The sequence below is a fragment of the Neorhizobium huautlense genome (assembly GCF_002968575.1).
Lineage (GTDB): Bacteria > Pseudomonadota > Alphaproteobacteria > Rhizobiales > Rhizobiaceae > Neorhizobium > Neorhizobium huautlense.
Genome location: NZ_PVBM01000001.1, coordinates 114,864 through 230,206, shown reverse-complemented (window position 1 = coordinate 230,206; position 115,343 = coordinate 114,864). Strand labels below are relative to the sequence as shown.

Sequence of the window (115,343 nt, the reverse complement as noted above, 5' to 3'; positions counted from 1 at the left end):
ACCACCGGATCGACGATCCGTCGCTGGAGATCGACGAGCATACCGTCCTCTTCATGCGCGGCGCCGGCCCGATCGGTTATCCTGGAGCGGCGGAAGTCGTGAACATGCGCGCGCCCGATTACCTCCTGAAGAAGGGTATTTCGTCGCTCGCCTGCATCGGCGACGGACGTCAGTCCGGCACGTCGGGCAGCCCGTCCATCCTTAATGCTTCGCCGGAAGCGGCGGCGGGTGGCGGTCTTGCGCTGCTGCGGACCGGTGACCGCGTGCGCATCGATCTCGGACGGGGCACGGCCAACATCCTGATCTCTGACGAAGAATTAACCGAACGCCGTAAGGCTTTGGAAGCAAACGGTGGTTACCACTATCCGAAGCATCAGACCCCCTGGCAGGAAATCCAGCGAGGCATCGTAGGTCAGATGGAAACCGGCGCGGTTCTTGAACCGGCCGTCAAATACCAGCGGATCGCCCAGACAGCCGGGCTGCCGCGCGATAACCACTGATCGGTAACGATCCCCAGGGGCGGCGGGGGGCCGCCCTAACCTTAGCTACGGCGGCTCAAGGGGAGCCGACCTCAAGGAGGAGTACTACATGAGCATCTTGAAATATATGACCACGGCCGCCATGCTGGCGGGCCTGGCCTTTGCTGCGCCTGCCGCAGCCCAGGAAAAGGGTCTCGTCGGCGTCGCCATGCCGACCAAGTCTTCGGCGCGCTGGATCGCCGACGGCGACAACATGGTGAAGGTTCTCAAGGAGCGCGGCTATCAGGTCGATCTGCAGTATGCGGAAGACGACGTTCCGAACCAGCTTTCACAGATCGAGAACATGATCACCAAAGGTGCCAAGGTTCTCGTCGTTGCGTCGATCGACGGCACGACGCTTTCTGACGTTCTGCAGCAGGCTGCTGACCAGAAGATCAAGGTCATCGCTTATGACCGCCTGATCCGTGACACGCCGAACGTCGACTACTACGCCACCTTCGACAACTTCCAGGTCGGCGTGCAGCAGGCGACGTCGCTCGTGAAGGGCCTGAAGGCCGACACCGAAAAGGGTCCGTTCAACATCGAACTCTTCGGCGGTTCTCCGGACGACAACAACGCCTACTTCTTCTACAACGGCGCGATGAGCGTGCTTCAGCCGCTGATCGACAAGGGTACGCTGGTCGTCGGCAGCGGCCAGACCGGCATGGACCAGGTTGCGACCCTTCGTTGGGACGGCGCGACGGCACAGGCCCGCATGGACGCAATTCTGTCGTCTACCTATTCCGACAAGAAGCTGAACGGCGTTCTGTCTCCCTATGACGGCATCTCCATCGGCATCCTGTCTTCTCTGAAGGGTGTCGGTTACGGCAGCGGCGACATGCCGATGCCGATCGTAACCGGCCAGGACGCGGAAGTTCCGTCGGTCAAGTCGATCCTTGCTGGCGAACAGTATTCCACCATCTTCAAGGATACCCGCGAACTTGCTAAAGTGACTGTCGACATGGTGGATGCGGTCATGAGCGGCAAGGAGCCCCAGGTGAACGACACGAAGACCTACGACAACGGCAAGAAGGTCGTTCCGTCCTACCTGCTGAAGCCGGTTATCGTCGACAAGACCAACTGGAAAGAAATCCTGATCGGCAGCGGTTACTACACCGAAGCTCAGGTCAAGTAATCTCATCGACCCGCGCAGCGGAGCCATCCGCTGCGCGGGCTTTCTTATTGCGGAGTGATCATGCTCGATCCCGTCTCTCTTCCCGAAAAGCCGCCGATCCTCGAGATGCGGGGCATTTCGAAGAGCTTTGGCGCCGTCAAGGCGCTTTCCGATGTCAGTTTCACCGTCAAGGAAGGCGAGATACATGCGCTCGTCGGCGAAAACGGAGCCGGTAAATCAACGTTGATGAAGGTGCTTTCGGGAGTCTATCCGCATGGCTCCTACGAAGGTTCGATCCTCTTCGATGGGGAGGAGCGGCACTTCCGCGACATCAACGATTCCGAAAAGCTCGGCATCATCATCATTCACCAGGAGCTTGCCCTCATTCCGCTGATGTCGATTGCCGAGAATATCTTTCTCGCCAAGGCGCCATCCAAATACGGCGTGATCGACCGCGACGAGCGCTACAGGCTCACCAAGCAGCTCCTGGCCAAGGTCGGGCTCACCGAAGCGCCGGAAACACTCATCACCAATCTTGGCGTCGGCAAGCAGCAGCTGGTAGAAATTGCCAAGGCGCTGTCGAAGGAAGTGCGCCTGCTGATCCTGGACGAGCCGACTGCGTCGCTCAACGAAACCGACAGCGCAGCACTTCTCGAACTGCTCAAGGAATTCCGCCGCAACGGCATCACCTCGATCATGATCAGCCACAAGCTGAACGAGATCACAGAGGTCGCTGACCGCATCACCGTTCTGCGCGACGGCCGGACCGTCGGCACGCTCGACTGCCACGAAGGCACCGTCGACGAGGATGAGATCGTCCGCCGAATGGTCGACCGCGACCTCGAAAGCCGTTATCCGGCCCGCACCCCCAAGATCGGCGAGGTCATCTTCGAAGTCGAAAACTGGTCCGTCTATCATCCGCTGCACGCAAGCCGGCAGGTTGTCAAGAATGTATCCATGAAGGTCCGCGCCGGCGAGGTCGTCGGTATTTCGGGCCTCATGGGCGCCGGCCGCACCGAATTCGCCATGAGCGTCTTCGGCCGCACTTACGGCCGCGACATCACGGGCACGGTGAAGATCCACGGCAAGGAAGTCGATACGTCGGACGTGCATCGCGCCATCAAGGCGGGTCTCGCCTATGTGACCGAAGACCGCAAGCACCTGGGGCTCATTCTGGCGGAAGACATCCGCAAGAACATCTCGCTTGCGCATCTCGGCGGCGTCTCGAACCGCGGGGTCATCGACGACATCCAGGAAATGAAGGTGGCCCAGGAGTTCCGCACCCGGATGCGGATCCGCAGCCATACCGTTTACCAGGAAACCGGCAAGCTCTCCGGCGGCAACCAGCAGAAGGTGGTGCTGTCGAAATGGCTGTTCACCGGGCCCGACATCCTGATCCTGGATGAGCCAACGCGTGGCATCGATGTCGGCGCAAAGTACGAAATCTATTCCATCATCAACGAACTTGCGGATGCCGGAAAAGCCGTCATCGTGATCTCGTCCGAAATGCCAGAACTGATCGGCACCTGTGATAGAATCATGGTGATGCATGAGGGTGAGTTCGTCGGCGAAGTGGCCGGCGAGCAGGCAACGCAGGAAAATATCATGCGCGCCATCATGCGTCGCAAAGGGAGATAATCATGACCACCCCGCAGGAAGCAATCACCGCTCCCAAGCTGGCAACGAGTTTCTGGAAAGATAACCTGCGCGACTATGGGATGCTGATCTCGCTGGTCGTGATCGTCATCTTCTTCCAGTTCGCGACCGGTGGCATTCTCCTCAAGCCGCTCAACGTAACCAATATCGTCCTGCAAAACAGCTATATCGTCATCATGGCGCTTGGTATGCTGATGGTGATCGTGACGGGCCATATCGACCTCTCGGTCGGCTCGGTTGCCGGCTTCATCGGCGGCCTGGCCGGGCTTCTGATGGTCCGGTGGGGCTTTGATTTCGCGAGCTCGATCGTGATCTGCCTCGTGGTCGGCGGGCTCATCGGCGCCATTCAAGGCTACTTTGTCGCCTATTTCAAGATACCGTCCTTCATCGTGACGCTGGCGGGCATGCTTGTCTTCCGCGGCTTCATGATCGCCATTCTCGGCAGCCAGGCTATCGGTCCGTTCCCGCCGATCTTTCAGAAGCTGTCGTCCGGCTATGTCGTCGAGCTCATCTCCTCCGATGGCGGCGTCTACCTGACCTCGTTCATTCTCGGCCTGCTGCTTGCCGCAGCGCTCGTCTGGCAGAACTTCCGCAGCCGCGCCCGCCGCATCTCGCACGGCGTGGAGAGCGAACCGATGGGCTTCTTCATCGGCAAGAACATCGTGGTTCTGGCCGCGATCGGCTATGTCGCTTATCTGATCTCGTCGCACCGCGGCATGCCGAACGTGCTGATCATCATGGCGGTGCTGGTCGCGGCCTACGGCTTCTTCACCAACCGCACCATCATCGGGCGGCAGATCTACGCGGTCGGCGGCAACGCCCGCGCTGCCGAACTCTCCGGCATCAAGACCACGCGCCTCGTCTTCTGGACATTCGTCAACATGGGCGTTCTGGCAGCGCTCGGCGGCCTCGTCGTCGCGGCCCGCCTCAACAGTGCAACCCCGAAGGCCGGCTCCGGCTTCGAGCTTGACGTCATCGCTGCCTGCTTCATCGGCGGTGCCTCGGCCTATGGCGGCGTCGGCAAGGTGACGGGTGCCGTCATCGGCGCATTCCTGATGGGCGTGATGAACAACGGCATGTCGATCCTCGGCATCGGCATCGACTACCAGCAGGTCATCAAGGGGCTGGTGCTTCTCGGTGCCGTCTGCGTGGACGTCTATAACCAGCGCCGTTGAGAGCCTGACACAGGCATCGGCAATCAAAAAAACGCCCGGAAGCGGCTGCCGCTTCCGGGCGTTTTTGCATTGATCTGCGCCGAAGAGGGCGGCGTGACCGGGCGGATCAGTGTCCCGCGATAACAAGTTTCAAATGACGGAAGATGAGATTCAGCGGCATAGCGAGGTATCGCCTACGCACTCCCTGGCCAGGGCAACGCCATCGCAGCCCGTGTCGGGGGCGCTGACGCCAGCGCCCCCAAACCGTTTCGTGGCATCTAGCGGCTATCCAACGAGCGCATTGTCGTCGCGCTTGATTGCGACCACGGTCGAGCGTGGCAGTTTGCCTTCGCCATCCGGGAAGGGAGCATCGGGATGCTGAATGCCGACGAAGTGGGTGCGCTTGTCGGCCGACCAGGTCTGGCCGGTGACTTCCGCGCCCTTGGGCGCGGTCAGGAAACGCTCGATGCGGCCGGTGACCGGATCGCCGGCGAGCATCTGGTTGTTGCCCTGACCGAGGAATTCGCCCTCATTGGTGTCCTCGCCGTCGGTCTGGATCCACAAGAGACCGGTCGAGTCGAACATCATGCCATCAGGCGAGTTGAACATGTTGCCGGAGTTGATGTTGGACGAACCGGCATAAGGGCCTTCCTTGTGCACGTCCGGATTGCCGGCCATGACGAACAGGTCCCACTTGAACTTGCCGTCGGCATGGTCGTCGTTTTCCGGATACCAGCGCACGATCTGGCCGTACTCGTTCTTCTCGCGCGGATTGGCCGCGTTGAGCGCCATGACGTCGCCGCCGGCGTTCGACTTCATCTTGCCGTCCTTGCTCACGGCGCGGTTCGAATTGTTGGTCAGCGCGCAATAGGCTTCGATGGCGACCGGGTTGATCGCTACCCATTCCGGACGGTCCATGGTGGTGGCGCCGACCTTGGAGGCGGCCTGGCGGGTGAAGACGCAGATCTCGTCCATCTTCATGCCGGTCGATTCCGGCGTCAGCGCGACCCATTCGCCCGTGCCGTCGTCGGAGAACTTGGCGACGAAAAGCGTGCCTTCGTCGAGCAGCTTCGAGGTGTCGCCGCCCGGCACATAGATGCCGTTGGAGACGAACTTGTAGAGGAATTCGCCACGCTCGTCGTCGCCCATGTAGACGACCACGCGACCGTCGCGCGCGACCACGGCGGCGGCGTTCTCATGCTTGATGCGTCCAAGCGCCGTGCGCTTGACCGGGGTCGAGGAGGCGTCCGACGGATCGATCTCGACGATATAGCCGGCGCGGCGGGGTTCGTTCGGGTTCTTGGCGACGTCGAAGCGTTCGTCGAACTTCTCGTAGGCATAACGCGTCTCGGCGACGATGCCGTAGCGCTTGTAGTCATCGGGCAGCTTGAAGGCGGCGTCGGTCGTGCCGAAATAGCCGTTGAAGTTCTCTTCGCAGGTGAGGTAGGTGCCCCACGGCGTGCGGCCGGCGCCGCAATTGTTGAAGGTCCCAAGACAGTCGGTGCCGTTCGGGTCGGCTGCGGTCTTGATGAGATCCGAGCCGGCGGCCGGGCCGGAGAGCTTCATCGGCGTGTTGTGATGGATGCGACGGTTGAACGGGCTGTCGAGCACGATCTCCCAGCCATTTTCCCCTTCGGCCACTTCCATGACGGTGACGCCCTGCATGTTCTGCAGGATGCGCACTTCATCGAGATTGGCCGGAGTGCCCTTTTCGCGATGCGGCAGGTTGATTTCGGGGTTCACATATTCGTGGTTGACGGCGATCAGCTGGTGGTCGCCGACAACGAAGAGTTCCATGCCGTCGGTGTTTTCACCAAACACCTTATCGGAGTTTTTGAGGCTCACACCCTTCACGGGGTCAACGTCCGGCACGCCCTTAAACAGCGGCTGCCCCCACTTGGCGAGCGGCTTCCAGCTGTAACCTTCGGGTACATGGATCGTATTGTCGGTGAAGACCGGTATCGGCTTGAACGCGAAGCGGCCGGCCGAGGCTGCCTGCTGTGCCTGGGCAGAGGTGGACGACATCAGGTTGCCGAGCGTGCCCATCGCAGCCGCGGCGGAGCCGATGGCAAGGACACCGCCGAGGAAGCCGCGCCGCGAAAGGGCACTTTCCACCACGCGGTCGAATTCGGTCTCGGCCGGCGGCGGATTGTGCAGTTCGTCCCACTCGTCCCAAGACAGTTTGCTGGTGTCGACGTCAGTCATGGTGGTTCTCCATCGTTGCTTTCGGAACAATCGCAACAAGCGGCGTACTTCCGGAATAATACATCTGGATGACGAGCGGCCGTTATTCATGTTCAGGTCGAAATCTGTCCCATGGAAAGCCATTGCATGCCTTTTGAAGCAGGAGGGCCGGGCGCCGGTCCCTGGCGTCGTGCACAGAACCCGGCGCCGGCTGCGCCCATTGGTTCGACGCCGCCGAACATGGCCGATCACGGCTCTGTTCTTGAAGGGATCCGCCATTTCGAATGGTTGCGTCCGGGGCCGTGCGAACTCTTGTCCGGCGGGCTCCGGCATTGTTGACCTGAATCAAGGAATGCGCGGTCGGAAGGGTCCAAAGTAGTCGGGTCGTGATGGCTGCGCGAGCAGCCCCATCGGAGGATCTACAATGGTGAACACGATCCTGCACCCTGGTTCCGAGGCGTCTCCGGCAGTGTCCGCGCATGTCTCCGTTCCAGTCCTTGCCGCCACACTTGCCTCCTTCGCTACCATCTCGTTTCTGCTGTGCATGCTGCTCGGCTTCGTCGCTCCGGAATGGGGTCTGCACCGGACTTGGCTGCAGTTCTATCTGGGACTGACCGGCTTCGATCTGCAGAGCCTGGCGCTGGGCGTTGTTCAGAGTATCGTCTTCGGGGGCTATGCGGGAGCGTTGATCGGCACTATCTTCAACGCCATCAGCCGTCGCTTCGGCTGATCAGGGGAACGGAGCCGCACGCATGGCAACCGATCGCCGCAGGTTCGCATGGATGAACGCAGTGCTGACCGTTCTGGTCGGGCTTGCGCTTCTCTTCGCGCCGACGGCAGGCGTGCAGGCGATGCAGTGCCATGAACATTCCGTTCACGAGCACTCCGGCTTCGAACGCTCCTCGATCCAGGAGGCCGTCCACGCCTCGGTCAAGGGCGGCCCTCACATTCCCGACCACAAGAGCTGCTGCGCTGTTCCATGCAGCTTCTGTGTCGTCCTGACGAATATGGACAGGCCGGAGGCGCCGGCAGCCTTTGGCTCCTTCCTCCGTTTTGCATGGCGCGACCAGACCGGCCACGGTCTGGCGCTTCCGCCGACGCTTGGTCCCCCCCGTTTTCCGGTCTGAGGATTCCGGAAGCCGCTCCGTTGCGGCATCCGGCCAATTCCACGGGCTTCCTCACGGGTGCCCAAGACCAATGATCGGCGCAGCCGATCCGGAAACAGGACCAATTGCAATGAACCGCCGTGATTTTCTTAACGGCCTGATGGTCGGCGCAGCAGCGCTTGGCACATCGGCCGCCCTCCGTCCCGTCCGCGCCTTTTCGCAGGACGCAAGATCCACATCTGCACAGGGAGCGCCTCGCAGCCTCTCCGTCGGATACAGGACCATAGACGTCAGGGGCAAGTCTGCCCGCGTCTTCGGCCTCGTCCAGCCAGACGGCAGTTCGGGGCTGACGCTGGATGCCGGAACGGAATTCGATGTCGCGCTGTCGAGCGCTGTCGACCAGCCCACCCTGATCCACTGGCACGGTCTGACGCCGCCCTGGGCGGCCGACGGCGTGCCCGACAACCCGGCCGCACTCCTGAAGCCGTCCGAGACCCGCCGCTACACCTTCCCGGTCGGCGCGGGTGGCACGCATTGGATGCATGCCCATACGCTGCAGGAGCAGAACCTCCTCGCTGCACCGCTGATCGTGCGGACTGCCGAAGATCGCGCCCGCGACGAGCAGGAGGTCGTGATCCTGCTCCATGACTTCTCGTTCAAATCCCCGGAGGAACTGCTTGAAGGGCTGAAGGGTGTGAGCGCCGGGCATGGCATGCGGTCTGGCCATCAGGGCATGATGCAGACAATGAAGACTATGCAGGGGCATCAGATGCCGATGACGGGCATGTCGACGATGGGCATGCCGATGGCGGCCACGTCGGCGATGGACCTCAACGACATCGAATATGACGCCTATCTCGCCAACGACCGGACGCTCGACGGTCCCGATGTCGTAAGGGTCGAGAAAGGCGGCCAGGTTCGTTTGCGCATCATCAACGGCGCCACGGCGACTGCCTTCACCATCGACACGGGCAGCCTTTCCGCGGAATTGGTCGCCGTCGACGGGCAGGGCGTGCAGCCGGTCACGGGGACGTCTTTCCCTGTCTCCATGGGTCAGCGTCTCGATATCCGCATCAGCATTCCGAAGAACGGCGGTGCGTTTCCCGTCCTCGCGTTGCGCGAGGGAGCCGTGGAACGGACGGGCATCATCCTTGCCACCGCGGGTGCGGATATTCGCAGGATCGCCGTTGATGGCGAGGCGAGGGGGCCGGTCCTCGGGCTCGATCTCGAACAGCGGCTGCATCCCGTCATCCCGCTGGCAGCCCGCGCGGCGGACCGCCGCTTCGAACTTTCGTTGACGGGCGACATGGCAGCCTACACCTGGGGAATCGATGGCGCGGACGGTCTTGTCGTGAAGCGCGGCGAGCGGATCGAAGTGGTGATCAGCAATACCTCGATGATGGCGCATCCGATGCACCTGCACGGCCACCATTTCCAGGTACGCGCCGTCAATGGAGCGCCGGTCGCAGGAGCCGTCAGGGATACCGTGCTGCTGCCGCCGATGGCGAGCGTCGTCCTGGCATTCGACGCCGACAATCCCGGCCGCTGGCCGCTTCATTGCCATCACCTCTACCACATGGCGACGGGAATGATGGCTTACGTGACCTATGACGGCATCGGTTGACGCGGTTGATGACTGCGAAGCCCTTCCCGAAACAAATCGACGAGACATTCTCATGAAGCAATCCATGACTGATCATCACACGCATGCAGGCCATTCCCATTCCCGAAGCGGCCACCTCCACGAAGAGAAGAAGCCCGCCTCGAAGACGAGCGTCAAACCAGAGCCTGAGGCGGACGTGATCTACACCTGCCCGATGCATCCGCAGATCAGGCAGCTTGGCCCCGGCAACTGCCCGATTTGCGGGATGACGCTGGAACCGGAAGTCGCGACCGAAGCGGCGGGAGCAAGTCCTGAACTCTTGGACATGACCCGCAGGTTCTGGATCGGGCTTGTGCTGACGTTGCCGGTCCTCGCTCTGGAGATGGGGAGCCATCTCACCAACCTTCACATGCTGCTCGGGGCGCAGCTTTCGAACTGGATCCAGCTCGCGCTTGCGACGCCAGTCGTCCTCTGGGCGGGATGGCCGTTCTTCGAGCGAGCCTGGGCTTCGCTCGTCAATCGCAGCCTCAACATGTTCACACTGATCGCGATGGGAACGGGTGTCGCCTGGGTCTACAGCGTCGTCGCCACGGTCGTGCCCGGCATCTTTCCGGACACCTTCCGCGCCGCTGACGGTTCCGTTGCGATCTACTTCGAGGCGGCGTCTGTCATCACAGTCCTCGTGCTCTTGGGGCAGGTTCTGGAACTCAGGGCGCGGGAGCAGACCGGCGGCGCCATCCGGGCGCTGCTGGACCTCGCGCCGAAGACGGCCCGCCGTGTCGGAAATGACGGCTCGGACGAGGACGTCAGCCTCGACGTCGTGGTGGTCGGCGACCGCCTGCGGGTCCGGCCGGGCGAAAAGGTGCCGGTTGACGGGGAACTGGTCGAGGGGCGCAGCTCCGTCGACGAATCCATGATCACCGGGGAATCCATGCCGGTGACGAAGGAGGTCGGCGCAAAGCTGATCGGCGGCACGCTCAACCAGAGCGGCGGTTTCGTTATGCGGGCGGGCAAGGTCGGACGCGATACCATGCTTGCGCAGATCGTGCACATGGTCGCGGATGCCCAGCGCTCCCGCGCACCGATACAACGTCTGGCCGACCAGGTGTCGGGCTGGTTCGTTCCCGTGGTGATCCTTATCGCGATGGCGGCCTTCGTCGCCTGGGGCATCTGGGGACCGGAACCTCGCTTCGCCCACGGCCTCGTCGCTGCCGTCGCCGTGCTGATCATCGCCTGCCCCTGCGCTCTCGGACTGGCAACCCCGATGTCGATCATGGTCGGTGTCGGGCGCGGCGCGGGGATGGGTGTCCTCATCAAGAACGCCGAGGCGCTGGAGCGTTTCGAGAAGATCGACACGCTGGTGGTCGACAAAACCGGCACCCTGACGGAAGGCAGGCCAAAGGTCACGGCGCTGAAGGCGATAGACGGCTTTATAGAGACGGAGCTTCTGAGACTGGCCGCCACCCTCGAACGTGCCAGCGAGCATCCGCTTGCCGCGGCCATCGTCGCTGCAGCCAAGGAGAGAGAGATCGCTTTGGGCGAGGCGCGCGACTTCGACAGCCCGGTCGGTAAAGGCGTCACCGGGACCGTCGACGGCAAAAAGCTCGTCATCGGCAGCCATCGGATCATGGCGGAAATGGGGATCGACCTGTCGGCTCTCATGGGCGAGGCCGAGATCTTGCGAGGAGAGGGGGCAACGGTGATCTACGTCGCCGTCGACGGCAAAGTCGGCGGCCTTATTGCCATTGCCGATCCCGTCAAGGCGACGACGCCCGCCGCCCTGCGCTCGCTGAAGGAGGAGAATATCCGGGTCGTCATGCTGACTGGCGATAACAGAACGACGGCACAGGCGGTGGCGAGAAGACTCGGCATCGACGAGGTGGAGGCCGAGATCCTGCCGGAAGACAAAGGAAGGGTGGTCGCGCGGCTTCGAAGCGAAGGGCGCGTCGTGGCCATGGCTGGAGACGGGGTCAATGATGCGCCGGCGCTTGCCGCGGCCGATGTCGGCATCGCCATGGGCACGGGAACGGACGTTGCGATCGAGAGCGCTGGGGTGACGCTGCTGAAAGGCGACCTGCAAGGGATCGCAAGGGCGCGCAAGCTCAGTCACGCGACCATGAGCAACATCCGCCAGAACCTGTTCTTCGCCTTCGTCTACAACGCCGCGGGCGTGCCCGTCGCGGCGGGCGTGCTCTACCCGGCCTTCGGGCTGCTGTTGTCGCCGATCATTGCGGCCGCCGCCATGGCGCTCTCTTCGGTAAGCGTCATCGCCAACTCGCTCAGGCTGCGTCGCTCATCGATCGACTAGGTGGCCCGGCGGCGCGTTCGCCGGACACGACATTCGAATTCATCCTGTCCCACTTCAGGGGGCAGGCGGATACAGACCAATCCAAAGGAGAAACGACATGAGAACCACAACAATTCCAACCGCTGTCCTGCTGGCCGCGGCGATCGCCTTCGGGAGTGCAGGTTTTGCCCTCGCGCAGACGAGCGGAGCGGATCCGCATCATCCGGCGGACTCGTCGCAGGCCGCCCCGCCTTCGGGGACGGACGGCATGGCCGGACAAAGCCAGGGGACCATGCCCGGCTCCGACATGATGCCGGGCGGAATGATGGGGCGAGGCATGATGATGCAGCCCGGCATGATGGGAGGAATGCGGCAGATGGGCATGCGCGGACAGATGATGAAGATCATGTTCGCGATCGCCGACACCGACGGGGACGGCGCGCTGTCCTTCGAGGAGGTGGCGGCAGTCCACAAGCGGATCTTCGACAGCGTGGATGCGAACAAGGACAGCAAGGTAACGCCCGAAGAGATGCAGGCGTTCTGGCAGCAATAAGCATCGGACCGGCGACGACGGGATCGGCGGCAATGTCCACCGATCCCGCACGGCCGCGACGACAAAGCATCAGGAAGGGCGCACCGCCAGATAGACGACGGGCTTCGATCCGTCGCGTGGTACGGCCATCACGTCATAAGAGGCGTTGGGATCTGTTCCCATTCCCAGCGACCCCTTGGGCATGCCCGCGACCGCCAGCCCAGCGATCGGCGGTCGCTCCTTCAGGAGCCTTTCCGCCGCCTCAAGGGGCACGTGGCCTTCCAGGTAATAGCCGTCGACGATGGCAGTGTGGCAGCCATGAACCTCGTTCGGCACCTTCAGTTGTGCCTTGACCATATCCATGTCGTCTTCGTTGCGGATAGTCACCACGAAGCCTGCTGCCTCGTAGGCCGATGCCCAAGCACCGCAGCAGCCGCAGTACGGGTCCTTGTGCACAACCAGCGCCGTGCCTTCAGCTGCTGCTGCGCGTGGCAGGAATGCCGCGGACGCTGCCATGCAGATGAATTGCCTACGTCTCATTTCTTTCTCCATCTCAACTCGGCCGCATCGGGAGAGCGCTCGCGTTGACGTTTCACATCTGCCGGGAGGCCGGAGCTTCACGTTCTGATCTGACTCATAATATCATAAGTCGGAAGGAGCAGAACGGCACGGCGAAAATGTCGCGTTTCGTCTCGCAACTCGGACTGAACGTCCCGGCGCATCAGGTCGCCGATTCCGTCACCGCGTCTTCTATTATCTCCTCGGGGATATCATCGAAGGACGCGTAGTTGAGATTGTAGAGCTTGGCATAGAGCTTGCGGTTGCGCATCAGATCCGCGTGGTTGCCGCTTTCGATCAGCTCGCCGTTCTGCAGCACGATGATGCGATCTGCCTCGCGGATGGTGGCGAGACGGTGGGCAATGACCAGGCCGGTGCGGCCTTCGAGCAGTTTCACCAGCGCCTTCTGGATCAGCATTTCCGTATAGCTGTCGATGTTGGCGGTCGCCTCGTCGAGCACCAGGATCTTGGCATCGGCCACAAGCGCGCGGGCAAAACTGATCAATTGCCGCTGGCCGAGCGAAAGGTTGCCGCCGCGCTGGCCGAGTTCGGCATCGTAGCCGCCCGGCATGCGCATGATGAAGTCATGGGCGCCCACGGCCTTGGCCGCCTCGATCACCTGTTCCCGGGTCGCGTCGGTCTTGTGGTAGCGGATGTTGTCGAAGACGGTTCCGGTGAACAGGAAGGGTTCCTGCAGCACCATGGCGATCTGCCGACCGAGCGAATCCTGGGTCAGCTGCCGGACGTCGTGGCCGCCGACCAGGACCTGGCCCTGCTGGACATCGTAGAAACGATGAATGAGCGACATGCAGCTCGATTTGCCTGAGCCTGTCGGCCCAACAAGAGCCACCGTTTCTCCCGGGTTGACCTTGAAACTCACATGTTTCAGCACCGGATGTTTCGGATTGTAGCCGAAGACAACGTCACGGAATTCGACCGAACCATCCATATCCGGCGAGAGGACTTTGGCATTTGGCGCGTCCTTGATGTCGACCGGCACGTCCAGCACTTCGGTCAGCCTCTGGCCCGAGGCCATGGCGCGCTGCATCACGGAATATTGCAGCGTCAGTGAACGGATCGGGTCGAAGAAGCGCTGGATGTAGAACAGGAAGGCGATCATCACACCGACATCCAGCGCCTGGTTGAGGACGCGGGCGCCTCCCACGACGATGACCAGCGCCATGGCGAGGCCGGTGAGCGTATCGACGATCGGCACCATGACCTGGGCGTATTTGGCGGCCGTCAGATGGGTCCTGAGGTTCGCCCGCGCCTTTTCGTCGTAGAGCATGAAGTTGACCCGTTCGCGGTCCATGCTCTGGATGGCGCGAACGCCATGGATTGCTTCGGCAAGGGCGCCATTCGCGATGGAATTGGTCTCGTGCGCGGCCATGAAGGACTTGCGTGCCCTCGGCAGCCAGAAGATGCGGACGACAAAAAGGACGGGCAAAGCGGAAAGCGTCAGCAGGCCCAGTTTGAAATCAAGGTAGAGCATCACGAAAACGATGCCAAAGAGCAGGGCGATATCGCCCACCGACAGCACCGAGGTTTCCAGAAATTCCTGCATGGAATTGACGTCGCCCTGCAGCCGCGACATCAGCCGGCCGACTTCGGTCTTGTCCATCCACGAAAGAGAAACGCGTTGGAGATGGCTGAACATCGCCTTGCGGATGTCGAAGAGAACGTCCTCTGCGGCATTTCCGACCAGCATTTCCTGTGCATAGCTCGCGCCGAAATTGATGACGATCGCCACGAGAAAGGCACCGATGGCCCCGATGAGCACGCGGTGATCGGCGCTGCCGGACTGCATGCCGTTGTCGATCGCGTAACGGATGATCAGCGGGATCACCAACTGCATGGCGGTGAAGATCAGGACGGCGACAACCGCCCAGTAGATTTTCACCCGATAGGGGCGCACGAAGGCCCATATCCGCTTGACGATATCGCCGTCGAAGACCTTGCCGAAGATTTCCTCTTCGATCCGGTGTGAGCCGACGACCGCCCGGGGTGGGCGCCTGCCGTCGTCGCGCACGTCGGCGCGTTCGGTTTCCAGTTCATCGGCCATTACAGGCTCCTCTTCAGGCCGTCATCAAGCGGTCAGCACGTCGTCGTCGGGGCGAATCTGCAGATCGTAAAGCGCCTTGTAGCGGCCGCCCAATGCGAGAAGTTCCTCGTGCGTGCCGCTTTCGACGATCCGGCCTTCCTCCATGAAGAGGATCCGGTCGGCATGCATCAGCGAACTCAGACGATGCGCGACGATGATCGTCACGCGATCGGCGGCGTATCTGCGCATGGCGCTGCGGATGCGCTGTTCGGTGCCGGCATCGATCGCCGCGGTCGAATCGTCCAGGACCATCACGGCGGGACGCAGCATCAGGGTGCGGGCGATCGACAGGCGCTGGCGCTGGCCGCCGGAAAGAGAGACGCCGCGTTCACCGACGACGGTGTCATATCCGCTGGGAAGGCCGAGCACATAATTATGGAGCTGGGCACTTTCGCTGGCACGCTCGATGCGGCCTTCCTTTGCCCACGGATCGCCATAGGCGATGTTGTTTTCGATGGTGGTGGTAAACAGGAAGGAGTCCTGCTGGACCACAACAGCCTTGCGGCGCAGGGACTGCAACGTCACGCTGCGGATATCCTGCCCATCGATGGTGATGCGTCCGGCTGTCACGTCATAGAAGCGCGGGATCAGATGGGCCAGGGTGGACTTGCCGCTGCCGGGAGGTCCGACGATGCCGATCGTTTCTCCACGTTTTGCTTCGAAGGAGATGTCCGTCAGCACTTTATGCTCTTCTGCGCCGGGATAAGCGAAATCGACGTGTTCGAAGCGCAGCGTGCCTTGAGAAACGGCAAGGTCCTTGGCGTCCTTTTCGTCCTTGATCGCAATATCGAGATCGAGCAGCTCGAAGAGCCGCGCCCCGCAGGTAGAAGCACGGGCAAAGGCATTGACCATCAGGCCGAGCTGGCGCACCGGCATCTGCATGATCGTCATGAAGGTCAGGAACGAGGTGAGCGTGCCGACCGTCATCTCGCCGGCCATCACCTTGGCTCCGCCGAGCCAGAGAACGAGCACCATGGCGAGGAAGAACGAGAAGGTCATGGCGCTGGTGTTTGCGACCCGAATGCCGACGCGTTGATGCGCCAGCGTCACGGCGCTCTGCGAGGCTGTCTCGAACTTGTCGAGTTCATGTTTCTGCGCGGCGAATGCCCGGACGACGCGAATGCCGCCGAGGTTTTCCTCCATGACGCGCGTCAGCACCGACAGCCGCTCCTGTAGTTCCAGCCAGGTGGCGCGCAGCCTGAGCTGGGTCACGGACGACCGCCAGCCGACGAAGGGAACGAAGCTCAAGGCGAGCAGACCGAGGACGACATCGGTGGAGAGCAACAGGTAGGCACCGATGCCGATCAGCATGGTGAGAAGCACCATGCGCACCAGTGCCGTCGAGAAATACATGCGGACGCCTTCGAGGTCGAGAAGCCCGACGGTGATCAGGTCTCCGGAATGCATGCTGTCGTGGAAGCTGAAGGACAGGCGCTGGATCTTTTCGTAGCACGCGAGCCTCAGTCGGTAGCCCATGTGGTGGCCGACGGATTCGCTGTAGTAGTTCTGGACGAGCGTGAAGATGCCGCGCAGCACGCTCGCGCCGAGCAGAAGCAGTGCCGTGGTCAGGAGTGCATCCTGAGCCGCGCGGCCGGCATCACCGCCGGTGAGCACGACCTGCGTGTGATCCACCGCCTGGCCAAGCAACTGCGGGATCATCAGCTGAAACGTCGAGGCGATCAGGGTCGCGCCGATCGCGAGACTTGATTGCCAGGGATGGCGGAAGGCCATGACGGTGATGCGGGTGAGGATCGAGAGGCCCTTGCCCCAGCCTGTCGCATTCACGAACGCCAACGAAGCCGACGGCTTCGCGACGCGAAGGTTTGCTTCGCTGCTCACGGTTTTATTCCAAAATGAATCACTGGGCCGGTTAAAATATCCGGAAAGACCACTATGAGATGAGACTCGCTAGATGACCTAGCGTGCACAACCGTAATTGCCAGTCAACATAATTGACAAAATGCAGGTACCTCGATGGGACGATCCGGCATTTTCCGAGTGAATGGTTGGAAAGGTGCTCATCTGAGAACTTGAAGAAACGGATATCATGGGTGAAAAGGTCGGGTCGGCTGAGCCAAGCAATTCAATCCGCCGGTGCCGTCGTTTTTAAACCCGAGGATCCGGATATGAACAAATTGGACCGCCGCCGCTTTCTGAAGACTTCGGTTGCCACCGGGTTGGCGCTCGCCGCTCCGGCCTATGTCCGCACCGCCAACGCTCGCGCGACTGCAATCACGGTCGCCTCGCTTCTGGGCGACGACAAGCCCGAGACCAAGATCTGGGTGAAGATCGGCGAACTGGTGGAGGCAAGGCTTCCCGGCCAGTTCAGGTTCAATGTGGTCAAGAACGGCGCACTTGGAGGCGAGAAGGAAGTTGCCGAGGGCGCCCGACTGGGTTCGGTGCAGGCAAGCCTCTCGACAGTTTCCTCGCTCTCCGGATGGGTGCCGGAATTGCAGATCCTCGATCTTCCCTTCCTCTACCGTGATCGCGACCATGTGCGCCGGACCGTGGATGGAGAGATCGGCGGCAACCTGAAAGAGAAGCTTGCTGCGCAGGGTTTCTTCGTCGGAGATTTCATAAATTACGGTGCCAGGCACCTGCTGACCAAGGAGCCTGTAACGCGCCCCGATCAGCTCAAGAGCAAGAAGATCCGGGTCATCCAAAGCCCGCTGCACACCAAGCTCTGGAGCGCCTTCGGCACCACGCCCGTGGGCATCCCGATCACCGAAACTTACAATGCCCTGTCGACCGGCGTGGCGGATGCCATGGATCTCACCAAGTCCGCCTATGCCGGATTCAAGCTCTACGAGGTCGTGCCCTATATGACCGAGACGGGCCATATCTGGGCCTCGGGGGTGGTTTTCTACGCAGCGAACTTCTGGAACCGGCTGACGGACGAGCAGAAGACGGTTTTTCGCGATGCTTCGCAGGAGGCGGCGGGTTATTTCGACCGCCTTATCGTCGAAGACGAAGCCAGGTCGGTGCAGCAGGCGTTGGGGAACGGCGGCAAGGTCTTAAAGCCGGAGGCGCTCGACGAATGGCAAAAGGGAGCGCAAGGGGTTTGGCAGGAGTTTGCGGCCACTGTCGGCGGGATCGACCGTATCAAGACCATCCAGGCGGCCTGAGGGCGGGAGAATACGCATGACCAGCGGCCTTCATCACGTCACGGCGATAACCCGGAAGATCCAGGCCAATGTCGATTTCTACGTGGGTTTCCTCGGTCTGAGGCTCGTAAAGCGGACGGCGGGTTTCGAGGATGCGCGTCAGCTTCACCTCTTCTACGGTGACAGCGGCGCATCTCCCGGCTCATTGGTGACGTTTCTTGCCTGGGAGGACGGATCGCTCGGTCGAGTGGGCCATGGCGCGCCGAGCGAAATCAGCTTTTCGATCGCGCCGGACGCGATTGGTTTCTGGCTGACGCGGGCACTGCAGTACAATGTCAAGCTCAGCGGCCCCACACAGGAGTTTGGCGAACCGGTTCTGCGGCTGACGGATCCTGACGGCATTATCGTGAAACTGGTTGGGGTCGAGGAAGCCGCGCCCTGGATCTGGTGGGCCGGCGGCGGAATTGCCGAGGCTGACGCGATCCGCAGACTGCGCGGCGTGACAATCCTATCGGAAAAGCGGGCGGCGACGGCGGATTTCCTGGCGCGTCACATGGGACTTACGCCTGGACCGAAGGAGGGCACTATCCAGCGGCTCACCTCGGAGGCGCAGGACATCGTCGATGTCCGCGATGCGGGCGGCTTCTGGACCGCGGCTCCGGGCACAGGAACGATCGATCATATCGCCTTCCGGGCGCCTGACCGGGCACGGGTGGAGGCGGTGTATTCGGCGCTGGAAGCGGAAAGCAGCGGCGAGATGAACATGCACGACCGCCATTATTTCTATTCGCTCTATGTGCGTGAGCCTGCCGGAACGCTGATCGAACTGGCGACGGACGGCCCGGGATTTACGGCCGACGAGCCGCTGGAAACGCTCGGTAGCCGCCTTTTCATTCCGGCGCATTTCAAGGAGGACCATGAGGTGCTGCGGGTCATGCTGCCGCAATTCGGCCTGCCGGGAGAGGAGCGCATCATCTATCGCGACCTGCCTTTCGTGCATCGTATCCACATGCCCGAAACGTGGGACGGTTCCACACTGGTCGTGATGCATGGAACGGGCGGCAACGAGACGACAATGCTTCCCTTTGGTCGCAGCGCTGCGCCGAATGCGATGCTGATCGGGATCCGGGGACGGTCGACCGACGAGGGACATCCCCGTTACTTCCGCCGCTTTAGCCAAACGACGTTCGACCAGAGGGAGATCGTATCCGAGGCGGAAGCTTTCGCGGCCTTCGTGCAGGAACTGGGGCCGGCCTATGGCGTTGATCCCGACCGTACGGCTTTTGCGGGCTGGTCGAACGGCGGCAACATGATCGGCGCGGTCATGCAGCTTCATCCGAAACTGATCCGCAAGGCGGTGCTGCTGCGTTCGATGAACTGCCTCGAAGAGAAACCGTCCGTTGTTCTTTCCGGCAGCAAGGTTCTTTCATTGAGCGCCACGGACGATTTCTACGGATCTCTCGCGGAGGAACTGGAGGAGCGGCTGCGGACTGCCGGTGCGGAGGTCACCGCGATGAAACTCGATGCCAACCACGGGATCGGGCGGGAGGACGAGACGATCGCTCGCAACTGGCTGAGCTACGCCGGGATGTAAATTTTCGTCCGGCCGCGTGCCTTACGAGATGTCGGCCCGGTCAGTCGCCGTAGTGGAGGGAGACCGCGTCGACGGCTGCGGCGATATCCGCCTTGAAGCCGAGGCGCCTCAGGCCCATGCCGAAGGCCGTGACATTGCCGAGCACGCTGTCGAAGCGGGCGCGGCGGCCGGTATGGTTCAGCCGGATGAGCCGTTCGGCGCCAGGGCCGACTCCGGCAGAGAGCTCCATGACGCGGGGCGCGACAGCCAGCAAGGCTGAGGTATCGGCACCGGCAGGCAGCCTGGCCGTGGTGACCAGATTGGAACGTCCGGCGGGAGGGACCCACAGCTCGGCCCCCATGGCGGCCAGTGCTGCTCGAGTTGCCCGGGCAGCCCGGACATGCCGGGCGATCATCTGCTCCAGGCCCTCTGCCTCTACCCGATCCAGCGCCGCCTCGAGCGCGAAGAATTCCAGCGGCGCGGCCGTGCCGGGCAGCTGGCCTCGGCCGGTTTCGAGCCAGACCCTCTGGTCAAGAAGCGAAAGAATAGAATCCCTTGGCCCGTCTTCTTGAGAAATCAGTTTCCAGGCGGCGGGGCTGACCGACAGGGCGGAAATGCCGGCCGGGCCAGCCAGCGATTTCTGAGCGCCGATCACGGCGACGTCGATGCCGAGCTCATCGACGTTCAAGGCATGGCCGCCGACGGAAGCGACCGCATCGATGATCGTCACTATACCGCGGGCACGCGCAAGCAGCATGATCTCCTCGAGCGGATTGCGGATGCCGCTCGCCGATTCCGCATGGACGAGTGACAGGATCGCAATGTCCGGATGAACCTTGAGGTTCGCTTCGACGGCCGCCGCATCGATGGGGCGCGCCGGTTCGGCCCTGAGTTCGATCACCTCGGCACCGGCACGTCTCAGCCAGTTGCCGATCCAGGCGCCGTAAAGGCTCGTAACGATGTTGAGGACCTTCATGCCGGGCCGCGCGACGCTGGCAGCCGCCGCCTCCAGCGCCACGACGGCTTCCCCCTGGATGAGCAGCACATCCATCCGTGTCTTCAGGATGTTCTTCAATCGATCGGCGACGGCGCCATAGCGCGCCGCGGGAAATGCGGGCGGATCGTTGAGCGGATTCCACGATTCAAACGTCATGATGGGGTCTCTCTGGCATTCCGGTGACGAGACGCGGCACGGCGGCGATCAGCGCCCGCGCGGCGGACGATTGCGGATTTTCGATCACCTGGCGAGCGGAGGCGATTTCCACCAGTCGGCCGGCTTCCATGACTGCGATGCGGTGGGAGACGGCCCTCAGCACCGCCAGGTCGTGCGAGACGAAGAGGCAGGCGATGCCGCGCTCCTGCTGCAGTTCGACCAGGAGTTCGAGGATCTTTCCGCGGATGGAGACATCGAGCGCCGAGACGGCCTCGTCAAGCACGATCAGGGATGGCCGCGTGGCAATCGCTCTGGCTATCGCGATCCGCTGCCGCTGACCGCCTGAAACCTCACGGATCGAGCGGCTAGCGTAACTTGCCGGCAGTCCGACCCGTTCGAGCAGGGTCGCTATCTCCCTCGGCCTCTCCACCTTCGGGACGATATCGTGGATCCGCAGCGGGTCGCCCAGGACCGAGGCGACGGTGGCGCGGGGATTGAAGGCGCCGAGCACGTCCTGAAACACCATCTGCATTTTTGCGCGACGGCGGCGCAGTTCAGCGCCCGAAAGCGCCAGCCAGTCCTTCCCTTCAAACCGGATACTGCCTGCATCGGCGGACGTCAGCCGCAGGAGAATGCGGGCGAGCGTCGATTTTCCGCTTCCCGACGCACCGACGAGACCAAGCGTCTCTCCGGGGGGGAGCGTCAGCGAAACATCGTTCAGCGCCGCCACGTCGCGGCCGCCGGAGGAGAAGCGTTTCGAGAGGTTTGCGATATCGAGCAACATCAGGACGCCGCCTCACTGATGAGAGGGGGTGTGGAGAGATCCCGATGGCTGGCAAGCAGCGCCCTGGTATAGACATCCTTCGGCGAGGTGAGGATGGCCCCGGTTGGTCCGGCCTCGACCAATCCGCCGTCCCTAAAGATTGCCACCCGGTCTGCAAAGCCAGACGCAAGCGCGATGTCGTGGGTGATGAAGATCAGCGTCATCCCGGCTTCGCGAACCAATTCGTCGAGGAGCGAGACGATTTCGGCCTGGACGATCATGTCGAGCGCGCTGGTTGCTTCGTCCGCGATCAGAATGCCGGGCCCGGCCGCGAGAGCGGCCGCGATCGCCACCCGCTGCCTTTGTCCACCGGAAAGCTGATGCGGGAAAGCCTTCAACACTTTTGCCGGATCGGGAATCCGGACCCGTTCCAGCATGTCGAGGGCCCGCTCATAGGCGGTCCTCCGTGTCAGCCCGAGATGAAGGCGAGCGCCTTCGGCTACCTGTTCGCCGACTGTCAGCACCGGATTGAGGCTCGCGGCAGGGTCCTGGAACACGAATCCCATATCGCGGCCGGGAAGAGGCGCTTGGCCGAGCGACCAGCGCATCTCTCCGCGCACCCTCGCGCCAGCCGGCAGAAGCCTTGCAATTGTTCGCGCAAGCGTACTCTTGCCGGACCCGCTTTCGCCGATGATTGCCAGCCGCTCGCCGGCGTGGATATCGAGATCGATATTCGTCAGCGCGGGCACGGAATTGCCTCGATAGGCGACCTCGAGCTCTCTGATTTCGCAAAGCGCACTCATGCTTCGCTCCCGGCGAGCGTTTTCCCGAAGCCCTCACTGAGCAGATAGACGCCGATAACCGTCACCACCAGAGCGATGCCCGGAAAGATCGACAGCGACGGCGAGGAGCGCAGGACATTGCGGCCTTCGGCAATCATCGAACCCCAGGTGACGATATTGGGGTCACCCAAGCCCAGAAAGGAGAGTGCGGCCTCCGTGAGAATGGCGGCAGCGACGATAATCGCCGACAGCGCCAGTACCGGCGGTAGCGCATTCGGCAGGATTTCCTTCCAGGCGATCTCAACCGGATGCATGCCGATCACCCTGGCGGCGGCGACGTAGTCTCTTTCCCGGATCGAAAGCACCTGCGCCCTGGTCAGCCGGGCCGGGTCGGCCCATGCGCCCAAAGCGATTGCCAGCACCACGACTGGAACGGAGGCGCCGATGACGCTGACGAAGGCAAGCGCCAGGAGGAAGCTCGGCACGATCTGGAAGGCGTCGATGACCCGCATCAGCGCCTCTTCGACGAGCCCGCCGGCAAAGCCGGCCGCCAGCCCGACACAGAGGCCGATGGCAATGGCAGCAATGGCCGCCGCAATGCCGACCGCAAGCGAGGTGCGGGTTCCATGTATGATGCCGGCGAGTACATCCCGGCCGAGTCGATCCGTGCCGAGCGGGAAGGCGGGATCGACGAAGGGCGCCAGCAACGGGTCGCCTGCAATGCGCAGAGGATCACCGGGCGACAGCACCGGTGCGAACAGCGCGACGAGTATCAGCGTGGCCAAAATGCCAAACCCGGCCATACCTTCCGGCGTTTTCATGAGATTTCGAATCCGCCTCATGCTGCCGGCTCCGAGGCGCCGACGCGTGGATCGAGTGCGGCGTAAAGGAGGTCGATCACGAGGTTGATGCAGATGACCAGCACTGCGCTGACAAGGATGATACCCATCAGAAGCGGCGCATCGCGACCGCTCACCGCTTCCTGAGCCAGCCTGCCGAAGCCGGGTACCGCAAAAATGCTCTCGATGACGACGCTGCCGCCGAGCATGGCTGCCGACTGAAGGCCGAGCATGGTGACGAGCGGCAGGAGCGCGTTGCGGGCAACGTGGCGCAGCACGATGCGGCTGCGGGACAGACCCTTGGAGCGGGCGAAGAGCACGAAATCCAGCGCCCAGACATCGGCCATCCCGGCACGCATCACCCGCAGGAAAAGCGCCGTATAGATTAGCGCCAATGCCCCGACCGGCAGCACGAGATGGGACGCGATATCGGCGGCGCGGGTGAGGCCGGTCTTGCCGGAGGCGATCGTTTCGATCCCGGAAGTCGGCAGCCAGCGAAGCTGAACGGCAAAGACGATGCTGAGCACCAGGCCGAGCCAGAAGCTCGGGATCGCGTAGAGAATCAGGGAAACGGTGGAAAGCACTCTGTCGCCGGCACTTTCCGGCCTCGCGCCGGCGACGATGCCGAGGGCCGAGCCGAGCCCGAAGGAAAGCGCGGTGGCGCTTCCCATCAGGAGCAGCGTGTTCGGCAGGCGTTCAAAGATGAGGTCGAGGACCGGCCGATCGAAGGCCACCGACCAGCCGAGATCAAACCGCGCCAGCGAGGAGACGTAAAGCCAGAGGCGCGCGAACACGGACTGGTCGAGGCCATAGGCCTGGCGCAGCGATTGCGCCACTGTCGCATCCCCGCCGCCGATAGACAGCAGATAGGCGTCCACGGCGTCGCCGGAGGCGGATTCGAGCAGTAGGAAAGTCAAAAGGATGACGATCAGCAGCACCGGAATGCTGCTGATCGCGCGACGCCTGATCAATCGAAGGGCACGGTTCACGCTGCGGAAGGCCTTTGGACTCGTTTTTTGAAATCCGAACCTATCACGATTGCAGCGCCGTATCCGCCCAGCTGGAGACTGCCCAGCGCGGATTGTTGGAGACGTTGAGCACGCTGTCACGAGCGACTGTGATGAAACCCCATTCTGCGACATTGATCAGCGGTAGGTCGGCGGCGACCAGTTTTTGAAACTGCTTGTAAAGGTCCGTGCGGGCCTTGGTGTCGACCGTCTCCGCTGCCTTGGCGATGATATCGTCCAGCTCCTTGTTCTCGTAGCCACCCTGATTTGAGAAGGGGACGCCGGCCGGGGTACCCGACTTCACGAGGATCGTCGTGGAAATCGCCGGATCGCCGCGGAAAACCGGCGGAGCGACTGCGAGATCGAAATCGTGGTCCGTGTAGACCGCTTTCTGGTGAGCAGCGGAATCCGCATTGACGAGTTGCGCATCGATGCCGATTGCGGCAAGCGCCTGGCGAAGATAGGCGCCGAACTGTTTGGTCTCGTTGAAATAGGGAGCCGGGCGCAGCTTGAGCGAGAAGCGGTTGCCGTCGGCGCCTTTCGGATAACCGGCTTCGTCAAGCAGGGCATTGGCCTTGGCGACGTCGAAATCATAGGCCGGCACGCTGGCGTCGTAGAATTCCGGGGCGTTCTTCGGCACTGGCCCGGTCGAGGCAGCCGCATAGCCGAGGAAGATGGTGTCGACGACAAACTTTTTGTCGATGGCATGCGCGATTGCCTGGCGCACCTTGAGATCGGCGAGTTCCTTGCGGCGGTGATTGATCTCCAGCACAAGCTGGTAAGTCAGTGCTTCGTAGCCCTTGGAGATGACCTTGATGTCCGGCACCTTGGAAATGCGGGCGAGATCGGTGAGCGGTATGGCCGAGAAGGCGGCGAGCTGGATCTCTTCCGCTTCCAGCGCCGCGCCTGCGCCGGCGCGATCCGGCAGAACGCGGAAGATCACCTCGTCCAGCTTCGGTTCGCCTTTGTTCCAGTAGTCGGCATTCCTCGTCAGGCGATAATATTCCCCCGGCTTGTATTCCGTGAACTTGAACGGGCCGGTGCCGACGAGCTTTACATTGGCAGGATTAGTGGCGATGTCGGTGCCTTCGTAGAGGTGCTTCGGTACGACGCTGCTGACCACCGGCAGGGCATTGCGGATCAACTGGAAGGGCGTCGGCTTGGAGAAGCGGAAGACGGCGGTCGCCGCATCCGGCGTGTCGACCGCTTCGAGATTGGCGAAGACGAGGCGGCCGAGATTTTGCAGCGGCTTCCAGATGTTGAGCGCCGAATAGGCGACATCGGCGGAGGTGAACGGCTTGCCGTCGTGCCATTTTACGCCTTCGCGCAGCCTGAACGTCACCGATTTCCCGTCCGCCGATCCTTCCCATGAGGTCGCAAGGCGCGGCGAAAGCCCGTCCTTGCCCTCGAAAGAGGCCTCCGCCAGCGGCTCGATCACCTTGCTCGCGATGAAGAAGACGCCGTTCGAGGCGACGATCGCGGGATTGAGGTTCTTCGGTTCCGAATCCGCCGCGACGATCAGCCGGCCGCCCGAGGGTGCATCTTGAGCGCGCGCCAGCGTCGGCAAGGCGGTCGAGGCGAGCAAGCCAGCGCCTGCCTGCAAAAAAGTGCGTCGGGATAGGTTGGCGATCGTCATGCTTGTCTCCTCGGTGCGGTCTTTCGGCAGCATATTGGCAGCGAATTTTCTTCCCGCACAGACAGGAATTTCTTCCCCCGCGCATTCGGGAACAAATTCTCGCCGGATGTTGAGGCGAACGCAAAAAGGCCCCGGCAGCCGGAGCCGCCGGGGCAGGTGCCCTGGGAGGAGGGTCAGGGATAGATCTTCTTCGCCAGCTCCATCAGCGGACCGTATTCGTTCATCTCACGGGTGCCGAGCAGCTTGGCGCTCGCGAAGCGTTTCGATTCCGGATCGAGTTGATCCTCGACGCCCTTGGCGACTGGCAGCATCCAGGCCTTGGCGTAGGTAACCTGCTGCTCCATGTCGAGGAAGTGGTTGATGAAGAGTTTGGCGGCATTCGGATGCGGTGCGTTCTTCATGATCGCGAAGTGGATCGAGACATAGGGTACGCCTTCCTCCGGCACGATCACCTTGATCGGCAGGCCCTTGAGATCATTGGCGAAGGCGAACATCTGCGGGATATAGACCGGATATTCGCCGCGGGCGACGCGCCGCGCGTCATTGCGCAGATCGCGGCTGAAGACCGGCTTGTTCTCGGCGAGCTTCTCGTTAAAGGCCTGTCCGTAAGTCTTGTTGAAGACCACGAACATGGTGCCGCCGGACCCCAGCGGGCGCATGTCGTCGGACAGGATCTTGCCCTTCCATCTGGGGTCGGCGAGGTCCTTCCAGCTCTTCGGCTCGTCCTCGGGTTTCACAAGTCCGGTATTCACCAGGATGCCGTAGGCCTGCAGGAAACCCGGCACATGGTCGGCGGTGACTTCCTTCTTCATGTCGTCGCGGATATTGGCGACGTTCGGTATCTTGCCCAGAGGCTCGACCAGGATGCCTTGGGTCTTGCCCGTTTCGATCGAATTGGCGGAGTGCATCTGGATGTCGGCCAGATAGCGTCCGGCGGCCTGCTCGGAGCGCAGGCGCTCGGTGAGTTCGCTGGCGCGGACATCGAGGGATCCGACCTTGATACCGTATTTCTTCTCGAAGGACTCGGTCACCGCCACGAAGTTCGGGGCGCCGAGCTGCGAATTGTAGACGGTGACGGTGCCTTCCTTCTTGGCGGCCTCCACCACCTTGTCCCATTCGGCATCTTGCGCGAAGGCCGGATTTGCGACCAGCGCGGCAACCGCAAGGGCTGCCAATTGACGGATAAGCGACATTTTCTCCTCCCTAGAATCTTCGCTATCTTGCTGTCTGTGTTCATATTTCCACGACGACGTAGTCCTCATCGATGGAGACCGGAAAGACCTCGGCCTGATAAGGACCCTCCGCGAGCGCTCCGCCTTTTGCGACGGAGACGTCGAAGCTCTTGACACGGGTGCGGGCCGGGTCGCACCAGGACTTTCCCGTGCGGATGTCGAATTCCCAACCGTGCCAGGGGCAGCGCACCAGTTCGCCGTGCCGCGTCATGCGGTAGTGGCCTGGTTCGTCGGATTCGGCGAGGCCCACGACCTGGCCGCGGCAGAGATCGGCGCCCTCGTGCGGGCAGCGATTGGCGATGGCGAAGAATTCGCCCTTGACGTTGAAGAGGGCGATGTCGCGGCCGGCGACCTTCACCAGCTTGGACTTGCCGATATCGAGTTCATCGACCTTGGCGACGACGTGACGAGCCATTCTCAGTTCAATCCATAGAAGTTGACAGCATTTCCGGCGAAGATCGCCGCCTTTTCAGTCGCCGTGAGCGGCACCTTGAAGGCAAAGCGGGGATCGTCGAAATCCCAGTGGGGATAGTCGGTCGAGAACATCAGCCGGTCGGTTCCGATCCACCTCAGTGTATCGGCCAGGTTCTTCGCCGGGTTCGGCTCCTCCATCGGCTGGGTGGTGAACCAGACGTTCTGCCGCAGATATTCGGACGGCGGACGCTTCACATGCGGGACCTCGTCGCGCATCGTTTGCCAGGCCTTGTCCATCCGCCACCCGAATGACGGCACCCAGGAGAAGCCACCTTCGACGAAGGAGATTTTCAGTTCCGGGAAATGTTCGAAGACGCCTTCGAAGATGAGGCTTGCGATCACCGCCTGCATGGTCTGCACCTGGCTGTGATGTTCTTCGAGATAATAGGAAGGCCAGCCGGCGCCGGTCGCCTGGTGTCCGCCGACGCCGCCGACATGCAGCGATAACGGCAGGCTATGACTGACGGCGGCCTCGAAGATCGGCCAGTGGCGGCGTTTCCCCAGGGGCTCGATGGAGCGCGGCGGCAGCAGGACCTGCACGAAGCGCTTGTCCGAAACGCGCCGATTGATCTCCGCGACGGCATTGGCCGGATCTTCCTGCGTGGCGATGATCGATCCGCGCAGACGGGGTTCCGGCTCCAAAAACTTGCCGACCTGCCAATCATTGATGGCTGTGGCGATCGCGCCGGCAAAATCGGGATGGCGCTGGCCGCTGGCATTAAAGCGCAGCGGCACGAGGACGCCGATATCGATGCCGAGGTTGTCGAGATGCTGTTCGCGCAGGAAGGGCAGGTCGGAGCCCGGCGGGCCTCCCGACGGAGGCCAGCTATCGACGCGCGAGACTTCCGGCACCATGCGCGGATGGGAGAGCGTTTCCGACAATCCCTGGCGCGTATGGCCGCCATAGGTCGCGAGATGATCCCGCCAACGCTGCGACAGATAGGGCTGTATTTCCGCCGGCGTCTTCATCGACGGATGGATGTCGCAGTCGATCAGATTGTATTTGGCCTTCGTCTCGACCGGGCGTTCCAATGTGTCGGTTTCCGTCATTTCGCGACCTCCTCGTTAAAAATCCGCGGCGATCCGCGGATAGGTGGCAAGCGGATTGTCGATCAGGATCTTCTTGGCAAGCGTCTCGCCAAAGGCGACCGGCAGGGCGTTCAGGCCCTCGAACTGCGCATGCGGATAATCTGTCGAGAAGAGCAGGATGTCGTCGCAGTCGATGTGTTCGAGTGTGCGGGCGAGCGCGTCCTGGTCCGACGGAGCTTCGATGGGTTGCAGCGTGAAGCGGACATGCCGCTTGACGATATCGCTCGGCTGTTCCGTCAGCCACGGCGTTTCGGCACGCACGCCGCGCCAGGTCTTGTCGGCCCGCCAGAAGAAGGACGGCAGCCATGTGAAACCGCTTTCGGCGAAGACCACCTTGAGGTCCGGCACCTTTTGAAAAACGCCTTCGGCGACGAGGCTCAACAACTGGCTTTCGAAAATCGATGCCTGCGCCACATAGGATTCGACGAAATAGCTCGGCCAGCCGGTGGCGGTGGGCGCATGGCGGTTGCTGCCTCCTGCATGGATGCAGAGGGGCAGATGGTTGCGGGCGGCCGCCTCGTAGATCGGCCAGTAACGGCGGCGACCGAGCGGCTCGTCGTTCTGGGCGAGGATCAGGACCTGCACGAAACGGTGGTCCGCAGCCCGTCTCTCGATCTCGGCGACGGCAAGCTCGGCATTCTGGGCGGAGACGATGATCGAGCCTCGCAGCCGCGGTTCCCTGTCGAGCCATTCCCGTGCCAGCCATTCGTTGGCGGCGCCGCAGAGTGCAGCGGCCATGTCGTCCGAATGCATGATCATCGCGCCATGCAGGACATTGCAGATCGCCAGTCGCGTCCCGAACGGGTCGAGCGCCTGGGCGCGGACAGTTTCGAGCGTATCGCCGGCAAAGCCGCTCTCGGCCTTCCAGTCGGAGCGGACGTTGATTGGCGCCCGTGGCGGCGAGGACGTCATGGCAAGGCTTAAACGATCGACGCCGCGCATGACGAAGGTTTCGCGCCAGTACTCATGAAGGTAGGGAAGCAGCGTCTTCGTTGCTGGCGATGCCGGGTGGAGGTCGCAGTCTATGCCGCCGACGGTCGAAAGCCCCGGCTTGCTTTCCAATGATCGGATCATCTCGTTCATGCGGGCACTCCCAGGATCAAGGCAGGCGGTAAACCTGTTTTGCGTTTTCGCGAAAGATCTTCTCGCGCTCGGGCGGCGACAGCGGCACCTTGAAGGCGTAGCGCGGGTCGTCGAAATCCCAGTGCGGATAGTCGGTCGAAAACATCAGCCGGTCGGTCCCGACCCAGCGCAGTGTATCGAGCAGGTGACGGTTGTTTTCGGGCTCCTCGATCGGCTGGGTGGTGAACCAGACATTTTCGCGGATATATTCGGATGGCGGCCGCGTCACATGCGGAACTTCTGCACGCATTCGCTCCCATTGTCTGTCGAGCCGCCACATCAAGGGTGCCGCCCAGGCAAAACCACCCTCGACGACAATGAGTTTCAGCTTGGGAAAACGCTCGAAGACACCTTCGAAAACCATGCTGGCGACGACACTCTGCAGGCTGTGCGAGAAGGCGTAGTGTTCTTCGATATAGAAATTCAGCCAGCCGGCGCCGCTATTGGTGTGCCAGCCGAAAGCGGCGGAATGCATGCCGATCGGCATGTCGTAGTGTTCGGCGACTTCGTAGATCGGCCAGTAGCGGCGCCGACCTGCCGGCTCGATCGTGCGGGGCGGGATGGCGATCTGGACGAAGCTTCTGTTGCCGATGCGTGCCTCGATCTCGGCGATCGCTGCGGTTGCATCTTCCTGGGCAACGGAAATGGAGGCCTTGAGACGTGGTTCCGGACCGGTCCATTTGTCGAGCTGCCAGTCGTTGACCGCAGTGCACATGGCCGCACCCAGATCCTGGTTGAGCGTTGAGGATCCGGCGGCGAGCGGCTGAAGGATCCCGTATTCGATGCCGAGCGGATCGAGGAGCTGTTCGCGCAGGAAGGAAAGGTCCGAGGCCGGCGGCCCGCCATTCGGCGGCCAGGCGTCGCGGCGCATGCCGTTGCCGGGCGTCATGCGCGGATAGGGCAGGGTGCCCACCAGCGGATTGGCGCTTCGCTGGCCGTAATCCGCCAGGTGGTTGCGCCAGCGTTGGGGCAGGAATTTCGCAAGCTCGTCAGGTGTGCTGAACGCCGGATGGATGTCGCAGTCGACGATTCCGAGTTTGGCTTCTGTACCGGTTTCCTTTTCGAGAACAGCTTGGTTCATGGCCGCTCCTCCAGTCGTGGATAGGTGGCAAGCGCGTTCTCCCGCGCCAGCCGATCGATCAGCCGCTCAGGGAAGCCGTCCGGGATGGCAGCGTCGCCTTCAAACTGCGCATGCGGATAGTCGGTGGAAAACAGCAGCATGTCGTCGGCGTCGAGATGTTCGATGATGCGCTCGAGTTCCGCGGGGTCGGAAGGCGCGTCGAAGGGCTGTGTCGTCATGCGGATCTGACGCCGGACCAGCGCCGACGGCGGCTCCTTGACCCATGGCACCTCGATGCGTGCGCCGCGCCAGTCCTTGCTCATCCGCCACATCTGGCCGGGCAGCCAGGAGACGCCGGATTCGATCAGCACGATCTTCATGTCGGGGAATTTGCCGAGCACGCCTTCGGCGACGAAGCTGCCGACCTGGGCCGCAAAACCCTGAACCTGGTGCACGTAATCTTCGGCGAGATACGAGAGGAAGCCGCTTTGACTTGGCGCATGGCGATAGGCGCTGCCGGCATGGATGCCGAGAGAAAAACCGTGGCGTTGGGCGGCCTCGTAGATCGGCCAGTAATAGCGGCGACCAAGGGGCATTTCGCCCATGCAGAGCGCAAGGACCTGGACAAAGCGCCGGTCATTCGCGAAACGCTCGATCTCTTCGACGGCGGCTTCCGGATTTTGCATCGGGAGGACCAGAGAGGCGCGCAACCGCGGATCCCGGTCCAGCCATTCCGCCTTCAGCCAATCGTTGGTAGCGCGGCAGACCGCGGCCGCCAGATACGGATCGTAGATCGCATGCACGCCGGTGACGCAGTTCAGGATCGCGTATTTGAGGCCGAACGGATCGAGCAGATTGCGACGCAGCTTTTCGACGCCTCTGCCTTCGGCTGCCTTCCAGTCTTCCCGGAAGAACGGCTTTGTCCGGGTCGGGAAATTGGTGAGCTCCAGCCGATCCACGTCTCGGGTGGTGACGATCTCTTTCCAATAATCGTCGAAATAGGGCAGCAGATCGGAACGCTGCGGCGCATCGGGATGGACATCACAGTCGATTGCGCCCAGTTGCGAGAGCACGGGGCGCTGCCGGGCGACAGCGGTATCCACCACACAAGACCTCCCTCTTTTCGCCGGTCGACACGTCCTCTTCCCGGACGTTGCCGACTTCACTCCCATGCGATGCGCTGAACGGCGCAAGGCAAGCACGCGTTGGCGATGCGTATCCTCGATGTGGAAGGGTAAGGGGCAGGGGCGCCGGAGAGAATACGCTTTTTCGTCCTAGCGGTTTTCTCGAATCGAGAAAGCTGGAAGGGGTTGGTCTTTTCCCTGGAGGCAAAGGTCAGTGTTTCTCATGCGGGTTTCTCGCCGAGAACGAGCGCCGTGTGCATATGAACCCGAAGCCATTCCATGACTGCTCTCACAGTCGGCTTACGGGCCTGGGTTTGCGGGATCAGCGCCTTCAGCCAGAGTTCGGCGACAGGATATTCCGGCAGCAGTTCGATCAGTTTGCCGGTTCTGATCGAGTCTTCCGCGACATAGGTCGCAACCATGGCTACGCCTCGACCGCGCAAGGCCAAGTCGTGCAGGACCTGGGTGTCGTTGGCGCTGAAGGCGGAGCGGACCTCCACATCGACCGGGCCTCCGGGACTCACGAACGACCAGGTGGATCCGGTGGCATGAAAGGTCAGGCAGATGTGATCGACAAGATCGCGCGGATGTTTCGGGATGCCGCGGCTCTCCAGATAGGATGGAGCAGCGCAGAGTTTGCGGGGGTAGGGACAGAGCGGTTCGTCGACCACGTTGGAGTAGGAAGCCGGAAGTGCGCCAAGCGCGATGTCATATCCCTCTTCGCAGGATTGACCGAACGGTCGACCAGGGCAACATCCATCGTCACATTGGGGTTCTCTTGCTGAAAGTCGCTCAAGATCCGCGCCAGAAAGGCAATCGTCACCGTCGTCGGGGCTTTGATGCGCAGATGTCCTTCGATCCGCTGCGCGACCGCTGCGGCGCCGCCGATCGCGTCGTCGATGTCCTTTACCAGCGACTGATAGCGCGGCAGGTAGCGTTCTCCCACCTCCGTCAAAATGAGTTGGCGCGTCGAACGAACAAACAGTTTTACCCGCATCTGGTCCTCGAGCCGGCTGATCCGCTTTGTGACCACCGAGGGCGCGACGCCCAGATGACGGCCGGCTGCGGAGAAGCTTCCGGAGCGGGCCACTGCCAGAAAGGTGCGGATATTGATGAGCGTGTCCAATGCCTTAGGCCTCCCAACCCAGCGCTATGGTCAAATTGCGAGCCAAGCCTAGCACAGGTCAGCTTTCTGCTTTCGAGAAAAGTGAATGTAAAAAAATGATGCTTTTCGACTGCAAGGGAAAAGGTCAATCTAACAACGGTGGAGGCTTAGCTTGCGGAAGCGCTGTTCGTTATTCGAGCCGCGGGGTTTGCTGGCGGAGTTCGAAGGCAGGAGTTTGTTAAGCGGAAGCTTGTTCTTATGCCTAAATCTTATCGGCAGCGGGTAGAGTCCATCCAGCAGGACAAGCGATGTCGGAAGAATGAGGCGGTACCGTTCGGGAAAACGGCGCCACCGAAGCGGAGAAGGAGAGGGCGGCGATCGTGCCGCGGATAGTTCGGTGTCGAGAGCAGGGCACGGCCCTGCGATTGCGCTCAGTCGTCAGTTCCAGGGAGGAGAGACACGTGACGAGCAACAGATCGATGACGGCGGCGGCCATTCGGCAATGGTCGAGGCGATGTTTTCTGACGGCCGCAGGCGGAATCGCGGTCGCAGCGGCGGCATGGCAGCCGGTGCAGGCGCAGGATGCCGAGTGGGACAAGGTGATCGGGGCGGCCAAAAAAGAAGGCACGGTCGTCCTTTACACCGCGCTTGTCGGGCAGCCGAGCACCAAGAAGATCGCCGAAGCCTTCACCGAGGAATATGGAATTGCCGTCGAGGTTCTGGAAGCTCGCGCCAGCGAAATCCGTGAGCGCGTGCGCGTCGAGCAGGCTGCGGGTCGCTTTGCCGCGGACGTGATGTTCACCAGCGAAGGGCAGACGCGGCTCTACGATGCGGAGGACAAGTCCATCGATCCGCTCCCCGTGACGCCGAATTCCCGGAAGATCAAACCGCAGTTCAAGCTACAGGTGCCGATGGCTTCGGTCATGACCATCCCCTACGGCATCATGGTCAATACGGGGCTCGTCAAGCCGGCCGATGAACCGAAGAGCTGGAAGGATCTCGTCGATCCGAAATGGCAAGGAAAGATTCTCGCCGACGATCCCCGCGCAATCGGAGCCGGTTACCTGTGGTTCTTTTCAACCTATGACCGGATCGGCGAGGATTACCTCAAGAAGGTCGCCGGACAGAAGCTCGTCTTTACCCGCGACCAGCGGGAATCCCAGCGCCGTACGGCGCGTGGCGAATATTCGATCTATATGCCCGTCATCCTGACGGACATGTCCGACTTGAAGGGGCTGCCGGTCAAGTTCATCATACCGGAAGAGGGCGTCGGTTATGTCCTTTACGGCAACGTCCTTTTGAAGAAGGCGCCCCATCCGAACGCGGCCAAGCTTTACCTTGATTTCCTTCAGGGGCCGACTGCGCAGAAGATCTATGCCAGCCTCGGTTACGGTCCGGTGATCGACGGAGTGACCGAGGGATTGCCTGCAGACATCAAGGCGATCTCGGAGGCCAAGCTCTACGGCACGAGCGACTCGCGCCGGCAGAACGAGATGCTCGCCAAGGCAAAAGAAATCTTCAAGTGACGGTGTCGCGCCGTTGCCGCGATATGAGCGGCAAGGGCGCGATATCCAATGCCGTGGAGCCACGAGGACCGCATGACCATAATTCATAATCGCTCGCTCGATGATATTGCCGAGACCGGCCCCACGCTTGGCGGCAACGCCGTTACCCGCGCTTTTTCCGGCGGCTCGATCGGACGATTGATCGGCATGCTGGCGCTGATCGCCATACTGGGCTTCCTGACGATCTATCCCTTGGCCATGCTGCTTTACGGCAGCCTCCATTCGACTCCGCCGGGCCTTGCGGGTGAGTTCAACCTCAACGGCTATCGCGCCATCATGACGACCCAGAATTTTCTGGTCCTGATCAACACGGTCGGCATCTCGCTGGCCAAGACCGTTCCCTCGCTTACGATCGCGGTGTTTCTGGCCTGGATCATCGCTCGCACCGACACGCCCTTCCGCGGCACCCTGGAAGTGCTGATCACGCTGCCCTTCTTCATCCCGCCGATCCTGACGGCGATGGCCTGGGGCATGCTTGGCAATCCGCAGGTTGGCGTCATCAACCTCGTCTGGCGTTCGATCAGCGGCTCGCCGGATCCGCTCGTCAACGTCTATTCCTATGGCGGCGTTGTCTGGCACATGTGCCAGTATTCGATCCCGTTCCTGTTCCTCTTCACCGTCGACGCCTTCCGGGCCATGGATCCTTCGCTGGAGGAATCGAGCCGGATGTGCGGCGCCTCGCGGTGGACGACATTCCGCAAGATCACGCTGCTGCTGATGCTGCCGGTGCTGACGAGCTCTTTCATGCTGAGCTTCATTCGCGGCATCGAATCCTTCGAATCGCCGCTGTTTTTCGGACTTCCCGCCGGCATCAAGGTGATCACCACCGACATCTACGAGTCGATCAACCACCGCGCCACGCCTGACTATCAATATGCCACGTCGCTGTCCTTCGCGATCATGGGGCTGATGTTCCTGCTGGTCATCTGGCAATGGGCGCTGCTGCGCGGCAAGAGTTTCCAGACCGTCACCGGAAAGGGGTTTCGGCCGAACGTGATGGAGCTCGGCCCCTGGCGCTGGGTGACCTTCGGCTTCTGCGTGCTGTTCTTCATCATCACCGTGGTCCTGCCGGTCGGCCAGCTTCTGCTCGGCTCGTTCTTCCGGTTCTTCGGTTTCTACACTTACGAGATGCTGACGCTCGAGCATTACAGAGCGGTCTTTTCCAATTCCGAATTCTGGCGGGCGGTGCGCAATACAATGATGCTGGGGCTGCTTGGCGCCACCGCCACCATGGCGCTCGGCGCGGTGGTCGCCTATGTCTCGGTCCGCACCCGCTGGCGCGGCCGCAGCCTGATCGACGGCATGGCCTGGCTGCCGTGGATGATGCCCGGCATGGTGCTCGGCGTGGGGTTCCTGTGGGCCTTCGCCATGCTGCCGGGGCCGATCCCGATCTATGGGACGGTGTGGGCGCTCCTGCTCGCCTATCTGGCGCTCGGCACGCCGGTCGCCGTGCGCGTGATGACCGGGGCCTACCACCAGCTTTCCTACGACCTCGAGGAATGTTCCCGTGTCCATGGCGCGAGCTGGTTCCAGACCATGTGGCGCATCATGGTGGCGCTGGCATGGCCGGCGTTTGCGGTCGGCTGGGTGCTGACCTTTTTCGGCATCATGAGGGAGCTGTCGGCGTCGATCCTGCTCTATTCGGTCGGTTCCGAAACGCTTGCCGTCGTGCTCCTCAAGCTCTGGGCGAACGGCAACGCCGAGCAGGTGAGCGTCATCGGCCTGATGATGATGCTGCTCGTCATTCTGTTCCGCTGGGTGCAGCTCCGATTCATCAAGGCGCGCATCAGCAAGCTTTAGGGCCAGGGATTTTGAACCCCCTTGGCAGGCCGGTTTTCAGTTGGCGGACAGAGCTGTCCGCACCGAAAGGAAGAAAAAGTATGGCTTCGGTAACCCTTGAGAATGTGACCCGCATGTACGGCGCAGTCACGGCCGTGGATCAGGTGAACCTGAGGGTCAAAAGCGGCGAATTCGTTACGCTGCTCGGCCCATCCGGCTGCGGCAAGACGACGACGCTGCGCATGGTGGCGGGACTGGAGAAGAACACCGGCGGGCGCATCAGCATCGGTGACAATGTGGTGTCGGATGCGGACAAGGGCTATTTCGTTCCCTCCGAACGGCGCAGGCTCGGCATGGTTTTCCAGTCATATGCGATCTGGCCGCATATGACGGTGTTCGACAACGTCGCCTACCCGTTGCGCATCCGCCGCCGGACCGACAAGGAGATCCAGGACCGGGTGATGAATGCGTTGCGCCTCGTCGAGATGGAGCAATATGCCGAACGCCCGTCGCCGGCACTGTCGGGCGGTCAGCAACAGCGCGTGGCGATCGCGCGTGCGCTGGTGTTCGAGCCTGAGGTGCTGCTGCTCGACGAGCCGCTGTCGAACCTCGATGCGCGGCTGCGCACGCAGATGGGCGACGAGTTCCGCCAGCTCCAGCAGCGCCTCAAGATCACGACCCTTTACGTCACGCATGACCAGTCGGAGGCCATGGCGCTTTCCGATCGGGTCGTCGTGATGCATGGCGGCAAGATCCTGCAGGTCGGCGCACCGGAGGACATTTACCGGCGGCCGGAAAGCCGGCAGGTTGCGGCATTCTTCGGTACGCCGAACCTCCTGCAGGCGAAGGTCAGGAATTGCCGCCCGAACGGCGGCCAGTATTACAAGCTGGACGTCGAAGGGAGGGGATGGTCGGGCGAATGTCACGCGGCCATCGAGATACCGGCGGGAGCGGACGTTACCGTCATGGTGAGGCCGGAAAACCTGCAAATCGGCGAGGCGGGAGCGGCTAATGGCGGTCTTTCCTGGGCGGGCGAGATCAGCCAGGCCATATTCCGTGGGCCGCATCGTTCCGTCATGGTCAAGACCGCCGACCAGACGCTGCATATCGAAACGCCGTCGCTGGCCGATGTCGGCATCGGCCGTGCAGTGACGGTAGCCGCGCCCTCGGACGCCGCCTGGGCTGTCCGAAGCTAAGTAGGCTCCTCTATCCATGGATACGAGGACAGCGGTCCTCCAACCGTGACCCTGCGTCTTTGGCACGCCCGGCAATTTCGTCTGCCGTGAACGGTGACCGGTTGCATCAGGACGAACACTCGCTCGTCGCAACCCCACTTTGTATACATATCCTGCTTGATCTAATCGTTATCCGAAAAAACGGTCCGAAAAATCAGCTTTCCGATCAATTCGTGTATGCATTGTCGTCTGTTTATTGTTGTGTCTGCCGAACCCTTGTTCTATGAATCCTTGGCACCGGGAGGTCGGACGAAGCTTTCGCCGTTGGCGACAGTCGCGGAGCGAGACCGGCCGGCGAGAGGAGAATGGCGGGAGGAGAACCGCGGCCCCTCACATGCATTGGCAATCTTGACCGGTGCGGTCGCTCCCTCCTTCGGTGCGGACGGCCTAATCGGGGAGCAACAGAGGGAAAGGTTTATGACAAAGAATCTGACGCAGGTCCTGAAGGAAAAGGGAAATCCGGTCGAGATGCTGCGCAATTCGCGCATCGGCATGTATATCTATCCGGTCGTTGCGCCCGAGTTTTCCAACTGGCGGACGGAACAGGTCGCGTGGCGCGAGTCGGCCGTTCTCTTTGATCAGTCGCACCACATGGACGAATTGATCGTCGAGGGCCCGGACGCGGCAAAATTCCTCGAAAGTCTGGCGATCAACAGCTTTGCGAATTTCGATACCAATCGCGCCAAGCACTACGTGCCGGTGACGCCGGCGGGGTATGTCATCGGCGACATGATCATCTTTCGGGAACGGGAGGACAAGTTCGTGCTCGTCGGCCGGGCGCCGACCGCCAACTGGCTGCGCTACAACGCCTCGCTCGGCAAGCACAATGTGAAGCTTACCCATGACCCGCGCTCGCCTTCGCGTCCTGATGGCAAGGAGGTCAACCGGGTTCACTACCGTTTCCAGATCCAGGGACCGGATGCGCCGAAGATCTTCGAGAAAATGAACGGAGGTCCGATTCCCGACATCAAGTTCTTTCATGTCGACTGGATCAATGTCGGCAACCGGAAGGTTCAGGCGCTGCGCCACGGCATGGCCGGTGCCCCGGGTCTCGAAATATGGGGGCCCTACGCGGAAAAGGACGAGGTACGCGAGATCGTGGTTCAGGCCGCGAAAGATGCAGGCGTCGACCTTTATCTTGTAGGCGCGCGAGCCTATTCCACCAATACGCTGGAATCCGGCTGGATCCCGTCGCCTCTTCCGGCAATCTATACCGGGCCTGAACTGCAGGGATACCGCGACTGGCTGACGGAGGACAGCTACGAAGCCATGGGTTCGATCGGCGGCAGCCTCGTTTCCGATAACATCGAGGACTATTACGTCACCCCTTACGAACTCGGCTACGGCATCTATATCAAGTTCGACCACGACTTTGTCGGGCGCGAGGCGCTGGAAAAGATGAAGGGCAAGCCGCATCGCAAGAAGGTGACCTTCGAATGGAACGCGGAAGATGTCATGAAAGTCATCGCATCGAGCTTCGTTCCGGGCGAGCAGGCCTACAAGTGGATCGACCTGCCGCAGCCGAACTACGCATCCTCCAGCGCCGACAGGATCATGCATGGCGACAAAGTTGTCGGCATGTCGATGTTCAACGGCTACAGCTACAACGAACGCTGCATGCTCTCGCTCGGTGTCGTCGATGCGGACATCCAGGAAGGCGACGTGCTGACACTCATCTGGGGTGAGCCGAACGGGGGGACGGGCAAGACCTCGATCGAGAAGGGGCACAAGCAGGCCGAAATCCGCGTGCGTGTCTCCCCGACGCCTTATGCGCGGGAAGCCCGCGAGAACTACGCCGAAAGCTGGCGCACGAAGAGAAGCTGATTTCTAGTAACAAAATGTGAAGCGGCGACCTCCGGTCGCCGCTTTTCGTATTCCGGCCCGACGGACCGTCACCTAACGCTGTTTGGCGCCGGCGCTCTTGCCGTCGGAACTCTTCGAACGTTCCTCGAAACGATCCTTGCCCTTTGGGAGATCGGAGCCTTTTTGGGCTTCGACCTTCTTTTCTTCCTTCCGAGTGCTCTGCTTCAGCCCACGGGCCGATTCACGACCCTTTTCGGTCGGTGCCTGTTCGATACCCATCCTGTTTCCTCCTGCATCCTCATGGGATCCAGTGAAACACGCGGGAGCGGCCTCTTGTTCCTGACCCCGGCGTCAGCCAGCTTTGCCGGCAAGCACCTTTGGCCGCGCGGATAAAAATCCGGCGCGGTTCGGTTTTTGTGGGAATGGGGCAGGCGGGGTATTCGGGTATTGGGTATTCAGGTTTCCACCTGCCCCGACCGTCTCAGTGGTTTCCGGGGATTTCCCAGCCCCCTTCGACCACTTCATCGACCATCATCGGGAACCGGACTTTGCAAGACCGTGGATGCGACCGGTTCGCGAACCCGGTTTCCCATCCGATGACGGGAAGGATTATGCGGGTGGTGCGGGATGCGGGGACAAGATGGGGAAAAGAAAGTTGCTAAGCCGCTGAGGTGAAATGTGAAAACTTTCCGGCGGGACGGGAATTTTCCCTACCCGCCGCCCCGTCCTCGGGAGGCAATCGCGCCGCTGGAGCGGCGCTGGATTTGTGAAGTCGGCTCACCGTCCCGCCGAGCGCGCCGACAAAAACACCTGCGGCTCGTAGGCGAAATCCCTGTCGAAGGGATAGGTCGGGCGCTGCTTGCGGTGGCGCTCCAGCCGTTCGACGAACTGGTCGACAACGCCCGGCGAGAGTGCCATCAGGTTAGGATTGGCGATCGGCGCCAATTCCGGCGAGAGATAACCGGATTTTACGACGATGATCTTGGCCTTCTTCGGATCCAGGCCGAGACGGGTGAAGTCGGCAATGTTGTGATAGGGCCGGCGCTTCGCTGACAGCACCAGATCGATGCCGCCGATTGCAACCACCGCCTGGCGATCGGCAAGGTCGGTCGTTTCGTGCAGGAATTTCACCTTGACCCTGGCCTGTACCGGTTTGCTGCCGATCGTATCGAGCGAGGCGCCGACGGAAAGATCGAGTTCCGCGCCGACGCCGGCGGCGTAGCAGGCCTCGGCCGCGGCCTTGTCGGCAATGCCGGCGAACACAACGCCGGTGGCGCTCCTGGTGATCAGTTCGGCGAGCACCTCGGCCCGGTCGCCGACGCCACCGCCGGTCGGGTTGTCGCCGGATTCTGCAAGCACCACCGGAGCGGTCTTGCTGGCCACGGCCCTTGCGACGCATTCCTGAATCGAGCCGGTTTCGCAGCCGAAGACGAATTTTCCTCGCGCATTCCAGTAGGCCGCTGCGACGCGCCTGGCCTCGCGTTCCAGAACGGCGCGGTCCGTGCCGGTCAGGATCGCGGCCGCTGTGGCACGCGGTTCGTCGGCCCAGACGTAGCCGACCATCAGCGAGGCGTCCCACACGCCGTCGATCGCATCGATTTCAGGCATCATCGCGTAAAGGCTCTTTGCCGGCTCGTCGACCGTGCTGGTGCGCTCGCCTGGCAGCAGAACCGGTATCGGTGCCCAGAGCAGTAGCGGCTTTACGCCGGTCTTCAGGCTTTCGACCAGCATCTTCACCGACCGGCGCATAGTCTCCTCGACATCGATATGGGGCGCGGTGCGATAGGTGGAATACATGTCGAGCGCGTCGATGATGCGCTGGCTGACATTGCCGTGCAGGTCGTAGCTTGCAGAAACCGTGCAGTCGGGGCCGACGAGATCGCGTGCAGCGGTAATCCAGTCGCCTTCGGCGTCCTCCATGCCCTGGACATACATGGCGCCATGCATTGCCAGATAGAGGCCGTCCAAAGGCAGCAGCGGCTTCAGGCGCTCCAGGAATTCGGCCTTGAAACGCTCATATGTGGAGCGGGCAACCGAACCGCCCGCGATGGCCCGGCAATGGATAGTCGGCAGGAATTCGGCTTCATAGTCCTTGAGAAAGGCAAAATAGGGCGATGCCGTCAGTTCCTCGCCGCGCACGACGCGAAAGTCCTTCTCCTCGTTCAGGACGGGGTTGTAGGTGCTGCATTCGATATGGATGCCACCGACAGCAATACGCATGGAAAAACCTCAACTCGTATGGGAACCGATCAGGAAATTATGGGCGGCAATGCTTGCCGCCCCGCGTGCCCAGACATCGCCGTCGACGCGCTTGATGCGGATGGGCGTCTGGCCGGCGTAACGCGGCAGAACGTTGGTCTCGATCGCCTGGTTGACCACGGTACCGAAAAGACCCTCGAACGAACCTTCCACATGCGTGATCAGGATGAGGCCGGGGTCGTTCATCTGGATGAGGTTGGCTATCGCAAGCCCGAGAGCCGAGCCGGCGCGGTGCAGAATGCGGATCGCTGCGGCATTGCCGGTCGAAGCTTCGTCTTCGATGTCCGACAGCGAGGTACATTTGAGCCCCTCGGCGCGCGACATTTCCTTGATCGCTTTCATCGAGGCGACAGTATCGAGGCAGCCGCGTTTGCCGCATCGGCAGGGGGCGCCGCCGGGCTCGATGGTGCAATGGGCAATTTCGCCTGCGCCGCCGTGATTGCCGCGATAGAGCCTGCCGTCGATGAAATGGGCGCAGCCGATGCCGTCGCCGAGCGAAACCACGCTGAAATTCTGGATTTCGCGGGCGCTGCCGAACAGTTTCTCGCTGACCGCGACTGCCTTCGCGTCGTTCTCGATAAAGGTTTCGATGCCGGAGCGTTCGCGGATGATTTTCGCGAGTGGCACATCCTGCCAGTTCAGAAGCGTCGACTGGACGCAATGGGCCTGGGTCTCATCGACGAAGCCCGAAAGTGCGACGCCGATGCCGGAGAGTTTTTCCTTCGCGTCCGGATGGGTTTCGAGAAGGCTCGGCAGCCCTTCCGAAATCGCCTCGGCAATGACCTTCGGGTCGCGCGACAGCGGCATTGCTTGACGGGCGATGATCTTGCCGTTGAGGTCGCTGAGGATCATCGGCGCCGGGTCTTCCAGCAGCGAAATGCCGACGAAGAAGGCGCATTCGGGATGCAGGTCGAGCAGTACCGAAGGCCGGCCCTGGCCGTAGATGATTTCTGTCTCGTGCAGCACGCCGAGATCGATCAGGTCGCGCGCAATGCCGCTCATCGCCGCTTTGCTCAATCCCAGCATCTGAGCCATCTCTGTCCGGGTGAGGGGGCCGGACTCGCTGATGGCGCGCAGCAGTTGGCGTTGCGAGGAAGTGAGCATGGCGGTCAAGCGGCTTCGGCCCCTATGGATTGTGCCTTGACACTAAGTTCAGAAAATGAACAAATCAACGGTAATAAATTATAAAAATGATCTAAGGGGCACGGCATGCCCTAACGTCAACAAAAAATAAGGGTGAACAATCATGGCCATGTTTCTGAAAAATCGTCGTTTTGTGCTCGCCTCGGCGGTTGCGGGCAGTCTTTTGTCTCCAATGGCCGCGGGCGCAGCGACGTTGAACGTGATGCAAACGGAAGCGCCACGTTCCATGGATCCGGGTGACCAGACTGCCACCTACACAGCCGCTTTGCTCGATCCGATGTACGAGGGCCTGACCAAGCGCGATCCCGATCTTTCGCTCAAACCGGCGCTTGCCACCGAATGGTCCTCGGATGCTGCAGGTCTGGTGTGGACTTTCAAGCTGCGCCCGGGCGTCAAGTTCCATGATGGCACCCCCTTTGACGCCGATGCCGTGGTCAAGAACTTCGCCCGCCACCTCGACACCAAACGCGGGCTTGCCGCGAGCGGCCGTCTGCGCACCTTTCTCGAAGGCGTGACTGCCGTCGATCCGATGACTGTGCAATTCAAGCTGAAGACCCAGTATCCGGCCTTCCTGGCACTGCTTGCCACCGGTCCCTGCCTGATGGTGAGCCCTGCCGCGGAGACCGCGGGAACGATCGGCAGCAAAGCGGTGGGAACCGGTCCCTATAAACTCGCCGAATATAAATCCGGCGAATACGTGCTGCAGACCAAGAACATCGAATGGTGGGGCGGCGCGCCGAAGGGCGAAGACGAGATCAACTGGACTTGGACTCCGGAGCCGTCGGTCATGAACATGGCACTGCAGACCGGCGATGCCGATGTGGTCAATCCGTTCCCTGCGGCTTTTGCCCAGCAGATCAAGGCCAATCCGGACATGACGCTCAGCGCCACCGACGGTTCGGCGGTGTTCTGGGTTTCGCTGAACACCAAGATGAAGCCGCTCGACGATGTGCGCGTTCGTCAAGCACTCAACTACGCGACCGACCGCGAAGGGATCGTAAAGGCCTTCATGCAGGGTTTTGCGACGCCGGCCAACTCGCCGCTGGCGCCGGTGACGCCCGGCTACGACAAATCGCTCGCACCCTATAGCTATGACGTCGAGAAGGCGAAGCAGCTGTTGAAGGAGGCCGGCTACCCCGACGGCTTCTCCATGTCGACCATCGTGCAGGAGCAGGAATCCCGCATCGGCGAGCTGCTACAAGCCATGTGGGCGAAAGCCGGGATCAAGCTCGAAGTGCGCAAGATGGAAGGCGGCGTCTGGTCCAAGGCGGCATTTCTCGACCCGGCTGGCAAGGAAAAAGACACTATCGGTTCCTCGATCGCCTCCTGGTCCTCAGGGGTGAACGGTGCGGATCTTCAATTCCGTCCTCTCTACCACTCGAAGAGCGCGTCACCGGCCGGCGCCAATCTCGGTTTCTTCTCCGATCCGAAGCTCGACGAGTTGATCGACAAGGCGGCTTCGACCCTCGATGAGAAAGCGCGCAACGCCATCTACGTGGATGCACAGAAGCTCGTGAATGAACAGGCACCGCATGTGCTTCTCTTCACGAAGCAGGATCTTTTTGCGACGCGGGCAGGCGTCAAGGGCACCTGGGTCATTCCGGGCGGCCTGATCATCGTCAAAGACGCCAGGAAATAACTGAGGTGCGGGCGGGCAAGGAGATTCGCCCGCCACTCCTTTAGATGAATTGACCGAGCGAGCGGATGAAAGCCTATATCGCCAAGAAGCTGCTGGCCTTGCCGTTGATCCTCATCGGGGTATCCCTTCTGGTCTTTGTCGCCATACGCGCGCTGCCCGGCGATCCTGCACGGCTGATGGCGGGGCCGGAAGCGACCCAGGAAGCCGTGGACAACATGACTCGCCGGCTCGGTCTCGACCGCAGCCTGCCGGAGCAATATGCCTCCTTCGCCTATGGAGCCGTGAGAGGCGATCTCGGGATCTCCATCAAGTCCAAGCTGCCGGTGGTCGACGAGATTGCCGAGCGTTTGCCGTTTACGCTTGGACTTGCAATCACCGCTTATCTCCTGGCGATCGGCATCGGCGTGCCGGCCGGCATGATTGCCGCGATCTACCGTCACGGCTGGCCTGATCAGATCGTCATGATCCTTGCCATTGCCGGCGCGTCGATCGCCAATTTCTGGCTGGCGCTGATGGCGATGAACACGTTCTCCGTCCAGCTCGGCTGGCTGCCGCTGCTCGGCGCCTCTTCATGGAGGAGCTTCATTCTTCCCTCGATCACGCTCGCCGTGCTGCCGACCGCCGTCATTGCCCGCATGACCCGCTCCAGCATGATCGAGGTCATGTCTCAGGACTATATCCGCACCGCCTACGCGAAAGGCGTCGCTCCCCAGACGATCTACTGGAGCCACGCGCTGCGCAACGCGCTGATCCCGATCATCACCATCGTCGGCCTCAATTTCGGCAGTCTCGTCGGTGGCGCAGTCGTCACCGAATCCGTCTTCAACTGGCCGGGTATCGGTCGTTTCCTTGTCGATGCCGTCCGTTATCGGGATTATCCGGTCATCCAGGGCGTGACGCTCGTCGCCGTGACCGGCGTGGTCGTCATGAACCTGCTCGCGGAACTTCTGATCGCGGTTCTCAACCCGAAGATAAGGTTCGACTGATGGCGTCGATCGAAACGGAGATTGCACCGCGCCGCCGGGCGTTATCGCGGGCTTTGCGCTGGATGGCGGTCCACCGCAGCATCGCTCTCGGCGGTTTCCTCGTCGGCCTGATCGTGCTTGCCGCAATCCTTGCGCCGCTGATCGCTTCCGTCGACCCTTATGCGCAGGACCTGCTTGCGACCATGGAGCCACCCTCCTGGGCACATCCGTTCGGGACGGACGACAACGGCCGCGACATATTTGCCCGCGTCCTCTATGGAGCGCGTATTTCGTTGCTCGAGGTGGTGCTCAGCGTCGGCCTGGCGGTGATCGTCGGCGTGCCCCTCGGCATTATGTCGGGCATGAGCGGCCGTTATGTCGACCAGGCGGTCATGTGGGTCATGGACATTCTCTTCGCCTTTCCGGGCATCGTGCTTGCAATCCTGATCGTCAGCGTGCTCGGCAGCAGCCTGATCAACCTTCTGATCGCCATTGCCATCTTCTCCGCGCCGGTCTACGCCCGGCTCAGCCGGAACCTCACGCTTGGGCTGAAGAGCATGGACTATGTCGAAGCTGCGATCTCGCTCGGGATCTCGCGCCGCCGCATCATGACCCATTATATCCTGCGCAATGCGATCGGGCCGATCATCGTCCAGTCGACGCTGACGGCCGGAACCGTCATCCTTTCTGCCGCGAGCCTTTCCTTCCTTGGCCTCGGGGCGCAGCCGCCGCTTCCCGAATGGGGCGCGATGATGAGCGACGGCCGGAATTATCTCGGCCTCAATATCTACATGTCGCTGTTTCCCGGCCTCGCAATCATGATCACGGTGCTTGGCTTCAACATCCTCGGTGATGGACTGCGCGATCTGCTGGATCCGCGCAAATGAGTATGATCGCGGCGGAATCTGAATGGGCGGATAGGCGGGGGTCGGGAAAGCCGGTCTTCTGCGCCGATGTCGGCGGTTCGTTCATGAAGTTTGCCGTGTCGCCGGCGCCGGGTGCGTTGGTGCCATTGGAGAAGGTAGCGACGCCCGCTGCAAGCTGGGATGACCTGGCTGCTTCGCTGTCGGCGCTGATCGAGCGTCACCAAGGTGCAGGTGATCCGGAATCGCCTCTGGCATTGTCGATCGCTGGCCTCGTCGACCCCCGTGATGGCAGGGCCACATCGGCGAACATTCCCTGCATAACCGGAAGACGGCTCGTTGACGAACTGTCGGCCATGCTTGGCCGGCGGGTGCTGGCGGCCAACGATGCCGACTGCCTGACATTGGCGGAAGCCAATGAAGGGGCAGGGCGGGGGCATTCGGTCGTCTTCTGCGCCATCATGGGCACCGGGATCGGTGGTGGACTGGCGATCGATGGCTGTCTGGTGCGGGGTGCCGGCGGCGTGACCGGCGAATGGGGGCATGGCCCGATCCTCAACACGACGGTCGAGATCTACGGCGAAACGCTGCATGTGCCGCGGTTTCCCTGTGGCTGCGGTCAATCCGGCTGCGTCGATACGATTGGTGGGGCTCGCGGCATCGAACGGCTGCACGATTTCCTGCATGGCTGCGAAGAGACCAGCCACGATATCCTCGAAAACTGGCAGGCAGGCGAGGCGCGGGCGGTCAAAACGGTGGCGGTTTATCTCGAACTTGTCGCCGATCCGCTGGCGCTGGCGGTCAACGTCACGGGTGCGTCGATCGTGCCGGTCGGGGGCGGCCTTGCATCAGTGACACCGCTAATCGATGCGCTGGATCAGGCCGTGCGCAGGCGCATTCTCAATCGCTTCGGTCACCCCCTGGTGACGCCGGCGCTTCGGCAGGATGACGGCGGACTGGTGGGGGCTGCCTTGCTCGGTCATCAGGGAGGTTGATGTGGGCATTATCCTCGAAGTCTGTGTCGACAGCCCGCAGGGCCTCGCCGCCGCGATCGCCGGAGGCGCGGACCGGATCGAACTCTGCTCGGCGCTCGATGTCGGCGGATTGACACCTACGCCAGGCCTCCTGACGCTTGCGGCAAACGCGCCGATTCCGGTCTATGCAATGATACGACCGCGTGCCGGAGACTTCGTCTTCGGCGCCGACGACGAAACGGCAATGCTGGCCGATATCGATGCAGTGCGCGCCGCTGGCCTGGCGGGCGTCGTGCTCGGAGCAAGCCGTCCCGACGACACGCTCGACCTGGCTCTCCTAACGCGGTTAACGGATCATACAACGGGTCTTGGGGTCACCCTGCATCGGGCTTTCGACCTGGTGCCGAATGCCGACGAAGCGCTTGAGCAGGCCGTCGAACTGGGCGTGGAACGCGTCCTGACATCGGGCCTCGAGGTTAGCGCGCCCAATGGCCTCGATCGGCTTGGCAGACTGGTGGAACAGGCGAAGGGACGTCTGTCGATCATGCCAGGCAGCGGCATCAACCTAATGAATGCCGAGCAGATCGTGCGGCAGACCGGAGCCCGCGAGATCCATAGTTCCTGCCGCCGACCGATTGACGGTGTTAGCCCAAAAGCCATTGCTTTCGGCTTCCAGGCTTCCGCCTCCTACGCGACCGACAGCGGGATCGTCCGCAGCATGCGCGCCATGCTGGACGAGATCGGTTGAGCCGCTGGTCTGGAAGTGAGGCCTAATCTATGCGCAGAGGCTGCGGAGCGCGTCGGGCCTCTTGAATTCGACGCGGCGAGTGCTCTTCAGCCTGATGAACCCGCCCGAACGAAGCTTCGCGAATACCCGCGACACCGTTTCTATCGTCAGACCGAGATGGTCGGCGATGTCCAGCCGGCTCATCGGCAGATCGAAATGTTCGAGGTCGCCCTGGCGGTTTGCCATGTCGATCAGGAAGCTGGCGATCCGTTCGACCGCGGTCTGTCGACCGATCATCATGATGTGTTCCTGGGCACGCAGCATCCCGCGCAATGCCAGGCTGAGAAGTTCGGGCGAGGCTTCGTCGTTGGCAGGGCGGGTCATGGCGCGCAGCCCCGTTTGCGTGATGGCTTCCGCGAAGAAACTGTGGGTCCGGTCTGCATCATAGCCGAAGGTCTCTCCGGCCAAGTAGAAGGCGATGATCTGCCGTCTTCCGTCCGACAGCAGCCTGTGGACGCGTACCGCGCCGAATTCGACCTGATAGAACGTACCAGCCCTGCTGCCCGGAGCGTAGATTTCCGCGCCTGCCGTAAAGGCCACGACGGGATATGGCCTGCAAAAGCCGGCAGTCTTGGGAGAGTTTGCCGTCGATCGGCCCGATACGGGTTGCCTTTGATTGTGGGCGGCGGCGGTTTGCATACTGCATTCTCCCGTTCTGAGGTTTCAGGATGCCTCAAGACGGACCAGTGAAAAATTCGGTTCTCTCACTAGGGGGATGTACGTAGCCGCGGAGTAACGAAAGGATTGGGGATATCAGTCTACCGTCTCGAGGCTTCTTACGAGCCGCAGCAGATCGGCGCCGTCGAAGGGTTTTGTGAGGATGAGACCGTCATCGTTTACGGCAGGATATACGCCATCGGTGAGGAGGATGACAGTCTGGCCCAAATCGCGCAGGTACCGCCTCGCGTCCTCGCGGCTCCGCAACAGGTTGTCGTCGATGATCATGCAGAGGGTTGGGGTGATCGGAATATGCGCCTTGCGCCACGTATCGAGGGCTTCGACCCGATATCCCTCCACCTCGAGCGCAAACGTCAACGATTGCCGGAGGCCGAGATCCGGTTCGATGATGACGATGTTTCTCAACGGTGAGTGCACCAGACTATCCGCAAGCTTGGATGGCAAATTACCTCCGACATCCGGTTCCTAGCGCCTTCAGGGCGGGTCCGCTTTGCGCTGGATCAAGAAATGAAAATTAATTATCCGCTTCACCGAGGGGCGAGCCGGCGGCAATGGCCATGCGAACGAGCTGTGGCAGGCTCCTTGCTTTCATCTTTGCCATGACGTTTGCCCTATGCACCTCGACCGTTCGAGGGCTGATGTCGAGATCATATGCGATCGACTTGTTCGGCTGGCCGGCCACCACTGCCGCCAATACCTGCCGCTCCCGATCGCTCAAGCTCTTAAGGCGGCTCCTGACTTCGTCCATATCGTCGGGATCGGCGGTTTTCTCCCGGAATTGAGCCGCGGCACGTTCTATCGCTTCAATGATGACCGTATCTTCGAAGGGCTTTTCTATGAAATCCACGGCGCCGGCTTTCATCGCTTCCACGGCCAGAGGTACGTCGCCGTGGCCGGTGATCACGATGGCCGGGACATTCGTACGTCCTGTCACGAGTTTACGGATCAGCTCGACGCCGGTCATGTCCGGCATGCGGAGATCCGTTATCAAGACGCCGTTGCGGATGCTGGGTGCGAACTGCAGGAAGGACGACGCCGTTTCATGAATACGCACGGCAAAGCCGTTCATCGTCAGCATGAATGCAAGAGATTTCCTGACCGGCTCCTCGTCGTCGACGATATGAACCGTATAGTCACCTGTCTGCATTCTCGCTGTCCCCCTTGTAGATCGGAAGCGTGAAGCGGAACGTCGCTCCTCCCGCCGGATTGCTCGATACGATCATATCGCCGCCATGGGCTTCCACAATACGCTTCGAGATAGAGAGGCCTATCCCCATCCCGCCCGGTTTGGTGGTGACGAAGGGCCTGAAAAGCTGTTCGGCAATTTCACCCGGAATGCCCGGTCCCGTGTCGCGTACGGTGATCATCATGAGGTTGTTGCTCTCGGGTTCGGTGCGGATGACCAATTCGCGCCGTTCACTCTCGCTCATCGCCTCGATCGCGTTGCGCATCAGATTCGTCAAAACCTGCTGGATCTGGATACGGTCGGCCACCACTATTTCTGGACCGGGTGCGAATTCGAAGACCACTCTGACGCCTTTCTCGCGTGAACCGACCAATGCCAGCGCTCCGGCCTCCTCGACCAGCCGGCGAATGTTCTCAGGCGCCTTTTCCGTCTCTCCCTTGGTGACGAACTCCCTGAGGTGCTTGATGATCTGGCCGGCCCTGAGCGATTGTCTGGCCGTTTCCTCCAGCGCCTCGCGCATCCTCATCGCGATCGGCTCGTCGACGTCGCGCAGCAGGCGCGCGCAGCCATGCACGTAGTTGGAGATTGCCGACAGGGGCTGGTTAAGCTCGTGGGCGAGCGTCGAAGCCATTTCTCCCATTTCGTTAAGGCGGGCGAGCCGGGCCAGTTCCCCCTGAATTTCCTGAAGGCGGGCGGCATATTCCTCCCGCTCCGTCAGATCGCGCACAAAACCGGTGAAAAAGACTTCTCCATCGGACTGGGTTTCGGCGACGGCGAGCTTCATCGGAAACGTGGAGCCGTCCTTGCGGCGCCCGACGACAACCCGATCGATTCCGATGATCCGCCTTTCGCCGGTCGATAGATACCGGGCGAGATATCCGTCATGCTCGCGGTGATAGGGCTCCGGCATCAAGATACGAAGGTTTTGCCCGATCGCCTCCTCCTCGGTATAGCCGAACTGTCGGACGGCCGCCGCATTGAAGGACACGATCGTCCCGTCCTTGGTGCTGACGATGCTGGCATCGAGCACCGTATCGAGCACGGAGCGCAGATGCGCTTCGCGCGAATCCGCCCTGGCCTGGACCTTCTCGATTGTCTTGCGCGCGGAATGAAGAATCTCGCCGACAAGCGCGATCGCAACCCCCACGATGCCGATGGCGGCCATTTCCGAAAGGGTCGGTCCGCGTGGGGTAAATTCCTTGATGACGTAGACGGCCAGGACGGAAAGGGCGACCGAGAAGATCGATGCCGGAATGCCGCCAATGACGGCGGCAATCAGAATGGGCGGAATGAAGAAAGTAAAGGTCGCCCGGTCATCGAGCAGGCCGTGCAGAGCAAGGCGCAAGACGAAGGCGGTCAACACACAGGCGACCGCGATGAAATAGATTTCTGCGGTAGAAAAGCGGTGGCTTAAAAAAGACTGGATGAGGCCATTCTTCCCGTCTGCGGCCATTCGCATGTCAACGGCGCCCGCCCGCCGCCGGTCTCTCACAGAAAGTCTCTGTTCGTTCATATGAAACCTGACAGGTTATCCAGAACATATATTAGCACGCCGAACGGCTGCGCGTCCAACCGCGGAACCGAGGACAAACATGTGATACACATGCTTTTTCCTGCATTCCTGCGCCAGTGGACGGCGTGCTTGCAGCGGGCCATTGCGAGCCCGGCGGCCGAATACTCGATGAAAAAGGTCGCAGCTAGAAAAATCCGAGTCTTCTTCGGAAATCCTGCATTTTCGAGGTTCGTTGTTATCGCTTTTCTAATTCATGAATGCCTATGTTGCGGCTCCACAGCCCTTTTGCGGAGTAGAGATGTCTAACGCCGATAGCATGGACATTGCGGAGCGCAGACGGCTCGATGTTCTGGATCGCTACCGGATCGCGGGCACTGCCTCGGAAAATCGCTTCGACCGGATATGCCGCTTTGCGTCGGAGCTTTTTTCCACCCGCATGGCCTTTGTGACGCTGATCGAAGAGGATCGGCAGTGGTTCAAGTCCTGCGCCGGCTACGAGTTCGAGCAGACTCTCCGATCGGAATCCTTCTGCCAGCATACAATCACTACGCACGATGTTCTGGTCGTCCCGGATGCAAGGCTCGATCCGCGTTTTTCGGGCCTGCCGATCGTGACGGGCAAGCCATTCATCCGCTTTTACGCCGGAGCGCCCTTGACCACGCCGGACGGATGGCGGATCGGGGCTCTTTGCATCGCAGATACCAAGGCCCGAGCAAACTTCTCGGAACGCGAGAGAAAGGCACTGGCCGGCCTGGCATCGATGGTGATGGAGCATATCGAGCTGCGCCGCGAGGGAATACCTCAGGCTACGGCGGCGAAGTTTGCAGATTCCACCGATCTTTCTCTGATTACCGCCGATCCGAAGGGCCGCATTGAGTTCGTGAACCAGGCTGCGCTCGACATGTTCGGCTACGAACGCGACGAGATGATTGGGAATCCGCTCGATCTTATCGTTCCGGAACGTTTTCGGGCCGCTCACAATGCCGGCTTTGCGCGCGTCATTTCGGGCGGCAATTCCAACCTCCGCGGCAAAACGGTCGAGATTTCGGCACGGCGAAAGGATGGCGTGGAATTTCCGATCGAACTGGCCCTCTCCATTTGGCGCGACGAGCAAGGGGTCGGCGTCGGTGCCATCATCAAGGACATATCGGAGCGGCGGGACCGCGACATCCGGCTTCTGAGGCTCGCCAGCCAGGATACTCTCACGGGGCTTTGCAACAGGCCCCGCTTCGAGGATCTGCTGCACGAAGAGCTCGGGCAGGGCAGACCGCTTGCGGTTTTGCTCTTCGACCTGGACGGCTTCAAGGATGTCAACGACCGGCTGGGCCATGCCGTCGGAGATTCCCTGTTGCAGGCGATCGGCGTCCGGCTGCCAGCGGTTCTCGACCGCCACGTCACGGTCTCCCGTTTCGGCGGCGACGAATTTGCCATACTCGTGCCGGGCACCGGTGATCCTCGCATCGCGCAGGAAAATGCCAACACCGTAATCGAGGCGTTCAAGGCGCCTTTCGAGGTTGGCGGTCATACGCTGCGCGTCGGAGCAAGCGTGGGCTTCTCGCTTGCTCCGTCCCACGGATCCGACGCGGATGAGCTTATCGCAGGCGCTGATTTCGCCTTGTATCGCGCCAAGCAGGCCGGTGGGCGCGTTTCGCGAATGTTCGAGCCTTCAATGCGGAACGAGACGCTGGTTCGCCGCACGCTCAGAGATGGATTGCTTCGCGCCTTGAACAGGCAGGAGCTCGTTTTGCACTATCAGCCGCAGGTGATCCTCGAAACGGGCGACGTGTTCGGCGTCGAAGCGCTGATCCGTTGGCGGCATCCCGAGCGCGGCCTGTTGTCGCCGGCGGCCTTCCTGCCTGCCCTGGAACAAAGTTCGATCGCCCTCGATGTCGGTTTCTGGGTGCTCGAGGAAGCCGCACGCCAGATGGCTGCCTGGAGACAGGTCGGCTACCCGCCGATCAAGATGGGCATCAATCTCTTTCCCGCGCAGGTGCGTGCGGGCGATTTGCCGCGTTTCGTGGAAAACCTGATCTCGCGCTACAATCTCGATCCGCATTTTCTGGAGATCGAGATCACCGAGACCGTCACGCTCAAGGATGACGATCAGTCGCTGGAAACGATCCAGGCCCTGCGGGAAATGGGGGTCGGCGTTGCCTTTGACGATTTCGGCACCGGTTACGCCTCGCTCGGATCGCTGCAGCGTTATCCCTTGACGACGTTGAAGATCGATCGGGGCTTTGTCCGCGACCTCCTGACCAAGCCGAAGGACGCAGCCATCACCCGCGCCCTCATCATGCTCAGCACCGAGCTTGGACTGCGGACGATCGCCGAGGGAATTGAAACACTGGAGCAGGAGAAAGCGCTGAGGCTGATGGGATGCGAGGCGGGGCAGGGTTTCCGTTATGGAAAGGCGATGCCGGCGGAGGCTGTTGCCCGTCTCATCGCCCGCCCGACGACCAACCAGCGCATGAGTATCTGGTGACCCGTCTTGCGTCCCTCGAGCGCGATGACTGTGCCAGAACCAAAGACAACGTGATGAAATCAGATATTTTTTAGATATTCATAATAATAGGTGTGATTTGTTCGCCGGCATTTGATTTCAATTGTCAACGATCCCCGAACCTCTATAACCTCCCGGTACGTGTCAGCATCGGGGGCGGCCCATGTTCCGTTTGACGGAGCTTTTCAACATCGATCCGAATCCGCGATCTTTAGCGCACGATCCACTGATGCCCAAGGTGGAGCTCCCATCCTCGACATCCTATACGGTTGCGGGTCTCGATGGAGAGCTGCCTCCGGTCGGCAAGGATGATCTGAGCAATCTTTCCGGTATGCAGGGCGGTGAAAAAGTACCATCGGGCTCAACACCGGCAACCAATCCGGCTGTCGAAGGACCTGTCCCGGAGGGTCGGCAGATCACAGTGCTGTTTGTGGAGGACGAGGCGTTGATCCGTATCTCCGCCGCGGATTTTCTTCAGGACTCGGGCCTGACCGTCGTGGAGGCGGGATCAGCGAAGGAAGCGCTCGCTGCCGTTGACGACGACGTGCGGATTGATATTGCCGTGACCGATGTCCATCTGCCAGAAATGAGCGGACCGCAGCTCGTCCTGAAAATACGCGAGGTATTGCCGGATCTTCCCGTCGTATTTGCAACGGGCGATTCCGACGTTCCCGAGGCGGAGGGCTTGAGCAAAACGGCGCTTATCACCAAGCCCTACGACTATGAAGCACTGGCCTCCCTTATCCGCGGCATGGTTGCGCCGTGATAAGGCCGTCATCGTCAATCTTCCTTCATTCCGGCGGCGACCTCGGTCTTGCGCAGTAGCCAAAGGATGATGACGCCGGCGATCGTGGCACCGACTGCCACAAGCCACATGCCGAGGCCTGCACAAAGGCCGATTGCACCCGAGAGCCACATGCTGGCGCCGGTCGTCAACCCCTTCACGTCGCCACGCGTGTAGATGACGACTCCGGCCGCCAGGAAGGCTATGCCGGCGGTGATCGCTTCGATGAGGCGGATCGGATCGAACTGGACCGTGTTCGGTCGGTCGCCGAAATCGTGCATCAGCTGCAATCCCACGAGTGCGAAAACCGCTGCGGCTAAGCCGATCAGCATATTGGTTCGCAGTCCGGCAGGATTTTTCCTGAATTCTCTCTCCAGTCCAATGAGGCCACAGAGAATTGTCGCCCCCACCAGCCTCGCCAGAAGCACTTCAATCGCCACGGGGGCCTCGTGGGAAAACTCCTCGGCAAGGCTGCTCAGCATCGTTGATCGTCTTCCGAATGTTACGGTTTTGTGACTTTCGAAAAAACTGATCCGGGCGGGGATGGTTCCGTCACCTTGCGGGACGACGTCAGATAGGCCCCTTGGCTTCCGCAATCACCTTCGTCAGGCTGCCGGTGGCCGGGAACAGCGGGATGAGGCATGCCTGCAATGCGTGGTAGATATCGCCCTTACCCGGAAAGAGCGTGTGGGCCGGGATAAGATCTTCCGTCAGTTCTTCGTGCCAGCCGCCGTTCTCATGATCGAGGAAGCGGTTGGCGATCGTGCCCCAGATCAGGCGATAGCTGTCTTCGTAGAAGCGGTCTGCGGGAAGATGTTCATTGAGGAAATGGGCCGCGCCGGCACCTTCGCACATCGGCCACCAGAGCTTGTTGGTCTTGGCCGGATTGTCATTCCAGTCGAGCGTATAGAAAAAGCCGCCTTTCTCCCTGTCCCAGCCCAGTGACATGGACTGGACGAAGAGTGATTTTGCGGCATCCGGCATCCAGCCGTGCCGTTTGTCCCCCAGCACCCACAACTGGAGCAGGAGACGTGCCCATTCCAGCCAGTGCCCTGGCGTGGTGCCGGCCGGGCGGAACATCTCGTCGGGGTGGTAATAGGACTTGTCGATGGTCCATTCCTGGTCGAAATGCTCGGCGACGCGGAAGCCGACGCTGCCGGCCACACGACAGATGACAAGATCCGCGATACTCTCCGCCTTGGCGAGGTAGGTCTTCTCTCCGGTCGCCTCGTAGGCGGCCATCAGGGCCTCGGTAAGATGCATGTTGGAGTTTTGCCCGCGATAGCCGCCGCCGTCGATCGGCGACCAATCGCGATTGAATTCTTCCGCAATCGCACCGTGCGAGGCTTCCCAGAATTTCGTATCGAGAATTTCGCTGATATCCGCCAGCATCTTGTCTGCGAGCGGATGGCCGGCGACCTTGGCAGAGGATGCGGCGAGCAGGACGAAGGCGTGTCCGTAACCCTGTTTGGCGGCATCCACGGCGCCGTCGTCGTTGACCTGCCAGAAATAGCCGCCGTGCTCGCTGTCTCGATGCCGCTCCCAGAGGTAGCGCATGCCGTGATCGATGATCTCACCTGCGCCTGGACGGCCGAGCAGGTAGCCGATCGAAAAACAATGCACCATACGAGCGGATGCATGGATACCGCGGGTAGGATTGGCTCCGCCCAAGGGAAGGCCGGTGTCATCGAGGTCGAAAAAGCCGCCGGCTGGATTGACCGCACGGTACTGGAAGAAATCGAAAAGTCCGTCGGCCTGATCGAGCAGCCAACGGCGATGGTATGGAAGATTGTTCCATTTTTCTGCCGTCGCTCCGCCGTCGCTCATGCTGGTCTCCCTGATGCACTCGTCGTTTCTGACTGGAGGCTATAACGTCCCCGCAATAGTCTGTCATCGGCAAAACTTGGACAGAATGCGTCAACCGCGCTGGACTTCACATAAAGACATCTTTATATCATTAAGTCACTTGCTGCGATTTGGGAGTGCGCCTATGTTGGATGATCTGTTTGGTCCGGAAGATGCCCGCCGCGATGGCGCCGAAATTCTTGCCGCGCTTCAGGCTGCCGCCAGGGAGAAAATCCTTGTTATCGACGGCGCCATGGGGACTCAAATTCAGGGCCTCGGCTTCGACGAGGAGCAGTTCCGCGGAGAGCGCTTTATCGGATGCGCCTGTCATCAGCAGGGCAACAACGATCTCCTGATCCTTTCCCAGCCGCAGGCGATCGAAGAGATCCACTATCGCTACGCCAAGGCCGGGGCCGACATCATCGAGACCAATACCTTCTCCTCGACCCGGATCGCCCAGGCCGATTACCAGATGGAGAATGCGGTTTACGATCTGAACCGCGACGGTGCCCGCCTGGCGCGACGCGCGGCGCTTCGCGCAGAGCAAGAAGATGGCCGCCGCCGTTTCGTAGCCGGCGCCATCGGCCCGACCAATCGCACGGCGTCGATCTCGCCTGATGTCAACAATCCCGGTTACCGCGCGGTGACATTCGATGATCTGCGAATTGCGTATGGTGAGCAGATCGACGGGCTCGTCGATGGCGGTGCCGATATCATCCTGATCGAGACGATCTTCGACACGCTGAACGCCAAGGCGGCCATTTTCGCCTGTGCCGAGCGGTTTGCAGAAAAGGGTATTCACCTGCCGGTGATGATCTCCGGCACGATCACCGACCTGTCGGGGCGTACGCTGTCCGGCCAGACACCATCGGCCTTCTGGTATTCGGTCCGCCACGCCAAGCCTTTCACGATCGGGCTGAACTGCGCACTCGGCGCCGACGCGATGCGGCCGCATCTGCAAGAGCTTTCAGCGGTCGCCGACACATTCATCTCTGCCTATCCGAATGCGGGCCTGCCGAACGAGTTCGGTCGCTACGACGAGACGCCCGACGATATGGCGCGGCAGATCCGGGGATTTGCCGAAGAGGGACTCGTCAATGTCGTCGGCGGCTGCTGCGGCTCGACGCCGGAGCATATACGCGCGATTGCCGAAGCGGTTGCCCCGCACAGGCCGCGTGAAGTCCCCGAGCACAAGCCTTTCATGTCGCTTGCCGGCCTCGAACCCTTCGTCTTCACGAAGGACATCCCTTTCGTGAACGTCGGCGAGCGCACCAACGTCACCGGCTCGGCAAAATTCCGCAAGCTGATCACCGCTGGCGATCTTACGGCGGCTCTCGCCGTTGCGAGGGATCAGGTGGAAAACGGCGCGTCCGTGATCGACATCAACATGGACGAGGGGCTTATCGATTCTGAAAAGGCGATGGTGGATTTCCTGAACCTCATCGCCGCCGAACCGGATATCGCCCGTGTTCCGGTAATGCTCGATTCCTCGAAGTTCGAGATTATGGAGGCCGGCCTCAAGTGTGTGCAAGGCAAGCCCGTCGTCAATTCGATCTCGCTCAAGGAAGGCGAGGAGAAGTTCCTGGCCCAGGCGCGTCTGCTTCGCAATTACGGTGCTGCCGTGGTCGTCATGGCATTCGACGAACAGGGGCAGGCCGACACCTACGAGCGGAAGGTGGCAATCAGCGAGCGCGCTTACAAGCTGTTGACAGAAGAGGCGGACTTTCCGCCGGAAGACATCATCTTCGACCCGAACATTTTTGCGGTCGCCACGGGGATGGAGGAACATAACGGCTACGGACTTGCCTTCATCGAGGCGACCCGAACGATCCGCGAGCGGATGCCGCTGGTACATATCTCCGGCGGCGTTTCGAACCTCTCCTTTTCCTTCCGCGGCAACGAGCCGGTGCGCGAGGCGATGCATGCCGTATTTCTCTACCATGCCATCCAGGCGGGCATGGACATGGGCATCGTCAATGCCGGGCAGCTGGCAATCTACGAGAACATAGACCCGGAGCTCCGTGAAGCCTGCGAGGATGTCGTGCTCAACCGGCGCGACGATGCGACGGAGCGGATGCTCGATATCGCCGAGCGCTATCGCGGCACCGGCACCAAGGAAGCCAAGGCGCAGGATCTCGCCTGGCGCGAATGGCCAGTCGAAAAGCGTCTTTCCCATGCGCTGGTCATCGGCAACACCGATTTCATCGAACAGGATACCGAAGAGGCGAGACAGCAGGCCACGCGTCCGCTCGATGTCATCGAAGGGCCGCTGATGGCCGGCATGAACGTGGTTGGCGATCTTTTTGGCTCGGGCAAGATGTTCCTGCCGCAGGTGGTGAAGTCGGCGCGGGTCATGAAGCAGGCGGTGGCGGTGCTGCTGCCGTATATGGAGGAAGAGAAGCGGCTGAAGGGTGGCGACCAGAGGAAGTCTGCCGGCAAGGTGCTGATGGCAACCGTGAAGGGCGACGTCCACGATATCGGCAAGAACATCGTCGGCGTCGTGCTTGCCTGCAACAATTACGAGATTATCGATCTCGGTGTCATGGTGCCCTCGACCAAGATCCTGGAAACAGCGATTGCCGAGAAGGTCGACATCATCGGGCTTTCCGGCCTCATCACGCCGTCGCTTGACGAGATGGCGCACGTGGCTTCGGAGATGGAGCGTCAGGGCTTCGATATTCCACTGCTGATCGGCGGCGCTACGACCAGCCGTGTCCACACTGCGGTCAAGATCCATCCGCGTTACGATCGGGGCCAGGCGATCTACGTTACCGACGCAAGCCGCGCCGTGGGAGTCGTATCTTCGCTGCTGTCGCCGGAGGCAAAGCAGAACTACATCAGCACCATTCAGGCGGAATACAGCAAAGTGGCCGCTGCTCACGCCCGCTCGGAAGCGGAAAAGACCCGTTTGCCGATCGCCCGTGCCCGCGACAATCCGGAAAAGCTCGACTGGACCGACTACAAACCGGTCAGGCCGCAGTTCATCGGCACAAAAGTGTTCGAAACCTACGATCTTGCCGAACTTGCGAAGTATATCGACTGGACCCCCTTCTTCCAGACCTGGGAACTGAAGGGGCGTTTCCCTGCGATCCTGGAGGACGAAGCTCAGGGCGAGGCGGCGCGCCAGCTCTATGCCGATGCACAGGCGATGCTCGACAAGATCATCGCGGAAAAGTGGTTCAGGCCGCGGGCGGTGATCGGCTTCTGGCCGGCCAATACGGTCGGCGATGACATCCGCCTCTTTACCGACGACAGCCGGAGCCAAGAGCTTGCGACCTTCTTCACGCTGCGTCAGCAACTGTCGAAGCGGGACGGGCGGCCGAATGTGGCGCTTTCGGACTTCGTGGCGCCGCAGGCGAGCGGCGTTCAGGACTATGTGGGCGGCTTCGTCGTTACCGCGGGTATCGAGGAGATCGCCATCGCCGAGCGCTTCGAGCGGGCCAACGACGACTATTCGTCCATCCTGGTGAAGGCGCTGGCGGACCGTTTCGCGGAAGCCTTTGCGGAATGCATGCACGAGCGCGTGCGCAAGGAATTCTGGGGCTATGCGCCGGACGAGAATTTTTCCTCCGACGAACTGGTCACCGAAGCCTATGCCGGCATCCGTCCGGCGCCCGGCTATCCGGCACAGCCGGATCATACCGAAAAGTCGACGCTTTTCCGGCTGCTGGACGCCGAGAACGCAACCGGTGTGGCGCTTACCGACAGCTACGCCATGTGGCCCGGTTCCTCGGTCTCGGGCCTCTATATCGGCCATCCCGCTTCGTATTATTTCGGAGTTGCCAAGGTCGAGCGCGACCAGGTCGAGGACTATGCCAAGCGCAAGGGCATGTCGGTTGAGGAGGTCGAGCGCTGGCTCGGCCCGGTCCTCAACTATGTGCCTTCCTCGCTGGTCGAGGATGCCGCCTGAAATCGACGACGTTACCTGAAAGGTGATTGGCGAATTCGATCACCTTTTCTCCAGGCGGCTGGGTCAGTCCCTGACGATCAGGAAATCTCCTGACGAGAAGCGAAGGGTCAGTACTTCGCCCGGTTGCGGCAATACGGCGTCCGGGGCATTGAACATGTCGAAGGAGATCTGGTTGCCGCCAACATCCATTTTTGTGCGGATCACCGACCCCAGGAAATGCGAAGAGATGACTTTGCCGACGATCGCAGTGTCTCCCTTGGCGCTTTCCGAGAGAGAACCGGCTTCTGGACGAAGCGCGATCGAAATCTTGTCGTCTACGTTCAATGCGCCGATCGGTTCGCGCAGTCTCACCGTATTGTCGCCCACCTTGACGGTATTGGCGGACGGATCGGCGACGGTCGCCTCGATGATGTTAAGCGTACCCACGAAGGAGGCGACGAAACGGGTGTTCGGTCGGTTGTAGATTTCCGACGGCGTGCCGATCTGTTCGGCGCGGCCGGCGTTCATCACAACGATGCGGTCCGAGATCGACAGGGCTTCTTCCTGGTCGTGGGTGACGAATACCGTGGTGATGCCGAGCTGCCGCTGGATCTGGCGGATTTCCTCGCGCAGCGAGACGCGGATCTTTGCATCGAGCGCGGACAAAGGTTCGTCGAGGAGCAGGACCTGGGGTTTTGGGGCAAGCGCGCGGGCAAGCGCGACACGCTGCTGCTGGCCGCCCGACATCTGATAGGGGTAACGGTCGGCAAGATGGTCGAGCCGGATCAGGGCAAGCATCTCCTTCACGCGGGTTTCGATTTCCTCTTTCGGCTTGCCGGCGACCTTGAGGCCGAAGGCGACGTTGTCGAAGACGTTCATGTTGGGGAAAAGCGCATAGGCCTGGAAAACCATGCCGATGTTGCGCTGATTGGTCTTGAGGCGGTTCTGGTTCTTGCCGTTGATGGAAATCGTGCCGTCGCTCGGGTTTTCGAAACCCGCGATCATGCGCAGCACCGTCGTCTTTCCGCAGCCGGACGGTCCGAGAAAGGAAACGAATTCGCCTTTCTCGATGGACATGTTGAAGTCCTTGACGACCTGCGTCTGACCGAAACTCTTCTTGATGTTGTCAAGGACGAGGAAAGACATGCGAGGAATTCCTTATGGCCGGGAGGGTGCCATCTTGCTGAAACGGGAAACGAGCTGAAGGAGCCCCATCGATAGCCAGGTGATCGCAAATGCGATAACGGCGAGGGCCGCAGGCTCATAAGCCTTGTTGGCGCCGACGAGCTGCAGGTAAGGTCCAAAGGCCGGGCGATTGAGAAGGGCGGCCATCGTGAATTCGCCCATGACGATCGCAAAGGTGATGAAGGCCCCCGAGAGCACACCCGACATCACGTTGGGGAATATGCAGCGAAGCATGATGGTCGGCCACTTGGCCCCCAGAATTTCCGCTGCCTCGGTCAGCGTCCTCACATCGATGGCGCGCATGGCGGTATCCACCGCACGGTACATGTAGGGCAGGGAGAGCGTTATATAGGACAATACCAGCAGCGCATTGGTGCCGGATGTGGAGCCCGTGAAGGGTATCCAGGACGATGAATTGTAGAGCCTCAGGTAACCGAAGACGATGACAATCGCAGGGATGACGAGCGGCAGCAGCGTAATGAATTCGATAACCGGGCGGATCTGAGGCAGACGCAGCCGCACCCAGTAGGCGGTCGGCACGACGAGCAACATTCCGAAGATGATGGTGAGCAGCGCCATCACCATCGAAAAGCCGAAGGTCTCCCGGAACTGCATGTCCGAAAAGACGGACTGGTAAGCGTCGGTGGAATATTCGCCGCGCCGCATGCGCAGCGAAAATTCGAAGGTGCCGATCAGCGGAACGAAGAAGTAGATGACGCCGATGGCGATGGCGATCCAGGCCAGTATCTTCTGCGTCTTCATTTCTGCCACCGTTCAGCGCGCATGCGCAGCAGGATGTAAAGGAGATTGGAGATGCCGGTGATGACGATCATGCCGAGCGCCAGCGCATAACCGAGATTGGCGTTGTGCAAGACGTCGCCGCGGATCTGCGCGTAGAGCAGGATCGGCACGATATTGAGCGAGGAGCCGGTGAGGGCGTAGGCGGTCGCGATCGCTCCAAACGCGTTTGCAAAAAGAAGAAGCGTCGTACCCATCAGGCTCGGCCAGAGGATGGGCAGCGCCACCATGCGCCAATATTGCCATGTGGAAGCCCCGAGTATTTCCGAAGCCTCGCGCCATTCCTTCTTCATGCCATCGAGGGCCGGCGTCAGGATCAGCACCATCAACGGGATCTGGAAGAACATGTAGGTGATGGTCAGCCCGAAGAAGGACAGGATATTGAAGCCGGTGGAATAGAGATTGAAGCCCAGCCAGTCCCGCAACAGGACCGTGACAAGGCCGGTTCGCCCGAGGGTGGCGAGAAAGGCGAAGGCAAGGGGAACCCCCGCAAAATTGGACGCAACGCCGGAAAAGGTCAAAAGCCCGGAGCGCACCCAGGAGGGGACGCCGCCGAGCACGATTGCCCAGGCAAGAAAGAAGCCGATCAGCGCGCCTCCGAGCGAAGAGGCGACGGAGACCTTGATGCTGATCCAGTAGGCGCTGATGATGGACGGCGTGAAGAGGTCGGCGATGTTCCTGAAGGTGAACTGGCCGTCAGGGGTAAAGAATGCCCCCATCACCAGATAAAGCGTCGGAATGATCAGGAACATCAATGCGAAGATCATGAACGGAACGATGCCGAGCCAGTCGACGACAGTGCGGCGGTCGATAAAGGACGTCGTTGCGGCGCTCATGATGCGGAGGTCTTTCGCAGGAAGGGAGGTCTTCCCGCATAGGCGGGAAGACCGGGGATCGCAAGATTACTTGACGTTGGCGCCGACAACGCTGTCCCACTTGGTGGTGATGGCGGCCTTGCCTGCGGCCTGTTCATCGAGCGTCGGGAAAACAGCCTTTTCATAGGCTGCAGCCGGCGGCAGCGCGTCGAGAAGCGCCTTCGGGATCTTGTTGTTCTTGGCAAGATCGTTGAAGCGGATCGGGTGGCAGTAACCCTTCAGCCAGCCAAGCTGACCTTCGTCCGAATAAAGATGCTCCATCCAGAGCTTTGCCGCGTTTGGATGCGGAGCGAAAGCCGAAATCGCCTGCACGTAAACGCCGGCCACGACGCCCGAAGCCGGGACCACGACCTCGACCGGCGGGTTGCCCTTGAGGCTGTCGCGCCAGGAAAGACCGTTGTAATCCCAGGCAATCACGATCGGGGTCGATCCCTGGGCGAGCGAGGCGGACTTGCCGATAACGGGCACGAAGTTGCCGGCCTTGTTGACTTCCGCGAAGAAGGAGAGACCGGCTTCCCCAGCCTTGGCCGCGTCTTTTTCGCCTGCTGCCAATCCAGCCGCATAAACGGCCTGGACGGCCTGGTTGGAGGCGCGCGGGTCACCGGCAAGCGCTACGGAATTTGCCAGCTCCGACTTCTTCAGGTCGGCCCAGTCCTTGGGCACGTCCTTGACGATGTCCGTGTTCACGACGAAGGAGAGGACGCCGTAATAATCGCCGTACCAGTAGCCTTCGGCATCCTTGGCGCTATCGGGGATGCTGTCCCAGGTCGAGACCTTATAGGGCATGAGCAGGCCTTCAGCCTTTGCCGACGGTCCGAAGGAAAGGCCGACGTCGATCACGTCGGGAGCCTGCGGGCCTTTGTTGCCCTTGTTGGCCTTGATGGCTTCGATTTCGTCCCCGGAACCGGCGTCGGGGTTCAGTTCGTTGACCTCGATCCCGTATTTGGTCTTGAACGCGGCGATCACGTCGCCGTAACCGCACCAGCTGTGGGGCAGCGCGATCGTGGTGAGCGTTCCTTCCTTCTTTGCGGCAGCAATCAGTTCGGCGCTCGGCTCGGCGGCTGCAAGGCTGGCCGAAGCGACGACGATCGCGGTCGTCATCGAAAGAAGACGTTGGGTCTTGTTGAGCACGGTATCCTCCTAGGGTTCAGGTCGTGTCGGGCGCGACTCGTAGAGTCAGTTTATGTATCGTCTATGACAGCTCGGGCGCATCAGCATCCGCTTATGAAGCTCCTGATCTGCCTGCAGTTTTCAGCCTCATTGTCCTCGTTCAAGAAAAGCTCTGACGGCCCGGTCTGCGGAAGAGGCGGCTCCGTTCGAAAAGGCCCTCAAGAGAATTCATGCGTTCGCGGGTTTCCTCCCATGTGGCGTTTTGAACCGCCTCGATCAGAGCTTCGACAACAAAGAGCGTGACGACGGACGAATCCCACGCGGAAGGAGCCTCGGTACGCACCTTGAATATGTGCTGTGCCTGCTGGGCGACCGGCGAGGCCCAGACATCGGTAAACAAGATGATGACGACGCCATTGGCCCTGGCGGCCTCTGCCAGCGTCGCCATCTCCTGCTCGTAACGGCGGATATCGAAAATCACCAGGATGTCGCCCGCGTTCATGTTGAGCACGTGCTGCGGCCAGGAGCTGGAATTGTTGGTGATCAACGTCGTTTTCGGGCGGATGACCTGCATGTGGGTGAAGAAATATTCCGCCAGCGAACCGGTGATGCGGCCGCCGACGAAGTAGATGCTTCGCTCCCGATCTTTGAGCAGCGCGGCGGCCCCCTCAAACGTCCGGGTATCCAAATCCGAAAGGGTATCACGCAGGTTTGCGGTGATGGCCTCGGCAAAGCGGTTCAGGATATGGGTTCCGGGCACATTGGAGGCCCAGCGGTCGTGCTTGGCGATCGGATTGGAGATCGTCTCTTCCAGCTCCTGGTGAAGGTGGGATTGGAATTCCGGATAACCCTTGTAACCGAGTTTCTGCACCATGCGTGCAACAGTCGGCGTCGAGACGCCGGCGTTTTCCGCGATCGTCGTGATGCTGCCCAGCCCCGACACGGGATAATTCTCCAATAAGCTGTCCGCCAACTGTTTTTCCGCACGCGTCAGCCCGTCGTAACGACGACGAATGACATCCGATACGGTGCGTGCTGTTGGTGGCACGAAAGCTGTTCCCTCCGGTCTTCGCCGGTTTATGACAGGATTAACGATTGTTTCTGGAGAGAAGTCAACGGCTCGTTTGAAGAGAATTTTTCAGTTTCACGTTGACGATCATCAAAAAGTGAAGAATTCTCTTCTTGGGTCGATTTTACTCAAATTTCGCGGGAAGCCTTCCATGCTGGTCCAATCGGAATTTTTCACGGCGGCGGACGGTGAACCCGTTGCCGTGGAAAATGCCTGCGGCAAGGGTGAGGTCTTATTGATCTGCGAGCATGCCTCGCGGCGTTTGCCTGAACGTTACGGCAATCTCGGTCTGCCGGAGGAGGCGCTCGCTTCCCACATCGCGTGGGATCCGGGCGCGCTTGCCGTTGCGCGATTGATGTCAAAGGGGCTTAATGCCACGCTCATCCACCAGCGCTTCTCCCGCCTCATTTATGACTGCAACCGTCCGCCGGACTCGCCTGCGGCGATGCGCGATGTTTCGGAAGTCTTTCGCATTCCGGGCAACGAAAACCTTTCCGATGCCGAAAAGTCCCGGCGCACCACGGCGCTCTACATGCCGTTCCACGGCCGCATTCGGGAAGAGATCGCCGCCAGGCGGGCAAGGGGTCAGGCGAGCGTGCTGGTCACGGTCCACAGTTTCACGCCCGTCTATTTCGGCAAGGCGCGTCCGGTCGAGATCGGCATTCTGCACGATGCGGACAGCCGTCTTGCGGATCGGATGCTCAAGGCAGCCTCCGATACTCATCTCTATCGGGTCGAGCGCAACGAGCCCTATGGACCAGCCGATGGCGTCACCCACACGCTTGAAGTTCACGCTTTGCCCGCGGGGCTGCTCAATGTGATGATCGAGGTGAGAAACGATTTGATTGCAGACGAAACCGGCCAGGGGGTCGCGGCCGATTTCTTGACAGGACTGCTGCGGGAAAGTCTCGCAGACATCCCAAGATAAGACCCGGGGGAGCAGTGAAAGCTGCAGGCGCCGACACCGGAAAAGAACGGGCGGCGTCAACATATGTCGACTGGGGTGGGGGTTGATCATGATGATCGGCCGCCCGATTCTTTGATCAGGAGAGAAGGGCATGGAAAATTCATCTGCGGGCGTCAGCTATAAGAAGGCAGACGCTTCCTATTTCGAAAAGCGCGGGCTCTCCCGCTATGCGGGCGTATGGTCGCTCTGGGCGCTCGGCGTCGGAGCGGTCATTTCCGGACACTTTTCCGGCTGGAACTTCGGTTTTGCGACCGGCGGTTGGGGTGGCATGCTGGTTGCGGGCATCATCATCGCGGTGATGTATCTCGGCCTCACGTTCTCGATTGCCGAGATGAGCCCGGCGCTGCCACACACGGGCGCGGCCTATTCCTTCGCCCGCACGGCCATGGGGCCCTGGGGGGGCTTCATCACCGGGCTCTGCGAAAATGTCGAATATGTGCTGACGCCAGCGGTTATCGTGACATTCATCACGGCCTATGTGAATTCGATCCTCGGACTTGATCCGGCCTATTCGCCGCTCGTGTGGATGATCTTCTACGCGATCTTTCTCGCTCTCAATGTCTTCGGGCTGGAACTGTCGTTCAAGGTGACATTGGTCATCACCGTTCTTTCGCTGGCGGTTCTGGTGTTCTTCTGGATCAGCGCAATTCCGAGCATGGATTTCTCGCGCTGGGCGCTGAATATCGGCGTGGGACCGGACGGGGCAGCCGTCGAACTGCCGGAAGGCAACGGCGAATGGTTCCCCTTCGGCTTTTCCGGCGTGCTTGCCACGCTTCCCTTCGCCGTCTGGCTCTTCCTCGCCATTGAGCAATTGCCGCTGGCGGCCGAAGAATCCGTCGATCCCAAGCGGGACATGCCGAAGGGTATTATCCTCGGCATGGTGACATTAATGGTCTCCGCCTTCATGATCGTCCTGCTCAATCCGTCCGTGCCGGGCGTCGGCTCGTTCCATCTCGGCTCGTCGCTGGAACCGCTGCTCGACGGGTTCAAGGCAGTATACGGCGATAGCGGCGTGGTGATCCTCGGCCTCGTGGCGCTGACCGGCCTCATCGCGAGCTTCCACACGATCCTTTACGCGCAGGGGCGGCAGGTTTATTCGCTGTCTCGCGCCGGCTATTTCCCGACGGTACTGTCCGTCACCCATTCGGTCTACAAGACACCGTATGTGGCGATGATCACCGGTTCCGTCGTCGGCCTTGCTGTGATGCTCGTGATCTGGTTCGCGCTCGGTGCGGAGCAGGGCGGCAGCATCATTGGCAGCGTGCTTCTCAACATGGCAGTGTTCGGGGCGATGTTCTCCTACATCATGCAGGCGATCTCGTTCATCATCCTGCGCAAGAAGCTCCCGAATATCGAACGGCCTTTCCGCTCGCCGCTGGGTATCCCGGGGGCGGTGTTGACGATCATCATTGCCATCGTCACGCTGCTCTACCAGATCCAGGATCCGAACTTCACCAAGGGCGTGCTCTGGGTCGTCATCTGGTTTGCGATCGCGATTGCCTATTTCGCATTCGTCGGCCGCCACCGCCTGATCCTCTCCCCGGAAGAGGAGTTTGCGATGGAACACAAGCAAGCGGCTTCGCTCGCCTGATTAATCCACTTATCGGCGTGGCCCGCACTCCGCTGGCCACGCCTCCCAGTTTTTAATAGGAACGGATGCAGGGCATGACCGCCAACTATTCTTTCGACGATTTGAAGCGCGATGTAGCCGAAGGCCGTATCGACACCGTTATCGCTGCTTTGGTCGACATGCAGGGCCGCCTGATGGGCAAGCGGTTCCAGGCAGAATATTTCGTCGCGAGCGCTTACGAAGAGACCCACAGCTGCAATTATCTGCTCGCCACTGACATCGAGATGGAGACTGTCCCAGGCTACAAGGCGTCCAGCTGGGAAAAGGGGTACGGCGACTACACCATGAAGCCGGATCTTTCGACGCTGAGGAAACTGCCCTGGCTGGAAGGCACCGCGCTGGTCCTCTGCGACGTGCTTGATCATCATACCCATGAGGAGGTGCCGCATTCGCCGCGCGCCATCCTGAAGAAGCAGGTAAAGCGCCTGGAAGCCATGGGCATGAAGGCCTTCATGGCAACCGAATTGGAGTTCTTCCTGTTCGACCAGACCTATGACAGCGCACGCGAGAGCGGCTACCGCAATCTCAAGCTGGCAAGCGCCTATAACGAGGATTATCACATCTTCCAGACGACCAAGGAGGAGGAGGTGATGCGGGCGATCCGCACCGGCCTGCAAGGGGCCGGCATTCCCGTCGAAAATTCCAAAGGCGAAGCGTCTCCCGGCCAGGAAGAAATCAACGTGCGTTACGCCGATGCTCTGACCATGGCCGACCGGCACGTGATCATCAAGAATGCGGCCAAGGAGATCGCCTGGGCGAAGGGCAAAGCCATTACCTTTCTCGCAAAATGGAATTACAGCGCAGCCGGCAGTTCCTCCCATATTCACCAATCCCTGTGGAGCGCCGACGGCAAGACATCGCTGTTCCACGACAAGGACGGTGAATACGGCATGTCTTCGGTCATGAAGCATTACGTGGCCGGTCTGCTGAACCATGCAAGCGAGATCACCTATTTCCTGGCGCCCTATATCAATTCCTACAAGCGTTTCATGGCGGGAACCTTCGCGCCGACCAAGGCCGTCTGGTCGAAAGACAATCGCACCGCTGGCTACCGGCTCTGCGGCGAGGCTACCCGCGGGATCCGGGTCGAATGCCGCGTCGGCGGCTCCGACCTCAATCCCTATCTCGCCATGGCGGCGCTGCTTGCGGCCGGCATCGACGGAATAGAGAAGAAGATGGAGCTCGAGCCGGCCTTTGTCGGGGATGCCTATGCCGGCAAGGACATCAGGGAAATCCCGAAAACCCTGCGCGACGCGACCCATCTGCTGCACGGTTCCGAGTTGCTTCGCACCGCCTTCGGCGACGAAGTGATCGACCACTATGTGCGGGCGGCTCACTGGGAGCAGGAGGAATATGACCGCCGTGTGACAGATTGGGAAGTGGCGCGCGGATTCGAGAGGGTGTAGACCTCTCCGCACAAATCAAAAACGTAATGGGAAGTGAGATCATGACGATGATCCAATGTATCTCGCCGGTGGATGGCTCGGTTTATGCCGAGCGCGAGGCCATGTCGCTGCAGGCGGCGGCGGAAGCGATCGGCCGGGCTCGGCATGCACAGAAGGCCTGGGCGAAACGGCCGCTCGAAGAGCGCGTGCAATTGGTGCTGAAAGGCGTCGCGCGGCTGAACGAGATGGCCGACGAGGTGGTTCCGGAGCTTGCCTGGATGATGGGTCGGCCGGTCCGTTATGGCGGCGAATTCAAGGGCTTCAACGAACGCTCGAACTATGTCGCGTCGATCGCCGCCGATGCGCTAAAGCCGATGGTGATCGAAGATAGCGCGACATTCGAACGGCGCATCGAGCGCGAGCCCCATGGCGTCGTCTTCGTCATCGCGCCGTGGAACTATCCCTATATGACGGCGATCAACACTGTCGCGCCGGCGTTGATGGCCGGCAATACCGTCGTCATCAAACATGCCTCCCAAACGCTGCTGGTCGGTGAACGCCTGGTGCGCGCTTTCATCGAAGCGGGTGTGCCGGAAGACGTCTTCCAGAACCTCTTCCTGGATCACGATACGACGGCGAAGCTGATTTCGCAGGGACTCTTCAACTTCATCAACTTCACCGGCTCCGTCGAAGGCGGTCGATCGATCGAGCGCGCCGCCGCCGGCACGTTCACCGGCCTCGGCCTCGAACTTGGTGGCAAGGATCCCGGTTACGTCATGGAGGATGCCGATCTCGATGCGGCCGTCGACGTGTTGATGGATGGCGCCACCTACAATTCCGGCCAGTGCTGCTGCGGCATCGAGCGTATCTATGTGCACGAATCGCTTTACGACCGGTTCGTCGAGAAGTCGGTCGCCTGGGTTTCCAACTACAAGCTCGGCAATCCTCTGGACACGGAAACGACGTTGGGTCCGATGGCGAACAAACGTTTCGCCAAGGTGGTGCGCGAACAGATCGCCGACGCCGTCTCCAAGGGGGCCAAGGCACTGATCGATCCGAAACTCTTTCCGGCCGATGATGGCGGCGCCTATCTCGCTCCACAGATCCTCGTCGATGTCGATCATTCCATGCCGTTCATGCGGGAGGAAACCTTTGGTCCGGCAGTCGGCATCATGAAGGTCAAGAGCGACGAAGAGGCGCTCGGCCTGATGAACGACAGCCAGTATGGTTTGACCGCGTCGCTCTGGACAAAGGATGCCGAACGCGCCGGCCGGCTCGGCCAGGAGCTTGAAACCGGCACTGTGTTCATGAACCGCGCCGACTATCTCGATCCGGCGCTCGTCTGGACAGGCGTCAAGGAAACCGGCCGGGGCGGCTCGCTTTCCGTCCTCGGTTTCCACAACCTGACCCGTCCCAAATCCTATCACCTGAAAAAGGTCACGAAATGAATATCGTCGCGAACTGGAGTTATCCGACCGCCATCAAGCTCGGCCGCGGCCGCATCAAGGAACTGGCGGACGCCTGCAAGACGCTGGGTCTGAGGAAGCCGCTACTCGTCACCGACCGGGGACTCGCTCCGATGGCGATCACCGGCCACGCCCTCGACGTTCTCGAAGAGGCAGGTCTTGGCCGGGCGATCTTTGCCGATGTCGATCCGAACCCGAACGAGAAAAACCTCGAAGCCGGCATCAAGGCATATAAGGACGGCGGCCATGATGGCGTGGTGGCATTCGGCGGCGGCTCGGGCCTCGATCTCGGCAAGCTGATTGCCTTCATGGTCGGGCAGACCCGACCGGTGTGGGATTTCGAGGATATCGGCGACTGGTGGACCCGCGCCGATGCCTCGAAGATTGCACCGATCGTTGCGGTGCCAACCACGGCCGGGACGGGTTCGGAGGTCGGACGGGCAGGGGTGCTCACCAACTCGGTCACCCACGTGAAGAAGATCATTTTCCACCCCAAACTGCTGCCGGGCGTCGTCATCTGCGATCCGGAACTGACGATGGGTATGCCGAAGGCGATCACCGCCGGCACCGGAATGGACGCCTTTGCCCATTGCCTGGAAGCCTATTCGTCGCCTTTCTACCATCCGATGTCCGGGGGCATAGCACTCGAAGGGATGCGGCTCGTAAAGGAATTCCTGCCGCGCGCCTACAAGGATGGCACTGATATCGAGGCGCGCACCAATATGATGTCGGCCGCCGCGATGGGCGCCGTTGCCTTCCAGAAGGGGCTCGGCGCGATCCACTCGCTCTCCCACCCGATCGGCGCCGTCTACAATACCCATCACGGCATGACGAATGCTGTCGTCATGCCGCCGGTGCTGCGTTTCAACCGGCCGGCGATCGAGGAAAAGATCGCCCGCGCTGCCGCCTATCTGGGGATTGCCGGCGGGTTCGGCGGTTTTTACGACTATGTGCTTTCACTGCGCTCCGAGCTCGGCGTACCGGAAAATCTTACGGCCATGGGAATCAAGTCCGACCGAATCGATGAACTGACAGCCATGGCGATGGAGGACCCGAGTTGCGGCGGCAATCCCGTCACGATGACGATGGAGAACACCAGGGAGCTTTTCCTCGACTGCTTTTAATACTTTTTCGCCTTGGCAGGATCGGCTTAAACAAAGCCCGGAGGGCAAAATCTCCGGGCTTTTCTGTGTTTTAGCAAGTCGAGCTAAATCTTTCGGTTTATTTTCATGAGGTCTAATTTTACAATTCGTTAACCATGTTTGGAAAGGATGGCTTCATGACACCATGCTTCCCGGTGTCCTCGTGAGCGATGCGGCTCAGGACTTCTTCGAGGACCGAAAATGCCTGTAATATCATTTGCAAATGCCAAGGGTGGCGCCGGAAAAACGACTGCCGCGCTGCTGCTCGCTACCGAACTCGCCCATCAGGGCTTTCGCGTCACAGTCATCGATGCTGATCCGCAGCGCTGGATAAGCCAATGGGCTGAGACGTCAGGGAAAGTCCGCAATATCGATGTCATCTCGGAAGTCACCATCGCCTCGTTGCAGTGTCACCTTCGGGAAATGGGACCGCAGACCGACTATTTCATCATCGACCTCGCCGGCGCCCGCGATGCGCTGGTCACCACCGCGATCGGCCTTTCCGATCACGTAATGATCCCGGTCCAAGGTTCGGCCATGGACGCCAAGGGTGCTGCGCAGATCCTTGATCTTCTCTCCTTCCTCAAGGAAAAGGCAAACCTCGACATCGCGCATTCGGTCGTGCTGACCCGCGTGACCTCGATGGTCACCACCAAGGCGCTATTGACCATCAAGGGTCTGCTCGCTGCACGCGGCGTGCATGTCCTCGACACGCCGATCGGCGAGCGCATCGCCTTCAAGGAACTGTTCGAGATCGGCGGTACGCTCCACACGCTGGATCCGGCGAAGGTCAGCAATGTTGACAAGGCGAAGGAAAACGCCCGCTCCTTCGCACAGGAGGTGATGCGTCTGATGCCCGTCAAGATTACCCGGTCCGTCGCGTCGCGCCTCTTCGGATTGAACCGCTACGCCGCCTGAGCGACATCCAGGTCGTGTTCAGGCCACGGCTTATTGTGAAACGGCCGGTTCTGATGAGCCGGCCATTTTTCTTCAAAAAGCAGTTCGGCAATCGCCGCGGCTTATTCTACGAATTCCACCGTCGTTCCGGGCTTCACCATCTTGGCAAGTTCGGTCGCATCCCAATTGGTCAGGCGGACGCAACCGTGGCTGTTGGTCTTGCCGATCTTGGAGGGATCCGGCGTGCCGTGGATGCCGTAGGTGGGCTTTGACAATGCGATCCAGACTGTCCCGACCGGTCCATTGGGGCCTGGCGGAATCTGCAGGATCTGATCGTTCTTGCCCTGCTGGAAGTTGATTTTCGGATTGTAGGTGTAACCCGGATCCAGGGCTATGCGCTGGACCGTGTGGGTACCGGTTGGGGACGGCGTGTCGGTGGAGCCGATGGTTGCCGGATAAGCCGAAACCAGTCGTCCGTCTTCGCCGTAGGCGAAGACTTGCTTTCTGCCCTTGTCGGCGACGATCCGCGTCACCTGGCCGACCTTTGGCTGACCGGGGTTGATGACCTTTATGGTGGAGCCGGGGATCGTGAAATCGACACCGGGATTGAGCGCCTTCAGGTAGTTCTCGTCCATATGGAACTGCTCGGCGAGCTTTTCCGTCACCGACATATAAGACATGGCGGGGAGTTGCGCCTTGTGCGCGTAGTCTTCCGGGATCGACGCAACATAGGGGCCGGCGGCGTCTGCCGGCGTGATCGTGTAATCGATGATCGGCAGGCCGCCTGAATAGGTCAGGCGCTGCATGATATCTTCGGAATTGTTGGGATCGAGCGTTTCGCCCGTCATTTCCTGCCAGGCGGCTATGGCCTTGTTGACGTTGTCGCCGAGATGCCCGTCGATCACGCCCGGAGAGATGCCCTCGCGATCAAGAAAGACCTGAAGGGCGGCGATTTCCGCCTGCGGCTTCTTGGTCACGGTAATGATCGGTTTCTGCGGATGCAGGGCCTCGATGGCTTGCTGGTCCGGCTCGATGGAGGCTTCTTGCGGGTAGTCGCTGTCGGCACCCGGCAACGGCTGGTCCTCCAGTGGCAGCCGGGTGATCGAGCCGCGATCGGGAACGGTGCCGGTCACGTCTCCCGGCTCGCCCGGCCGGTATTCGCGGAAATCGCGATAGCCGTAACCGTCCTGATAGCCCCCGGAATTGCGGGAGTTGCGATACCCGCCGGGTGCCGGCGGATAGTCATCGGCGCGGGCGGGGCGGTAGCTCTCCTGGCGGATTTCGGTAGCGAGGACATTACCGTAGCGGTCGATAAATACGCGCCGCCCCATGCCGTCACGGCTGATGACGACATCCCCGCGATCTGGGACATAGTCCAGGATCGCACCGTCGGGGGAGACGAGGATCGTTTCCGCCGGGTAACGATACCGGCTCTGCGCCTCTGCAAATGGAATGCCTTGGGCAGCTGTCAAAACGACGAGGCTGATGCCTGCAAAAAATAGCCGCTTCACTGTGTCACCGACTTCCTGGTTTCCTAATATATGTAAAATCGGGAACTCGCGTCTTCGTTCCCAGCCCGCACCCGTCGCCACAGACAAGGTAAATTTGACCGTAGTGTGGAAAAAGTGAATTCGTCATGAATGTCCCGTTAAAATCGTATCACGATCGGGTAGAACTTTTGACAAAACCGTGAAGGGAATGATTATGAAGGCGTTTTCCGCTGCCAGAGGTCCGACGCTTTTCCTCGACGAGACATCCATGCTCGACATCGGGGGGTGCGTGATCGGCGATATCGATCTGTCTCCCGGCCGCGCCATTCCCGATGACGGCGATCCGCGAATCGACCATTCGCTGGAGGGTTTCCTCTTTACATGTGGACCCGACCATATTCGCCACCCCGAACCGATCGAAGGTGCGGCCGACGGACGGAAATATCCGCTCCACGGTTCCTTCTCTTCCCACCCTGCGGAGATATTCTTCTGGGATAACCAGGGTGGCGATGCCGAATGCCGAGGCCGGGTGCGAGTCACCATGGCGACCGGCGAGCCCGCGTTGCTCGAACGCCACTGGAGGATCGACGGCGCCACGGGCGAAGTGACGCTTTCGGACAAGATCACAAATAGCGGCACAAAGGCTTTTGCCCCTGTGCACATGTATCACATGAATATTGGAGCATGGCTGCTCGACGATCATGTCCGCCTTAAAGGGAAAATGCTGGAAGGGGGAGGGTTTCCCTGGAGGTTCGGTGCTGATCCCGGCGGTGTCTTCTGCGTGCCTGCGAAAGACGGTGGCGAACAATGGGCAGAGATAGCCCTTGGACCCATAGCCGCAATCGGCGGCCTCACTCTCAAGGTCAAGTTCAAGACGGAGACGCTGCCGCACCTGCAGATCTGGCGGAACCAGAAGGCGCCGGCGCATGTCCTTGGCATAGAACCGGTTTCGCATCGCTGGGTGAGCCGATACGAGCTGGCGGAAAAGGGGGAGCTGGGGTTGCTGAAGCCCGGGGAAAGCATCGAGTATGGATTGCGCTTCAGCTTCGGCTGAGGCGCAGCCGTTCCGTGATTGACGCCTCCGCGGCACCGTCGTAATGCTTGCGCCTCATTGAAAACGGAGGGCTCAGCCTTGGATATCCGCCAGATCAACGACGAATATTCCGTCACCGGTCAGATCACCGTCGAAGAGCTCGATCAGATCAAGGCGATGGGCTTCAAATCCCTCGTTTGCCACCGTCCCGATGACGAAGAGCCTGGTCAACCGCGTTTTGCGGATATCGCGGCACGCGCCAAGGAGCTTGGTCTCGATATCCGCCACATTCCGGTCGGTCGTATGGGCGTCGATGCGGAGGGCGTCCGCGCCATGGTCGACGCGCTCGACGAATTCCCGCGCCCGATGCTCGGCTTCTGCCGTTCCGGCGCCCGTTCGACGGCAATCTACGAAAAGAGCCAGCATATCCGCGGCTGAGATTTCATCGTGTCTCGTGCCTGGAGCGCGAGACCTTCCCCCAGCTCAAATTTCAGGAGTAGTTCCATGAGCATCAAGCGCATCGAGCCGGGCGCCCGCATGAGCGGCGCCGTGATTCACGGCAATACGGTCTATCTCGCCGGTCAGGTGGGAGAAGGCGAAAGCGTCACCGACCAGTGCAAATCGGCACTCGCAGAAGTCGATCGCCTGCTCGCTGCCGCCGGTAGCGACAAGTCCAAGATCCTGCAGACGATCATCTACCTGTCGGATATGGCTACCTTCGGGGAGATGAATGCCGTCTGGGAGGCCTGGATCGATCCGGCCAATCCGCCGGCCCGCGCCACTAGCGAAGCCAAGCTTGCCGCTCCGAAGTATAAAGTTGAATTCATCGTCACGGCCGCGATTTAATCGAGGAATCGGGATCGGCATAAGCCGGTCCCGCTTCTTCTTCAGTGATTCAGGCTTCACCCGGGGTGAGGCCGAAGAAATAAAAGGCGGCCAGCGCAATCGCGATCAGGAAGATGACGACGACGAAGGTCGTCATTCCGCCGAGTGCCTTGCGTTTCGTATCCTTTGCCATAGCCCATCAACGACGGATCAAATGATCGGTTCCGGCAAGCCGCTATTGTAGCATCCGGACTAGGAGCCCTGGCGGATCTGGGTGAGCGTTCTGCTCGGTGTGATCGCTTCCGGATCGAGTTTCACTTCAATAATCGCCGGCTTGCCGCTGGCGCGGGCCCGCAAATAGGCGGGGCCGAACTCTTCGGTCTTCTCCACCAGTTCACCGTGACCGCCGAAGGCTTCGGCATAAGCGACGAAGTCCGGATTGACGAGGTCGGTGGCGCTGACGCGGCCGGGATATTCGCGCTCCTGATGCATACGGATCGTGCCGTAGATGCCGTTGTTGACCAGCACCGTGATGATCGGCAGCCCATAACGGACGGCGGTGATGAACTCCTGTCCATGCATCATGAAGCAGCCGTCTCCCGCAAAGCAAACCACCTCACGCTCCGGAAAGAGCTGTTTTGCCGCGACCGCCGCCGGCAGGCCATAACCCATGGAGCCGGAGGTCGGGGCGGACTGGGTGTTGTATTTCCGGAAGCGGTGGAAGCGGTGCAGCCAGGTGGCGTAGTTGCCGGCGCCATTGGTAAAGATCGCGTCGTCCGGTACGTTCTTTTCGATCCACTGCATGATCGGACCCATCTTGACGGCACCCGGGCCGGCTTCCGGCGGCGTCGACCACTTGAGATAGGCGTCGTGCATCGCCGATTTCCGTTCGGCCCAGAGGGGCAAGGCCGGCGGTTCGAGGTCGTTGAGCGCCGCGACAAATTCCGCGGGAGCGGCACAGATCGCCAGGTCGGGGCGGTACATGCGGCCGAGTTCCTCCGGATCGGGGAAGACATGGACAAGCTTCTGCTTGGGATAGGGAATGTCGATCAGCGTGTAGCTGGAGGAAGGCATTTCCGACATGCGGCTGCCGAGCAGCACCAGTAGGTCCGATTCCCGGATTTCTTTGGCCAGTGCTGGATTGATGCCGATGCCGACATCGCCTGCATAAGAGGGGTGCAGGTGATCGAAGAGCATTTGGCGGCGGAAGGAGCAGCCGACTGGGATTTTGAAACGGCTGGCGAAAGCCTGGAAATCGGCGACCGCCTGTTCGCTCCAGCGGGTGCCGCCAAGGATGAACATCGGACGCTGAGCACTCTTCAGCATGGTTTCGAAGGCGGCGATCTGGCTTTTGCCGGGATGGCTTTCGACCGGCATATAAGCACGGGCTTTCGGCGCCTCGACCTCCTCGACCAGCATGTCTTCCGGCAGTGTCAGCACCACCGGGCCGGGGCGGCCGGAAGTGGCGACGGCAAAAGCACGGGTGACGAATTCGGGAATGCGTCGGGCATCGTCGATTTCGCCGACCCATTTGGCGAATTCGGTGAAGGCGCGGCGGTACTCGACCTCCTGGAAAGCCTCGCGCTCGCGCGCTTCGCGCTGAACCTGACCAATGAACAGGATCATCGGGACTGAATCCTGCCTTGCGATGTGCAGGCCGGCGGAGGCATTGGTGGCGCCAGGGCCGCGGGTCACCATGCAGATGCCGGGCTCTCCCGTCAGCCGGCCCCAGCTGTCGGCCATCATCGCCGCGCCGCCTTCCTGGCGGCATACGAGCACGTCGATGCCGCTCTCATAGAGCGCGTCGAGGACGGCGAGATAGCTTTCGCCCGGCACGCAGGAGACGCGTTTGACGCCGTTCGCCTTGAGCGCCTCGACAATAAGCTGGCCGCCGGTCTTCATTTCTGTTTCCCCCTGTTTTGCATTTCTTCCAGTTCGCCGAGAATCTCGGCTGTATGCTCCCCAAGTGCTGGGCTTGGACGGTGATAGGCGAGCGGCGTCTCGGACAGGATAATCGGGCTGCGGACACCCGGGATGACCGTGCCGTCGGCTGCTTCGAGATTGATCCGAAGCCCGCGCGCCTTGATCTGCGGGTCGTCGAACATTTCCTGGATCGAATTGATCGGACCCGCCGGCACGGCATTCTCACCGCAAGCGACGAGCAGATCCGCCTTTTTCCATTTACCCGTCTGCGCCAAAACCAGGCGCCGGACCTCGTCGCGGTTGGCGACGCGCGACTTGTTGGTGGAGAAGCGCTCGTCGTCGGCGACGGCTTCGATGGCGAGGATGCGGCAGAGGCGACGGAACTGGCCGTCGTTTCCAATGGCAAGGATGAGATGGCCATCCTCGGTCGGCACGACCTCGTAAGGAGAAATGTTGGGATGGGCGTTGCCCAACCGCTGCGGCGCCTTGCCCGAAACCAGGTAATTCATATTCTGGTTGGCGAGTACGCCGGCCTGCACGTCGAGCAGGGCCATGTCGATGAGCTGGCCTTCGCCGCTCCTCATGGCGTGGATCAGTGCTGCCTGGATTGCCGTCACGGCGTAGACGCCGGTGAAGATGTCGGCGATCGCGACACCTGCCTTCATCGGTTCGCCGTCCGGTGCGCCGGTGATCGACATGAAGCCCGACATGCCCTGGACGATGTAGTCGTAGCCCGCCAGGTTTGCATAAGGCCCATTCTGGCCGAACCCGGTAATCGAGCAATAGACCAGTTTCGGGTTGATTTTCCGCAGGCTCTCGTAGTCGAGGCCATATTTCGCCAAGCCACCGAGCTTGAAGTTTTCGATCAGCACGTCCGCCGTCGCCGCGAGACGGCGGACGATGTCCTGGCCCTCCTCGCCCTTCAGGTCGACGGCAATCGAGCGCTTGCCGCGGTTTGTCGAATGATAATAGGCGGCGGAAAGGTTCTCGCCGTTCGTGCCTTCAACGAAGGGCGGTCCCCAGGCACGCGTATCGTCGCCGCCGTCGGGATTTTCGACCTTGATGACATCGGCGCCCATATCGGCCAGCATCTGGCCCGCCCAGGGGCCGGCGAGCACGCGGGCCAGTTCGATGACGCGTATACCGTCCAGCGGCGGCTTCTTTTTCGTCTCAGTCATGGGGTCACGGATGTCTTTGCTGTGCAGGTCACGGGTTTCGTGGAGGCGACCCGCCGTTCGCGCCAGATGATGTAGAGGCCGGAGCCGATGATGATGGAAATGCCGAGCCATTTCATAGGGTCAGGAAAATCGCCGAAGACCAGCCAGCCGAACAGGGTGGCGGAGACGATCTCGAAATATTGCAGCGGCGCGATGACGGAGGCGGGCGCCGCCCGGTAGGCATAAACGGCGAGGATGCCGGAAAATGCCGCGAAGGCGCCTACTCCGATCAGCCAGGTGAGGGTCAGCCAATCCGGTATCGACGGCGCGAGGAAGGCGGTGTCTGTCTGGGCGCCAACAAGCAGCAGGACGGCGGAGATCGGGATTCCCCAAAGCGCCATCTGGAACTGCATCGACCAGGGGTCCTCGCGATGCGAAAGAGCGCGGGTCATCAGGGCGAAGATCGCTATGCAGAAAGCGGTGACGATCGGCAGCATGGCGACGAAGCCGATATCCTCGAAGCTCGGGCGAATGACGATCATTGCGCCGAGAAAGCCGATGGTGCAGGCAGTGTAGCGGCGCCAGCCGATAATCTCCTTGAGGAAGATACTAGACAGCACCGTCAGGATGATCGGCTCGACGAAGAAGATGGCGACCGCATCGGCCACTTCCATGACGGCGAGGGTTGCGACGAAGCAGATCATGGCAAGGGTGATCAGGCCGGCGCGGATGGCGTGGTAGCCACTGAGCCGCCAGGAGAATGTGCGCCAGGACCCATTCCAGAGGACGATCGGCAGCATAAAGAGTGCCTGGAAAACGAACCGTGCTGCGGTGATGAAGGTTGGCGAGGCGGCATCGGTCGCGAGCTTGGCGAAGATGTCGATGAGCGGCGCGAGCAGCATTGCAAGGATCATCAGACCGAGGCCGTGAACGGTGCGGCTCTCGGGTATCGATCCGGCGAGGCTTCTGGGCTGCGAACTCATGTTCTTCCTATAGCGGGGGGAGGCATCGGAAGCACTTGATGAAATGTCATGAACTCATTCCGATTTGGCCATCGTCGGGAGGGGAAGCACGGCTTTTGCCCAGGCGGCGAATTCGGCGGCAGCGCGAACGCGGACCGTATCGTTCAGCGTCTCGTGGCGGGTCGCCGGCCAGATTTTCGTCGTGACGTTGGAAAGCCCGTTCTTCTTCAAATGCCCAGAGAGCCAGAGGACCTCGCGTCCCCTGTTGGTGGCCGGGTCCTCGGCTCCGCCGATCAGGTGAATCGGCAGATCCTTCCGCAGCCTGCCGATGAGCTTCGGAGCCCGAAAAGTCATTTCGAAGAGGTCGAGCCAGAGCGAGACGCTGGCATCGAAACCGCAAAGAGGATCGGCGATATAGGCATCGACGATCTCCCCATCGTGGCTCAGCCAGTCGAAGGCGGTTCGATGGCCGGGAATTGAACGGCCCCAGGCCTCGAAGGTCAGTTTGGGCAAGAGGCCGCTCGGCACGTCGGAGCCCTTGAGCGCTTTTTCCGCAAGAAGGATTGCCTGCGCCGCACGCCCGGCTATGCCGGGATTGAAATTCGAATTCCAGACAGCGACGGCATCATAACTATCGGGATGATCGACCGCTGCGTTGAGCGCGATCAGACCTCCCATGGAATGGCCGAAGAGCAGGACGGGCAAACCGGGATGATTTTGAGCCGCCATGTCGCGCATGGCTTTAACATCCTCCGAAACGAGCCGAACGCCGTCTCGTCTGCCGAAACGTCCGAGTGGCGCATCCGGTGCCGTCGTTTCTCCGTGGCCGCGATGATCGAACGCGTAGACATGAAAGCCGTGGCCGGCCATGGCTTCGGCAAATGGTCCGTAGCGCTTCGAGTGCTCGGCAAGGCCATGACAGATGAGGAGGATTGCCGTCACCGGCTCGGCGCCCGGCTGATGGTGATTGGCAAGGCTCGCTCCCGTGGCGCTTGCGAGCTGTCTGGTTTCGTCGAACATGCGGATCCTCCCGTCTGCCTCACCGTTTATGCGCGATTTTCCAGCTTGTGCATCGGTTTTTTCCGAAAAGTGCTTCACACTCTTCGGTCGGATGCACTACATAGCGGCAAAACAGATCCCCCTCCCGGAGCAGTTCATCCTATGGCACGTCAGTTCATTTATCACATGGCCGGCCTCAACAAGGCCTACGGCAACAAGAAGGTATTGGAAAACATCCATCTTTCTTTCTACCCGGATGCCAAGATCGGCATCCTCGGCCCGAACGGCGCCGGTAAATCCACCGTGCTGAAGATCATGGCAGGGCTCGACAAGGAATATACCGGCGAGGCCTGGCTCGCCGAGGGCGCGACGCTCGGCTATCTGCCGCAGGAGCCGCAGCTCGATCCCTCCAAGGACGTCATGGGCAATGTGATGGAAGGCGTCGCCGACAAGAAGGCGATCCTGGACCGCTATAACGAGCTGATGATGAACTATTCCGACGAGACGGCGGAAGAGGGCGCCAAGCTCCAGGATATCATCGACAGCCAGAACCTCTGGGATCTCGAAAGCCAGGTCGAGATGGCCATGGACGCGCTGCGCTGCCCGCCGGGCGACTCCGCCGTCGACAATCTCTCTGGCGGTGAAAAGCGCCGCGTGGCGCTCTGCAAGCTGCTGTTGTCCCAGCCGGACCTGCTGCTGCTCGACGAACCGACCAACCACCTCGATGCCGAGACGATCGCCTGGCTCGAAAAACACCTGCGGGAATATCCCGGCTCGGTGCTGATGATCACCCACGACCGCTATTTCCTCGACAACGTCACGGGCTGGATTCTCGAACTCGATCGCGGCCGCGGCATTCCCTACGAGGGCAACTATACGGCCTATCTGCAGGCCAAGGCGAAGCGCATGGCGCAGGAAGGCCGCGAAGAGGCCTCCCGTCAGAAGGCGATCTCCCGCGAGCAGGAATGGATTTCCGCCAGCCCCAAAGCGCGCCAGGCGAAGTCGAAGGCGCGTATCCGAGCCTATGATGAACTGGTCGCAGCCGCCGAGGACCGCCGTCCCGGCGACGCGCAGATCATCATACCGATCGGCGAGCGCCTCGGGCAGGTCGTGATCGAGGCAGAGAACATCTCGAAGAGCTATGGCGATCGCGTTCTCTTCGAGGGCCTGACCTTCAAGCTGCCGCCTGGCGGCATCGTCGGCGTCATCGGTCCGAACGGTGCGGGTAAAACGACACTCTTTCGCCTGATCACCGGCCAGGAAAAGCCGGATGAGGGCACCGTCCGCATCGGCGACACCGTACATCTCGGTTATGTTGACCAGAGCCGCGATTCGCTCGACGGCAACAAGACCGTTTGGGAGGAGATCTCAGGCGGCAACGACATCATCAAGCTCGGCAAGTACGACATGAACTCGCGGGCTTATTGCGGCGCGTTCAATTTCAAGGGTGGCGACCAGCAGCAGAAGGTCGGCAATCTCTCGGGCGGCCAGCGCAACCGCGTGCATCTCGCCAAGATGTTGAAGGCAGGTGGTAACGTGCTGCTGCTCGACGAACCGACCAACGACCTCGACACGGAAACGCTGGCGGCCCTCGAAGACGCGCTCGAAAACTTTGCCGGATGCGCGGTTATCATCAGCCACGACCGCATGTTCCTCGACCGTCTGGCCACCCATATCCTGGCTTTCGAAGGGGACAGCCATGTCGAGTGGTTCGAAGGCAATTTCGAGGATTACGAGCAGGATAAGATTCGCCGGCTCGGAGCAGATTCGGTCAACCCTCGGCGCGTGACCTACAAGCGTCTGACGCGCTAATATTTTTTAGCGATCTCTAAGTAAAGCCCTGGTAGTCCCAGGGCTTTTGCTTTTTGGAGCGGTAAAAAAATACTGAATCCGCCACCCCCAGATTTTTGGGGGATTCTTGCGATGGTCGGTCAATACAATCGCAAAGATTGGGAGCGCAGGCTGGTGACGGGGGAGGTCCATGTTCGCCGGGCCGGCTATGCTGTCATGAAGACAGTCCATCGTAGAGGGTTGATTCATGGTGCGCTTGATCGAGCGGCTGCCTTTTCGCGCTTCGCTGACGCTTTTGGCTCTGGTGCCATTGCTGGCGGTGGTCTGTCTCGGAGCGTTTGTCAGTTGGAATTCCTATGCGAGCTATCGGGAACTCGAGCGGGCATTGGCGCTCGAGAAGCTCGCCCGTGCCGGCGGTGAGTTGATGCTGGTCATGCCTGTAGAGGGTGCCGCTACGGCAGCCACGAGGTCGGATATAAGGGTCAAGGCCGATAGCGCGCACCGAGCGCTTCTCGAGATCTATGACAAGACCGTTGCCTTCGGCATAAATGACGCCGGGCTTGCAAAGACCAAGTCATCCCTGGACGAGCGCTGGGGCAAGCTTCCCGAATACCGTTCCGCCATCGATGCGGGCAGTGCCGATCCGCTCATGTCGCTGCGCTATCTTCAACCGATATCAGCCTCTGGCCTCGAGCTTGCAGGGCGGGTCGGCAACCTCATCGACAATCAGGAACTCTCGCGTGCCGTGCAGGGCTACCACGCCTTCATGCAGGTGAACGAAGGCTATTTGATCATCAATCGTATCGGCCAACAATATACGCGCAATGGTGTGCTGACTGCCGAGGAGCTGGCCAAGTTCGGGCACGGCAAACATCAGATCCGCATCTATGAACAAGCCTTCCGCCAGTTTACGCCGCCCGATCTGCTGCAAAGATACGATACGTTCCTGCAAGGGGTGGAAGGTCAGCTGATCGACAAGACGATAAAGGCAATGGATTCCCTCAAGCCCTACACCCCGGCGCCCGGCGATTTCGACGCATGGATTGGAGCCATGGTGAAACGACGGGACTTCGTGGCGGGACTTATACAGGAAAATGCCGGCAAGATCGGCGGTCTGGCCGCCCAAAAATGGAACGATGCGTCTTCGACCCTTCAGCTGACGTTATCGGCTCTCGGCATCTTCATGGCGATCTCGATCGCTTTCAGCGTGATGATTACCCGCGGCCTGTCAGGCTCGATACGCAAGATCGGCGATTGCATGGCCAACTTGGCCGAGGGCGACATCGCCGCCGCTATTCCTTACGCGGAGCGCAGCGACGTGGTGGGAGAGATGGCACGTTCGGTCGAGGTTTTCCGGGACGCGGCAGGCCGGAACAGGGAGCTAGAAGCGGAAGCCGAAGCCAATCGTCGCCGCGCCGAGGCGGAACGTATCGAGATGCAGCGCAGTACCGAAGTCGAAGCCGAAGGACGTCTCAACCAGGCGACCGGTGCACTTGCAGCCAGCCTGCGGCGGCTTGCAGCCGGCGACATGCTCTGTGAAGTCCACGAACCTCTCGCCCCGCAGTTCGAGGCGCTGCGGCAGGACTTCAACACGTCCGTGCGTCAGCTTCGCGAAGCGCTGCTCAGCGTCGGTAGTTCGGTTTCGACGGTTACCAGCGGGTCGCGCGAGATTTCGAGTGCTTCGGACAACCTATCCAAGCGCACCGAACAGCAGGCGGCTTCGCTGGAGGAAACCGCCGCAGCGCTCGAGGAGATCACCTCGAACGTGATCGCCACCTCCAAGCGCACTGCCGAAGCTCGTGATGTCGTGCGCGATGCCCGCGCCCGGGCCGACCAGTCCGGCCACGTGGTCCGTAATGCCGTCATGGCCATGGAGCGGATCGAGAAGTCGTCGCAACAGATCAGCCAGATCATCGGCGTCATCGACGAGATCGCCTTCCAAACGAACCTTCTGGCGCTGAATGCGGGTGTGGAGGCAGCGCGTGCGGGTGAGGCGGGTAAGGGCTTTGCGGTCGTCGCGCAGGAGGTCCGCGAGCTTGCGCAGCGGTCCGCCAATGCTGCCAAGGAGATCAAGGCTCTGATCTCCAGTTCTGCTGTAGCCGTCGGTGAGGGCGTGAAACTGGTCAACGATACGGGCGAGGGACTGGGCGTGATCGAGCAGCTTGTCCAGAGCGTGACCACCCATATGGACGCCATCGCGATTGCGGCGCAGGAACAGTCGGTCGGCTTGGCCGAGGTCAATACTGCCGTCAATCACATGGATCAGTCGACACAGCAGAATGCCGCGATGGTTGAAGAGATGAATGCCGCGGGTGCGGGGCTGGCACAGGAAAGCGACAAGCTGAACGATTTGTTGTCCCACTTCCAGCTCGGCGAAAATGCCGGTGGGCGTCGTGTCGCGGCCGCTCCTCCATCGGCGGTCGCCCGACAGGTCGTACAAACATCGCACCGCCCTCTGCGGGCGCGGCCGGCGATTTCTCACGGCAATGCGGCCGTAGCTCAGGCCGCAAATGAATGGGAAGAGTTCTGACATCCAATCTCAATTCCACTAACGGGGCGGCCTGTCGGCCGCCTTTCTTTTTGCGGTGGAGGCGATGGAACGCGTTTCTCGCTTGCGTCGAGCCAGCAAATCACATAAACATATCTTTATATGTTGATTGGATGGGATGCTGCTTCGATGGGTCTCGCGCTCGATACATTGGTAGATGTGCTCAAAACGGCAGGCGAGCCCACTCGCTTCCGCCTGCTCGCACTACTGGCAGAGGGCGATCTTACGGTCACCGATCTCACGGATATCCTCGGGCAATCGCAGCCGCGGATTTCGCGGCACCTCAAGCTCCTCACCGAAGAGTCGCTGATCGACCGCTATCAGGAGGGAGCCTGGGCTTATTTCCGTCTGAGACAGGAAGGCAAGGCCGCCGCTCTGGTTCGTACGCTGCTGGCTGCCGCGTCGGAGGAGGATCCGGTCCTGTTGCGCGACAGCGAGCGGCTTTTGGCCGTCAAGCGCGTGAGGGCCGAACGGGCGCAAGCTTATTTCAGCCGCAACGCCTCGGAGTGGGACGAACTGCGGCGACTGCATGTGAGTGATGCAGCGGTCGAGGCGGCACTGCTGAAGCTCATCGGCAAGACGCCAATCGATGCGCTGCTCGATCTTGGGACGGGTACGGGCTGGATATTGCAGCTTCTGTCCGATTTTTATCGCCGAGCTGTCGGCATCGACGCAAGCCGTGACATGCTCGCTGTGGCACGCGCCAATCTCGACAAGGCCGGCATCACCAAGGCCTCCGTCCGGCACGGCGACATCCTGAACCTGCCGTTGGAAGGCCAGGACTTCGATCTGATCACGATCCATCAGGTGCTGCACTTCCTCGATCAACCGGAACTGGCCATCGCGGAGGCTGCCCGCGTACTGCGCCCCGGCGGCCGGATCATCATCGTCGATCTGGCGCCCCACAAGCTTGACTACCTGCGCGAGGATCATGCGCATATCCGGCTTGGCTTCTCTCACCAGGTCATGGCCGAGTGGCTGGACAAGGTGGGGCTCGAGGTGGAGGAGGCGATCGATCTCGGCTCCGGCAAGGAAGGCGCACTAACGGCGACAGTCTGGCTTGCACGAGACCGCAGGCTGTTGATCGCTTCCCACGCACCCGCAGAAACCCAAAACGCCTCATAAGGGAACTGACCATGACCGCCAATCGCGAACCCTTCAGCGTTTCTTTCGAATTCTTTCCGCCGAAGTCGGATGAGATGGAGGCCCAGCTGTGGGAAGCCGTGGAGCAGCTTGCGGGTTGGGCGCCGGAATTCGTGTCCATGACCTATGGCGCAGGCGGTTCGACGAAGGAGCCGACGCTTGCAGCGGTAACACGGATGATCGGCGAGGCGAGACTTCCGACAGCGGCGCATCTGACCTGCGTGGATGCTTCGCGCGAGGAAACGCGCGCGGTCATCGAAGCATATCGGGCCGCCGGAGTTCGCCGCATCGTTGCTCTTCGGGGCGATCCGGCAACCGGCATCGGAACCGCTTACCTTCCCCATCCCGAGGGGTATGCACAGACGGCAGATCTGGTGCGGGCTCTAATGGAATATGGGGATTTCGACGTGTCGGTGTCGGCTTATCCGGAAAAGCACCCGGAGAGCGCTGATCTTGCGGCGGATATCGAGGCCCTGAAAGCCAAGGCGGATGCAGGCGCCTCGCGGGCCCTCAGCCAGTTCTTCTTCGATAACGACATTTTCGAACGGTATCTGGAAAAGGTGCAGGGGGCGGGCGTTTCCATCCCCGTAGTACCGGGCATCATGCCGATCCAGAACCTTACCCAGCTCAAGCGCTTCGCCCGTCGTTGCGGCGCCTCTGTGCCGGCTTTCCTCGATGCCCGGTTCGAAGGGCTTGATGAGAAGCCGGAGGATCGCGCCAAGGTGGCGGCCGACGTTGCCGCAGAACAGATGGAAGATCTGAGCCGTCGCGGCATCCACGAGTTCCACATCTATACGATGAACCGCGCGCCGCTCGTTTCGGCCGTGCTGGAGCGGCTCGGCCGCCGGCAGATTGCCAGTCCTCGCACTGTCGCGGCCTGAATGAAAAACGCATGCTTCTACGAGAGGAGCATGCGTTCTAATTGAAGTGCTGATATCAAACGGTCATGGATGCAAAATTATGACCGGGTAGTGGGATCTGTAGCGTTCAGATGAACAGCATAGATGCCACGAACACGAACGCTACACCGACTACCAGGACATTCAGAGAGTATGTACGTCCCATGTCTGCCTCCTTGCGTTGACCGTTAAAGTCTATGTCGGTTTTGTGTCGATTGGAAAGCAGATTCTATGCTGCACCGCCGCTGCCCGAACCTCGCTTCACGAGCTTAAATCTGGCATATTGCTGAATTTGCTCAATAAATTTGTTGTTAATCTTAATTGTCGCACCCTTAAAAAGTGGTGTATGAGTGTTACGGAGCGTCATATTCCGTGAGAGCTGCGCTTCTTTTTGACACTTTGCAAAGCCATTTGCTGCAGTAGCGAAGAAGCCGTCCGTCGAGCAGGACGAGGCCGAACCCGATCAGCAGCATGCCGGCGATGTCCGGCGCCTCCAATCGCTCGCCAAGAAACAAGGCGCCCAGCAGAATGGCGCTTGGAGGCACAATGAGCGTCACCAGCGATGCATTGGTGGCGCCTGCCGTAGCCAGGATACGGAAGAAAAGCATATAGGCAAACGCCGTCGAGATCAGTGCCAGCGCCAGGATCGCCGCCACAGCCTCTATGGAAGGCGCCGGCAAGGTCCAAGGCTGGTCAAGGAGCATTGAAACGGGCAGCATCATCAGTGTCGAGGCAGTCAGTTGGCCGGTGGCGGAAACCGGAGCGGGAAGGCCGCGGAAACGTTTGCCGTAGGTTCCGGCTACCCCATAGGACATTGCTGCGGCCACCGGCAGAACCAGAGCCCAGAGCGGAGCAGATGCCGCTGTTGTGATGCTCGGCCCGATCAGAACAACCGTGCCGGCGAGGCCGGCGAGACAGCCGGCGATTTTGCCTGCCGTCAGTTTTTCGTCCGGCGTCCAACGATTGGCAATCAGGACTGTCCAGATCGGTGTCGTTGCATTGAGGATCGACGCAAGGCCTGCCCCGATCTCGGTCTGGCCGAAGAAGATCAGCGTATGGGGCAGGGCATTGTTGACGAAGCCCATGACCACGAAGGAGCGCCAGTGAGCGGCCAAGGACTGATAGAGGCCAAATCGGCCGTGGAGATAGATGTGGAGCGCAAGCGCTGCCAGGAATAGACGCAGGAAGACCAAAGTGAAGGGCGGCACTTCCAGCACGGCAATGCGCGCAAAAAAGAACGAGCCGCCCCAGATCAAGCCCAGCAGCAGAAGAAGCGCCCAGACAACTGCATTGGGCTTCGAAACGGTGGCGGTCGTCATGGAATTTTCCTTCACATCGGAAGCAGGAATATAGCCAGGACGAGCCGACCGCCACCCGAATCTTGAGCAGTGGGATTGCAGGCCTTAGAGTGCCGAAAGCAGCCCCTGGGTCGGCCACCCGTCTGCCGGCAGTCCCAAGCGGGCCTGTTCCTTCTGGACCGCCATGCGGGTGCCGGAACCCAGGATGCCGTCGACCTTTCCGACATCGTGGCCGAGCGATTGCAACTTCGCCTGCAATGCCTTCATACCGGAATCATCGAGGCCGGGTTCAGGCGTTCCCTTCAGATAGGGCGGAGCGCCGGACAGGCGGGTGGCGAAGTAGGCCGCCGATGTCGTGTATATAAAGGACTGGTTCCACTCGAGATAAATGCGGAAATTGGGATAGGTGAGGAAGGCTGGCCCCTTTCGTCCCTGCGGCAGGACAAGAGCCGCCGGCAGATCGCCGAAGCTCGTATTGCCGTCGCGCGGTGCGACGCCCATCTTGAACCATTCGCCAGCGGGAATCTCGTTGCCAAGGCCCGATTTCCCCCAGGGCAGGTTCTCAGCCAGCGTTACTTCCTGAACCCACGGCTGGCCTGCCTTGAAACCGAGGCTCTGGATGAATTTGGCGGCCGTCAGGATCGCATCGGCGGCGCTGTTCTTCACGTTGATATGGCCATCGCCATCGCCATCGACGCCAAACGCGATGATGTCCTCAGGCAGCATCTGCACCTGGCCGATCTCACCCGCCCAAGCACCGGTATTGGTCGCCGGATCCAGGTCTCCGTGCTGCACCATCTCGATGAGTGCGATAAGCTGCGGACGGAAGAGTTCCGGGCGCCGGCAATCATGAGCGAGCGTCACCAAAGCGTTGCGGGTGTTGAAGTCGCCCTGGACCGCTCCAAAATCCGTTTCCATGGCCCAGAAGGCGGTGATGACACCCGGAGCGACGCCGAATTCCTGCTCGGCGCGGGCGAAGACATCAGCGTATTGCTTCAGCTTCTGGCGGCCGATATCGAGCCGCGCCTGACTGACGGTGCGTTGGGAAAAATCGAGGAAGGTTTGGCGGAAGACACCCTGGGCGCGATCGCGGGACAGCACTTTCTGGTCGATCTGCGCGTCGGCGAGAGCTCGATCGGCGGCATCGGCAGGGATACCCTTGGCGATCGCTTCGGCCTTCACGCCCTGAAGGAAGGTGGAAAGATCACCTCCGCACGTGGGGGCCGGCGTCTGAGCAAGGGCGGTGGAGGTAAGGCAGCCGGCGACAACGGATGCGAGCAAGAGGCGGCGGACAAAAACAGCGGACATTCGGCGTTCCCAATGTGAATAAGCACCGCCGCATGTGGACAAAATCGTGACGGAAATGGCGGCAGCGGCGTCGGGGCAGGTTCTACCGCAACTGCTCACATATTGCCAGATGTCGGAGTGCCGGCAGGTCGAGGTTTACTTGCTGACGGATGCGACCCAGTTGTTCCAGCTCTTCGCCGTGCCGGAAAATACGTTGATATCCGTCTGACCTTGGATGCCCGGCACGATGCCCGTTGAGGTGTATTGCCAGAAGGCCCAGCGGCGACCGGCATAAATTTCACCGGGATGTGCTGCGACCGACCGCACCCAAAAATGATAATCGTTGAAGGCTCCAACCAGGTTGTCCCGGTGGAAGTCGACGGAGGTGTAGATGATCGGACGCTTACCGTAATGCCGTTCGATACGATCCATGAAGCGCTTCATAACGTCGCGCACGGTGGCAGGGTCAGGCTTCAGCTTGCAGGTCGGCGAGGCGTGGTTCCATTCCACGTCGAGCACCGGCGGCAGCTTCGTCGACTGCCTCGGCACATTGGCGATGAACCAATCGGCCTGCTCCTCCGGAGTCGAGCAGAAATAATAGAAGTGGTAAGGCGCGTGCGGAATACCGAATGCGGCGGCGTTGCGCCAATGCCGTTCGAATGCGGCGTCGACCCGATCTTTTCCTTCGGTCGCCTTGATGAAGGCGAATGCGACTCCGGAGCCCTTCACCTGAGCCCAATCGATATCCCCGTCGTTCCATTTGGAAAGGTCGATGCCATGGATTTCGTGGCGGCCGGGATGATATCTGCCGAAATCCTGCGGATCGTTATCCTTGAACCTCATCTGCTTGACCGACGAGGTCTCCACCAGATCGTAATCGGTCGATGTGCAGCCGGCGGCTGCGAGCATGGCTGTCGCAAGAAACGTCAAAAGGAGCCGAGGCATGGAAGTCCCGTGTTGATGCCGACTAAAGCCTCTCGCCTCACGAATCTGCAACGAGGAGGCGTAAACGCCATGTCGTCATAACGTCGTAAAAAATCGGTTATGGCAAGAGGGCTGCCAGCCGCATGCGCAGCGATCGGATATCAGCCGCGGCGGCGGATCACCGCGTGCCACGCATAACCCCAGCCGATCTCTTCGAAGATCATGTCGGCGTCTGCTGCGGCAAGCCTGCTTTCCAGCACACCGTGCAGGTTCGCACGAGGCGTGACGTGGAAGCGCGTCAGCCAAGCCTTCAGCAGCCGTCCGAACCAGCCGGGCAAGCGTTCCTGCTGGCCGAAATCGACGATATGCAGCGAGCCGTTCGGGGCAAGCGCGGCCAAGGCCGCATCGACTGCACCTTCCCAGTTCGGGATCATCGAAAGCGCATAGGAAATCAGGATTCGGTCAAAGCCCGTCCTGCCGAACTCCTCCGCCTTGAAATTCGTGGCGTCCGCCACCTGGAAGTTCGGTTCAGCGGCTCTGCCGCGAAAATTCGCTCGGGCGCTTTCGAGCATCGCTGCGGAGATGTCCAAGCCATAGAGTTTGGCAGTCGGATAATGCCGGTGAGCGAGCAACAGATTGCGGCCCGTTCCGCATCCGACTTCCAGCAATGTCGCTCCCGGCGGGACGTTCAGTCCTTCTACCGCCCGATCACGACCGAAGAGGTAATATTTGCGCGTGGCGTCGTAGATGTGACGCTGATAGCGGTACATCCGATCCATCCGCTCTGCATGCTCGTCGGGGAGGGACGTGCTTGTCATTTGCTGCGCCATCAGGCTTTTTTCACGTAGATATGGAAGCCGCCATAGATTGCGGACCGGTCCTGGAAGTTCAGTTCGGCCGATCGATCTTCCAGATAGGTCCACTGGTCCAGTAGCGCAGCCGCCAGCCGGCCATGAAGGACGGTCTTTTCAGCCGCCGTGCGGAAGATCACGCGGGCTCCGGAAGCTGCCGTGCGGGCGATTTCCGTCCAGAGATCGTTGAGCTGCTGATCCGTCATCCAGTCCTGAGCGTCGAGCAGGACGTAACGGTCCACGGAAGCCGCGGGCTTGCGCGCCAGAAGCTCGGTAAAGCTCGCGTGGTGGACCGTGACGCGATCGGCATTCTTGCGGATCATCTGAAAGTTTTCCGCCTTCAGATAAGTCGGCAGCGTACCCTCTTCCGCCTTTGGGTAGCGGCGTACGAAGGCTTGCCAGGCAAAGTAGTTGTCGCGCAACGGGAAATGGCAGGCAAGCTTTTCGAGTCGCTGGCGCAGCACCGGCGCGATCGATCCGTCGGCGGCAAGACTTGCGAGTTCGTCATATTGCTGCGGCGGGATACCGAGACCGAAAAGCGAACTCTTGCGGCTGGTGATCCAGCGGATCAGGGGTTTTTCGAACAGAGGAGCGATCTTCTGGTCGAAGAACTGCCGCTGCTCGCGCAGGGAGCGGGCATTCGCCATTTCGGTAAGGTCGGTTCCGTGCAAGCGGGCGATCAGATGGCCGGCGCCGATGAAGCGGCCGAGCAGGCCAGTTCTGTAGATGTTGCGATTGAAGACGCCGATGCGGCGTCGGCCCGAGAGGGACCGCTTCTCCCAATAGGCGCGCGTGGCGGTGTCGAGGTGCGGGGCGACGAATTTGTCGTAGCTCGTGCTGTTGGAGCGAACGCCGTCCATGCCGAAGTGGCGTACGACATCGCCGTGGCCCGGCAAATGGCGGAAGGCGGCCAGTTTCAGGCGGTTCAAAGCGACGTGATGTGGATTGAGGTCTACCACGTCGATCTTCCTCGGCGCGCGGGACAGATAGGCGAGCATATTGCAGCCGCCGGAACCGATTGTAACGATCGAGTGCTCTTCAGCCAGTTCCATGGCCGCCATGTCGACATCCGGATCTTCCCAGATCTGCGGATAAACCAGCCCGGAAAACAGCAGCCCGAAAAGCCTCTCTGAAAAACCCTGTCGAGAAAGTGCCTTGTGCTGCAGAAGCGCATCCTTGAGCTTCTTGTTTTTCCGAAAACCGGCTTCCTGAGCAATATCCGCCATAATCGAGTCCCGCCTAGTCCAGAGTTGCAGGGCGTGTAGCCCGATCATGCAACAGATTGATGACGCGGCCTGTGCTGAACTACAGAACGGGCACTGCGCCAGCAAAACTGCTTCCTTGGGGGCGAGAATCCTGATTGCATGCATGCGCAAAAGATGAGGGACCAAGCGATTGTTGATCAGGATTGCGAAGATTTGTTTTGGTGCCGTCCTGGTCAGTGTCGCCGGAATTGCGGGCTGGCTTTACGTTATGCCGCCGGAACTGCTGAGGGTCGGAAGCGGTTATGCCGCCAAAATCGTCTGCTCGAACGTCTTCATCGCCGCACAGGACGCTGACGTGGTGCTTGCGGTCGACGTCCAGGCGCCGGGCCATCCGCTGCTCAAGCTGATGCACGTGTCCGTCGATCGGACCGAAAGACGTGTCCATGCCGCGCTGCTCGGCATTTTTGCCGGCAATGATGCCGTCCATCGCGATGGCTTAGGGTGTACTGTCACTCCGAATGGGGAAACATTGCCGCGGGTGGAAACGGCATCGGCTATTCGGACGCCCGTCGATGAGACTGTCCTTTGGCCGGAGGGCGGAAAAATTGAATCCCATCCGGCAATTGCGCCTTTTCTTTCACGCGATGATCTCATTGGAGCCGGCATGCGGGCGGTGGTTGTCGTGAAGGGGGGGCGTATCGTAGGAGAGACCTATTCTGCCGGGTTTTCGAAGGACACGCCGCTTCTGGGGTGGTCTATGACCAAGACGGTCACTGCGGCAATCATCGGCACGATGATGCGGGACGGCCGGCTGTCGGCGGACGATAAAAGGCTCTTACCGCAATGGCAAAACGATCAGCGTGCCGACATCAGCCTCGGCGACCTTCTGGCGATGGAGAGCGGCCTGGCGTTCAACGAGAACTACGGCACGGTCGCGGACGTGACCCGGATGCTCTATCTTGAGAGCGATATGGCAAATTTTGCCGCGGATCAGCCGCTTGAGGCCGATCCGGGCACCCGCTTCAACTATTCCTCCGGCACAGGTGTGCTGCTTTCCCGGATATGGATGAGCCGGCTGGAAGAGAAAGCGGCGCTTGCCTATCCGCGAAAGGCGCTATTCGAACCGTTGGGAATGGCAAGCGCGGTATTGGAGGTCGATGCCACCGGTACTTTCGTCGGCAGCTCCTACATGTATGCGACTGCGTGGGACTGGGCGCGATTGGGACTGCTGCTGGTGCGGGACGGCGTCTGGAACGGTAACAGGATCCTGCCGGAAGGCTTCGTCGAAGCGATGCGCCAGCCGAACCGGACCTCGAACGGCCGCTATTCCAGGATGCAGACCTGGCTGCCGGTCGCCGGTAAGGGTCTGCCCGCCGATACATTCATCCTGGACGGCCATGACGGACAGAACGTCATCGTCATTCCATCGCTCGACCTTGTGGTCGTGCGGCTTGGCCTGACGCCGGAGCGCTATGATCCGTCGATGCTTGTTGCAGAGATCATAAAGGTGACGGCGGCGCCCTAAGGCGCCGCCAATTGCCATTACTTTTCAAGAACGTGCAGCATGTCCTTGCGCTTGGCATCGTAATAGTAGCCGCGCGCGTAGAGCTTGATGGCATTATCGTTCTTGTTGTCGGCGACCAGCCAGGCGCCACGCAGGTATTTGATCGCGTATTTCAGGTTTGTTTCAGCGTCGAGCAGACCCGAAGCGGGTCCTTCATAACCCATGGACTTGGCAGTCGAATATTTGATCTGCATGAGGCCCCAATAGCCGTTTTTGTGATAGGCCTTGGGGTCGTATTTGCTTTCCCGATGCACGACGCGGTGTACCAGCGATTCCGGCACGCCGTACAGTCCTGCGTAACGCTTGATGAGCTTGCTTAAATCCGCAGGTGCCGCAGCCGCGGTGGTCGGTAGCGGATCGCCGGGTGCCGGGGGAAATTCCATCGCCGAAAGTGCGGCGACGGCCCTTGGTTGAGCGGCATAGGCAAGTGTCGACGTGTCCGGTCGCGGCGTGGGTACGACCGATTGCAGCGCCACCATATCCGGTGTCAGTTCGGGCTCGTCCAATGCGATCGCTTGGGCCGCCACCGGCTGGATCCTGCCTTCTGAAACGGCGGGGGCTACGGCCGGAACGGCCAGCCGTCCGCCCTTGCTGGATGCGAGGATCGTCGAGGTTGCGGGCGATGCTGCTGCCACAAGGGTCGAGGTGGTCTTGCCAGGTATTAACGCCGTCGCGGCGCTCGGGGCGGGTGCCAAGGCAACTAACGGCGCCATGGTTGCAGATGCCATCGCTACCGTCTGGACCGAGGCCGCTTCTGCGGCCATCGGAACAGGAACCGGAAGCCGTGACGTCTTGGCGAGAGCGACAGTCGGCTGTGCACCCGCGGCCTGTGCCTGCTGACCAACCGGCAAATCCGACTTGTACTGGACGGCCAACTGCCCATCCGCGGAGGCGGTCTGAACCGCACCGGCTACAGAAGTATTTGTCGGGGCTTGGCTCTGAGTCGCGGCAAGTTTGGGTTCCCGTTCAACACTTGAACAGGAAGCGAGAACCGAAGACATGGCGCAGGCCACGGCCGTTCCACGGCCGAGAAATCGGATTATCGCCATTGGGTTTCTTTCATGAATTTGGTTACCCCAGCCCGCCGAACCGCTACCGAATATCTAGTTTCATTAACCTATTGGGCAGCGTCCGACAAGACGGTGAGGCCTAGGCCGCAATCCGGCGATAACCGGCCGTGACCGCACGTCGCGATATGAATCGCGTCTGGGGCTTGCGTGAGGCTTGGTTGAGGTTTGCAGCATTGCGTTTCCGGCCGAGAACGCGGCGCGGCAGCAGCACGTGGACGGCGCCACCGATTATCATGCAGACGAGAAAGATTGCCTGCATTTCAAGAAGCTGAAGCAAAATTGGAGTTTGGAGATCGATGAACTGCGCAAGTATGGCGGCAAGCACGAGCGCGTAGCGAAGAGTGAATGCGGATTGACCGAAGAGGCAGCCGAAAATCCGCGCGCGACGACATTCCGGCAGGTTGTCGTTGTCGGCCATGGGGCCGGTGATTTTCGGATCCTGATAGGACCACAATATATAGAGCATTAGGTAGCCAAGGCCGATCCAGGAAATCGTTTCCATCAGCCGCGGGGCATAAAGAGCCGCAATTGCGACCGGCACGCTCGCCAGCAGCAGGGCCGTCGTCAACCCAAGCGCCAGGCCGGGCAGGGTGGCGACCGCGGTACGGCGGCCACGCTGGAGAGAGAAGCTGGCAGTAAGACAAGCAAGAGGGCTCGGGAGAAGGACAAAAAAAATCGCGGTCGCGGCAAAAGCGAGCCAGATATCAGCCGTCATTCCACTTCCTCCCGAACGCCCCCAGGCGCTCGTCAATCGTCTTGTATCAAGCAGCTTCGAAGGGTTGACCGATATGGTCCATCACTTCGCCGAACCATTTTGCCGTCAGATCGAAATGTTTTCCACCCTTGATTCTCGGGAATTCGATCGTCCGCAGTTTTCCGTTCTGGTCTTCGTCATGACCGGTCACGCCCGAGACCTTGTTCAGGGCACTTTCTACCGCCAGATCGACCATGCCTTTGATCAGCATCAAATCAGCGGCGTTGGCAGCGGCCGAACGTGCAAAATAACCGGATTTCTGCACCATGGAGCGGTCGGCGCCAAGAAGTGCTGCGAACTGCTTCTGAAACCAGTTGCCGACATTGATCGTGTCGATCTTCACGTGACCGAAGGCGTCACGCTTGACCGTCTCGCCGGCGGCTTCCCGCTCGGCGACGATCGCGTCCAAACAGGCTCCTTCAGAAACGAAAAGGGTCACGAAACCGCGTTTGTCCATCACGTCCTTCAGCCGGGCGGCTTCCTTGTCGATGTCAAAGGCCATTTCAGGAAGATAGATGCCATCGATGTTTTTCAACTCCGAGTTCATCATCAGGCCTTCGACATATTCATTGTCCTTGGTCTTCTGGATATAGGCCCGTGCAGTGGCGGCGGTAAGCCAGCCGCAATGACGCCCCATCACTTCGTGGATCACAAGTGTGCGAGGAGCGGCGCTCTGTTCGTTCGAGACGTGGTCAAAGAAATGCGCCCCCACCTCCGCGGCCGTCCAGGCGCCGAGCGATTGTCGGATCGGCACGACGTCGTTGTCGACCGTCTTCGGCAACCCGACCACCGTCAGATTATAGCCGTTCGCACCGAGATAGGCGGCGAGGTCTGCTGCGGTGGTGTTGGTATCGTCCCCGCCGATGGTGTGCAGGATGGTGATGCCATCGGAGGCAAGGCGCTCGGCGGCGACCCTGAGAGGATTTTCTCCTTCCTTGACGAGGCCGCGCTTCACGCAGTCGGCGGCGTTTGTCAGCTTGACGCGGCTGTTGCCGATTGGCGAGCCGCCATAGCGATGCAACAGATGCGCCTTCTCCCGCATATCGGCCGTGATGCCGATGCGGTCGCCCAGGAGTACGCCCTGGTATCCGGAGCGGTAGGCAATCATCTCGATCTCCGGCGCGATATCGTTATAGCGCTCGATCAGTCCGCCCACGGCGGATGAGAGGCAGGGCGCAAGGCCTCCGGCGGTCAGCATCGCTACTTTTTGTTTGGCCATCGATCCTCCTTGACGCGTACACTCGCGTTCAGTTCAAAACCGCTCGAATGGATGCGACAGAGATGGTCACCTGTAAAGTGAATTTCTCAAGAAAATCCGGCCTTTCGGCTGAATATGAAGGCAAGCGGCGATATAATCGTTTCAACTGAGAGAACCCTCGGGGGGGGCTGTGGAAAAGCAAAACATGGGGAAAGTCCGCGGCATCCGTACCCGCGCGATGCCATTGCAGCCCGATCACGGGGTCATGAAATGGCTCTTGGGATCACCGGTTGACGATCCGGTCGATTGGTCTCTCAGACTTGGTAATGCCGCTGTGAACTGCAGTGATTGTTCGGAAAACATGAACATAGTTTAATCTGAGATGGACCGTCCGCCGCCTTGCAATCATTGGGATAATCTGGTCCATTGGGGTCATGATATTCGATTTCGCCTGCTTCCAAATCTCCTCCCTCTGGGAACGGCTCCTCGGCGCCATCGGCGACGCGGCCGGCAGCGCGCTGGGCCGCATGGTGGAGGCCGTCCGGACGGTCTTCGAGGGCGATCCGGAAACCCGCCGGCAGGTTTCCTTCTCGGTTGCCATCATTGCTCTGTCTGCCAAGATGGCCAAGGCCGACGGGATCGTGACCGAGGCCGAGGTGAGGGCTTTTCAGCAGATCTTCGATTTTCCGGATGAAGAGGCGCGGAACGTAGCGCGGCTTTATAATCTGGCGCGCCAGGACGTTGCCGGTTACGAAGCCTATGCGCTGAAGCTCGCCGGTCTCTGCAGTTCCGGTGTCGCAAAGAATTGCCCAATGCTGGAGAACGTGGTCGACGGCCTCTTCCACATCGCCAAGGCAGACGGCCTCGTGCACGAAGACGAATTGGTCTTCCTCGGGCGCATCGCCGAGATATTCCAAATCAACGAAGCGCATTTCCGCCGCATCATGGCGCGTCACGTGCATCTCGATGGAGCGGATCCTTACCTTGTTCTCGGGGTTTCGCCGGAGGACGATTTCTCCGAGATCCGCAAGCAATATCGACTGCTGGTTTCCGAACATCATCCGGATCGGCTTATCGCGCGGGGCGTTCCTGTCGCCCTCCATGCTGCGGCCAACGAGCGGATGGCTGCCTTGAATGCGGCTTACGCAGCGATTTCGAAAGAGCGCCGCGCTGCATGACGGTTTCTGCCGCCGATTATCCCGGCGCCTCGGTGAACCCTTCTCCCAATCAGGGCGATCGTGCAAACGGGCGCAAGCCCGACATGATCATTCTGCACTACACGGGCATGCCCAGCGCCGATCAGGCGCTCTCCTGGCTCTGCAATGAGGAGAGCCAGGTTTCCAGCCATTATTTCGTCCATGAAGACGGGCGGATCGTCCAGCTCGTGCCGGAAGGGCGACGCGCCTGGCACGCCGGAAAGAGCTCCTGGGCCGGCGAAAGCGACATCAATTCCTGTTCGATCGGAATAGAGATCGCAAATCCCGGACATCCCGGCGGGCTTCCCGATTTTCCGGATGCACAGATCAAGTCGGTCGCCGATTTGTGTCTCAATTGTGGCAAAAGATGGAAAATTCCGCCCGAAAGGGTGCTTGGCCACTCGGACGTAGCGCCGATCCGCAAGGTCGACCCGGGCGAAAATTTCCCCTGGGAAAGATTGTATCTTGACGGGGTGGGGCACTGGATAAACCCAACGCAAATCAGCGGAGGGCGCTTCTTTCAGTACGGAGAGAGCGGCCAACCCGTCGAAGCTCTTCAATCCATGCTCTCTCTCTATGGGTATGCCATTGAAACTACGGGAAGCTTTTGTGATCGGACAAAAGGCGTCGTTGAGGCCTTTCAGCGACATTTCAGACCTCAGCTCGTTGACGGCATCGCTGATTTTTCAACAATCGACACCCTGCATCGGCTGCTGGCCGCATTGCCGAAATACCGCCGCTGTTAGTCGCGGTGGTTGGGGCGCAATGGGCGCGTTTCAGCAAAAATATTGCGCTGCCACATCATCTCCTCATTAGGTCTTTCTAAAGGACAGGTTAACGCAGCCACCATGTTGGACGGGGGTTGCAGAGATAAACGATAGGTCATCGTGAAGCACCGCGCCGTCTATCCGGCGACGCGGTGAGGGTGTCTGCGTATTGACGCCGGCGAGCCTATTAGTCCGGAGAGAATCTAACTGAATGAAAAAACTGGCTGTTATAGCCGCGGCGGGCCTGGCCATGGTCGTCGCGGGAAGCGAATTCGTGCGCGCTGAAGACGCCGAGAAGGTTACCGTCTACACCAAACCGCTCATTATTCCCTGGGAAACGCGCGAGACGGGCTTTGCTGCACCTACCGACGTGGCAAAGCGGATAGTCAGACAGCTCCACTATTCCAAGATAATTGAGAAATATGCCGGCGAGTATGGTGTTCCGGTTGAATTGGCCAATGCCGTCGTCCAGATCGAAAGCAATTTCCGTCCAACCGTAAAGGGCAGGGCCGGCGAGATCGGCCTCATGCAAATCAAACCTGCAACGGCCAGGTTGATGGGATACGAGGGGCCGAGCTACGGTCTTTACGACCCTGAGACGAACATTCGCTATGGAATGAAATACCTTGCCGGAGCGCATGAGCGCGGCGGCGGCAAGGTTTGCGGCACGATCCTGAAATACAATGCAGGCCACGCTGCCAAGCGGATGAATCCGGTCTCCAAGCGCTATTGCGAAAAAGTGCTCGCCGTCATCGATGCTACCAAGCAGCCGACCGGCCAGCCGCAGATAGCCGACACTGCGGAATTCGATTTCGCATCGAACGTCATCCGGACGACAACACCTCTGGTATTTTGATTCCGGAAACGGCTAGAAGTGCCTTCAGGAACAGGCATTTCAGTCGAAGGAATCAAAGGGCGGAGCATGTCGGAGCGGTTTAAATATATAGTTGTCGGGAAGGGCATGATGGGCGCTGCGGCTGCCCGTTACCTCTCGAAATGGACCGATGGCGTCGCGCTGATCGGTCCGGGTGAGCCGGCGGACTATGGGCGCCATGAGGGCGTCTTCGCCAGCCACTACGACGAGGCGCGCATTACCAGGACGATCGATCAAGATCCGGTCTGGGCGCGCCTCGCCAACCGCTCCATTGCCCGGTACAGGGAAATTTCGGCGGAGAGCGGGATCGACTTCTATTCGGAGTGCGGATGTCTGATTGTGGGACCCGCCCGCACTAGCGGTCTGTCCTATGTCGCCAAGGTCCTTGATGCTGCGGGAAAGCTTGGTGTTACTACCGAAATATCCGGGGATGCCGATCTCGGCGACCGTTTTCCGTTCTTTGCCTTTCCGTCCGGTAGCGAGGGTGTCTGGGAGCCGAAAAACGCCGGCTATGTGAACCCGCGCCGCTTGGTCAAAGCCCAGGCCGAACTTGCGGAACGGCAGGGCGCCGCAATCATTCCGGAAACCGTTTCCTCCATCCAGCAGGCCGGCGATGCGGTGACGGTGACGACGGCCGAAGGCAATACCTATCAAGGCGAAAAGGTCCTTGTCGCTGCCGGCGGATTTTCCATAAATGAGAATCTCCTGCCGCGGCGGCTTCATCTGGACGTCTATGCTCGAACCGTTGCCTTCTACGAGATCGATCAAGCAGCCCTGGATGCCCTGGGCAACGTTCCGTCGCTGATCTGGAAATGGGACGAGGCCGATGACGGCATTTATCTTCTGCCGCCGGTGCGTTATCCCGACGGCAAGGTCTATTTGAAAATCGGCGGCGATCCGGATGATCTGCCGTTGCCGACCGAGCCGGACGTGCGCGCCTGGTTTCGTTCCGGCGGCCGCGAGAGCACCCACCGATATCTGACCGAGGTCATCCACCGGCTGATGCCGTCGCTCGATATTTCCCGCACGTCGAAGGCGGCTTGCGTAACCTCCTTTACCCCGACCGGCTATCCTGCGATCGCCATGACGGAATCGGATCGTATCGGGATCTTGAGCGGCGGATGCGGCGCTGCTGCCAAGAGTTCGGATGAAATCGGCAGGCTTGGTGCAGAGCTCATTTTCCATGGTCGGATTATCGACGAAAGCTATCCGACAGATTTCGCGGCGAGCTACCTGTAAACTCTGGTATTCGACGCCTATCTCGGTTATGGACCGCATGCCAGTTGGCCGGGCAGCCGCGCTTTATCAATGTCGAAAGGCGATAAGGTGAGGAAAGTCCGGGCTCCACGGAAACACGGTGCCGGATAACGTCCGGCGGGGGCGACCCCAGGGAAAGTGCCACAGAAAGGAAACCGCCCCGCTTTCTCAACTGCCCGATGGGCAGCTGAGATGGCGGGGTAAGGGTGAAAGGGTGGGGTAAGAGCCCACCGCGCCTCTGGTAACAGCGGCGGCATGGTAAACCCCACCGGGAGCAAGACCGAATAGGGATGACGCGAGCCCGCGAAAGCGAGGCTACAGCCTGTTTCCGGGCCAGTCATCCGGGTGGGTTGCGTGAGGCGATGTGCAAACGTCGTCCCAGACGAATGGCTGCCACGTTCCGGTGCTTGCATCGGGGCCATACAGAACCCGGCTTACAGGCCAACTGGCAATTTCCCGCACCGGATGTGATGAATTCTGCGAAATCGCCTCCCGCGAGCGCATCCGGAGGTGCGGCTAACGGAAAGGTGTATTTAAGGATCTGCGAAATCTCCTTTGCTTTCGGAGCATTAGGGAGCGCCGGAATTCCACTTGCGGCGGTCGGTAGAGGCGGTTTCTCCGCTTGCTCCAATAACCCTTTGTTAAACTTAACAGCTTATAAATAAATCAGGTTTGGGAGCGGCTAGCGGGGTCTCTCCCATTGACGCCCATATGGTCCCATGGTATCCCAAAATCGCACTGCACAAGGGCGTATGAGCGCCCGCCAATCCCAAAGTTTCGGTCGGTCGGCCGGGCGGATTTCCGTTCATCCGGATGGCGAAGCTTTGTCTGGGGCGGTGCGTCGGGACGGGCGGGTATCCGTCTGGAATTGCAAGGGAGCGGGTGTTCGGCGTGGTAAGTCGCTTCCTTTCAAATGCGACGAACAGGATCGATGCGAAGGGGCGGGTCTCCGTTCCGGCGAGTTTTCGTGCGGTTCTTTTGGAGCTTGGAATCCAGGAGCTTTATTGTCTTCAGGATTTCATCTATCCGGCGATCAGCGTTGGAGGTCCGGATCTGCTCGATCGATACGAAAAGCAGATCGCATCGGTCGATCCATTTTCGCCGGAAGCCAACAGGATGTCGCTGCTGGTACATGGTGGCGGCGTCTTCATGAGGCTCGACGCGGAGGGCCGGCTGATGGTCACGGATTTTATCCGGGACTTCACGGGAATCAGCTCGGAAGTAACCTTCGTTGGGCGCTCGGATCATTTTCAGCTTTGGCGGCCGCAGGCGTTTCACGAGGCGCAGGCGGCAGCGAGAGAGGGGCGCTTCGGTTCGCGCCCTGCGTAAAACAGAGGTGCGGAATGGCGGCGAATTCTGGCAACGGAGAAACCGAGGCCGAAGGCGGACTGGTTCGTCACATTCCAGTCCTTCTTGACGAGGTTGTCGAGGCGCTCGATCCTCAAGCGGGCAAGGTCATCCTCGATGGCACATTCGGGGCGGGTGGATATTCATCCGCCCTGCTTGCTGCCGGTGCGGAAGTGATCGCGCTTGATCGTGATCCGACCGCGATCGCTGCCGGGCAGGCGTTGGCCGAAGCTCATAAAGGGCGTCTTACGCTTATCCATTCGCAATTCTCCAATCTCGCCGACTATGCGCCCGAAGGAGGGTTCGACGGCGTCGTGCTCGATATCGGCGTGTCGTCCATGCAGATCGATGAGGCGGAGCGCGGCTTCTCATTCCAGAGAAACGGCCCGCTCGACATGCGTATGTCGGCAGCGGGCGTGTCTGCTGCTGATGTCGTCAACCGCGCCAAGGTCAGCGATCTTACCCGCATCTTCGGTTTTCTGGGCGAAGAGAAGCAGGCCGGCCGCATTGCGCGGGCCATCGAGAAGCGCCGTGCCTCCGAGCCATTTGCGACCACGCGGGATCTGGCAAACCTCATCGAAAGCGTCAATCCGCGCAAGGCCAAGGACAAGATTCATCCGGCTACCCGCGTCTTCCAGGCGCTGCGCATCTTTGTGAACGATGAACTGGGTGAGCTCGCAACGGCGCTTTTTGCCGCCGAACGCGCTTTGAAACCCGGCGGCCGTCTCGTCGTCGTTACCTTTCATTCGCTCGAAGACCGGATCGTCAAGCAGTACTTTTCCGACCGCTCCGGCAAGGCTTCAGGTTCGCGTCATCTGCCAATGGTCGAAGCGAAGCCCGCCATATTCGAACCGATCGGCAAGTCGATGATCGTCGCGAGCGAAGAGGAGGCGGAAGCCAACCCGCGCGCCCGTTCGGCAAAGCTGCGGGCCGGCATTCGTTCCGTCGCTCCGCCCCGTGCTGCCGATCTTTCGATTTTTGATCTGCCCGACCTCGCCAGCCTTGCAAAGATGGGAGCCTGAAACATGCTGCGTAGCTTCGATCTGGTACTGATCGGCGTCATGACGGCTACCGCGGTCGTCACCTACACGATCAAGCACCGCGCCGACGAGAAGCTTGCCGAGGTCCGCCGGCTGGAGGCGGAAATCAAGTTGGAGAAGGATACGATAGATCTGCTGAAGGCGGACTGGGCGCTGCTGACGCAGCCGAACCGCCTGCACCGACTGATCAATGTCTACAATTCCGAGCTTCAATTGGCTCCAACGGTGCCGACCCAGCTTGCCATGCCGAAGGAGCTGCCGATGTTGAAGGCGCAGCTTCCGCAGCCGGAGACGACGATCGAGGACATCATCGCCGGCAAGAGCAGCGAAGTCGCCGCAGCTCTCAAGGGTGTCGAGGCGGCCAAGGCGAGACCAGCCTCGAAAATCCCCGTACCCACCCCGCGCGGGCGCGGCTCCATCGAAGTTATCTCTACCGGATCGGTGAAACGCTGATGTCTTTCCTGTCCCGCATTATGGTCCTGAAGAGCCGCGCGCATTTTTCCGCAGGCGGCCGCTCACCCGCCCGAGGCGCCTCCTTCGAAGGCACGCGCAAGCGCAAGTCGGCCCAGGCGAAGAACCGGGTCGGCCTGCTGATCGCCGGTTTTACGGTCTTTTACTGCGTCATCGGCGGTCGCCTCGTGCAATATGGCGTTGCGGAACCCCTGACCACATCCAGCATCCTGCCACCCGATCGGCTGATGGCATCGCGCCCAGATCTCGTCGACCGGAACGGCGAGGTTTTGGCAACCGATATCCGCACCGTCTCGCTGTTTGCGGAACCTCACAAGATCGTCGATCCGGACGAGGTCGTCGAAAAACTCTCTACCGTTCTCAACGATCTCGACGTCAAGTCCACATATTCCAAGCTCAAGTCGGATTCCCGATTCCAGTGGCTCCGCCGTCAGTTGACGCCCAAGCAGCAGAGCCAGATTCTTGCACTCGGCATTCCGGGCATCGGATTCCGGCCGGAAAAGCGCCGGTTCTATCCGGGTGGTCCGACAGCTGCGCACGTCGTCGGTCACGTCAATATCGACAACCGCGGCGTGGCGGGAATGGAGCGTTACGTCGACAGCCAGGGATTGGCCGATCTTGCCGCCGTTGGGATGACGTCCAGCCAGCCGCTTGAGCCGGTCAAGCTTTCGGTCGACCTGCGGGTCCAGGCGATCGTGCGGGACGTGGTTGTTTCCGCGATAAAGAAATTTCAGGCAATCGGCGCGGGCGCGGTGGTGATGGACGTCCATACGGGCGAGATCCTCGCCATGGCCTCGGTGCCCGATTACGATCCGAACAATCCGGCAGAAGGAGCCGAAGAAGGCTGGCTCAATCGCATGTCGAACGGAACGTTCGAAATGGGATCGACCTTCAAGTCTTTCACGATTGCCATGGGATTGGATTCGGGCAAAGTGAAGCTGTCGGACAGTTTCGATGCGCGTTTTCCCATCCGCATCGGCGGCTTCACCATCAAGGATTTCCACGGCAAAGGACGCGTGCTGAGCGTTCCCGAGATCTTCCAGTATTCATCCAATATCGGCACCGCCAAGATCGCCGATACGGTGGGCATCGAAGGCCACAAGGACTTCCTGACGAGGATTGGCTTGTTGAACAAGATGAAGACCGAGCTACCGGAAGTCGCGCAGCCGACCCAACCGCGTCAATGGAAAAAGATCAACTCGATCACCATTTCCTTCGGCCACGGCGTATCCACCACGCCTTTGCAGACGGCCGTCGCGGGAGCGGCTCTCGTCAATGGCGGCAAGCTCATCGAACCTACGTTCCTGCCGCGCACGCGGGAACAGGCCGATCTGGTTGCAACCCAGGTCATGAAGCCTTCCACCAGCAAGGACATGCGCTTCCTGTTCGAATGGAACGGTATCAACGGTTCAGGCAGAAATGCGCGCGTCGAGGGATTCAATGTCGGCGGAAAGACCGGCACCGCCGACAAGGTCGTCAATGGCCGTTATGTCAACGACAAGAACTTCAACGCGTTTCTCTCCGCTTTCCCGATGGACAATCCGCAATATGTGGTGCTGACCTTCATCGACGAGCCAAAAACCGACAAGGGCAACGGTGCAGCAATTGCAGGTACCTCGGCGGCGCCGATGGTCAAGGAGATCATCAGCCGCTCGGCGCCCATTCTCGGTGTAAAGCCGAAATTCGGCAATGACGGTTCTGCCCTGCTTGTGTCTTATTGAGCGACAACAAATCGACGGGACGATTCGTGGGGAAACGCTCAAGAGGGACATTCAAACGATGAAATTGCGAGACCTCGTCGGACAGGACTTCCCGGAGCTGGCCGAACTCGTGGCCGGCCGGGCAGGTGATCTTGACGTAGCCGGCCTGACCTCCGACAGCCGCAAGGTGAAGCCCGGCATGCTCTTTGCAGCACTTGCGGGCACAAAGGCCGATGGTTCCAGCTATATCGGCGACGCTGCAGCCCGTGGTGCAATTGCCGCTATTGCCGCACAGCCGGCCGATGCCGGCATTCCGGTGCTGACCGTTTCCAACCCCCGCAGGCTTCTGGCGCTTGCGGCGGCGCGGTTTTATGGAGCGCAGCCGGCGACGATGGCGGCGGTGACCGGGACGGCCGGCAAGACTTCCGTCGCTTCCTTTACGCGTCAGATCTGGACCTATGCCGGCTATGCGGCCGCGCAGATCGGCACGACGGGCGTCGTCTCTCCCACGCGCAACGATTATGGATCTTTGACAACGCCGGACCCGGTGGAACTTCAGGAGCTTCTGGCGGAACTCGCTGTCGAAGGCGTCACCCATGCGGCCATGGAGGCGTCCAGCCATGGTCTGGACCAGAGCCGGCTCGACGGGGTTCGTCTGACGGCAGCGGCTTTCACCAATCTTGGCCGCGACCACATGGACTACCATCCGACGGTCGAGAGCTACATGGCTGCAAAGATGCGGCTTTTCGATACGCTGATGCCGAAAGGCGGACCGGCGGTGATCTTCGCGGATGATGCCTGGTCGGAAGAGGCCATTCGTGTCGCGACAGTGTCCGGCCTCGACGTGCGTACCGTCGGTCGGCGTGGCGATTATCTATGCCTCAAACGCGTCGAGCATTTCCGCCACAAGCAGGTGGCGGAAGTACATTTCGGCGATGAGATCTTCGAGGTCCATATTCCGCTTGCAGGTGACTTCCAGGTGGCCAACGCGCTCGTCGCGGCCGGTCTTGCCATGTCGACCGGCGTTTCGGCGTCTGTCGCGATGGCCGCGCTAGAGAAATTGGTCGGAGCATCCGGGCGCCTCGAATTTCTCGGGCAGACGAAGGACGGTGCACTGGCCTATGTCGACTATGCCCATAAGCCGGATGCGCTGGAAAATGTGTTGACCTCCGTAAGGCCTTTCACGACCGGGCGCGTGATCGTGGTGTTCGGTTGCGGCGGCGACCGCGACAAGGGCAAGCGGCCGATCATGGGGGACGTGGCGACGCGGCTTGCCGATATTGTTATCGTCACGGACGACAACCCGCGATCCGAGGTGCCGGAGGTTATTCGTTCCGAGATCATGGCTGCGGCTCCTGGTGCGATCGAGATCGGCGATCGCGCTACGGCAATTCGCGAGGCGGTGAAGATGCTGCAGTCGGGCGATACGCTGATTGTTGCCGGGAAGGGGCATGAGGAGGGGCAAACGATCGGGACCACGATTCTGCCGTTCTCCGACCACATGGAGGTACGCAAGGCACTGGAGGAGCTGAAACCTTGAGCTTTCTTTGGACTTCTGAGGAAATGGTGGCCGCAATCGGCGGCCGGCCGATCGGTACGTTACCCGCTGGCATTAACGGCATTTCGATCGACAGCCGCTCGATCGGCGAGGGCGAGGCTTTCTTCGCGATCAAAGGCGACCGTGTCGACGGCCACGATTATGCGAGCCTCGCGGTCGCCAACGGCGCGCCGCTCATCGTCGTCAACGAGGCGAAATTGCCGGCGCTCGGCAAGCTGACGGTGCCGATGATCGTGGTGGAAGACGTGCTTGCGGCGCTGGGAAAGCTGGCTCTTGCGTCACGAGAGCGCAGCCGGGCGCGGATCATCGCGGTTACCGGCTCGGTCGGGAAAACGACGACCAAGGAGATGCTGCGCCACGTGCTGACGCCCTCCGGCAAGGTACATGCCGCGGTTGCCTCCTTCAACAATCATTGGGGCGTGCCGTTGACGCTCGCCCGGATGCCGGCGGATGCGGATTTCGGCGTCTTCGAGATCGGCATGAACCATCCAGACGAGATCCGGCCTCTGGTGAAGATGGTGCGTCCGCACGTGGCGATCATCACCACGATTGCTGCGGCTCATCTTGGCCACTTCAAGAATCTCGAGGAAATCGCCGCCGCAAAGGCCGAGATCTTCGAGGGCCTTGAACCCGGCGGGGTCGCAATCCTCAACCGCGACAACAAGCAATTCGATTTTCTTGAAAAGAAGGCACAGGAAGACGGTGTCTCGCGTGTCTGCAGTTTCGGTCAGCACGCCAAGGCGGATTTCCGGCTGGCGGATTTCGAAGGCAATGCCGAAAGCTCCACGGTATGGGCCGTGCTCAATGGCGAAACCTCGGAAATTCAGATTGGCGCGCCAGGGCGCCACATCGCCGAAAATGCCATGGCAGCACTTGGAGCCTGCCTGTTAGTTGGGGCGGACATGCCTAAGGCCATGGAGGCGCTCGCCGTTCTCCGGCCGGTGAAGGGCAGGGGCGAGCGCCACCTGCTCGGCATAGGCGAGGGACATCTGACGCTGATCGACGAAAGCTACAACGCCAACCCCGCTTCCGTGCGGGCGGCAATCGCCTTGCTCGCCTCGGCCACGCCGGAAGTTACCGGCAGGCGCATCGCCGTGCTCGGCGACATGCTCGAGATGGGAGAATTCTCTGCTGCGGTACATGAAGAGCTTGCCGGTCCGCTGCTGGCCGCCGGCATCGAGCACGTCTGGCTCGCAGGCCCCGAGATGGCCGCACTTCGCGATGCTCTGCCTGAGAGTGTCGAGGTGCAATATTACGAAAAAACCGCCGATCTCGCGGACTTCGTCGTGCGTTCGGTGATCCCGGGTGATGTGGTGATGGTGAAATCATCGCTCGGACTTGGCTTCGGCAAGATCGTGGCAGCCCTGCTTGACAACTATCCGGCATTCTCCGACACGGAGCGCCAACTTTAATGAGATGCGGCTTGAGAAAGGGCGCTGAATGCTGATCTGGCTTGTGGAACTGGCGGACCATTTCCAATTTTTCAACCTGTTCCGGTACATCACGTTCCGGACCGGTGCCGCCCTTTTCACGTCGGCCCTGATCGTCTTCCTCTTCGGCCCGCAAATGATCGCTTCGCTGCGCGTTCGGCAGGGCAAGGGGCAGCCGATTCGCGCCGACGGTCCGCAGACTCACTTCAAGAAGGCTGGCACGCCCACGATGGGCGGACTGATGATCCTTGCCGGTATCGTCGGCGGATCGTTGCTTTGGGCCGATCTGTCCAATGTCTACGTCGTCGCGACCTTGCTCGTCACGCTCGGTTTCGGTGCGATCGGCTTTTACGACGACTATCTGAAGGTCACCAAGCAGACGGAAAAGGGATTTTCAGGCAAGGCGAGACTTGGAATCGAGTTTGTCATCGCAGGCATCGCGGTCTTCTTCATGATGCGTATGGCGCTGGCGAGCGGCTCGGCGACCAACCCGACTCTCGGTACTTCCATCGCCTTTCCCTTCTTCAAGGATCTGATCATCAATCTTGGTGTCTTTTTCGTGCTGTTCGGCGGGTTCGTGATCGTTGCCGCCGGCAATGCGGTTAACCTGACGGACGGCCTCGATGGTCTCGCGATCGTCCCGGTGATGATCGCCGCGGCTTCGTTCGGCGTGATTGCCTATCTCGCCGGCAATGCAGTCTTCGCGAACTATCTGCAGATCAACTTCGTCCCCGGCACCGGCGAACTTGCCGTCATCCTTGGTGCGGTGATCGGAGCGGGCCTGGGCTTCCTGTGGTTCAACGCGCCGCCTGCGGCAATCTTCATGGGCGACACCGGTTCTTTGGCGCTCGGGGGGCTGATTGGTTCGGTCGCCGTCGCCACCAAGCACGAAATCGTCATGGCGATCATCGGCGGACTGTTCGTGATGGAGACGCTCTCGGTCATCATCCAGGTCGGCTTTTTCAAGATGACCGGCCGCCGGGTCTTTCTGATGGCGCCGATTCATCACCATTTCGAAAAGCTCGGCTGGACGGAAAGCCAGGTCGTGATCCGCTTCTGGATCATCGCCGTCGGTCTCGCCATGCTCGGCCTTTCGACCCTCAAGCTCCGGTGAGGCCAGATGATTCCGGTCACCACCTTCAAGGATAAGCGGGTCGCTCTCTTCGGCCTCGGGGGATCCGGGCTCGCGACCGCAAAGGCGCTGGTTGTCGGTGGCGCGGATGTTACCGCCTGGGACGACAATCCGGACAGTGTCGCGAAGGCTGGAGCCGAAGAGATTGCAACCGCGGACCTTCGCACGATCGACTGGTCGGCGCAGGCTGCATTCGTCCTGTCGCCGGGCGTGCCGCTTACCCATCCGAAGCCGCATTGGAGCGTCGATCTCGCCCATGCCGCCGGCGTCGAGATCATCGGGGATGTAGAGCTTTTCGTTCGCGAACGCCGGGCGCATGCGCCGGATTGCCCGTTCATTGCCATCACCGGCACCAATGGCAAGTCGACGACCACCGCCCTTATCGCCCATATCTTGAAATCGAGCGGCCGCGACGTGCAACTCGGCGGGAACATAGGTACGGCGATCCTGACCCTCGATCCGCCGAAGGCGGAACGCTATTTCGTCGTCGAGTGCTCCTCCTACCAGATCGACCTTGCCCCGACGCTTAATCCGACCGCCGGAATCCTACTCAACCTGACGCCGGACCATCTCGATCGGCACGGCACGATGCAGCATTACGCGGATATCAAGGAGCGGCTGGTAGCCGGCAGCGATACCGCGGTCGTCGGTGTCGACGATTCCTATTGTGCGCTCATCGCCGACCGGGTGGAGCGCGCCGGCGTGAGCGTCAAGCGGATCTCCAAACGCAACGTCGTGGCCGAAGGTTTTTACGCGGAAGGCAGCCGGATCATCGAATCACATGGAGGCACGACTTCGCTGCTCGCCGATCTCGACGGTATCCAGACGCTCCGAGGCAGCCACAATGCCCAGAACGCCGCGGCCGCGATTGCCGCGTGCCTCGCGGTCGGAATGTCCAGAGACGACATCCGCGCCGGACTGAAATCCTTCCCGGGACTGAAGCACCGCATGCAGCCGATCGGCCAATTGATGAACCGCGCGGGCGGGCAGGTGGTTTTCGTCAATGATTCGAAGGCGACCAATGCGGATGCGGCAGCGCCGGCACTCTCCAGCTACGACCGGATCTACTGGATCGCGGGCGGTTTGCCGAAGGAAGGCGGGATAGTCAGCCTCGCTCCACTCTTTTCCCGTATCGTGAAAACCTATCTGATTGGAGAGGCGGCGCCGGCTTTCGCGGCAACTCTCGGCGAGGTTGTGCCCTACGAGATTTCGGGCAGCCTCGAAAGAGCCGTGATCCATGCCGCAGCGGACGCCGGGATCGACCCGGCGCCTTCTGCGGTCATGTTGTCACCTGCTTGCGCCAGCTTCGATCAGTTCAAGAATTTCGAGGTCCGCGGCGATTCCTTCGTCGGCCATGTCGCGGCTCTCGATGGCGTCACGATGTTGGTCGAGACCAAAAAGGGAAGCTGAAGATGGTAAGCCGCGCAGATCGAGGGCCGCTCGCAGACTGGTTCTGGACGATCGACCGTTTCTTCCTGGTCGCCTTTGTGCTGCTGATGGGCATCGGCTTCATGCTCTCGTTTGCGGCTTCTCCGGCCGTCGCCGAGCGAATCGGTCTCAACAGCTTCCACTTCGTTGAGAGGCATGCGCTTTTCCTCCTGCCGTCGCTTGTGGTGATGATCGGCCTGTCCTTCCTGACGCCGAGGCAGGTCCGTCGAACGGCGGTCATCCTGCTTGTCATCTCGCTGGCTATGATGGTGCTGGCGTTGTTCTTCGGCGTCGAGGTCAAGGGATCGCGGCGCTGGATAGGGGTCGGCAGTTTTTCGATACAGCCGTCCGAATTCATGAAGCCGGCTTTCGTCGTCGTCTGCGCCTGGCTGTTTGCCGAGCATGCACGCCAGCCGGAAATCCCCGGTAACCTCTTCGCGATCATCCTTTTCGGCATTGTCGCAGCACTGCTGGTCGCCCAGCCGGACCTTGGACAGACGATCCTGACCAGCGTCGTCTGGGGCGGCATGTTCTTCATGGCCGGCATGCCGTGGCTGTGGATATTCCTGCTCGGCGGCGTCGGGGCGGGAGGCATCGTCGCAGCCTATTACATGCTGCCGCACGTCACCTCCCGTTTCGACAAATTCCTGACGGGCGAGGGCGACCGTTTCCAGATCGAAACCGCGCATGAAGCGATCCTGCAGGGCGGCTGGTTCGGCCAGGGGCCGGGCGAGGGCATCGTCAAGCGTATCCTGCCCGACAGCCATACGGACTTCATCTTCTCCGTCGCGGCCGAGGAATTCGGCATCATCTTCTGCATGACTCTGGTTGCGATCTTCGCCTTCGTCGTTCTGCGCGGCCTGAATCATGCCTTCAAGGAAGGCAACGACTTCAACCGTTTCGCGGTTGCAGGTCTCGTCCTACAGGTCGGCATGCAGTCGATGATCAACATCGGCGTCAATCTCGAACTCATGCCGGCAAAGGGGATGACGCTGCCTTTGATCTCCTATGGCGGCTCTTCGATGATCGCGATCTGCGTCACCGCAGGTTTCATTCTGGCGCTGACGCGGCACCGGCCGGAAAAGCGGGCGCAGGAGCGCAGCCTGTTCCGCGTCACTCAAAGCCTGCCGGCGGAGTAAGATGAATGACCAAAGGCATCATCCTTCTTGCCGCCGGGGGAACCGGCGGCCATGTTTTTCCGGCCGAAGCGCTCGGACATGAGCTCAAGGCACGGGGCTATTCCGTCCACCTCGTCACGGACAGCCGCGCCGAGCGTTTCGCCGGCACCTTTCCGGCAGAAGAGATTCATGTCGTCCCTTCCGCCACGCTGGGCTCGAAAAATCCGGTGGCGCTCGCCCGTACCGGCTGGAGACTCTGGACGGGCCTTCGCGCCGCCCGCCGCCTGATCGGCAGGCTGAAACCGCTCGCCGTCGTGGGCTTCGGAGGATATCCGACCGTGCCGCCGCTGATGGCCGCAACGTCCATGGGCGTGCCCTCGATGATCCACGAGCAGAATGCCGTAATGGGCCGCGCCAACAAGGCATTGGCGGGAAAGGTTCAGGCGATCGCCGGCGGCTTCCTGCCGGAGACCGAAGGTCCCTATGCAGGCAAGACCGTGACGACCGGCAATCCGGTGCGTCCGGCGGTCCTTGCGGCTTCAACCGTTCCCTATGTGGCATCCCGCGGTGCCGATCCGTTCCGTCTCGTCGTCTTTGGCGGGAGCCAGGGCGCGCAGTATTTCTCTTCGGTCGTGCCGACGGCGCTCAGCCTTCTCGATCAAAGCGAGCGCGACCGCCTCGCGGTTACCCAACAGGCTCGCCCGGAAGACAAGGATCGTGTGACGTCGTGCTTTGCCAAGCTGAAGGCGCCGGCGGATATTTCCTCCTTCTTTTCGGACATGGCCGAGCGTCTGGCGACGGCGCATCTTGTCATCTGCCGTTCGGGGGCTTCGACAGTGTCGGAAATAGCCGTGATCGGCCGGCCGGCCATTCTGGTGCCTTATCCGCATGCTCTGGATCATGACCAGGCAGCGAATGCGGCGGCATTGGTCGCGACCGGCGGGGCGCAGGTCGTGCCGCAATCTGAGCTTTCGCCGGAGAGGCTGGCCAGTCTCGTCTCCGCGGCGATGAAAGAGCCTGAACGCCTCGAAAAGATGGCGGCGGCCGCCAAATCGGCTGGACGACCCAATGCGGCGATCTTGCTTGCGGACATGGTTGTGGCTATTGCCGAGCGCAGGTCCATCGCAGAATTTAAGGGAGTGCGTACATGAAGATGCCGAAGGCCATCGGGCTCGTCCATTTCATCGGCATCGGCGGCATCGGGATGAGCGGCATCGCTGAAGTGCTGCATAATCTCGGCCACAAGGTGCAGGGTTCCGATCAGGCAGATGGTGCCAATGTCCAGCGGCTACGCGACAAGGGCATTCCGGTTTTCGTCGGCCACAGGGAAGAAAATCTTGGCGACGCCGAAGTGGTCGTGGTCTCGACTGCGATCAAAAAGAACAATCCGGAGTTGATGGCTGCGCGTGAGAAATCGCTGCCGATCGTCCGTCGTGCCGAAATGCTCGCCGAACTGATGCGCTTTCGCAATGCGATCGCGATCGGGGGTACGCACGGCAAGACAACCACGACCTCGATGGTCGCGACGCTGCTGGAAGCCGGTGGGCTTGATCCGACCGTCATCAACGGCGGCATCATCAATGCTTACGGCACAAACGCCCGCATGGGCGAGGGCGAGTGGATGGTCGTGGAGGCCGACGAATCGGACGGTACCTTCCTGAAGCTTCCGGCCGATGTGGCAGTGGTCACCAATATCGATCCCGAACACCTCGATCACTACGGCAACTTCGATGCGGTGCGCGCCGCCTTCCGGCAGTTCGTCGAGAACGTGCCCTTTTACGGGTTTGGCGTGCTCTGCCTTGATCACCCGGAAGTGCAGGCGCTGGTCGGCCGGATCGAAGACCGCAAGATCGTCACCTATGGGGAAAACCCGCAGGCCGACGCACGGTTCTTCAATGTGCGCATGGAAGGTACCAAATCGATCTTCGACGTCGAAATCCGTCGCCGCCGCACCGGTCGGGTATTCAACTTCAAGGAATTGGCGCTGCCCATGCCGGGGCGCCATAACATTTCCAATGCCATGGCTGCGATCGCCGTTGCCAATCGGCTAGGAATCTCAGAGGAAAATATCCGGAAGGGGCTTGCCGCCTTCAGCGGCGTCAAGCGCCGCTTTACGCTGACGGGCACCTGGAACGGCGTGTCCGTCTTTGATGACTACGGGCATCACCCGGTCGAGATCAAGGCGGTTCTGAAGGCGGCTCGGGAAGCGTGTCAGGGGCGCATCATCGCTGTGCATCAGCCCCACCGCTATACGCGTCTGTCCAGCCTGTTCGAGGACTTTGCCACCTGCTTCAACG

General features: G+C 60.8%; 98 protein-coding genes and 1 other RNA gene (2 of these 99 cut by a window edge). 53 read left to right on the top strand and 46 right to left on the bottom strand.

Annotated elements, in window-relative coordinates:
• The 4 genes from C5L12_RS01020 to mmsB form a co-directional block, all read left to right on the top strand.
• Positions 1-500: the end of an IlvD/Edd family dehydratase gene (locus C5L12_RS01020; RefSeq protein WP_105370145.1), read on the top strand. 1,345 nt of this gene lie to the left of the window's left edge; only the last 500 of its 1,845 coding nucleotides appear in the window; its start codon lies beyond the left edge, outside the window; the stop codon is at positions 498-500.
• Between the two features lie 106 nt (positions 501-606).
• Entirely contained in the window at positions 607-1,653 is a 1,047-nt protein-coding gene (chvE, locus tag C5L12_RS01015) for a multiple monosaccharide ABC transporter substrate-binding protein (protein WP_425350724.1), read from the top strand.
• Between the two features lie 60 nt (positions 1,654-1,713).
• Positions 1,714-3,270 carry a multiple monosaccharide ABC transporter ATP-binding protein gene (gene mmsA, locus C5L12_RS01010; RefSeq protein WP_105370143.1) on the top strand — a complete coding sequence of 519 codons (1,557 nt, stop codon included), beginning with the start codon at positions 1,714-1,716 and terminating at the stop codon, positions 3,268-3,270.
• Positions 3,271-3,272: 2 nt separating this feature from the next.
• A complete protein-coding gene (gene mmsB / locus C5L12_RS01005; RefSeq protein ID WP_105370142.1) occupies positions 3,273-4,463 on the top strand; it encodes a multiple monosaccharide ABC transporter permease in 1,191 nt (396 codons plus the stop codon).
• 264 nt (positions 4,464-4,727) lie between these two features.
• On the opposite strand, the gene C5L12_RS01000 is transcribed toward mmsB, so the two are convergent.
• On the bottom strand, positions 4,728-6,647 hold the full coding sequence (locus C5L12_RS01000; protein ID WP_105370141.1) for a PhoX family protein: 1,920 nt from the start codon (positions 6,645-6,647) through the stop codon (positions 4,728-4,730).
• Between the two features lie 403 nt (positions 6,648-7,050).
• Here C5L12_RS01000 and C5L12_RS00995 point away from each other — a divergent pair, with 403 nt between their 5' ends.
• From C5L12_RS00995 to C5L12_RS00975, 5 genes are all read left to right on the top strand, one after another.
• Positions 7,051-7,356: a hypothetical protein gene (locus tag C5L12_RS00995; RefSeq protein ID WP_105370140.1), complete on the top strand. Its 306-nt coding sequence runs from the start codon at positions 7,051-7,053 to the stop codon at positions 7,354-7,356.
• A gap of 22 nt (positions 7,357-7,378) precedes the next feature.
• The gene (locus tag C5L12_RS00990) at positions 7,379-7,753 is read left to right on the top strand and encodes a hypothetical protein (RefSeq protein WP_105370139.1); all 375 of its coding nucleotides are present in this window, start codon (positions 7,379-7,381) and stop codon (positions 7,751-7,753) included.
• A 109-nt stretch (positions 7,754-7,862) separates the two neighbouring features.
• Entirely contained in the window at positions 7,863-9,356 is a 1,494-nt protein-coding gene (locus C5L12_RS00985; protein WP_105370354.1) for a multicopper oxidase family protein, read from the top strand.
• Between the two features lie 64 nt (positions 9,357-9,420).
• A complete protein-coding gene (locus tag C5L12_RS00980) occupies positions 9,421-11,643 on the top strand; it encodes a copper-transporting P-type ATPase (RefSeq protein WP_105370353.1) in 2,223 nt (740 codons plus the stop codon).
• Positions 11,644-11,740: 97 nt separating this feature from the next.
• Positions 11,741-12,175: an EF-hand domain-containing protein gene (locus C5L12_RS00975; RefSeq protein WP_105370138.1), complete on the top strand. Its 435-nt coding sequence runs from the start codon at positions 11,741-11,743 to the stop codon at positions 12,173-12,175.
• Between the two features lie 69 nt (positions 12,176-12,244).
• On the opposite strand, the gene C5L12_RS00970 is transcribed toward C5L12_RS00975, so the two are convergent.
• The 3 genes from C5L12_RS00970 to C5L12_RS00960 all read right to left on the bottom strand — a co-directional run bounded on the left by C5L12_RS00970 (position 12,245) and on the right by C5L12_RS00960 (position 16,652).
• Positions 12,245-12,694 carry a DUF411 domain-containing protein gene (locus tag C5L12_RS00970; RefSeq protein ID WP_105370137.1) on the bottom strand — a complete coding sequence of 150 codons (450 nt, stop codon included), beginning with the start codon at positions 12,692-12,694 and terminating at the stop codon, positions 12,245-12,247.
• Between the two features lie 181 nt (positions 12,695-12,875).
• The gene (locus C5L12_RS00965; protein ID WP_105370136.1) at positions 12,876-14,774 is read right to left on the bottom strand and encodes an ABC transporter ATP-binding protein; all 1,899 of its coding nucleotides are present in this window, start codon (positions 14,772-14,774) and stop codon (positions 12,876-12,878) included.
• A 24-nt stretch (positions 14,775-14,798) separates the two neighbouring features.
• A complete protein-coding gene (locus tag C5L12_RS00960) occupies positions 14,799-16,652 on the bottom strand; it encodes an ABC transporter ATP-binding protein (RefSeq protein WP_205839295.1) in 1,854 nt (617 codons plus the stop codon).
• A 287-nt stretch (positions 16,653-16,939) separates the two neighbouring features.
• Here C5L12_RS00960 and C5L12_RS00955 point away from each other — a divergent pair, with 287 nt between their 5' ends.
• Both C5L12_RS00955 and C5L12_RS00950 read left to right on the top strand, forming a co-directional pair.
• Entirely contained in the window at positions 16,940-17,938 is a 999-nt protein-coding gene (locus tag C5L12_RS00955; protein WP_105370135.1) for a TRAP transporter substrate-binding protein, read from the top strand.
• 16 nt (positions 17,939-17,954) lie between these two features.
• Positions 17,955-19,511: a VOC family protein gene (locus tag C5L12_RS00950; protein ID WP_105370134.1), complete on the top strand. Its 1,557-nt coding sequence runs from the start codon at positions 17,955-17,957 to the stop codon at positions 19,509-19,511.
• 40 nt (positions 19,512-19,551) lie between these two features.
• Here C5L12_RS00950 and C5L12_RS00945 read toward each other — a convergent pair whose 3' ends face one another.
• The 14 genes from C5L12_RS00945 to C5L12_RS28535 all read right to left on the bottom strand — a co-directional run bounded on the left by C5L12_RS00945 (position 19,552) and on the right by C5L12_RS28535 (position 32,897).
• Positions 19,552-20,643: a pyridoxal-phosphate-dependent aminotransferase family protein gene (locus tag C5L12_RS00945; protein WP_105370133.1), complete on the bottom strand. Its 1,092-nt coding sequence runs from the start codon at positions 20,641-20,643 to the stop codon at positions 19,552-19,554.
• Positions 20,633-21,427, bottom strand: a complete 795-nt coding sequence (locus C5L12_RS00940) for an ATP-binding cassette domain-containing protein (RefSeq protein WP_105370132.1) — start codon at positions 21,425-21,427, stop codon at positions 20,633-20,635. The genes C5L12_RS00945 and C5L12_RS00940 overlap by 11 nt, the downstream gene beginning before the upstream one ends.
• Positions 21,427-22,209, bottom strand: coding sequence for an ABC transporter ATP-binding protein (locus C5L12_RS00935; RefSeq protein ID WP_105370131.1), 783 nt, complete (start codon positions 22,207-22,209; stop codon positions 21,427-21,429). Before C5L12_RS00935 ends, C5L12_RS00940 begins: the two co-directional genes overlap by 1 nt.
• Positions 22,206-23,030: an ABC transporter permease gene (locus C5L12_RS00930; protein WP_105370130.1), complete on the bottom strand. Its 825-nt coding sequence runs from the start codon at positions 23,028-23,030 to the stop codon at positions 22,206-22,208. The genes C5L12_RS00935 and C5L12_RS00930 overlap by 4 nt, the downstream gene beginning before the upstream one ends.
• Positions 23,027-24,016 (bottom strand): ABC transporter permease, encoded by a 990-nt coding sequence (locus C5L12_RS00925; protein ID WP_105370129.1) that lies wholly within the window; start codon positions 24,014-24,016, stop codon positions 23,027-23,029. Before C5L12_RS00925 ends, C5L12_RS00930 begins: the two co-directional genes overlap by 4 nt.
• Positions 24,017-24,059: 43 nt before the next feature.
• Positions 24,060-25,670 (bottom strand): ABC transporter substrate-binding protein, encoded by a 1,611-nt coding sequence (locus C5L12_RS00920; protein ID WP_105370351.1) that lies wholly within the window; start codon positions 25,668-25,670, stop codon positions 24,060-24,062.
• Positions 25,671-25,843: 173 nt separating this feature from the next.
• Entirely contained in the window at positions 25,844-26,863 is a 1,020-nt protein-coding gene (locus C5L12_RS00915; RefSeq protein ID WP_105370128.1) for an ABC transporter substrate-binding protein, read from the bottom strand.
• 40 nt (positions 26,864-26,903) lie between these two features.
• Positions 26,904-27,317, bottom strand: a complete 414-nt coding sequence (locus C5L12_RS00910) for a Rieske (2Fe-2S) protein (RefSeq protein WP_105370127.1) — start codon at positions 27,315-27,317, stop codon at positions 26,904-26,906.
• Positions 27,318-27,319: 2 nt separating this feature from the next.
• The gene (locus C5L12_RS00905) at positions 27,320-28,426 is read right to left on the bottom strand and encodes an amidohydrolase family protein (protein ID WP_105370126.1); all 1,107 of its coding nucleotides are present in this window, start codon (positions 28,424-28,426) and stop codon (positions 27,320-27,322) included.
• A gap of 15 nt (positions 28,427-28,441) precedes the next feature.
• Positions 28,442-29,548, bottom strand: a complete 1,107-nt coding sequence (locus C5L12_RS00900) for an amidohydrolase family protein (protein WP_105370125.1) — start codon at positions 29,546-29,548, stop codon at positions 28,442-28,444.
• Positions 29,549-29,564: 16 nt separating this feature from the next.
• A complete protein-coding gene (locus tag C5L12_RS00895; protein WP_105370124.1) occupies positions 29,565-30,668 on the bottom strand; it encodes an amidohydrolase family protein in 1,104 nt (367 codons plus the stop codon).
• Positions 30,665-31,753, bottom strand: coding sequence for an amidohydrolase family protein (locus tag C5L12_RS00890; RefSeq protein WP_342588611.1), 1,089 nt, complete (start codon positions 31,751-31,753; stop codon positions 30,665-30,667). Before C5L12_RS00890 ends, C5L12_RS00895 begins: the two co-directional genes overlap by 4 nt.
• Before the next feature lie 239 nt (positions 31,754-31,992).
• A complete protein-coding gene (locus tag C5L12_RS28540; RefSeq protein ID WP_205839294.1) occupies positions 31,993-32,442 on the bottom strand; it encodes a substrate binding domain-containing protein in 450 nt (149 codons plus the stop codon).
• Positions 32,328-32,897, bottom strand: coding sequence for a LysR family transcriptional regulator (locus tag C5L12_RS28535; RefSeq protein ID WP_205839293.1), 570 nt, complete (start codon positions 32,895-32,897; stop codon positions 32,328-32,330). The genes C5L12_RS28540 and C5L12_RS28535 overlap by 115 nt, the downstream gene beginning before the upstream one ends.
• Positions 32,898-33,337: 440 nt before the next feature.
• Here C5L12_RS28535 and C5L12_RS00880 point away from each other — a divergent pair, with 440 nt between their 5' ends.
• From C5L12_RS00880 to ligM, 4 genes are all read left to right on the top strand, one after another.
• Entirely contained in the window at positions 33,338-34,402 is a 1,065-nt protein-coding gene (locus C5L12_RS00880; RefSeq protein WP_157948972.1) for an ABC transporter substrate-binding protein, read from the top strand.
• 72 nt (positions 34,403-34,474) lie between these two features.
• Positions 34,475-36,241 (top strand): ABC transporter permease, encoded by a 1,767-nt coding sequence (locus tag C5L12_RS00875; RefSeq protein WP_245422719.1) that lies wholly within the window; start codon positions 34,475-34,477, stop codon positions 36,239-36,241.
• Between the two features lie 80 nt (positions 36,242-36,321).
• Positions 36,322-37,416 carry an ABC transporter ATP-binding protein gene (locus C5L12_RS00870; RefSeq protein ID WP_105370122.1) on the top strand — a complete coding sequence of 365 codons (1,095 nt, stop codon included), beginning with the start codon at positions 36,322-36,324 and terminating at the stop codon, positions 37,414-37,416.
• Positions 37,417-37,872: 456 nt separating this feature from the next.
• The gene (ligM, locus tag C5L12_RS00865) at positions 37,873-39,279 is read left to right on the top strand and encodes a vanillate/3-O-methylgallate O-demethylase (protein WP_105370121.1); all 1,407 of its coding nucleotides are present in this window, start codon (positions 37,873-37,875) and stop codon (positions 39,277-39,279) included.
• A 72-nt stretch (positions 39,280-39,351) separates the two neighbouring features.
• Here ligM and C5L12_RS00860 read toward each other — a convergent pair whose 3' ends face one another.
• The 3 genes from C5L12_RS00860 to C5L12_RS00850 all read right to left on the bottom strand — a co-directional run bounded on the left by C5L12_RS00860 (position 39,352) and on the right by C5L12_RS00850 (position 42,621).
• Positions 39,352-39,537: a hypothetical protein gene (locus C5L12_RS00860; protein WP_105370120.1), complete on the bottom strand. Its 186-nt coding sequence runs from the start codon at positions 39,535-39,537 to the stop codon at positions 39,352-39,354.
• 498 nt (positions 39,538-40,035) lie between these two features.
• Positions 40,036-41,478, bottom strand: a complete 1,443-nt coding sequence (locus C5L12_RS00855) for a M81 family metallopeptidase (RefSeq protein ID WP_105370119.1) — start codon at positions 41,476-41,478, stop codon at positions 40,036-40,038.
• A 9-nt stretch (positions 41,479-41,487) separates the two neighbouring features.
• A complete protein-coding gene (locus tag C5L12_RS00850; RefSeq protein WP_105370118.1) occupies positions 41,488-42,621 on the bottom strand; it encodes an ROK family transcriptional regulator in 1,134 nt (377 codons plus the stop codon).
• A 142-nt stretch (positions 42,622-42,763) separates the two neighbouring features.
• On the opposite strand from C5L12_RS00850, the gene C5L12_RS00845 reads away from it, so the two are divergent.
• The 5 genes from C5L12_RS00845 (at position 42,764) to C5L12_RS00825 (ending at position 47,849) form a co-directional block, all read left to right on the top strand.
• Entirely contained in the window at positions 42,764-44,299 is a 1,536-nt protein-coding gene (locus tag C5L12_RS00845; RefSeq protein ID WP_105370117.1) for an ABC transporter substrate-binding protein, read from the top strand.
• A 65-nt stretch (positions 44,300-44,364) separates the two neighbouring features.
• Positions 44,365-45,285: an ABC transporter permease gene (locus C5L12_RS00840; protein WP_105370116.1), complete on the top strand. Its 921-nt coding sequence runs from the start codon at positions 44,365-44,367 to the stop codon at positions 45,283-45,285.
• Positions 45,285-46,151: an ABC transporter permease gene (locus C5L12_RS00835; RefSeq protein ID WP_105370115.1), complete on the top strand. Its 867-nt coding sequence runs from the start codon at positions 45,285-45,287 to the stop codon at positions 46,149-46,151. The genes C5L12_RS00840 and C5L12_RS00835 overlap by 1 nt, the downstream gene beginning before the upstream one ends.
• Positions 46,148-47,122: an ROK family protein gene (locus C5L12_RS00830; protein WP_425350720.1), complete on the top strand. Its 975-nt coding sequence runs from the start codon at positions 46,148-46,150 to the stop codon at positions 47,120-47,122. Before C5L12_RS00835 ends, C5L12_RS00830 begins: the two co-directional genes overlap by 4 nt.
• A gap of 1 nt (position 47,123) precedes the next feature.
• The gene (locus C5L12_RS00825; RefSeq protein ID WP_105370113.1) at positions 47,124-47,849 is read left to right on the top strand and encodes a copper homeostasis protein CutC; all 726 of its coding nucleotides are present in this window, start codon (positions 47,124-47,126) and stop codon (positions 47,847-47,849) included.
• A 27-nt stretch (positions 47,850-47,876) separates the two neighbouring features.
• Here C5L12_RS00825 and C5L12_RS00820 read toward each other — a convergent pair whose 3' ends face one another.
• The 4 genes from C5L12_RS00820 to C5L12_RS00805 form a co-directional block, all read right to left on the bottom strand.
• Positions 47,877-48,527, bottom strand: a complete 651-nt coding sequence (locus tag C5L12_RS00820) for a helix-turn-helix domain-containing protein (RefSeq protein WP_105370112.1) — start codon at positions 48,525-48,527, stop codon at positions 47,877-47,879.
• Between the two features lie 114 nt (positions 48,528-48,641).
• Positions 48,642-49,010 (bottom strand): response regulator transcription factor family protein, encoded by a 369-nt coding sequence (locus C5L12_RS00815; RefSeq protein ID WP_157948971.1) that lies wholly within the window; start codon positions 49,008-49,010, stop codon positions 48,642-48,644.
• Between the two features lie 70 nt (positions 49,011-49,080).
• Complete coding sequence (gene fixJ / locus C5L12_RS00810; RefSeq protein WP_105370110.1) at positions 49,081-49,713, bottom strand: response regulator FixJ; 633 nt, start codon at positions 49,711-49,713, stop codon at positions 49,081-49,083.
• On the bottom strand, positions 49,700-51,211 hold the full coding sequence (locus tag C5L12_RS00805; RefSeq protein WP_105370109.1) for a sensor histidine kinase: 1,512 nt from the start codon (positions 51,209-51,211) through the stop codon (positions 49,700-49,702). Before C5L12_RS00805 ends, fixJ begins: the two co-directional genes overlap by 14 nt.
• 352 nt (positions 51,212-51,563) lie before the next feature.
• Here C5L12_RS00805 and C5L12_RS00800 point away from each other — a divergent pair, with 352 nt between their 5' ends.
• Together C5L12_RS00800 and C5L12_RS00795 are read left to right on the top strand one after the other, a co-directional pair.
• Entirely contained in the window at positions 51,564-53,747 is a 2,184-nt protein-coding gene (locus tag C5L12_RS00800; RefSeq protein ID WP_105370108.1) for a sensor domain-containing phosphodiesterase, read from the top strand.
• 181 nt (positions 53,748-53,928) lie between these two features.
• Positions 53,929-54,531, top strand: a complete 603-nt coding sequence (locus C5L12_RS00795) for a response regulator (RefSeq protein WP_105370107.1) — start codon at positions 53,929-53,931, stop codon at positions 54,529-54,531.
• A 14-nt stretch (positions 54,532-54,545) separates the two neighbouring features.
• Here C5L12_RS00795 and C5L12_RS00790 read toward each other — a convergent pair whose 3' ends face one another.
• Positions 54,546-55,031: an MgtC/SapB family protein gene (locus tag C5L12_RS00790; RefSeq protein WP_105370106.1), complete on the bottom strand. Its 486-nt coding sequence runs from the start codon at positions 55,029-55,031 to the stop codon at positions 54,546-54,548.
• A gap of 88 nt (positions 55,032-55,119) precedes the next feature.
• Positions 55,120-56,376 (bottom strand): AGE family epimerase/isomerase, encoded by a 1,257-nt coding sequence (locus C5L12_RS00785; protein ID WP_105370105.1) that lies wholly within the window; start codon positions 56,374-56,376, stop codon positions 55,120-55,122.
• Positions 56,377-56,539: 163 nt separating this feature from the next.
• On the opposite strand from C5L12_RS00785, the gene metH reads away from it, so the two are divergent.
• Entirely contained in the window at positions 56,540-60,304 is a 3,765-nt protein-coding gene (gene metH / locus C5L12_RS00780) for a methionine synthase (protein ID WP_105370104.1), read from the top strand.
• A 63-nt stretch (positions 60,305-60,367) separates the two neighbouring features.
• Here the strand turns inward: metH and C5L12_RS00775 are convergent, their stop codons facing one another.
• The 5 genes from C5L12_RS00775 to C5L12_RS00755 all read right to left on the bottom strand — a co-directional run bounded on the left by C5L12_RS00775 (position 60,368) and on the right by C5L12_RS00755 (position 65,299).
• Positions 60,368-61,429, bottom strand: coding sequence for an ABC transporter ATP-binding protein (locus C5L12_RS00775; RefSeq protein WP_105370103.1), 1,062 nt, complete (start codon positions 61,427-61,429; stop codon positions 60,368-60,370).
• A gap of 12 nt (positions 61,430-61,441) precedes the next feature.
• Positions 61,442-62,230: an ABC transporter permease gene (locus C5L12_RS00770; RefSeq protein ID WP_105370102.1), complete on the bottom strand. Its 789-nt coding sequence runs from the start codon at positions 62,228-62,230 to the stop codon at positions 61,442-61,444.
• Positions 62,227-63,102 carry an ABC transporter permease gene (locus C5L12_RS00765; protein WP_105370101.1) on the bottom strand — a complete coding sequence of 292 codons (876 nt, stop codon included), beginning with the start codon at positions 63,100-63,102 and terminating at the stop codon, positions 62,227-62,229. Before C5L12_RS00765 ends, C5L12_RS00770 begins: the two co-directional genes overlap by 4 nt.
• A gap of 66 nt (positions 63,103-63,168) precedes the next feature.
• Entirely contained in the window at positions 63,169-64,272 is a 1,104-nt protein-coding gene (locus tag C5L12_RS00760) for an ABC transporter substrate-binding protein (RefSeq protein WP_105370100.1), read from the bottom strand.
• Between the two features lie 139 nt (positions 64,273-64,411).
• On the bottom strand, positions 64,412-65,299 hold the full coding sequence (locus C5L12_RS00755) for a MurR/RpiR family transcriptional regulator (RefSeq protein ID WP_105370099.1): 888 nt from the start codon (positions 65,297-65,299) through the stop codon (positions 64,412-64,414).
• A 172-nt stretch (positions 65,300-65,471) separates the two neighbouring features.
• On the opposite strand from C5L12_RS00755, the gene C5L12_RS00750 reads away from it, so the two are divergent.
• The 6 genes from C5L12_RS00750 (at position 65,472) to C5L12_RS00725 (ending at position 72,828) form a co-directional block, all read left to right on the top strand.
• On the top strand, positions 65,472-66,248 hold the full coding sequence (locus C5L12_RS00750) for an N-formylglutamate amidohydrolase (protein ID WP_105370098.1): 777 nt from the start codon (positions 65,472-65,474) through the stop codon (positions 66,246-66,248).
• Between the two features lie 130 nt (positions 66,249-66,378).
• Positions 66,379-67,878, top strand: a complete 1,500-nt coding sequence (locus C5L12_RS00745; protein WP_105370097.1) for an amino acid permease — start codon at positions 66,379-66,381, stop codon at positions 67,876-67,878.
• Positions 67,879-67,952: 74 nt separating this feature from the next.
• Positions 67,953-69,323 carry a glutamine synthetase family protein gene (locus C5L12_RS00740; RefSeq protein ID WP_105370348.1) on the top strand — a complete coding sequence of 457 codons (1,371 nt, stop codon included), beginning with the start codon at positions 67,953-67,955 and terminating at the stop codon, positions 69,321-69,323.
• 41 nt (positions 69,324-69,364) lie between these two features.
• Positions 69,365-70,750 carry an aldehyde dehydrogenase family protein gene (locus C5L12_RS00735; protein WP_105370096.1) on the top strand — a complete coding sequence of 462 codons (1,386 nt, stop codon included), beginning with the start codon at positions 69,365-69,367 and terminating at the stop codon, positions 70,748-70,750.
• Positions 70,747-71,892, top strand: a complete 1,146-nt coding sequence (locus tag C5L12_RS00730) for an iron-containing alcohol dehydrogenase (RefSeq protein ID WP_105370095.1) — start codon at positions 70,747-70,749, stop codon at positions 71,890-71,892. The genes C5L12_RS00735 and C5L12_RS00730 overlap by 4 nt, the downstream gene beginning before the upstream one ends.
• Positions 71,893-72,111: 219 nt before the next feature.
• Positions 72,112-72,828: a ParA family protein gene (locus tag C5L12_RS00725; protein WP_105370094.1), complete on the top strand. Its 717-nt coding sequence runs from the start codon at positions 72,112-72,114 to the stop codon at positions 72,826-72,828.
• Positions 72,829-72,929: 101 nt separating this feature from the next.
• On the opposite strand, the gene C5L12_RS00720 is transcribed toward C5L12_RS00725, so the two are convergent.
• Complete coding sequence (locus C5L12_RS00720) at positions 72,930-74,318, bottom strand: L,D-transpeptidase (protein ID WP_170109032.1); 1,389 nt, start codon at positions 74,316-74,318, stop codon at positions 72,930-72,932.
• Positions 74,319-74,511: 193 nt separating this feature from the next.
• Here C5L12_RS00720 and C5L12_RS00715 point away from each other — a divergent pair, with 193 nt between their 5' ends.
• The 3 genes from C5L12_RS00715 to C5L12_RS00705 all read left to right on the top strand — a co-directional run bounded on the left by C5L12_RS00715 (position 74,512) and on the right by C5L12_RS00705 (position 76,176).
• Positions 74,512-75,351 (top strand): DUF4432 family protein, encoded by an 840-nt coding sequence (locus C5L12_RS00715; protein WP_105370093.1) that lies wholly within the window; start codon positions 74,512-74,514, stop codon positions 75,349-75,351.
• A gap of 78 nt (positions 75,352-75,429) precedes the next feature.
• Positions 75,430-75,768, top strand: coding sequence for a protein tyrosine phosphatase family protein (locus C5L12_RS00710; protein WP_105370092.1), 339 nt, complete (start codon positions 75,430-75,432; stop codon positions 75,766-75,768).
• A 66-nt stretch (positions 75,769-75,834) separates the two neighbouring features.
• Positions 75,835-76,176 carry a RidA family protein gene (locus tag C5L12_RS00705; RefSeq protein WP_105370091.1) on the top strand — a complete coding sequence of 114 codons (342 nt, stop codon included), beginning with the start codon at positions 75,835-75,837 and terminating at the stop codon, positions 76,174-76,176.
• Between the two features lie 49 nt (positions 76,177-76,225).
• Here the strand turns inward: C5L12_RS00705 and C5L12_RS29010 are convergent, their stop codons facing one another.
• From C5L12_RS29010 to C5L12_RS00685, 5 genes are read right to left on the bottom strand one after another with little or no spacing between them, the layout of a single operon-like run.
• Positions 76,226-76,348 carry a hypothetical protein gene (locus tag C5L12_RS29010; RefSeq protein ID WP_280952503.1) on the bottom strand — a complete coding sequence of 41 codons (123 nt, stop codon included), beginning with the start codon at positions 76,346-76,348 and terminating at the stop codon, positions 76,226-76,228.
• Positions 76,349-76,407: 59 nt separating this feature from the next.
• Entirely contained in the window at positions 76,408-78,057 is a 1,650-nt protein-coding gene (locus C5L12_RS00700; RefSeq protein WP_105370090.1) for a thiamine pyrophosphate-binding protein, read from the bottom strand.
• Positions 78,054-79,256: a succinate--glutarate CoA-transferase gene (gene caiB, locus C5L12_RS00695; protein ID WP_105370089.1), complete on the bottom strand. Its 1,203-nt coding sequence runs from the start codon at positions 79,254-79,256 to the stop codon at positions 78,054-78,056. The genes C5L12_RS00700 and caiB overlap by 4 nt, the downstream gene beginning before the upstream one ends.
• Positions 79,253-80,218 carry a DMT family transporter gene (locus tag C5L12_RS00690; protein ID WP_105370088.1) on the bottom strand — a complete coding sequence of 322 codons (966 nt, stop codon included), beginning with the start codon at positions 80,216-80,218 and terminating at the stop codon, positions 79,253-79,255. Before C5L12_RS00690 ends, caiB begins: the two co-directional genes overlap by 4 nt.
• Before the next feature lie 54 nt (positions 80,219-80,272).
• Complete coding sequence (locus tag C5L12_RS00685; protein ID WP_105370087.1) at positions 80,273-81,217, bottom strand: alpha/beta fold hydrolase; 945 nt, start codon at positions 81,215-81,217, stop codon at positions 80,273-80,275.
• Between the two features lie 141 nt (positions 81,218-81,358).
• Between C5L12_RS00685 and ettA the strand changes: the two genes are divergently transcribed.
• From ettA to metF, 4 genes are all read left to right on the top strand, one after another.
• Positions 81,359-83,008 carry an energy-dependent translational throttle protein EttA gene (ettA, locus tag C5L12_RS00680; RefSeq protein WP_105370086.1) on the top strand — a complete coding sequence of 550 codons (1,650 nt, stop codon included), beginning with the start codon at positions 81,359-81,361 and terminating at the stop codon, positions 83,006-83,008.
• 226 nt (positions 83,009-83,234) lie between these two features.
• Entirely contained in the window at positions 83,235-85,517 is a 2,283-nt protein-coding gene (locus C5L12_RS00675; protein ID WP_105370085.1) for a methyl-accepting chemotaxis protein, read from the top strand.
• Between the two features lie 147 nt (positions 85,518-85,664).
• Positions 85,665-86,660 carry an ArsR/SmtB family transcription factor gene (locus tag C5L12_RS00670; protein ID WP_105370346.1) on the top strand — a complete coding sequence of 332 codons (996 nt, stop codon included), beginning with the start codon at positions 85,665-85,667 and terminating at the stop codon, positions 86,658-86,660.
• 11 nt (positions 86,661-86,671) lie between these two features.
• The gene (metF, locus tag C5L12_RS00665) at positions 86,672-87,559 is read left to right on the top strand and encodes a methylenetetrahydrofolate reductase [NAD(P)H] (protein ID WP_105370084.1); all 888 of its coding nucleotides are present in this window, start codon (positions 86,672-86,674) and stop codon (positions 87,557-87,559) included.
• 371 nt (positions 87,560-87,930) lie between these two features.
• On the opposite strand, the gene C5L12_RS00660 is transcribed toward metF, so the two are convergent.
• From C5L12_RS00660 to C5L12_RS00640, 5 genes are all read right to left on the bottom strand, one after another.
• Entirely contained in the window at positions 87,931-88,896 is a 966-nt protein-coding gene (locus C5L12_RS00660) for a DMT family transporter (RefSeq protein WP_105370083.1), read from the bottom strand.
• An 84-nt stretch (positions 88,897-88,980) separates the two neighbouring features.
• Positions 88,981-90,183 (bottom strand): lytic murein transglycosylase, encoded by a 1,203-nt coding sequence (locus tag C5L12_RS00655; RefSeq protein ID WP_105370082.1) that lies wholly within the window; start codon positions 90,181-90,183, stop codon positions 88,981-88,983.
• Between the two features lie 135 nt (positions 90,184-90,318).
• The gene (locus tag C5L12_RS00650; protein ID WP_105370081.1) at positions 90,319-91,107 is read right to left on the bottom strand and encodes a glycoside hydrolase family 25 protein; all 789 of its coding nucleotides are present in this window, start codon (positions 91,105-91,107) and stop codon (positions 90,319-90,321) included.
• Positions 91,108-91,247: 140 nt separating this feature from the next.
• Complete coding sequence (locus tag C5L12_RS00645; RefSeq protein WP_425350719.1) at positions 91,248-91,904, bottom strand: class I SAM-dependent methyltransferase; 657 nt, start codon at positions 91,902-91,904, stop codon at positions 91,248-91,250.
• Between the two features lie 11 nt (positions 91,905-91,915).
• Complete coding sequence (locus tag C5L12_RS00640; protein WP_105370079.1) at positions 91,916-93,163, bottom strand: BtaA family protein; 1,248 nt, start codon at positions 93,161-93,163, stop codon at positions 91,916-91,918.
• Positions 93,164-93,332: 169 nt separating this feature from the next.
• Here C5L12_RS00640 and C5L12_RS00635 point away from each other — a divergent pair, with 169 nt between their 5' ends.
• A complete protein-coding gene (locus tag C5L12_RS00635; protein WP_280952502.1) occupies positions 93,333-94,667 on the top strand; it encodes a serine hydrolase domain-containing protein in 1,335 nt (444 codons plus the stop codon).
• Positions 94,668-94,684: 17 nt separating this feature from the next.
• On the opposite strand, the gene C5L12_RS00630 is transcribed toward C5L12_RS00635, so the two are convergent.
• The 3 genes from C5L12_RS00630 to C5L12_RS00620 form a co-directional block, all read right to left on the bottom strand.
• Positions 94,685-95,581, bottom strand: a complete 897-nt coding sequence (locus C5L12_RS00630; protein ID WP_245422718.1) for a lytic transglycosylase domain-containing protein — start codon at positions 95,579-95,581, stop codon at positions 94,685-94,687.
• A 274-nt stretch (positions 95,582-95,855) separates the two neighbouring features.
• On the bottom strand, positions 95,856-96,491 hold the full coding sequence (locus C5L12_RS00625; protein WP_105370078.1) for a LysE family translocator: 636 nt from the start codon (positions 96,489-96,491) through the stop codon (positions 95,856-95,858).
• Positions 96,492-96,537: 46 nt separating this feature from the next.
• The gene (locus C5L12_RS00620; RefSeq protein ID WP_105370077.1) at positions 96,538-97,749 is read right to left on the bottom strand and encodes a pyrophosphate--fructose-6-phosphate 1-phosphotransferase; all 1,212 of its coding nucleotides are present in this window, start codon (positions 97,747-97,749) and stop codon (positions 96,538-96,540) included.
• A gap of 413 nt (positions 97,750-98,162) precedes the next feature.
• On the opposite strand from C5L12_RS00620, the gene C5L12_RS00615 reads away from it, so the two are divergent.
• The 16 genes from C5L12_RS00615 to murC form a co-directional block, all read left to right on the top strand.
• A complete protein-coding gene (locus tag C5L12_RS00615; RefSeq protein ID WP_170109031.1) occupies positions 98,163-98,906 on the top strand; it encodes a J domain-containing protein in 744 nt (247 codons plus the stop codon).
• Positions 98,903-99,670, top strand: coding sequence for an N-acetylmuramoyl-L-alanine amidase (locus C5L12_RS00610; RefSeq protein WP_105370076.1), 768 nt, complete (start codon positions 98,903-98,905; stop codon positions 99,668-99,670). Before C5L12_RS00615 ends, C5L12_RS00610 begins: the two co-directional genes overlap by 4 nt.
• Positions 99,671-99,902: 232 nt before the next feature.
• Positions 99,903-100,547, top strand: a complete 645-nt coding sequence (locus tag C5L12_RS00605; protein ID WP_105370075.1) for a lytic transglycosylase domain-containing protein — start codon at positions 99,903-99,905, stop codon at positions 100,545-100,547.
• A 66-nt stretch (positions 100,548-100,613) separates the two neighbouring features.
• Positions 100,614-101,804, top strand: coding sequence for an FAD-dependent oxidoreductase (locus C5L12_RS00600; RefSeq protein ID WP_105370074.1), 1,191 nt, complete (start codon positions 100,614-100,616; stop codon positions 101,802-101,804).
• A 40-nt stretch (positions 101,805-101,844) separates the two neighbouring features.
• Positions 101,845-102,275: RNase P RNA component class A (gene rnpB / locus C5L12_RS00595), an RNA gene on the top strand.
• Positions 102,276-102,704: 429 nt separating this feature from the next.
• On the top strand, positions 102,705-103,151 hold the full coding sequence (gene mraZ / locus C5L12_RS00590; protein WP_105370073.1) for a division/cell wall cluster transcriptional repressor MraZ: 447 nt from the start codon (positions 102,705-102,707) through the stop codon (positions 103,149-103,151).
• 14 nt (positions 103,152-103,165) lie between these two features.
• Complete coding sequence (rsmH, locus tag C5L12_RS00585; protein WP_105370072.1) at positions 103,166-104,191, top strand: 16S rRNA (cytosine(1402)-N(4))-methyltransferase RsmH; 1,026 nt, start codon at positions 103,166-103,168, stop codon at positions 104,189-104,191.
• A gap of 3 nt (positions 104,192-104,194) precedes the next feature.
• Positions 104,195-104,662 (top strand): cell division protein FtsL, encoded by a 468-nt coding sequence (gene ftsL / locus C5L12_RS00580; RefSeq protein ID WP_105370071.1) that lies wholly within the window; start codon positions 104,195-104,197, stop codon positions 104,660-104,662.
• A complete protein-coding gene (locus C5L12_RS00575) occupies positions 104,662-106,401 on the top strand; it encodes a peptidoglycan D,D-transpeptidase FtsI family protein (RefSeq protein WP_105370070.1) in 1,740 nt (579 codons plus the stop codon). Before ftsL ends, C5L12_RS00575 begins: the two co-directional genes overlap by 1 nt.
• A gap of 58 nt (positions 106,402-106,459) precedes the next feature.
• Positions 106,460-107,920, top strand: coding sequence for a UDP-N-acetylmuramoyl-L-alanyl-D-glutamate--2,6-diaminopimelate ligase (locus tag C5L12_RS00570; RefSeq protein WP_105370069.1), 1,461 nt, complete (start codon positions 106,460-106,462; stop codon positions 107,918-107,920).
• Complete coding sequence (locus C5L12_RS00565) at positions 107,917-109,350, top strand: UDP-N-acetylmuramoylalanyl-D-glutamyl-2,6-diaminopimelate--D-alanyl-D-alanine ligase (protein WP_105370068.1); 1,434 nt, start codon at positions 107,917-107,919, stop codon at positions 109,348-109,350. The genes C5L12_RS00570 and C5L12_RS00565 overlap by 4 nt, the downstream gene beginning before the upstream one ends.
• 28 nt (positions 109,351-109,378) lie before the next feature.
• Positions 109,379-110,482 (top strand): phospho-N-acetylmuramoyl-pentapeptide-transferase, encoded by a 1,104-nt coding sequence (gene mraY, locus C5L12_RS00560; RefSeq protein WP_105370067.1) that lies wholly within the window; start codon positions 109,379-109,381, stop codon positions 110,480-110,482.
• A 6-nt stretch (positions 110,483-110,488) separates the two neighbouring features.
• Complete coding sequence (gene murD, locus C5L12_RS00555; RefSeq protein ID WP_105370066.1) at positions 110,489-111,910, top strand: UDP-N-acetylmuramoyl-L-alanine--D-glutamate ligase; 1,422 nt, start codon at positions 110,489-110,491, stop codon at positions 111,908-111,910.
• Positions 111,911-111,912: 2 nt separating this feature from the next.
• Positions 111,913-113,067, top strand: a complete 1,155-nt coding sequence (gene ftsW, locus C5L12_RS00550) for a putative lipid II flippase FtsW (protein WP_105370065.1) — start codon at positions 111,913-111,915, stop codon at positions 113,065-113,067.
• Positions 113,068-113,072: 5 nt separating this feature from the next.
• Positions 113,073-114,197: an undecaprenyldiphospho-muramoylpentapeptide beta-N-acetylglucosaminyltransferase gene (gene murG / locus C5L12_RS00545; protein ID WP_105370064.1), complete on the top strand. Its 1,125-nt coding sequence runs from the start codon at positions 113,073-113,075 to the stop codon at positions 114,195-114,197.
• On the top strand, positions 114,194-115,343 hold the 5' portion of the coding sequence (gene murC / locus C5L12_RS00540; RefSeq protein ID WP_105370063.1) for a UDP-N-acetylmuramate--L-alanine ligase. Its footprint extends 266 nt past the window's final position; the window shows 1,150 of its 1,416 coding nt (coding positions 1-1,150); it begins with the start codon at positions 114,194-114,196; its stop codon lies beyond the right edge, outside the window. Before murG ends, murC begins: the two co-directional genes overlap by 4 nt.

Coding starts and splice junctions, on each gene's coding strand:
- murG (WP_105370064.1), top strand. CDS start 113,073: ATGACCAAAGGCATCATCCTTCTTGCCGCCGGGGGAACCGGCGGCCAT.
- C5L12_RS00615 (WP_170109031.1), top strand. CDS start 98,163: ATGATATTCGATTTCGCCTGCTTCCAAATCTCCTCCCTCTGGGAACGG.
- C5L12_RS00735 (WP_105370096.1), top strand. CDS start 69,365: ATGACGATGATCCAATGTATCTCGCCGGTGGATGGCTCGGTTTATGCC.
- C5L12_RS00690 (WP_105370088.1), bottom strand. CDS start 80,218: ATGAGTTCGCAGCCCAGAAGCCTCGCCGGATCGATACCCGAGAGCCGC.
- C5L12_RS00950 (WP_105370134.1), top strand. CDS start 17,955: ATGACCAGCGGCCTTCATCACGTCACGGCGATAACCCGGAAGATCCAG.
- C5L12_RS00785 (WP_105370105.1), bottom strand. CDS start 56,376: ATGAGCGACGGCGGAGCGACGGCAGAAAAATGGAACAATCTTCCATAC.
- C5L12_RS00610 (WP_105370076.1), top strand. CDS start 98,903: ATGACGGTTTCTGCCGCCGATTATCCCGGCGCCTCGGTGAACCCTTCT.
- mmsA (WP_105370143.1), top strand. CDS start 1,714: ATGCTCGATCCCGTCTCTCTTCCCGAAAAGCCGCCGATCCTCGAGATG.
- caiB (WP_105370089.1), bottom strand. CDS start 79,256: ATGACTGAGACGAAAAAGAAGCCGCCGCTGGACGGTATACGCGTCATC.
- metH (WP_105370104.1), top strand. CDS start 56,540: ATGTTGGATGATCTGTTTGGTCCGGAAGATGCCCGCCGCGATGGCGCC.
- C5L12_RS00995 (WP_105370140.1), top strand. CDS start 7,051: ATGGTGAACACGATCCTGCACCCTGGTTCCGAGGCGTCTCCGGCAGTG.
- C5L12_RS00900 (WP_105370125.1), bottom strand. CDS start 29,548: ATGAACGAGATGATCCGATCATTGGAAAGCAAGCCGGGGCTTTCGACC.
- C5L12_RS00830 (WP_425350720.1), top strand. CDS start 46,148: ATGAGTATGATCGCGGCGGAATCTGAATGGGCGGATAGGCGGGGGTCG.
- C5L12_RS00870 (WP_105370122.1), top strand. CDS start 36,322: ATGGCTTCGGTAACCCTTGAGAATGTGACCCGCATGTACGGCGCAGTC.
- C5L12_RS00605 (WP_105370075.1), top strand. CDS start 99,903: ATGAAAAAACTGGCTGTTATAGCCGCGGCGGGCCTGGCCATGGTCGTC.
- C5L12_RS00840 (WP_105370116.1), top strand. CDS start 44,365: ATGAAAGCCTATATCGCCAAGAAGCTGCTGGCCTTGCCGTTGATCCTC.
- C5L12_RS00685 (WP_105370087.1), bottom strand. CDS start 81,217: ATGTTCGACGAAACCAGACAGCTCGCAAGCGCCACGGGAGCGAGCCTT.
- ftsW (WP_105370065.1), top strand. CDS start 111,913: ATGGTAAGCCGCGCAGATCGAGGGCCGCTCGCAGACTGGTTCTGGACG.
- C5L12_RS00700 (WP_105370090.1), bottom strand. CDS start 78,057: ATGAAGACCGGCGGCCAGCTTATTGTCGAGGCGCTCAAGGCGAACGGC.
- C5L12_RS00990 (WP_105370139.1), top strand. CDS start 7,379: ATGGCAACCGATCGCCGCAGGTTCGCATGGATGAACGCAGTGCTGACC.
- rsmH (WP_105370072.1), top strand. CDS start 103,166: ATGGCGGCGAATTCTGGCAACGGAGAAACCGAGGCCGAAGGCGGACTG.
- C5L12_RS00875 (WP_245422719.1), top strand. CDS start 34,475: ATGACCATAATTCATAATCGCTCGCTCGATGATATTGCCGAGACCGGC.
- ftsL (WP_105370071.1), top strand. CDS start 104,195: ATGCTGCGTAGCTTCGATCTGGTACTGATCGGCGTCATGACGGCTACC.
- metF (WP_105370084.1), top strand. CDS start 86,672: ATGACCGCCAATCGCGAACCCTTCAGCGTTTCTTTCGAATTCTTTCCG.
- C5L12_RS00740 (WP_105370348.1), top strand. CDS start 67,953: ATGACCGCCAACTATTCTTTCGACGATTTGAAGCGCGATGTAGCCGAA.
- C5L12_RS00895 (WP_105370124.1), bottom strand. CDS start 30,668: ATGAACCAAGCTGTTCTCGAAAAGGAAACCGGTACAGAAGCCAAACTC.
- C5L12_RS00675 (WP_105370085.1), top strand. CDS start 83,235: ATGGTGCGCTTGATCGAGCGGCTGCCTTTTCGCGCTTCGCTGACGCTT.
- C5L12_RS00795 (WP_105370107.1), top strand. CDS start 53,929: ATGTTCCGTTTGACGGAGCTTTTCAACATCGATCCGAATCCGCGATCT.
- C5L12_RS29010 (WP_280952503.1), bottom strand. CDS start 76,348: ATGGCAAAGGATACGAAACGCAAGGCACTCGGCGGAATGACGACCTTC.
- mmsB (WP_105370142.1), top strand. CDS start 3,273: ATGACCACCCCGCAGGAAGCAATCACCGCTCCCAAGCTGGCAACGAGT.
- C5L12_RS00575 (WP_105370070.1), top strand. CDS start 104,662: ATGTCTTTCCTGTCCCGCATTATGGTCCTGAAGAGCCGCGCGCATTTT.
- C5L12_RS00845 (WP_105370117.1), top strand. CDS start 42,764: ATGGCCATGTTTCTGAAAAATCGTCGTTTTGTGCTCGCCTCGGCGGTT.
- C5L12_RS00915 (WP_105370128.1), bottom strand. CDS start 26,863: ATGTCGCTTATCCGTCAATTGGCAGCCCTTGCGGTTGCCGCGCTGGTC.
- C5L12_RS00970 (WP_105370137.1), bottom strand. CDS start 12,694: ATGAGACGTAGGCAATTCATCTGCATGGCAGCGTCCGCGGCATTCCTG.
- C5L12_RS00945 (WP_105370133.1), bottom strand. CDS start 20,643: ATGACGTTTGAATCGTGGAATCCGCTCAACGATCCGCCCGCATTTCCC.
- fixJ (WP_105370110.1), bottom strand. CDS start 49,713: ATGCAGACAGGTGACTATACGGTTCATATCGTCGACGACGAGGAGCCG.
- C5L12_RS00600 (WP_105370074.1), top strand. CDS start 100,614: ATGTCGGAGCGGTTTAAATATATAGTTGTCGGGAAGGGCATGATGGGC.
- C5L12_RS00750 (WP_105370098.1), top strand. CDS start 65,472: ATGCTGGTCCAATCGGAATTTTTCACGGCGGCGGACGGTGAACCCGTT.
- C5L12_RS00620 (WP_105370077.1), bottom strand. CDS start 97,749: ATGGCCAAACAAAAAGTAGCGATGCTGACCGCCGGAGGCCTTGCGCCC.
- C5L12_RS00935 (WP_105370131.1), bottom strand. CDS start 22,209: ATGAGTGCGCTTTGCGAAATCAGAGAGCTCGAGGTCGCCTATCGAGGC.
- C5L12_RS00920 (WP_105370351.1), bottom strand. CDS start 25,670: ATGACGATCGCCAACCTATCCCGACGCACTTTTTTGCAGGCAGGCGCT.
- C5L12_RS00955 (WP_105370135.1), top strand. CDS start 16,940: ATGAACAAATTGGACCGCCGCCGCTTTCTGAAGACTTCGGTTGCCACC.
- C5L12_RS00625 (WP_105370078.1), bottom strand. CDS start 96,491: ATGACGGCTGATATCTGGCTCGCTTTTGCCGCGACCGCGATTTTTTTT.
- ligM (WP_105370121.1), top strand. CDS start 37,873: ATGACAAAGAATCTGACGCAGGTCCTGAAGGAAAAGGGAAATCCGGTC.
- C5L12_RS00765 (WP_105370101.1), bottom strand. CDS start 63,102: ATGAGCGCCGCAACGACGTCCTTTATCGACCGCCGCACTGTCGTCGAC.
- C5L12_RS00910 (WP_105370127.1), bottom strand. CDS start 27,317: ATGGCTCGTCACGTCGTCGCCAAGGTCGATGAACTCGATATCGGCAAG.
- C5L12_RS01000 (WP_105370141.1), bottom strand. CDS start 6,647: ATGACTGACGTCGACACCAGCAAACTGTCTTGGGACGAGTGGGACGAA.
- C5L12_RS00570 (WP_105370069.1), top strand. CDS start 106,460: ATGAAATTGCGAGACCTCGTCGGACAGGACTTCCCGGAGCTGGCCGAA.
- C5L12_RS00650 (WP_105370081.1), bottom strand. CDS start 91,107: ATGCCTCGGCTCCTTTTGACGTTTCTTGCGACAGCCATGCTCGCAGCC.
- C5L12_RS00805 (WP_105370109.1), bottom strand. CDS start 51,211: ATGCGAATGGCCGCAGACGGGAAGAATGGCCTCATCCAGTCTTTTTTA.
- C5L12_RS00820 (WP_105370112.1), bottom strand. CDS start 48,527: ATGCAAACCGCCGCCGCCCACAATCAAAGGCAACCCGTATCGGGCCGA.
- C5L12_RS00730 (WP_105370095.1), top strand. CDS start 70,747: ATGAATATCGTCGCGAACTGGAGTTATCCGACCGCCATCAAGCTCGGC.
- C5L12_RS00975 (WP_105370138.1), top strand. CDS start 11,741: ATGAGAACCACAACAATTCCAACCGCTGTCCTGCTGGCCGCGGCGATC.
- C5L12_RS00980 (WP_105370353.1), top strand. CDS start 9,421: ATGACTGATCATCACACGCATGCAGGCCATTCCCATTCCCGAAGCGGC.
- C5L12_RS00640 (WP_105370079.1), bottom strand. CDS start 93,163: ATGGCGGATATTGCTCAGGAAGCCGGTTTTCGGAAAAACAAGAAGCTC.
- C5L12_RS00860 (WP_105370120.1), bottom strand. CDS start 39,537: ATGGGTATCGAACAGGCACCGACCGAAAAGGGTCGTGAATCGGCCCGT.
- C5L12_RS00775 (WP_105370103.1), bottom strand. CDS start 61,429: ATGTCTTTCCTCGTCCTTGACAACATCAAGAAGAGTTTCGGTCAGACG.
- C5L12_RS00790 (WP_105370106.1), bottom strand. CDS start 55,031: ATGCTGAGCAGCCTTGCCGAGGAGTTTTCCCACGAGGCCCCCGTGGCG.
- murD (WP_105370066.1), top strand. CDS start 110,489: ATGATTCCGGTCACCACCTTCAAGGATAAGCGGGTCGCTCTCTTCGGC.
- C5L12_RS00725 (WP_105370094.1), top strand. CDS start 72,112: ATGCCTGTAATATCATTTGCAAATGCCAAGGGTGGCGCCGGAAAAACG.
- C5L12_RS00745 (WP_105370097.1), top strand. CDS start 66,379: ATGGAAAATTCATCTGCGGGCGTCAGCTATAAGAAGGCAGACGCTTCC.
- C5L12_RS00930 (WP_105370130.1), bottom strand. CDS start 23,030: ATGAGGCGGATTCGAAATCTCATGAAAACGCCGGAAGGTATGGCCGGG.
- C5L12_RS00670 (WP_105370346.1), top strand. CDS start 85,665: ATGGGTCTCGCGCTCGATACATTGGTAGATGTGCTCAAAACGGCAGGC.
- C5L12_RS00985 (WP_105370354.1), top strand. CDS start 7,863: ATGAACCGCCGTGATTTTCTTAACGGCCTGATGGTCGGCGCAGCAGCG.
- C5L12_RS00850 (WP_105370118.1), bottom strand. CDS start 42,621: ATGCTCACTTCCTCGCAACGCCAACTGCTGCGCGCCATCAGCGAGTCC.
- C5L12_RS00770 (WP_105370102.1), bottom strand. CDS start 62,230: ATGAAGACGCAGAAGATACTGGCCTGGATCGCCATCGCCATCGGCGTC.
- C5L12_RS00705 (WP_105370091.1), top strand. CDS start 75,835: ATGAGCATCAAGCGCATCGAGCCGGGCGCCCGCATGAGCGGCGCCGTG.
- mraY (WP_105370067.1), top strand. CDS start 109,379: ATGCTGATCTGGCTTGTGGAACTGGCGGACCATTTCCAATTTTTCAAC.
- C5L12_RS00905 (WP_105370126.1), bottom strand. CDS start 28,426: ATGACGGAAACCGACACATTGGAACGCCCGGTCGAGACGAAGGCCAAA.
- chvE (WP_425350724.1), top strand. CDS start 607: ATGACCACGGCCGCCATGCTGGCGGGCCTGGCCTTTGCTGCGCCTGCC.
- C5L12_RS00835 (WP_105370115.1), top strand. CDS start 45,285: ATGGCGTCGATCGAAACGGAGATTGCACCGCGCCGCCGGGCGTTATCG.
- C5L12_RS00660 (WP_105370083.1), bottom strand. CDS start 88,896: ATGACGACCGCCACCGTTTCGAAGCCCAATGCAGTTGTCTGGGCGCTT.
- C5L12_RS00855 (WP_105370119.1), bottom strand. CDS start 41,478: ATGCGTATTGCTGTCGGTGGCATCCATATCGAATGCAGCACCTACAAC.
- ettA (WP_105370086.1), top strand. CDS start 81,359: ATGGCACGTCAGTTCATTTATCACATGGCCGGCCTCAACAAGGCCTAC.
- C5L12_RS00715 (WP_105370093.1), top strand. CDS start 74,512: ATGAAGGCGTTTTCCGCTGCCAGAGGTCCGACGCTTTTCCTCGACGAG.
- C5L12_RS00940 (WP_105370132.1), bottom strand. CDS start 21,427: ATGTTGCTCGATATCGCAAACCTCTCGAAACGCTTCTCCTCCGGCGGC.
- C5L12_RS00645 (WP_425350719.1), bottom strand. CDS start 91,904: ATGACAAGCACGTCCCTCCCCGACGAGCATGCAGAGCGGATGGATCGG.
- C5L12_RS00965 (WP_105370136.1), bottom strand. CDS start 14,774: ATGGCCGATGAACTGGAAACCGAACGCGCCGACGTGCGCGACGACGGC.
- C5L12_RS00800 (WP_105370108.1), top strand. CDS start 51,564: ATGTCTAACGCCGATAGCATGGACATTGCGGAGCGCAGACGGCTCGAT.
- C5L12_RS00655 (WP_105370082.1), bottom strand. CDS start 90,183: ATGTCCGCTGTTTTTGTCCGCCGCCTCTTGCTCGCATCCGTTGTCGCC.